The organism is Streptomyces sp. NPDC087428 (genome assembly GCF_044744085.1).
Taxonomy (GTDB): Bacteria; Actinomycetota; Actinomycetes; order Streptomycetales; family Streptomycetaceae; genus Streptomyces.
The window spans coordinates 170,231-273,004 of record NZ_JBIUXR010000014.1 but is presented as its reverse complement, the minus strand read 5'-3'; the positions used below and the strand labels follow the sequence as shown (position 1 = coordinate 273,004).

Annotated in this window: 80 protein-coding genes and 1 tRNA gene (1 of these 81 running past the window's edge); 58 read left to right on the top strand and 23 right to left on the bottom strand. The window is 70.6% G+C overall.

Annotated features, from left to right (window positions below; genetic code table 11):
* The first annotated feature begins 244 nt into the window (after window positions 1–244).
* Window positions 245–317 (top strand) — tRNA-Thr (locus ACIO3R_RS29185).
* 76 nt (window positions 318–393) lie between these two features.
* On the opposite strand, the gene ACIO3R_RS29180 is transcribed toward ACIO3R_RS29185, so the two are convergent.
* Complete coding sequence (locus ACIO3R_RS29180; protein ID WP_385039649.1) at window positions 394–3,018, bottom strand: SpoIIE family protein phosphatase; 2,625 nt, start codon at window positions 3,016–3,018, stop codon at window positions 394–396.
* Between the two features lie 400 nt (window positions 3,019–3,418).
* On the opposite strand from ACIO3R_RS29180, the gene ACIO3R_RS29175 reads away from it, so the two are divergent.
* The 11 genes from ACIO3R_RS29175 to ACIO3R_RS29125 all read left to right on the top strand — a co-directional run bounded on the left by ACIO3R_RS29175 (window position 3,419) and on the right by ACIO3R_RS29125 (window position 18,651).
* On the top strand, window positions 3,419–8,881 hold the full coding sequence (locus ACIO3R_RS29175) for a HAMP domain-containing protein (protein ID WP_385355426.1): 5,463 nt from the start codon (window positions 3,419–3,421) through the stop codon (window positions 8,879–8,881).
* Window positions 8,882–9,126: 245 nt separating this feature from the next.
* Window positions 9,127–9,804 (top strand): two-component system response regulator, encoded by a 678-nt coding sequence (locus tag ACIO3R_RS29170; RefSeq protein WP_402109972.1) that lies wholly within the window; start codon window positions 9,127–9,129, stop codon window positions 9,802–9,804.
* Window positions 9,805–10,016: 212 nt separating this feature from the next.
* Window positions 10,017–12,794: a DNA translocase FtsK gene (locus tag ACIO3R_RS29165; protein WP_402109969.1), complete on the top strand. Its 2,778-nt coding sequence runs from the start codon at window positions 10,017–10,019 to the stop codon at window positions 12,792–12,794.
* A gap of 203 nt (window positions 12,795–12,997) precedes the next feature.
* Window positions 12,998–13,798 (top strand): helix-turn-helix domain-containing protein, encoded by an 801-nt coding sequence (locus tag ACIO3R_RS29160; protein WP_385039660.1) that lies wholly within the window; start codon window positions 12,998–13,000, stop codon window positions 13,796–13,798.
* Window positions 13,799–13,931: 133 nt separating this feature from the next.
* The gene (gene rimO / locus ACIO3R_RS29155) at window positions 13,932–15,410 is read left to right on the top strand and encodes a 30S ribosomal protein S12 methylthiotransferase RimO (protein WP_402109965.1); all 1,479 of its coding nucleotides are present in this window, start codon (window positions 13,932–13,934) and stop codon (window positions 15,408–15,410) included.
* Window positions 15,407–16,177, top strand: a complete 771-nt coding sequence (pgsA, locus tag ACIO3R_RS29150) for a CDP-diacylglycerol--glycerol-3-phosphate 3-phosphatidyltransferase (protein WP_385032591.1) — start codon at window positions 15,407–15,409, stop codon at window positions 16,175–16,177. Before rimO ends, pgsA begins: the two co-directional genes overlap by 4 nt.
* Complete coding sequence (locus ACIO3R_RS29145; protein WP_385032588.1) at window positions 16,174–16,683, top strand: CinA family protein; 510 nt, start codon at window positions 16,174–16,176, stop codon at window positions 16,681–16,683. Before pgsA ends, ACIO3R_RS29145 begins: the two co-directional genes overlap by 4 nt.
* A gap of 109 nt (window positions 16,684–16,792) precedes the next feature.
* On the top strand, window positions 16,793–17,176 hold the full coding sequence (locus tag ACIO3R_RS29140; RefSeq protein ID WP_024492760.1) for a helix-turn-helix domain-containing protein: 384 nt from the start codon (window positions 16,793–16,795) through the stop codon (window positions 17,174–17,176).
* Window positions 17,177–17,387: 211 nt separating this feature from the next.
* The gene (locus ACIO3R_RS29135) at window positions 17,388–17,858 is read left to right on the top strand and encodes a Dps family protein (RefSeq protein ID WP_385032585.1); all 471 of its coding nucleotides are present in this window, start codon (window positions 17,388–17,390) and stop codon (window positions 17,856–17,858) included.
* Between the two features lie 107 nt (window positions 17,859–17,965).
* Window positions 17,966–18,160 (top strand): CsbD family protein, encoded by a 195-nt coding sequence (locus tag ACIO3R_RS29130; protein ID WP_385032582.1) that lies wholly within the window; start codon window positions 17,966–17,968, stop codon window positions 18,158–18,160.
* A 191-nt stretch (window positions 18,161–18,351) separates the two neighbouring features.
* Window positions 18,352–18,651 carry a hypothetical protein gene (locus ACIO3R_RS29125; protein WP_402109959.1) on the top strand — a complete coding sequence of 100 codons (300 nt, stop codon included), beginning with the start codon at window positions 18,352–18,354 and terminating at the stop codon, window positions 18,649–18,651.
* On the opposite strand, the gene ACIO3R_RS29120 is transcribed toward ACIO3R_RS29125, so the two are convergent.
* The 3 genes from ACIO3R_RS29120 to ACIO3R_RS29110 form a co-directional block, all read right to left on the bottom strand.
* Entirely contained in the window at window positions 18,599–19,363 is a 765-nt protein-coding gene (locus ACIO3R_RS29120) for an SDR family NAD(P)-dependent oxidoreductase (RefSeq protein ID WP_402109957.1), read from the bottom strand. The two genes, ACIO3R_RS29125 and ACIO3R_RS29120, sit on opposite strands and share 53 nt — an antisense overlap.
* Window positions 19,364–19,399: 36 nt before the next feature.
* Entirely contained in the window at window positions 19,400–20,227 is an 828-nt protein-coding gene (locus ACIO3R_RS29115; protein WP_385032573.1) for a DNA-formamidopyrimidine glycosylase family protein, read from the bottom strand.
* 73 nt (window positions 20,228–20,300) lie between these two features.
* A complete protein-coding gene (locus ACIO3R_RS29110) occupies window positions 20,301–24,974 on the bottom strand; it encodes a DEAD/DEAH box helicase (RefSeq protein ID WP_402109955.1) in 4,674 nt (1,557 codons plus the stop codon).
* 138 nt (window positions 24,975–25,112) lie between these two features.
* Here ACIO3R_RS29110 and ACIO3R_RS29105 point away from each other — a divergent pair, with 138 nt between their 5' ends.
* From ACIO3R_RS29105 to ACIO3R_RS29095, 3 genes are read left to right on the top strand one after another with little or no spacing between them, the layout of a single operon-like run.
* Window positions 25,113–25,976 carry an AraC family transcriptional regulator gene (locus ACIO3R_RS29105; protein WP_385032564.1) on the top strand — a complete coding sequence of 288 codons (864 nt, stop codon included), beginning with the start codon at window positions 25,113–25,115 and terminating at the stop codon, window positions 25,974–25,976.
* A gap of 10 nt (window positions 25,977–25,986) precedes the next feature.
* The gene (locus ACIO3R_RS29100; protein WP_402109951.1) at window positions 25,987–26,787 is read left to right on the top strand and encodes an AzlC family ABC transporter permease; all 801 of its coding nucleotides are present in this window, start codon (window positions 25,987–25,989) and stop codon (window positions 26,785–26,787) included.
* Complete coding sequence (locus tag ACIO3R_RS29095; protein ID WP_363072708.1) at window positions 26,784–27,089, top strand: AzlD domain-containing protein; 306 nt, start codon at window positions 26,784–26,786, stop codon at window positions 27,087–27,089. The genes ACIO3R_RS29100 and ACIO3R_RS29095 overlap by 4 nt, the downstream gene beginning before the upstream one ends.
* 24 nt (window positions 27,090–27,113) lie before the next feature.
* Here ACIO3R_RS29095 and ACIO3R_RS29090 read toward each other — a convergent pair whose 3' ends face one another.
* The gene (locus tag ACIO3R_RS29090; RefSeq protein WP_402109948.1) at window positions 27,114–28,028 is read right to left on the bottom strand and encodes a hypothetical protein; all 915 of its coding nucleotides are present in this window, start codon (window positions 28,026–28,028) and stop codon (window positions 27,114–27,116) included.
* 79 nt (window positions 28,029–28,107) lie between these two features.
* On the opposite strand from ACIO3R_RS29090, the gene ACIO3R_RS29085 reads away from it, so the two are divergent.
* From ACIO3R_RS29085 to recX, 4 genes are all read left to right on the top strand, one after another.
* Complete coding sequence (locus tag ACIO3R_RS29085; RefSeq protein ID WP_207316129.1) at window positions 28,108–28,302, top strand: DUF3046 domain-containing protein; 195 nt, start codon at window positions 28,108–28,110, stop codon at window positions 28,300–28,302.
* Between the two features lie 184 nt (window positions 28,303–28,486).
* Window positions 28,487–29,656 carry an AI-2E family transporter gene (locus tag ACIO3R_RS29080; protein ID WP_385032603.1) on the top strand — a complete coding sequence of 390 codons (1,170 nt, stop codon included), beginning with the start codon at window positions 28,487–28,489 and terminating at the stop codon, window positions 29,654–29,656.
* Between the two features lie 318 nt (window positions 29,657–29,974).
* Window positions 29,975–31,105, top strand: coding sequence for a recombinase RecA (gene recA / locus ACIO3R_RS29075; RefSeq protein ID WP_401292244.1), 1,131 nt, complete (start codon window positions 29,975–29,977; stop codon window positions 31,103–31,105).
* Between the two features lie 3 nt (window positions 31,106–31,108).
* Complete coding sequence (gene recX / locus ACIO3R_RS29070) at window positions 31,109–31,855, top strand: recombination regulator RecX (RefSeq protein WP_402109945.1); 747 nt, start codon at window positions 31,109–31,111, stop codon at window positions 31,853–31,855.
* A 23-nt stretch (window positions 31,856–31,878) separates the two neighbouring features.
* Here the strand turns inward: recX and ACIO3R_RS29065 are convergent, their stop codons facing one another.
* Window positions 31,879–32,658 (bottom strand): hypothetical protein, encoded by a 780-nt coding sequence (locus ACIO3R_RS29065; RefSeq protein ID WP_402109942.1) that lies wholly within the window; start codon window positions 32,656–32,658, stop codon window positions 31,879–31,881.
* 481 nt (window positions 32,659–33,139) lie between these two features.
* Between ACIO3R_RS29065 and ACIO3R_RS29060 the strand changes: the two genes are divergently transcribed.
* Complete coding sequence (locus ACIO3R_RS29060; protein ID WP_402109939.1) at window positions 33,140–35,698, top strand: FtsX-like permease family protein; 2,559 nt, start codon at window positions 33,140–33,142, stop codon at window positions 35,696–35,698.
* 58 nt (window positions 35,699–35,756) lie between these two features.
* On the opposite strand, the gene ACIO3R_RS29055 is transcribed toward ACIO3R_RS29060, so the two are convergent.
* From ACIO3R_RS29055 to ACIO3R_RS29020, 8 genes are all read right to left on the bottom strand, one after another.
* Window positions 35,757–36,125: a rhodanese-like domain-containing protein gene (locus ACIO3R_RS29055; protein ID WP_385032600.1), complete on the bottom strand. Its 369-nt coding sequence runs from the start codon at window positions 36,123–36,125 to the stop codon at window positions 35,757–35,759.
* A gap of 275 nt (window positions 36,126–36,400) precedes the next feature.
* The gene (locus tag ACIO3R_RS29050) at window positions 36,401–36,937 is read right to left on the bottom strand and encodes a cysteine dioxygenase (RefSeq protein WP_385032542.1); all 537 of its coding nucleotides are present in this window, start codon (window positions 36,935–36,937) and stop codon (window positions 36,401–36,403) included.
* Window positions 36,938–37,011: 74 nt separating this feature from the next.
* Window positions 37,012–37,059, bottom strand: a complete 48-nt coding sequence (locus ACIO3R_RS29045; protein WP_311314449.1) for a hypothetical protein — start codon at window positions 37,057–37,059, stop codon at window positions 37,012–37,014.
* A 72-nt stretch (window positions 37,060–37,131) separates the two neighbouring features.
* Window positions 37,132–38,745: an FAD-dependent monooxygenase gene (locus ACIO3R_RS29040; protein ID WP_402109988.1), complete on the bottom strand. Its 1,614-nt coding sequence runs from the start codon at window positions 38,743–38,745 to the stop codon at window positions 37,132–37,134.
* A 242-nt stretch (window positions 38,746–38,987) separates the two neighbouring features.
* Window positions 38,988–39,896 (bottom strand): amino acid ABC transporter permease, encoded by a 909-nt coding sequence (locus ACIO3R_RS29035; RefSeq protein ID WP_385032539.1) that lies wholly within the window; start codon window positions 39,894–39,896, stop codon window positions 38,988–38,990.
* Window positions 39,893–40,558: an amino acid ABC transporter permease gene (locus tag ACIO3R_RS29030; RefSeq protein WP_385032536.1), complete on the bottom strand. Its 666-nt coding sequence runs from the start codon at window positions 40,556–40,558 to the stop codon at window positions 39,893–39,895. Before ACIO3R_RS29030 ends, ACIO3R_RS29035 begins: the two co-directional genes overlap by 4 nt.
* A 74-nt stretch (window positions 40,559–40,632) precedes the next feature.
* Window positions 40,633–41,475, bottom strand: coding sequence for a glutamate ABC transporter substrate-binding protein (locus tag ACIO3R_RS29025; RefSeq protein ID WP_385032533.1), 843 nt, complete (start codon window positions 41,473–41,475; stop codon window positions 40,633–40,635).
* 81 nt (window positions 41,476–41,556) lie between these two features.
* Window positions 41,557–42,345 (bottom strand): amino acid ABC transporter ATP-binding protein, encoded by a 789-nt coding sequence (locus tag ACIO3R_RS29020; protein ID WP_363026111.1) that lies wholly within the window; start codon window positions 42,343–42,345, stop codon window positions 41,557–41,559.
* A gap of 337 nt (window positions 42,346–42,682) precedes the next feature.
* On the opposite strand from ACIO3R_RS29020, the gene ACIO3R_RS29015 reads away from it, so the two are divergent.
* Together ACIO3R_RS29015 and ACIO3R_RS29010 are read left to right on the top strand one after the other, a co-directional pair.
* Window positions 42,683–43,375, top strand: coding sequence for a response regulator transcription factor (locus tag ACIO3R_RS29015; protein WP_385032530.1), 693 nt, complete (start codon window positions 42,683–42,685; stop codon window positions 43,373–43,375).
* 15 nt (window positions 43,376–43,390) lie between these two features.
* Window positions 43,391–44,785, top strand: a complete 1,395-nt coding sequence (locus ACIO3R_RS29010; RefSeq protein ID WP_385032527.1) for a sensor histidine kinase — start codon at window positions 43,391–43,393, stop codon at window positions 44,783–44,785.
* 34 nt (window positions 44,786–44,819) lie between these two features.
* Here ACIO3R_RS29010 and ACIO3R_RS29005 read toward each other — a convergent pair whose 3' ends face one another.
* Entirely contained in the window at window positions 44,820–45,821 is a 1,002-nt protein-coding gene (locus ACIO3R_RS29005; RefSeq protein WP_402109932.1) for a TAXI family TRAP transporter solute-binding subunit, read from the bottom strand.
* 135 nt (window positions 45,822–45,956) lie between these two features.
* Between ACIO3R_RS29005 and miaB the strand changes: the two genes are divergently transcribed.
* Together miaB and ACIO3R_RS28995 are read left to right on the top strand one after the other, a co-directional pair.
* Window positions 45,957–47,477: a tRNA (N6-isopentenyl adenosine(37)-C2)-methylthiotransferase MiaB gene (gene miaB / locus ACIO3R_RS29000; protein ID WP_385032520.1), complete on the top strand. Its 1,521-nt coding sequence runs from the start codon at window positions 45,957–45,959 to the stop codon at window positions 47,475–47,477.
* A gap of 76 nt (window positions 47,478–47,553) precedes the next feature.
* On the top strand, window positions 47,554–48,267 hold the full coding sequence (locus ACIO3R_RS28995; RefSeq protein ID WP_402109928.1) for a class III extradiol dioxygenase subunit B-like domain-containing protein: 714 nt from the start codon (window positions 47,554–47,556) through the stop codon (window positions 48,265–48,267).
* A gap of 123 nt (window positions 48,268–48,390) precedes the next feature.
* Here ACIO3R_RS28995 and ACIO3R_RS28990 read toward each other — a convergent pair whose 3' ends face one another.
* Window positions 48,391–48,627 (bottom strand): antitoxin, encoded by a 237-nt coding sequence (locus ACIO3R_RS28990; RefSeq protein WP_362965262.1) that lies wholly within the window; start codon window positions 48,625–48,627, stop codon window positions 48,391–48,393.
* 239 nt (window positions 48,628–48,866) lie between these two features.
* Between ACIO3R_RS28990 and miaA the strand changes: the two genes are divergently transcribed.
* The 6 genes from miaA (at window position 48,867) to hflX (ending at window position 56,867) form a co-directional block, all read left to right on the top strand.
* A complete protein-coding gene (miaA, locus tag ACIO3R_RS28985; protein ID WP_402109925.1) occupies window positions 48,867–49,805 on the top strand; it encodes a tRNA (adenosine(37)-N6)-dimethylallyltransferase MiaA in 939 nt (312 codons plus the stop codon).
* 107 nt (window positions 49,806–49,912) lie between these two features.
* Window positions 49,913–50,353 (top strand): hypothetical protein, encoded by a 441-nt coding sequence (locus ACIO3R_RS28980; RefSeq protein ID WP_385032597.1) that lies wholly within the window; start codon window positions 49,913–49,915, stop codon window positions 50,351–50,353.
* A gap of 100 nt (window positions 50,354–50,453) precedes the next feature.
* Entirely contained in the window at window positions 50,454–51,326 is an 873-nt protein-coding gene (gene dapF, locus ACIO3R_RS28975) for a diaminopimelate epimerase (protein ID WP_402109922.1), read from the top strand.
* Window positions 51,327–51,530: 204 nt separating this feature from the next.
* A complete protein-coding gene (locus ACIO3R_RS28970) occupies window positions 51,531–53,639 on the top strand; it encodes a RelA/SpoT family protein (RefSeq protein ID WP_402109919.1) in 2,109 nt (702 codons plus the stop codon).
* Between the two features lie 110 nt (window positions 53,640–53,749).
* Window positions 53,750–55,213: a M1 family metallopeptidase gene (locus tag ACIO3R_RS28965; protein ID WP_402109916.1), complete on the top strand. Its 1,464-nt coding sequence runs from the start codon at window positions 53,750–53,752 to the stop codon at window positions 55,211–55,213.
* Window positions 55,214–55,346: 133 nt separating this feature from the next.
* A complete protein-coding gene (hflX, locus tag ACIO3R_RS28960) occupies window positions 55,347–56,867 on the top strand; it encodes a GTPase HflX (protein WP_363026092.1) in 1,521 nt (506 codons plus the stop codon).
* Between the two features lie 79 nt (window positions 56,868–56,946).
* Here the strand turns inward: hflX and ACIO3R_RS28955 are convergent, their stop codons facing one another.
* Together ACIO3R_RS28955 and ACIO3R_RS28950 are read right to left on the bottom strand one after the other, a co-directional pair.
* Window positions 56,947–58,113, bottom strand: coding sequence for a trypsin-like serine peptidase (locus tag ACIO3R_RS28955; protein ID WP_385037097.1), 1,167 nt, complete (start codon window positions 58,111–58,113; stop codon window positions 56,947–56,949).
* A gap of 237 nt (window positions 58,114–58,350) precedes the next feature.
* Entirely contained in the window at window positions 58,351–59,580 is a 1,230-nt protein-coding gene (locus ACIO3R_RS28950; RefSeq protein ID WP_402109912.1) for a trypsin-like serine peptidase, read from the bottom strand.
* A gap of 371 nt (window positions 59,581–59,951) precedes the next feature.
* Here ACIO3R_RS28950 and ACIO3R_RS28945 point away from each other — a divergent pair, with 371 nt between their 5' ends.
* The 5 genes from ACIO3R_RS28945 to ACIO3R_RS28925 all read left to right on the top strand — a co-directional run bounded on the left by ACIO3R_RS28945 (window position 59,952) and on the right by ACIO3R_RS28925 (window position 68,055).
* The gene (locus ACIO3R_RS28945) at window positions 59,952–61,331 is read left to right on the top strand and encodes a diaminobutyrate--2-oxoglutarate transaminase family protein (protein ID WP_385037091.1); all 1,380 of its coding nucleotides are present in this window, start codon (window positions 59,952–59,954) and stop codon (window positions 61,329–61,331) included.
* A 29-nt stretch (window positions 61,332–61,360) separates the two neighbouring features.
* Window positions 61,361–63,250 (top strand): IucA/IucC family protein, encoded by a 1,890-nt coding sequence (locus ACIO3R_RS28940; RefSeq protein WP_385037088.1) that lies wholly within the window; start codon window positions 61,361–61,363, stop codon window positions 63,248–63,250.
* A gap of 63 nt (window positions 63,251–63,313) precedes the next feature.
* Window positions 63,314–64,048, top strand: coding sequence for a GNAT family N-acetyltransferase (locus ACIO3R_RS28935; protein ID WP_402109907.1), 735 nt, complete (start codon window positions 63,314–63,316; stop codon window positions 64,046–64,048).
* A 60-nt stretch (window positions 64,049–64,108) separates the two neighbouring features.
* Window positions 64,109–66,034 carry an IucA/IucC family protein gene (locus ACIO3R_RS28930; RefSeq protein WP_385037082.1) on the top strand — a complete coding sequence of 642 codons (1,926 nt, stop codon included), beginning with the start codon at window positions 64,109–64,111 and terminating at the stop codon, window positions 66,032–66,034.
* A gap of 50 nt (window positions 66,035–66,084) precedes the next feature.
* Complete coding sequence (locus tag ACIO3R_RS28925; protein WP_385037079.1) at window positions 66,085–68,055, top strand: ATP-dependent DNA helicase; 1,971 nt, start codon at window positions 66,085–66,087, stop codon at window positions 68,053–68,055.
* Window positions 68,056–68,137: 82 nt separating this feature from the next.
* Here ACIO3R_RS28925 and lexA read toward each other — a convergent pair whose 3' ends face one another.
* Complete coding sequence (lexA, locus tag ACIO3R_RS28920) at window positions 68,138–68,932, bottom strand: transcriptional repressor LexA (RefSeq protein ID WP_123462787.1); 795 nt, start codon at window positions 68,930–68,932, stop codon at window positions 68,138–68,140.
* Between the two features lie 521 nt (window positions 68,933–69,453).
* Between lexA and nrdR the strand changes: the two genes are divergently transcribed.
* Window positions 69,454–69,966, top strand: a complete 513-nt coding sequence (gene nrdR / locus ACIO3R_RS28915; protein WP_385037075.1) for a transcriptional regulator NrdR — start codon at window positions 69,454–69,456, stop codon at window positions 69,964–69,966.
* 159 nt (window positions 69,967–70,125) lie between these two features.
* Window positions 70,126–73,032 carry a vitamin B12-dependent ribonucleotide reductase gene (locus ACIO3R_RS28910; RefSeq protein ID WP_385037072.1) on the top strand — a complete coding sequence of 969 codons (2,907 nt, stop codon included), beginning with the start codon at window positions 70,126–70,128 and terminating at the stop codon, window positions 73,030–73,032.
* Between the two features lie 103 nt (window positions 73,033–73,135).
* Here the strand turns inward: ACIO3R_RS28910 and ACIO3R_RS28905 are convergent, their stop codons facing one another.
* Window positions 73,136–73,672 carry a TerD family protein gene (locus ACIO3R_RS28905; protein ID WP_402109900.1) on the bottom strand — a complete coding sequence of 179 codons (537 nt, stop codon included), beginning with the start codon at window positions 73,670–73,672 and terminating at the stop codon, window positions 73,136–73,138.
* 261 nt (window positions 73,673–73,933) lie between these two features.
* Between ACIO3R_RS28905 and ACIO3R_RS28900 the strand changes: the two genes are divergently transcribed.
* The 4 genes from ACIO3R_RS28900 (at window position 73,934) to ACIO3R_RS28885 (ending at window position 78,236) form a co-directional block, all read left to right on the top strand.
* Window positions 73,934–74,539, top strand: a complete 606-nt coding sequence (locus ACIO3R_RS28900; RefSeq protein WP_363026074.1) for a YdbC family protein — start codon at window positions 73,934–73,936, stop codon at window positions 74,537–74,539.
* A 94-nt stretch (window positions 74,540–74,633) separates the two neighbouring features.
* Window positions 74,634–75,293 carry a histidine phosphatase family protein gene (locus ACIO3R_RS28895; RefSeq protein ID WP_385037065.1) on the top strand — a complete coding sequence of 220 codons (660 nt, stop codon included), beginning with the start codon at window positions 74,634–74,636 and terminating at the stop codon, window positions 75,291–75,293.
* A 10-nt stretch (window positions 75,294–75,303) separates the two neighbouring features.
* The gene (locus tag ACIO3R_RS28890) at window positions 75,304–76,200 is read left to right on the top strand and encodes an ADP-ribosylglycohydrolase family protein (RefSeq protein ID WP_385037062.1); all 897 of its coding nucleotides are present in this window, start codon (window positions 75,304–75,306) and stop codon (window positions 76,198–76,200) included.
* Between the two features lie 233 nt (window positions 76,201–76,433).
* On the top strand, window positions 76,434–78,236 hold the full coding sequence (locus ACIO3R_RS28885; protein ID WP_402109896.1) for a DUF4153 domain-containing protein: 1,803 nt from the start codon (window positions 76,434–76,436) through the stop codon (window positions 78,234–78,236).
* 114 nt (window positions 78,237–78,350) lie between these two features.
* Here ACIO3R_RS28885 and ACIO3R_RS28880 read toward each other — a convergent pair whose 3' ends face one another.
* Window positions 78,351–79,904 carry an MFS transporter gene (locus ACIO3R_RS28880; protein ID WP_385036481.1) on the bottom strand — a complete coding sequence of 518 codons (1,554 nt, stop codon included), beginning with the start codon at window positions 79,902–79,904 and terminating at the stop codon, window positions 78,351–78,353.
* Window positions 79,905–80,156: 252 nt separating this feature from the next.
* Between ACIO3R_RS28880 and ACIO3R_RS28875 the strand changes: the two genes are divergently transcribed.
* From ACIO3R_RS28875 to ACIO3R_RS28865, 3 genes are all read left to right on the top strand, one after another.
* Window positions 80,157–80,783 (top strand): TetR/AcrR family transcriptional regulator, encoded by a 627-nt coding sequence (locus ACIO3R_RS28875; RefSeq protein ID WP_385036480.1) that lies wholly within the window; start codon window positions 80,157–80,159, stop codon window positions 80,781–80,783.
* Between the two features lie 140 nt (window positions 80,784–80,923).
* Entirely contained in the window at window positions 80,924–81,634 is a 711-nt protein-coding gene (locus tag ACIO3R_RS28870; protein ID WP_402109894.1) for a ribonuclease HII, read from the top strand.
* Between the two features lie 60 nt (window positions 81,635–81,694).
* A complete protein-coding gene (locus ACIO3R_RS28865) occupies window positions 81,695–82,315 on the top strand; it encodes a hypothetical protein (protein WP_402109891.1) in 621 nt (206 codons plus the stop codon).
* Window positions 82,316–82,380: 65 nt separating this feature from the next.
* Here ACIO3R_RS28865 and ACIO3R_RS28860 read toward each other — a convergent pair whose 3' ends face one another.
* Window positions 82,381–83,010, bottom strand: a complete 630-nt coding sequence (locus tag ACIO3R_RS28860) for a hypothetical protein (RefSeq protein WP_385036477.1) — start codon at window positions 83,008–83,010, stop codon at window positions 82,381–82,383.
* Between the two features lie 412 nt (window positions 83,011–83,422).
* Here ACIO3R_RS28860 and ACIO3R_RS28855 point away from each other — a divergent pair, with 412 nt between their 5' ends.
* From ACIO3R_RS28855 to ACIO3R_RS28825, 7 genes are all read left to right on the top strand, one after another.
* Window positions 83,423–85,582, top strand: coding sequence for a RecQ family ATP-dependent DNA helicase (locus tag ACIO3R_RS28855; protein WP_402109888.1), 2,160 nt, complete (start codon window positions 83,423–83,425; stop codon window positions 85,580–85,582).
* Between the two features lie 229 nt (window positions 85,583–85,811).
* Entirely contained in the window at window positions 85,812–87,113 is a 1,302-nt protein-coding gene (locus tag ACIO3R_RS28850) for a DUF4192 domain-containing protein (RefSeq protein WP_385036475.1), read from the top strand.
* A 108-nt stretch (window positions 87,114–87,221) separates the two neighbouring features.
* Entirely contained in the window at window positions 87,222–87,986 is a 765-nt protein-coding gene (locus ACIO3R_RS28845) for an NUDIX domain-containing protein (RefSeq protein WP_363026057.1), read from the top strand.
* 296 nt (window positions 87,987–88,282) lie between these two features.
* Complete coding sequence (locus ACIO3R_RS28840; protein WP_385036474.1) at window positions 88,283–90,202, top strand: ATP-binding cassette domain-containing protein; 1,920 nt, start codon at window positions 88,283–88,285, stop codon at window positions 90,200–90,202.
* A 181-nt stretch (window positions 90,203–90,383) separates the two neighbouring features.
* Complete coding sequence (locus ACIO3R_RS28835; RefSeq protein WP_385036483.1) at window positions 90,384–91,250, top strand: FadR/GntR family transcriptional regulator; 867 nt, start codon at window positions 90,384–90,386, stop codon at window positions 91,248–91,250.
* 322 nt (window positions 91,251–91,572) lie between these two features.
* Window positions 91,573–93,120: an RNA polymerase sigma factor gene (locus ACIO3R_RS28830; protein WP_385036473.1), complete on the top strand. Its 1,548-nt coding sequence runs from the start codon at window positions 91,573–91,575 to the stop codon at window positions 93,118–93,120.
* A 133-nt stretch (window positions 93,121–93,253) separates the two neighbouring features.
* Window positions 93,254–94,084 carry a S1 family peptidase gene (locus ACIO3R_RS28825; protein WP_385036472.1) on the top strand — a complete coding sequence of 277 codons (831 nt, stop codon included), beginning with the start codon at window positions 93,254–93,256 and terminating at the stop codon, window positions 94,082–94,084.
* Window positions 94,085–94,188: 104 nt separating this feature from the next.
* Here the strand turns inward: ACIO3R_RS28825 and ACIO3R_RS28820 are convergent, their stop codons facing one another.
* Window positions 94,189–94,422 carry a hypothetical protein gene (locus tag ACIO3R_RS28820; protein ID WP_024489001.1) on the bottom strand — a complete coding sequence of 78 codons (234 nt, stop codon included), beginning with the start codon at window positions 94,420–94,422 and terminating at the stop codon, window positions 94,189–94,191.
* Window positions 94,423–94,860: 438 nt separating this feature from the next.
* On the opposite strand from ACIO3R_RS28820, the gene ACIO3R_RS28815 reads away from it, so the two are divergent.
* The 7 genes from ACIO3R_RS28815 to ACIO3R_RS28785 form a co-directional block, all read left to right on the top strand.
* Window positions 94,861–96,981 carry a DNA topoisomerase IV subunit B gene (locus ACIO3R_RS28815; RefSeq protein WP_363026050.1) on the top strand — a complete coding sequence of 707 codons (2,121 nt, stop codon included), beginning with the start codon at window positions 94,861–94,863 and terminating at the stop codon, window positions 96,979–96,981.
* Window positions 96,982–97,130: 149 nt separating this feature from the next.
* Window positions 97,131–97,649, top strand: coding sequence for a DUF1453 domain-containing protein (locus tag ACIO3R_RS28810; protein WP_402109882.1), 519 nt, complete (start codon window positions 97,131–97,133; stop codon window positions 97,647–97,649).
* Window positions 97,646–98,809 carry a sensor histidine kinase gene (locus tag ACIO3R_RS28805; RefSeq protein ID WP_402109879.1) on the top strand — a complete coding sequence of 388 codons (1,164 nt, stop codon included), beginning with the start codon at window positions 97,646–97,648 and terminating at the stop codon, window positions 98,807–98,809. Before ACIO3R_RS28810 ends, ACIO3R_RS28805 begins: the two co-directional genes overlap by 4 nt.
* Complete coding sequence (locus tag ACIO3R_RS28800; protein ID WP_402109877.1) at window positions 98,806–99,483, top strand: response regulator; 678 nt, start codon at window positions 98,806–98,808, stop codon at window positions 99,481–99,483. Before ACIO3R_RS28805 ends, ACIO3R_RS28800 begins: the two co-directional genes overlap by 4 nt.
* Before the next feature lie 131 nt (window positions 99,484–99,614).
* A complete protein-coding gene (locus tag ACIO3R_RS28795) occupies window positions 99,615–100,058 on the top strand; it encodes a DUF485 domain-containing protein (protein ID WP_402109985.1) in 444 nt (147 codons plus the stop codon).
* Window positions 100,055–101,647, top strand: a complete 1,593-nt coding sequence (locus tag ACIO3R_RS28790; RefSeq protein ID WP_402109876.1) for a cation acetate symporter — start codon at window positions 100,055–100,057, stop codon at window positions 101,645–101,647. The genes ACIO3R_RS28795 and ACIO3R_RS28790 overlap by 4 nt, the downstream gene beginning before the upstream one ends.
* A gap of 334 nt (window positions 101,648–101,981) precedes the next feature.
* Window positions 101,982–102,774, top strand: partial view of a LacI family DNA-binding transcriptional regulator gene (locus ACIO3R_RS28785; RefSeq protein ID WP_363026040.1) — the 5' portion only. The gene runs 227 nt beyond the window's last position; the window shows 793 of its 1,020 coding nt (coding positions 1–793); the start codon lies at window positions 101,982–101,984; the stop codon falls past the right edge of the window.

The window sequence follows — 102,774 nt, the reverse complement described above, 5'->3', positions numbered from 1 at the left end:
GGGGGACCCTGTGGGAGAGTAGGACGCCGCCGAACTCCTTTTATAGTTAAGCCCCGTGCCCTTGTGGCACGGGGCTTTTCTGCGTTCCCGACCAGCTCGCCGGCCCGGCCGCCACGGGAGGCTGGTGGGTCGGCCCCCGCACTGCGGAACGCCCCTGGGGCGTGGGCAGGTGACGGTGCGACAGATGGTTTTGCGCACCCTCCGGATCAGGGTATGCTTTAGCTCCTTGCCGCAGGGCAGCAAGGCCCCAATAGCTCAGTCGGTAGAGCGTCTCCATGGTAAGGAGAAGGTCTGCGGTTCGATTCCGCATTGGGGCTCAGACACACGGAAAGGCCCCCGCCACTTGGCGGGGGCCTTTCGCGTATCCGGATCTACCCGATCCGACCGGAGGATCTAAGCGGCCGGCGGCTGAGGGACGCGCATCGCGAGGATGGCCATGTCGTCCGAGGCCGGCTCCGCGGCGAACCGCTCGACGGCCCGCAGGATACGTGCCGCCACCGCGCCCGCCGTAAGGCCCGTACACGTGGCCAGTACGTCCGCCAGACCGTCGTCGCCGAGCATGCGAGCGCCCTCACGGCGCTCGGTGACACCGTCCGTCACGCACAGCAGGACATCGCCCGGGTCGAGGGTCACCGTCTGCTCGTACAGCTCCAGATCCTCGATGACACCCAGCAGCGGCTGCGGTTCCGCAGCGGCCTCCACCGATCCGTCCTGGCGCAGGCGCAGCGGCAGCGGGTGGCCCGCACAGACCACCTTCAGCAGCGCACTGCCGTCCTCCTGGGGCCACAGCTCCCCGTACAGCAGAGTCAGGAAGCGGCTGCGGGCGCCCTCGTCGAGGATGGCGGCGTTCAGGCGCTCCAGGACGGCGGGGCCTCCGAAGCCCTCGCGGGCGAGCAGGCGCAGTGCGTGGCGGGCCAGGCCCGTCACGGCCGCGGCCTCCGGGCCCGTGCCGCAGACGTCGCCGATGGCGAAACCGTAGGCACCGTCCTGGATCGGGAAGACGTCGTAGAAGTCGCCGCCCACCTCGTTGCCCTCACCGGCTGCCCGGTAGATGACCTCGATCTCGACATTGGGTACGTCCGGCAGCCCCGGCGGCAGCAGGCTGCGCTGCAGGGACTGGCTGATTGCCATGCGCTCCGAGTAGAGGCGGGCGTTGTCGAGAGCCAGGGCGGCCCGGCGGGAGAGGTCCTCGGCCAGTTCCAGGATCTCCTGGCGGAAATGGTCGTCGGACGGTTTGCCGAGCGTGAGCATCCCGATGACACGGTTGCGGGCGACGAGCGGAAGGACCACCGTCTCCCCGCCCACGGCCGCCGCCGTGGCGAGCGTCGAACGGATACCCGCGCCCAGGCTCCCCGCGTCGCCGAGGCCGATGCTCCGCATCGACGTGCGCAGGGCGGCCTGGTGGGCGGCCTCGGACGGAGCGGACCAGACACGGGCGCCGGGGGCCGGCACCGGGTCCGGCGGGGAGATCTTGGAGAGAAGGGCCTTGAGGCCGTCGATGAGCTCCTCGTCCTCGTGCAGCACGTACGAGAGGTACGGGTCGGAGGACTGGTCGGCGATCGTGTAGACGGCGCACCAGGTGGCCAGCGTCGGGACCGTCATCTGGGCCATCAGGGCCAGGGTCTGGTCCCGGTCGAGCGTGCCCGCGAGGAGGTCCGACGCTTCGACGAGGAAGGAGAGGGAACCGCGGCGCAGCCGTTCCAGTTCGCCCAGCCGGGCGGACTCGACGGCCAGGGCGATGCGGTCCGCCGCGAACTGGAGGCGCAGGGCCTCCTCGTTCGAGTACCGGCCGGCGGCCTCCGCCGCGACGCCCAGGGAGCCCGTGAGGCGGCCCTCGACCTTCAGCGGGACGGTGACCACCGAACGCATACCGGTGTTGCCGAGCAGCGGCACGGCGCCGGGAACGGCGTCGAGGTCCTCGTGGACCGCGGGCATGCGCGCCGAGCCGTATCGCCCGGTGCCGGCCTCCACGGGGACGCGGGCGAAGCGCTGGCGCGCGGAGGGCAGGCCGGTCGTGGCCCGTACCTCCAGCTCGGTCTCGTCGTCCGTCGCCAGCAGCAGGAACGCCGCGTCGGCGTCGAGCATGTCGCGTGCCCGCTCGACGGTGCGCTGGAGCAGACCGTCGAGGTCGTCGGGGGCGGGTGAGCCGATGAAGACCTCGAAGGGGTCCGTCTTGCGCTCGGTGTTCGCGTCGGAGACGGGGGTGCGCACCGGCGACTGGAGCACCGCCCGCTCGTAGTCGCGGACCAGCAGACAGACCGTCGAGGGTTCGCCCTGGGTGTCCCGTACGCGCAGGTGGGAGCCGTAGACCGGAATGGTGCGGCCGTCGGCGCCCCGGATGCCGTAGCTGCCTTCCCAGCGGGAGAGGCGGAGGGCGTCGGCGATGCCGGTGTTGGTGCCGGGGGTCTGCGGCCAGGCGGTGAGGTCGGTGAACTGCTTGTCGGCGACCTGGTCCGCCGTGTACCCGAACAGGTACGCGGCGTCGTCGTTCCACGCCGCGATGGCGCCGAGGCTGTCGATCTGGACGACGGCGACCCTGACCCGTTCGTCGGTGACCGGGAGCAGGTCGACGGGGAGCAGCGGGCCCGCGGACCGGATGCCCACCGGGCGGTCGGGAAGATCGAGCTGGAACCAGACGTGTTTGTGCGCGGGGGAGTACTCGACGCCCCAGCGGGAGGCGAGCGCGGCGCACAGCAGCAGGCCGCGGCCGCCCTCCCGGTCCGGGCTGCCGAAGTCGGGTCCGGTGGACTGGAGCGGGATCTCCCGTTCCGGATAGTGGTCGGAGATCTCGACCCGGACGCCGCTCTCCGTACGGAGGCACAGCACGTCTGCGGCGGTGCCGGCGTGGACCACCGCGTTGGTGACGAGCTCGCTGGTGAGGACGACGGCATCGTCGACGACATCGGTGTACCCCCACCCCTGGAGGGTGTCGCGGACAAAAGCGCGGGCGGTCGCGACAGAGCGCCCGGCCGGGTCGAAGGTGGCAGCCGCGCGCGCCGTGATCACAGCACTCCCCATATGGTGTCTCGTCGCTTCCCCGAGTCCTGTGCCCGTTTCTAGCCGCTTCGATTCGCTTGCCAGGCTAGACGCTCTGTCCGTGCACCGGATACACGAGGGCAGACTTCGGGCAAGGACGAACGGATACGGGCCTGTGACCGGACAAGTGTGGGCTTCCCAACAGAGCGATACGGGACAACCATTGGTCGTTCCACCCCGACCGGTTCCGGCCTGGTAGGTTTCAACGATTTGACGTCCGCATAGTCACCCGTCAACGGTGGGCTGTGGCGGTGAGCCATTGAGGATCTGGGCAAGCTCCCAGAGAAGACCCGAGCGATACGGTCAACCCTGCGGGAGGGACACGGTGGAGTCTGGCGTGGCGGCGCGGGGAACAGGCACGCGCACTAAAGGCGGACAGTCCGTGAAGAAGCAGCGCAATGGAACCATCGAAGTCGACGCGGCAGCGCTCAACAGACTGCTGGCCGGTCTGGTGGCCATGCGTGACGGGAATTTCCGCAGGCGCCTGACAGTCTCCGGCGACGGCGTGATGACGGAGATCGCAGCCGTCTTCAATGAAGTCGCCGATCGCAATGTCCATCTCACGGGTGAGCTCGCCCGGGTACGGCGTGTGGTCGGACGGGAGGGCAAGCTCACCGAACGGCTGGAGACGGGCGCCTGCGAAGGGTCCTGGGCCGCCGCGATCGACGCCTCCAACGAGCTCGTCGACGATCTCGCACGACCGGTCTCCGAGGTCGGACGGGTGCTGTCGGCGGTGGCCGACGGTGATCTGGAACAGCGGATGGAGCTCCGGTCGCACACCACCGACGAGACGGTACGGCCGCTGCGCGGCGAGTTCCTGAAGGTCGCCCGTACGGTCAACAACCTCGTCGACCAGCTGTCGGCGTTCACCGAGCAGGTGACGCGGGTCGCGGTCGAGGTGGGGACCGAGGGCAAGCTGGGCGGGCAGGCCCAGGTGCGCGGCATGTCCGGGTCCTGGAAGGACCTCACGGACTCCGTGAACACCATGGCGTACCGGCTGACGGCGCAGGTGCGCGACATCGCCCTGGTGACGACGGCGGTCGCCAAGGGCGACCTGTCCCGGAAGGTCACCGTCCATGTGGCCGGCGAGATGCTTCAGCTCAAGAACACCGTCAACACGATGGTCGACCAGCTGTCGTCGTTCTCCTCCGAGGTGACCCGGGTCGCCCGCGAGGTGGGCACCGAGGGCGAGCTCGGCGGGCAGGCGACGGTGCCGGGTGTGGCCGGGGTGTGGAAGGACCTCACCGACTCCGTCAACACCATGGCCGGGAACCTCACCTCCCAGGTGCGCGGCATCGCGGAGGTGACGACGGCGGTCGCCAACGGTGACCTGTCGCAGAAGGTCCGGGTGAGCGCGCGCGGTGAGGTCGCCCAGCTCGCCGAGACGATCAACCAGATGACCGAGACGCTGCGCACCTTCGCCGACGAGGTCACGAGGGTGGCGAGTGAGGTCGGCGGCGGGGGCGTGCTCGGCGGCCAGGCACAGGTGCCGGGTGCCGCGGGGACGTGGAAGGACCTCACCGACTCGGTGAACACCGTCTTCCGCAACCTGACGACCCAGGTGCGGGACATCGCGCAGGTGACGACGGCGGTGGCCAGCGGTGACATGACGCAGAAGGTCACGGTCGACGTGGCCGGCGAGATGCTGGAGCTGAAGAACACCGTCAACACGATGGTCGACCAGCTTCAGTCCTTCGGTTCGGAAGTGACCCGGGTGGCCCGGGAGGTCGGCGTCGAGGGCCGGCTCGGCGGCCAGGCCGAGGTGCCCGGCGCGGCCGGTACCTGGAAGGACCTCACGGACTCCGTGAACACGGCGTTCCGGAACCTGACGGGTCAGGTCCGGGACATCGCGCAGGTGACGACCGCGGTCGCCAACGGTGACCTGTCGCAGAAGGTCACCGTCGATGTCGCGGGCGAGATGCTGGAGCTGAAGAACACCGTCAACACGATGGTGGCCCAGCTGTCTTCCTTCGCCGACCAGGTGACGCGGATGGCACGCGACGTGGGCACGGAGGGCCGCCTCGGCGGTCAGGCACGGGTCGACGGCGTCTCCGGTACGTGGAAGGAGCTCACCGACTCCGTCAACTTCATGGCGGGGAACCTGACCTCCCAGGTGCGCCAGATCGCCCAGGTGACCACGGCGGTGGCCCGGGGCGACCTGTCGCAGAAGATCGACGTGGACGCGCGGGGCGAGATCCTGGAGCTGAAGAACACCATCAACACGATGGTCGACCAGCTCTCCGCCTTCGCCGAGCAGGTGACCCGGGTGGCCCGCGAGGTGGGCACGGACGGGCGGCTCGGCGGCCAGGCCCAGGTGCCCGGCGTCGCCGGTGTGTGGCGCGATCTGACCGACTCGGTGAACGGCATGGCGGGAAACCTCACCGCCCAGGTCCGTAACATCGCGCAGGTCGCCACGGCGGTGGCGCGCGGTGACCTGTCGCAGAAGATCGACGTGGACGCGCGCGGCGAGATCCTGGAGCTGAAGAACACCCTCAACACGATGGTCGACCAGCTCTCGAACTTCGCGGAGCAGGTGACCAGGGTCGCCCGCGAGGTGGGCACGGAGGGCATCCTCGGCGGTCAGGCCGAGGTGCAGGGCGTGTCCGGTACGTGGAAGGACCTCACGCAGTCCGTCAACGGCATGGCGAACAACCTGACCCTTCAGGTCCGCAACATCGCCGAGGTCACCACCGCGGTCGCCAAGGGCGACCTCTCCAAGAAGATCACCGTCGACGCCAAGGGCGAGATCCTCGAACTGGTGACGACCGTCAACACCATGGTCGACCAGCTGATGAACTTCGGTGACGAGGTGACGCGGGTCGCGCGCGAGGTGGGTACCGAGGGCATCCTCGGTGGCCAGGCGCGGGTGCGCGGTGCCACGGGCATCTGGAAGGACCTCAGCGAGAACGTCAACCTGATGGCCAACAACCTGACCAGTCAGGTGCGGAACATCTCCCGGGTCTCGTCCGCGGTCGCCAACGGCGATCTGACGAAGAAGGTCACCGTCGAGGCACGCGGCGAGGTCGCCGAGCTCGCCGACACCGTCAACACGATGGTGACGACGCTGTCCTCGTTCGCCGACGAGGTGACCCGCGTCGCCCGCGAGGTGGGTACGGAGGGGGAGCTGGGCGGCCAGGCACGGGTCCCCGGCGTCGCCGGTACCTGGAAGGACCTCACCGAGTCCGTGAACTCGATGGCGTCCAACCTGACCGGTCAGGTGCGCCAGATCGCCACCGTCACGACGGCGATCGCGAAGGGCGATCTGACCAAGAAGATCGACATCGACGCCCGCGGTGAGATCCAGGAGCTGAAGAACACCATCAACACGATGGTCGATCAGCTGTCCTCGTTCGCGGAGCAGGTGACCCGGGTGGCCCGCGAGGTGGGTACGGAGGGGCAGTTGGGCGGCCAGGCACGGGTGCGGGACGTCGACGGCACCTGGCGCGACCTCACCGAGTCGGTGAACGAGATGGCCGGGAACCTCACCCGCCAGGTGCGTGCCATCGCGGCCGTCGCCACCGCGGTGACCCGCGGCGATCTCAATCTGAAGATCGACGTGGACGCGGCCGGTGAGATCCAGGCGCTGCAGGACAACATCAACACGATGATCGCCAACCTGCGTGACACCACGGCCACCAACAAGGAGCAGGACTGGCTCAAGGGCAACCTCGCCCGGATCTCCGGTCTGATGCAGGGGCGGCGCGATCTCGACGACGTCGCCTCGCTGATCATGAGCGAGCTGACCCCGGTCGTCTCCGCGCAGCACGGTGCGTTCTTCCTGGCCATGGCGACCGGCGAGACCGACGCGCTGGGCGCGGAAGGCGACCGGGAGGGCGCGTACGTGCTCCGGATGCGCGGCAGCTACGGCTACTCCGCCGGCTCCATGCCGACGTCCTTCCGGCCCGGTGAGACGCTCATCGGCACGGCCGCGGAGGAGAAGCGGACGATCCAGGTGGACAACGTGCCGCCGGGTTATCTGAAGATCTCCTCCGGCCTCGGTGAGGCGCCGCCCGCGCATGTGATCGTGCTGCCGGTGCTCTTCGAGGGGAAGGTCCTCGGGGTGATCGAACTGGCCTCGTTCCAGCCGTTCACCCATATCCAGCGGGACTTCCTCAACCAGCTCGCCGAGATGATCGCGACGAGCGTCAACACCATCAGCGTCAACACGACGACCGAGAAGCTGCTGGAGCAGTCGCAGGAGCTGACCGAGCAATTGCGTGACCGGTCACAGGAGTTGGAGAACCGGCAGAAAGCCCTTCAGGCGTCCAACGCGGAACTGGAGGAGAAGGCCGAGCTGCTGGCCCAGCAGAACCGCGACATCGAGGTCAAGAACACCGAGATCGAAGAGGCCAGGCAGGTCCTGGAGGAGCGTGCCGAACAGCTCGCTGTCTCGATGCGCTACAAGTCGGAGTTCCTGGCCAATATGTCGCACGAGCTGCGCACGCCACTCAACTCGCTGCTCATTCTGGCCAAATTGCTCGCGGACAACGCCGAGGGCAATCTGTCACCGAAGCAGGTGGAATTCGCCGAGACGATCCACGGCGCCGGGTCCGATCTGCTGCAGCTGATCAACGACATCCTCGATCTGTCGAAGGTCGAGGCGGGCAAGATGGATGTCAGCCCGACCCGGATCGCACTCGTTCAGCTGGTCGACTACGTGGAGGCGACCTTCCGGCCGCTCACCGCGGAAAAGGGACTGGACTTCTCCGTACGGGTGTCGCCGGAACTGCCGGCCACGCTGCACACCGACGAACAGCGGCTGCTCCAGGTGCTGCGCAATCTGCTCTCCAACGCGGTGAAGTTCACCGACAGCGGCGCTGTCGAGCTGGTGATCCGCCATGCGGGGGCGGAGGTGCCGAACGCCATTCGCGAGCAGTTGCTGGAGGCGGGTTCGCTCCGTGACGCCGACGCCGATCTGATCGCCTTCTCGGTGACCGACACCGGTATCGGGATCGCGTCCAGCAAGATGCTGGTGATCTTCGAGGCGTTCAAGCAGGCGGACGGCACGACCAGCCGCAAGTACGGAGGTACGGGCCTGGGCCTGTCCATCAGCCGGGAGATCGCCCGGCTGCTGGGCGGCGAGATCCATGCGGCGAGCGAGCCCGGCCGGGGTTCGACGTTCACGCTGTACCTGCCGCTGCACCCGAGCGAACTCCCGCCGCAGGGTTACCCGCAGATCGGCCCCGGGCCCATCGAGGTGCACGGTGCCGGGGTCGAGAGCGGGCGGCTGCCCGAGGCCGGGCAGGGGCTCGGAGAGAACTTCCCGGACTTCGGCCGCGGAACGGGCCGGCAGGGGAGCGCAGACGACCAGGGCGGCACGGCAGGGCTGTTCAGGCGCCGTCGCAAGGCGCTGGGCGGCGCGGGACAGCAGCCCGCGCTGCCGGCCCCCTCTGCGTCCCGGAGCGCCCCGCAGGAGCCGTGGACGCCCGCTGTCCAGGATGAGCCCGAGGTCCGCAGGACGTTCCGGTTCAGCGGTGAGAAGGTGCTGATCGTCGACGACGACATCCGTAACGTCTTCGCGCTCACCAGCGTGCTGGAGCAGCACGGGCTGGCGGTCCTGTACGCGGAGAACGGGCGCGAGGGGATCGAAGTCCTGGAGCAGCACGACGATGTGACGGTCGTACTGATGGACATCATGATGCCGGAGATGGACGGCTATGCGACGACCTCGGCGATCCGTAGGATGCCGCAGTTCGCCGGGCTGCCGATCGTCGCGCTGACGGCCAAGGCGATGAAGGGGGACCGGGAGAAGGCGATCGAGTCCGGAGCATCCGACTACGTCACCAAGCCGGTCGACCCTGATCATCTTCTTTCCGTTATGGAGGGATGGATGCGCGGAGAGTGATCGCCGATTGAGCGAATCAATGATGATTTGTTGATCGAGTGTGTCCGAAGTGGTGTGGGAGCGCCGTTTCCGGGGAACCTTTTGGTCTTCCACCGCGTTTCTGGTATGTGCACAGTGACATCGCGGTGACAGGGTGTGGTGACGGGCGGGGTGCGGCTACCATGACCGGCACAAGGACGGACGGCGTAAGGGAGTCGTCCCCTGGGGCGGCGCCCGGTGCAATTCCGGGGCGAGGAGGACGGGCCATGGTGCCGAAGGCCAAGATCCTCCTGGTCGATGACCGGCCGGAGAATCTGCTGGCGCTGGAGGCCATCCTCTCTGCGCTCGATCAGACACTGGTGCGGGCATCGTCAGGGGAGGAAGCGCTCAAAGCGCTGCTCACGGACGACTTTGCGGTCATTCTGCTGGATGTGCAGATGCCGGGCATGGACGGTTTCGAAACCGCCGCGCACATCAAGCGGCGGGAGCGGACCCGGGACATCCCGATCATCTTCCTCACGGCGATCAATCACGGTCCGCATCACACCTTCAGGGGTTATGCGGCAGGCGCGGTGGACTACATCTCGAAGCCGTTCGACCCGTGGGTGCTGCGGGCGAAGGTCTCGGTCTTCGTCGAGCTCTACATGAAGAACTGCCAGCTCCGGGAGCAGGCGTCGCTGCTGCGGCTCCAGCTCGAAGGCGGCGGGCACACCGGCGCGAACCACGAGAGGGAGCCCGTCGGTCTGCTGGCCGAACTCTCCGCGCGGCTCGCCGCCGTCGAGGAGCAGGCCGAGGCGTTGTCCAAGCAGCTCGACGACGAGTCGGCGGACGCCGGGGCCGTGGCCACCGCCGCCCATCTCGAACGGAAGCTGACCGGACTGCGCCGCGCGCTGGACGCCCTGGAGCCCGGCGCCAACGGCGGACCGGCGCCCCTTCCCTCGTAACGGGTCCGGCTCCCGCCCGTACTGCCCTTTCCCGTCAGGTGCCTTCGTGCCTGGACGGCGGCAACTGCCCGGCGGATCACGTCGGTCGGCGGCCGGGCCGCGGTGCGGGGCGGATGAGGGCGCGTCAGTTTGCGTCCGCCGCGCGGCGACACGGTCGGGTGAACGGGCCCGCGCACGTGTTCACTGCCGCGGACACCGGTAACCTCGGCCCCATGGCCTCACGTACGTCCGGCAAGGGTTCCCAGGGCACGGCGGGCACCGCGAAGCGCGTCGGCGGTGGCCCGGGTCCGGCGAAGAAAGCCGCGCCCGCGAAGAAGGCGGCTGCCAAGAAGAGCGCGCCCCCCAAGAGGGCTCCCGCCAAGAAGGCGGTGGCCAAGAAGGCGGCCGCGCCGAAACCGGCGCCCTCTCCCACCGGCGGTGTGTACCGCCTGGTGCGCGCTGTCTGGCTCGGTGCGGCCCACGCCATCGGCGCGATGTTCCGCGGCATAGGGCGTGGCGCCAAGGGCCTGGACCCCGCACACCGCAAGGACGGTGTCGCACTGCTGCTCCTCGGCCTCGCCCTGATCGTCGCCGCGGGCACCTGGTCGAATCTGCGCGGTCCCGTCGGCGATCTCGTGGAGATGCTCGTCACCGGCGCCTTCGGCCGGCTCGATCTGCTCGTGCCGATACTGCTGGGCGCCATCGCCGTACGGCTGATCCTCTATCCCGAGAAGCCCGAGGCCAACGGCCGGATCGTCATCGGACTGTCCGCACTGGTCATCGGGGTGCTCGGCCAGGTCCACATCGCCTGCGGATCACCGGGGCGCGAGGACGGCACCGAGGCCATGCAGGACGCGGGCGGGCTCATCGGCTGGGCCGCCTCCAAACCGCTGATCTTCACCATGGGCGAGGTGCTCGCCGTCCCGCTGCTCCTGCTGCTCACCGTCTTCGGGCTGCTGGTCGTCACGGCGACCCCGGTGAACGCCATTCCGCAGCGGCTCCGGCTGCTCGGTTCCAGGCTGGGGATCCTCGACCCGGTGCACGACCCCGGCGCGGAGGACGAGAGCGACGACGAGCGGTACGACGAGCAGTGGCGCGAGGCCCTGCCCGCCCGCTCCCGGCGCTCCTCGGCGCGCCGCTCCGAGGCGTCCGAGGTCTACGACACCGACCAGGTCGAGGCCGACGCCCTGGCCAAGCGCCGCGGCAGGCCGCGCAGGCCCTCCGTGCAGCCCGCGATGAACCGCACCATGGACGCGGTGGACGTCGCGGCGGCCGCTGCCGCGGCGCTCGACGGCGCGGTGCTCAACGGCATGCCGCCCTCGCCCGTCGTCGCCGACCTCACCCAGGGCGTCTCCGCGGACCGGGAGCGCGCGGGCACCCCGGTGCCGGGTGCCAGGGAGGCGGAGCCCGCCCGGAGGCCGGGGGAGAGGGCCTCCTCGCCCTCCGGCGGCGTACCCGATCTGACGAAGCCCGCCCCCGACCGGTCGCAGTCGCAGCCGCTGCCGTCCCGCGCCGAGCAGCTCCAGCTGTCCGGCGACATCACGTACGCGCTGCCCTCGCTCGATCTGCTGGAGCGCGGCGGCCCCGGCAAGACCCGCAGCGCCGCCAACGACGCGATCGTCGCGTCACTGACCACCGTCTTCACCGAGTTCAAGGTCGACGCGGCCGTCACCGGCTTCACCCGCGGCCCCACGGTGACGCGGTACGAGGTGGAGCTCGGCCCGGCCGTGAAGGTCGAGCGGATCACGGCGCTCGCCAAGAACATCGCGTACGCCGTCGCCAGCCCCGACGTCCGGATCATCTCGCCGATCCCGGGGAAGTCGGCGGTCGGCATCGAGATCCCCAACTCCGACCGCGAGATGGTCAACCTCGGGGACGTCCTGCGGCTGGCGGACGCGGCCGAGGACGATCACCCCATGCTGGTCGCACTCGGCAAGAACGTCGAGGGCGGCTACGAGATGGCCAACCTCGCGAAGATGCCCCACGTCCTGGTGGCCGGTGCGACCGGCTCCGGGAAGTCCTCCTGCATCAACTGCCTGATCACCTCGGTGATGATAAGGGCGACTCCGGAGGACGTCCGGATGGTGCTGGTCGACCCCAAGCGCGTCGAGCTGACCGCGTACGAGGGCATTCCGCACCTGATCACGCCGATCATCACCAACCCCAAGAAGGCCGCCGAGGCACTCCAGTGGGTCGTGCGCGAGATGGATCTGCGCTACGACGACCTCGCCGCGTTCGGGTACCGGCACATCGACGACTTCAACCACGCCGTGCGCACCGGGAAGCTCAAGACTCCGGAGGGCAGCGAACGGGAGCTGTCGCCGTACCCGTATCTGCTGGTGATCGTCGACGAGCTGGCCGACCTGATGATGGTCGCTCCGCGCGATGTCGAGGACTCGATCGTCCGCATCACCCAGTTGGCCCGCGCCGCCGGTATCCATCTGGTCCTCGCCACCCAGCGCCCCTCGGTGGACGTCGTCACCGGTCTGATCAAGGCGAACGTGCCCTCCAGGCTCGCCTTCGCGACCTCGTCGCTCGCCGACAGCCGCGTCATCCTCGACCAGCCAGGAGCCGAGAAGCTCATCGGAAAGGGTGACGGGCTGTTCCTGCCGATGGGGGCGAACAAGCCGACCCGTATGCAGGGCGCCTTCGTCACCGAGGCCGAGGTCGCCGCCGTGGTCCAGCACTGCAAGGACCAGATGGCACCGGTGTTCCGCGAGGACGTGGTGGTCGGCACGAAGCAGAAGAAGGAGATCGACGAGGACATCGGCGACGACCTGGACCTGCTCTGCCAGGCCGCCGAGCTGGTCGTCTCCACCCAGTTCGGGTCCACCTCGATGCTCCAGCGCAAGCTGCGGGTGGGTTTCGCCAAGGCGGGCCGGCTGATGGACCTCATGGAGTCCCGGAACATCGTCGGACCCAGCGAGGGATCCAAGGCGCGCGACGTCATGGTGAAGCCGGACGAGCTCGACGGGGTGTTGGCGCTGATTCGCGGGGAAACCGGTTCGTGAGGATTCTGCGGGCAACCGTTTCGCGGGGCCGTACGTCAAGTTGAAGGGAGGACAGCAGGATGTCCTTCCGCGGGGCGGTCCGGCGAATCCGGCTCTGTTCGAATCTGATGGCGTACAAAGTCCTCCCTCCCGGTTGCCCCACCCTTTCTTACCCCCCCTAGACTGAACATCCAGCAGGTGGCTCACGCTCGAAAGGCGCCCCCGTGTCCATCGGCAACTCCCCCGAAGACGACCGGCCTTCGATCGGTCGAGTGCTCCAGCAGGCTCGAATCGCCGCAGGTCTCACGGTCGAAGAGGTCAGCACGTCCACCCGGGTGCGCATCCCCATCGTGCACGCGATCGAGGCGGACGACTTCTCCCGCTGCGGCGGCGACGTGTATGCGCGCGGCCATATCCGCACGCTGGCACGTGCCGTCGCCATCGATCCCGAACCGCTCGTCTCGCAGTACGACGGCGAGCACGGCGGCCGTCCGGCACCCACGCCGGCGGCTCCGCTGTTCGAGGCCGAGCGGATCCGTTCCGAACCCCGACGGCCCAACTGGACCGCGGCCATGGTCGCGGCCATCGTCGCCGTGGTCGGGTTCGTCGGCTTCACGTTCTTCAAGGGCGGCGACGACTCCCCGGCGGCCAACCAGGTCGCCGAGGGCCCGACGTCCGCCAGGACCACCCCCAAACCGTCGGCGAGCAAGACGGCCGACCCCAAGCCGGCTCCCTCCGACAGCGCCATTGCCGCGGCGCCGCAGGACAAGGTGACGGTCAAGCTCAGCGCCAGTCAGGGCAAGAGCTGGATCTCCGCCAAGGACCACAACGGCCGGCTGCTCTTCGACGGGCTGCTCCAGCAGGGCCAGTCGAAGACGTTCCAGGACAAGGAGCGGGTCGACCTCGTCCTCGGCGACGCGGGCTCGGTCGAGCTCTTCGTCAACGGCAAGAAGGTCGAGGACCAGTTCCAGCCCGGTCAGGTCGAGCGGCTCTCGTACACCAAGGGTGATCCCGAGGTCGGCTGACCGCGGCACTCCACGGTTCGCACCCTGCGGCGAGCGCCCGGCCATCGTGCCGGGCGCTCGCCGCTTTGTTACTCCCTGTAACTGCGGAACCTGCACGGTGGGGCCAGTGCCGGGACAAAGTAGTCTTGAGCCCATGCCCGAACGCCGTACCGTCGCCCTTGTCACTCTTGGCTGCGCCCGTAACGAGGTGGACTCGGAGGAGCTCGCAGGCCGCTTGGCAGCGGACGGCTGGGAGCTCGTCGAGGATGCCTCCGATGCCGATGTCGCCGTGGTCAACACCTGTGGATTCGTCGAGGCCGCCAAGAAGGACTCCGTCGATGCCCTGCTCGAAGCGAACGATCTGAAGGACCACGGCCGCACCCAGGCCGTCGTCGCCGTCGGCTGCATGGCCGAGCGCTACGGCAAGGACCTCGCAGAGGCCCTGCCGGAAGCGGACGGAGTCCTCGGATTCGACGACTACGCAGACATCTCGGACCGCCTCCAGACCATCCTCAACGGTGGTATCCACGCCTCGCACACCCCGCGGGACCGCCGCAAACTGCTGCCGATCAGCCCGGCCGACCGCCAGGACGCCGTCGTGGCGCTGCCCGGCCACGCCCAGGAGGCCGCACCGGCCCCCGCCGACCTCCCGGAGGGTGTCGCTCCGGTCTCCGGCCCGCGGGCACCCCTGCGCCGCCGGCTCGGCACCAGCCCTGTCGCCTCGGTGAAGCTGGCCTCCGGCTGCGACCGCCGCTGCTCCTTCTGCGCCATCCCGTCCTTCCGCGGCTCCTTCATCTCGCGGCGGCCCTCGGACGTCCTGGGCGAGACCCGGTGGCTGGCCGAGCAGGGCGTGAAGGAGGTCATGCTGGTCTCCGAGAACAACACCTCGTACGGCAAGGACCTCGGTGACATCCGGCTGCTGGAGACGCTGCTGCCGGAGCTCGCGGACGTCGACGGGATCGAGCGCATCCGGGTCAGCTACCTTCAGCCCGCCGAGATGCGGCCCGGTCTGATCGACGTACTGACCTCGACGCCGAAGGTCGCGCCCTACTTCGACCTCTCCTTCCAGCACTCGGCCCCCGGTGTGCTGCGGGCGATGCGCCGGTTCGGCGACACCGACAGCTTCCTGGAGCTCCTGGACACCATCCGGGGCAAGGCCCCGTACGCCGGCGCCCGCTCCAACTTCATCGTGGGCTTCCCCGGCGAGACCGAGGCCGACCTGGCGGAGCTGGAACGGTTCCTCACCGGTGCGCGTCTCGACGCCATCGGCGTCTTCGGCTACTCCGACGAGGACGGCACCGAGGCGGTCGGTTACAGCGGCAAGCTGGACGCCGACACCATCGCGGAGCGCCTCGCGCACATTTCCCAGCTGGCCGAGGAGCTGACCTCCCAGCGGGCCGAGGAACGGGTCGGCGAGACGCTCCAGGTGCTGGTCGAGTCGGTGGAGGCGACCGAGGACGAGTCGCGCGCCGTGGGCCGCGCGGCCCACCAGGCGCCGGAAACGGACGGCCAGGTGCTCTTCACCGCACGCGAGGGACTCGTCCCGGGCCGTATGGTCGAGGCAAAGGCAGTGGGCACCGAGGGCGTGGACCTGGTGGCCGAATGCCGTGAGCTTGCGGAGGTGGCCAGATGACCGGAGCGCCGGCATCCGCGACAGGGGGCTCCGGCGCGACGCCGGTCCGCGGCGGGAAGCTGGGCACTGCGGCCGTTAACCAGGCGAGCCTGTGGAACATCGCCAACCTCCTCACCATGGCGCGACTGGTGCTGGTGCCGGGATTCGTCCTGCTGCTGCTCCACAACGGCGGATACGACCCGGCATGGCGTTCCTTCGCCTGGGCGGCCTTCGCCATCGCGATGATCACCGACCTGTTCGACGGACATCTGGCGCGTACGTACAACCTGGTCACCGACTTCGGGAAGATCGCCGACCCGATCGCCGACAAGGCGATCATGGGCGCCGCGCTGATCTGCCTCTCGTACCTCGGTGATCTGCCCTGGTGGGTCACGGGAGTGATCCTCTTCCGCGAGCTCGGCATCACCGTGCTGCGGTTCTGGGTGATCCGGCACGGGGTGATTCCGGCCAGCCGCGGCGGCAAGATGAAGACGCTGTCGCAGGCGATCGCCGCCGGGATGTACGTCCTGGCGCTGACCGGACCGCTGGCGACGCTGCGGTTCTGGGTGATGGCGGTCGCCGTCGTGCTGACGGTCGTCACCGGTCTCGACTACGTGCGCCAGGCCGTCGTGCTGCGACGCCAGGGGCTCGCGGCGGAGCGGTCGGCCGTGGCGCAGGAAGCCGCAGAGGCGGCCGCGGAGACGCCGGAGGGCGCCGGAGGCGCGGACCGGGTCGCCGGGGCCTCAGAGACCTCAGGAGCCCGCGGCGCGGCGGAGGCCGAGCGGTGACAGCCGCGGCCCGGGTGCTGCGGCTGCTCGTCGAGCGGGGGGAGACCGTGGCTGTCGCCGAGTCGCTGACCGGCGGTCTGGTCGCGGCGGAGCTGACCTCCGTACCGGGTGCCTCGCAGGCGTTCCGCGGCTCCGTGACGGCCTATGCGACCCCCCTGAAGAGTGAAGTCCTGGGTGTGGATCCGGCCCTTCTGGCGTCGCGCGGCGCGGTGGACCCCGAGGTCGCGTCCCAGATGGCCGCGGGTGTACGCCGGGTCCTCGGAGCGGACTGGGGGCTGGCCACCACTGGTGTAGCGGGCCCGGAGCAGCAGGACGGCCGTACGGTGGGAACGGTCTTCGTCGCAGTGTGCGGGCCCGGCGGGGCTGCGAAAGTGGCCACGCTGCGGTTGAACGGCGGACGAGCGGACATCCGTAATGAGAGCGTACGGAGCGTGCTCGATCTGCTCTCCGGCGAACTCGGCGGGTACGCGAGCGCACAGGATACGGAACAGATCGGGGGGAATTGATGTTTGCAGCCCTGAGTGAACACGACATCGCTCCCCGCACGGCCGCGGCGCTAGGCGGTACGGTGGGGCGTGAAGGATGCGGCTACGCGGTCCGAGGAGGGAGCCACCGATGATTCTGCTCCGTCGCCTGCTTGGTGACGTGCTGCGTCGGCAGCGCCAGCGCCAAGGCCGTACTCTGCGCGAAGTCTCCTCGTCCGCCCGAGTTTCGCTCGGCTATCTCTCCGAGGTGGAGCGGGGGCAGAAGGAGGCATCCTCCGAACTGCTCTCCGCCATTTGCGACGCGCTTGACGTACGGATGTCCGAGCTCATGCGTGAAGTGAGCGATGATCTGTCGCTGGCTGAACTGGCCGAGTCGGCAGCAGCCGGCGACCCGGTACCCGTGCCGGTGCGCCCCAGGCTCAATTCCGTCTCTGTTTCGTCGGTGGCGGGTGTGCCGACGGGGCGGGTGACCATCAAGGCGCCTGCGGAAGCGGTGGATGTCGTCGCCGCCTGACCCGCTCGGTTCGGTCTGAAGCCGGAGCCCCGGTCCTCCCCTCAGGGGGCGGACCGGGGCTTCTGCGTGTGTGGGAGGAGCTGTGGCGGGCAGGCGCACTGTGTGACCGGGGAAGGGTCTCCCGCAGATTCCTCCCCATGTGACCCTTTTGCTTCGTTTGTGCCATCGTGGGTGGTGCTGAACGGAATGGATAGCCAGATCGGAGACGTGCATGTCTGTGGTGAAGAGCCCGCTGTCCGAGGCCGACCTCAAGTCCGTCGGCGATGCGCTCCAGGGCGCCCTGGTGGATCTCGTCGACCTCTCCCTGGTCGCGAAGCAGGTCCACTGGAACGTGGTGGGGCCGCGCTTCAGGTCTGTGCACCTTCAGCTCGACGAGGTCGTCGACACCGCCCGCCAGCACTCCGACACGGTTGCCGAACGGGCCTCCGCGCTGGGTGTCAACCCGGACGGGCGGTCGGGGACGATCGCCAGGACCACGGCCATCGACTCCGTGCCCGAGGGCTGGGTCAAGGACGTGGACGCGGTACGGACCCTGGTCGACGCCCTAGGCGTGGTGATCGGCCGGATGCGCGAGCGGATCGAGGTGACCGGTGACCCCGATCCGGTCAGCCAGGACATCCTGATCTCGCTGACCGCCGACCTTGAGAAGCACGCGTGGATGTTCCAGGCGGAGAGCGCCTGACCCGCCCCCTGTTTCACCCGGTCGGGCGCCATCGCGCCGGACCGCCCCCACTCCCGGTCTGCCCGTGTTCGGGCAGTTGCCGGTCCGCCCCATCCGAAGGAGTCGCCATGACTGACGGAAGCGCGAAGGACAAGATCACCGGCAAGGCCAAGGAGGCCATGGGCAAGATGACCGGTGACCGCCGCAAGGAGAGCGAAGGCAAGACGGACCAGGCGAAGGGCCAGGCCAAGGGCGCCATGGGTGACGCCAAGGAGCGCGCCGAGGGCGTCAAGGACTCCCTGACCGGCGACGACAAGAACTGACAGCCGGACGCGGAGCCCCCACCGGAAGCGGTGGGGGCTCCGCTCTGGATGCGGCCCCGGTGGCGCCGGGTGAGACTGCGAGGGTGTGAGACTGCGCCGTGCGCGCCGGTACTGCACCGGTGCGCTCTCCCGTCGGGTGATCGGGCCCGACATATTGCCGGGGGTACTGGGTTCGGCCGGAGGAGGCAGCCATGGCGCGGCGATGGGTGCCGGCGCTCGTTCTCGGTGGGGTGTGGTGGTGGGCCGTGCTGCGGCTGCTGCTGGAGCCGGCGCACACCGGAGTGGTCGAGGGAGCGGTGGCGGCGGGCGGCTGGGGGCTGAGTCTCCTGCCGGTGCATGTGGCCGCGACCGCCCGGCCGACCGGGATATTCGACGCGGGTACCGGCCTGCTGCGGCGGTGCGTCGAGGAGGTGCGGTCCCGATGGGCTGCCACGGCGGCTACCAGGGCATGGCGACGCCGCCGTTCGGGCGGAGGATCTGACCTGTCATGAAGGCCGAAGCGTCGGACGCCAGATGCAGAACCGTGTGCGCCACGTCCATGGGCTCCCCGACCCTGCCCAGCGGCGATATCCGCGCCATGGCGGCCTCCGCCCGGTGCTGTTGCTCCGCGTCGTGGCGGGCGGTCATGGGGGTGCGGACCCAGCCCGGGGCGACGGCGTTGACCCGAATGGCCCGCGGCCCCAGCTCGGCCGCCAGGGTCTTGGTCAGCTGGACCACCGCCGCTTTGGCCGCGCTGTAGCAGAGCAGCCCCGGGCTCGCGGCGTCGACCGCACCCGAGGCCATGGTGATCAGCGAGCCGGGGGCGTCGCGGGCGAGCAGGGAACGCGCCACTTCCTGGCAGGCGTACAGAACACCCTTGAAGTTGACCGAGAGCACGCGGTCGAGGTCCTCGTCAGCGGTCTCCAGGACGCTGCTCGTGTGCATGATCCCGGCGACGGCGGCCAGGATGTCCAGATCTCCGACGGCCGCGACGGCGGCCCGGATCTGATCGCGGTCGGTGACATCCAGCGGGTGGGTGTGGGCTTCACCACCCGCCGCGGTGATCAGCTCCAGGGTCTCCTGGAGGCCCTTCTCGTCGCGATCCGCGCAGTGGACGGTGGCGCCCGCCTCCGAGAGGAGGACGGCGCAGGCGCGGCCGATGCCGCCTGCCGCGCCGGTGACGAACGCGGATCGGCCGGTGAGGTCGTACGCGGCGAGGGACATGACCGGACCGTACGACTGAATCTGACGGGCCGTCAACTAGTGGGTGGGGCCGGATTGGCAGCCTGGGCACCAGTAGGCGGGGCGGGCGTCCTGCTCCGCCGCGCGGATGGGCGTTCCGCAGCGCAGGCAGGGGCGGTGGGTTCTGCCGTAGACCCAGAGGTTCTCGCTCGGGCGGCCGGTGCGGTAAGGCCGGCCGGTGGCGGTGCGGGGGCGTGCGCCGGTAGTGGTGATGCGGACCGGACGGTCGCGGTTGGCTTCGAGGAGCTGATGGGCGGTGCTCACCAGAAGGGCAGCCGTGGCGGCGGGCAGTTCACCGATGGGGAGCCAGGGCGTGGCACGGGCCAGGAAACACAGCTCGGCCTTGTAGATGTTGCCGATGCCGGCCAGGTTGCGCTGGTCGAGGAGGGCCTCGCCGAGCGGACGTGCGGGGTCGGCGAGCAGATTACGCAGCGCCGTGCCGGCGTCCCAGTCGGGCCCCAGGAGGTCCGGGCCGAGGTGGCCGACCGCCTTCTCCTCGTCCGCGGTGCGCAGGAGTTCGAGGACGGGGAGGCGGTAGCCGACGGCCGTGTGCGCGGTGTTGGCGAGGACGGCGCGGATCTGGTGTGCGGGGCCGCCGCGCCAGCGCTCGTCAGGGCCGTAGATCCGCCAGGCGCCGTCCATCCGCAGATGGCTGTGGAGGGTCAGGCCGCCCTCGAAGCGGGTCAGCAGATGCTTGCCGCGCGAGAGGGTGCCGAGCACGGTCCGGCCGGTGAGGTCGGCGGTGGCGAACCGGGGGACGCGCAGATCGGACCTGGTGAGGACCTGATCCGTGAGCGCGTGGTGCAGACGCCTGGCGGTCTGCAGGACGGTGTCTCCTTCGGGCATGTGTCCATGATGCGCGGGATGTGGGCCGCGCGACGGTTCCCGGGCGGCAGCCGTGGGCGCTGCGCGGGCCGGGTCAGGCGCGGAGGCGGAGGCCCCTCGGGGTGGCGAGGAAACCGGCCGACTCCAGCGTTCGGCCCAGCGGCGAGGTCAGTGCCGAGGCACCGTTGGTGCGCTCCACCGTCACCGTGCCGAGGGCTCCGGCGCGGGCGGCCGCGGCCAGGGCGGCGGCGGCCGCCCGGAGCGCGGGATCATCCGGATCGGTCGGCCAGGCCAGCAGTGTCTTCCCGCCGCGCTCCATGTAGAGCGTCAGCTCGCCGTCGACCAGGACCACGAGGGAGCCCGCCTTGCGGCCGGGCTTGTGCCCGGCCCCGTCCGGTGGCTCGGGCCAGGGCAGCGCCGCACCGTAGGCGTTGGCCGGGTCGGCCGCGGCGAGGACCAGGGCGCCCGGGGCCGCGCCCGGCTCCTTCCGGTCGCGGGCGGTGGAGGCCGCGCGGAGCCGGTCGACCGCCCCGTCCATGGCGAACTGTGCGGCCCCCAGCCCCTCCACGACATAGCCGCGGCGCGCCTGACCGTTGTCCTCGAAGACGGACAGCACGCGGTACGCGGCGGAGAAGCCGCCCTCCACGCCCTCGGCCTGGACCGCGCCGCGGGTCACCACTCCGTGCCGGTCCAGCAGGGTGCGGGCCAGTGCGTGGGCCCGGTGCGTGGGGTCCGGCTCGGCGGCGGGCAGCAGGGACCAGCGGCCCGACACGGTGGGCGGGCCGGTGCGCGAGGCCGGGCGGGACGCGGCCGTCAGCGAGCCGTAACGGCCGCGCGGGACGTTCCGCCTGGCGCGGTGGGCGGTCGATCCGGCGGTGCGGCCGGAGCCGAGGAGCGAACGCAGCGGTGCCAGGGTGTCGTTGGTGAGCCGGCCCGACCAGGTGAGGTCCCAGAGCGCGTCCGCCAGCTGCGGATCGGTGCAGTCCGGGTGCGTGGTGGCCCGGACCTGATCGGCGATCTGGCGGAAGAAGAGCCCGTACCCGCCGGTCAGGGCGGTGAGTACGGATTCGTGCAGCGCGCTGAGCTCCAGCGGGCGCGGCGGAGCCAGGAGCAGGGGGGCGCTGTCGGCCAGGTAGAGGGAGAGCCAGCCGTCCTTGCCGGGGAGGGCGCCCGCCCCGGCCCACACGACCTCGCCGGTGGTGGTGAGTTCGTCGAGCAGCGCGGGGGAGTAACCGGTGACGCGGCCGGGCAGGACCAGCTTCTCCAGGGCCGACGCGGGGACGGGGGCGCCCTGCAACTGCTCGATGGCACGGGCCAGTCCGTCGATTCCCCGCAGGCTGTTGCTGCCGAGGTGCTGCCACTGGGGCAGGAAGCCCGCGAGGGCGGCGGGCGGGACCGGCTCCAGCTCGTGCCGGAGCGCGGCGAGCGAGCGGCGCCGCAGCCGGCGCAGCACCGTGGCGTCGCACCACTCCTGGCCGATGCCGGCGGGATGGAACTCCCCCTGGACGATCCGGCCGGAGGCCGCCAGCCGTTGCAGCGCACCGTCGGTGACCGCGGTGCCGAGGCCGAATCGGGCGGCGGCCGCGGTGGAGGTGAACGGGCCGTGCGTACGGGCGTAGCGGGCGAGCAGGTCGCCGAGCGGGTCCTTCACCGGTTCGGTGAACGCCTCCGGGACGCCGACGGGGAGCGCCGTGCCCAGCGCGTCGCGCAGCCGTCCGGCGTCCTCGATCGCCGCCCAGTGCTCGCCGCCGCCGATCCGGACCCGGATGGCCCGGCGGGCCGATGACAGCTCCTGCGCCCACGGTGGTTCGGCCCCGCGCTCGGCGAGTTCCGCCGAGGTGAGCGGTCCGAGGACCCGCAGCAGGTCGGCGACGCCCTCGATGTCCTTGATCCGGCGGTCCTCGGTCAGCCACTGGAGTTCCCGCTCCAGCTCGGTCAGGACCTCGGCGTCGAGCAGCTCGCGCAGCTCCGCCTGCCCCAGCAGCTCGGCCAGGAGGTGCGAGTCGAGGGAGAGCGCGGCGGCCCGCCGCTCGGCGAGGGGCGAGTCGCCCTCGTACAGGAACTGTGCGACGTAGCCGAACAGGAGCGAGCGCGCGAAGGGTGAGGGTTCCTGGGTCGTCACCTCGACCAGGCGGATCCGGCGTGCTTCCAGATCACCCATCACTTCGGTGAGCCCGGGGACGTCGAAGACGTCCTGGAGGCATTCACGGACCGCTTCGAGAACGATGGGGAAGGAGCCGAACTCGGAGGCGACCTGGAGGAGCTGGGAGGCCCGCTGCCGCTGCTGCCACAGCGGTGTGCGCTTGCCGGGGCTGCGCCGCGGGAGCAGCAGCGCCCTGGCCGCGCACTCGCGGAACCGGGAGGCGAACAGGGCGGAACCGCCGACCTGGTCGGTGACGATCTGCCCGATCTCGCCCTGGTCGAAGGCCACGTCGGCGGCGCCGACGGGGGGCTGGTCGCTGTCCTGGGAGGCGTTCGACAGCGGGGCCGGCGCCCCGCCGCCGGGGTCGGCGGCCCGGTCCTGGTCCACCGGGTCGAAGTCGAGGAGATCCAGACCCATCATGTCGGCGTCCGGCAGTCTGAGGACGATGCCGTCGTCGGCGTGCATGACCTGGGCGTCCATGCCGTACCGCTCGGCGAGGCGGGCGCTGAGCGCGAGCGCCCACGGGGCGTGCACCTGGGCGCCGAAGGGTGAGTGCACGACGACCCGCCAGTCGCCCAGCTCGTCGCGGAAACGCTCGACGAGGATCGTCCGGTCGTCCGGTACGTGACCACAGGCCCGGCGCTGCTCGTCGATGTACGACAGCACGTTGTCCACGGCCCAGGTGTCCAGGCCCGCGGCCAGCAGCCGTTGCCGCGCGTCCTCGGGGGACAGCCCGCCGAGCTCGCGGAGGAAGGCGCCCAGGGCGCGGCCCAGCTCCAGCGGGCGGCCCAACTGGTCGCCCTTCCAGAACGGCAGCCGCCCGGGGACGCCGGGCGCGGGCGACACCAGGACCCGGTCGCGGGTGATGTCCTCGATCCGCCAGGACGTGGTGCCCAGCGTGAAGACGTCACCGACCCGGGACTCGTACACCATCTCCTCGTCCAGCTCACCGACCCGGCCGCCGCCCTTCTTGGGGTCGGCTCCCGCGAGGAAGACCCCGAAGAGTCCGCGGTCGGGAATGGTGCCACCGGAGGTGACGGCGAGCCGCTGGGCGCCGGGACGGCCCGTGACCGTACCCGCGACGCGGTCCCAGACCACGCGCGGGCGCAGTTCGGCGAAGGCGTCGGACGGATAGCGGCCGGCCAGCATGTCGAGCACGGCGGTGAACGCCGACTCGGGAAGCGAGGCGAAAGGGGCGGCACGGCGGGTCACGGCCAGCAGGTCGTCCACCTGCCAGCTGTCCAGGGCGACCATCGCGACCAGCTGCTGGGCCAGCACGTCCAGCGGGTTGGACGGGATCCGCAGCGCCTCGATGGAACCCTCGCGCATCCGCTCGGTGACCACCGCCGCCTGCACCAGGTCACCACGGTACTTCGGGAACACGACTCCGGTGGACACCGCGCCCACCTGGTGTCCGGCACGGCCGACCCGCTGGAGCCCGGAGGCGACCGACGGCGGCGACTCCACCTGGATCACCAGGTCGACCGCGCCCATGTCGATGCCCAGCTCCAGGCTTGAGGTGGCGACGACCGCAGGCAGCCTGCCCGCCTTGAGGTCCTCCTCGACCTGGGCCCGCTGTTCCTTGGAGACCGATCCGTGGTGCGCCCGCGCGAGCAGAGCGGGCGCACCCTTCGCGGCACCCGACTCGGCCATGATCTCTGCGGGTGAGTGGGCCTCAGGCATCGTCTCGCCGGTGGCCCGCTCGTACGCGATCTCATTGAGCCGGTTGCAGAGCCGCTCGGCGAGACGGCGGGAGTTGGCGAAGACGATGGTGGAGCGGTGCGCCTGGACGAGGTCGGCGATCCGCTCCTCCACATGCGGCCAGATCGACGGCTTGTCCCCTTGGCCCGCGGTGTCGGTGCCGGCGGCGGGGGAGCCGCCGAGCTCGCCCAGGTCCTCGACCGGTACGACCACCGACAGATCGAACTGTTTGGTGGACGGCGGCTGGACGATCTCCACCCTCCGCTGCGGGGAGAGGAACCGTGCCACCTCGTCGACCGGGCGGACCGTGGCTGACAGGCCGATCCGACGGGCCGGCCGCGGCAGCAGTTCGTCGAGGCGCTCCAGTGACAGGGCGAGATGGGCGCCCCGTTTGGTGCCCGCGACGGCATGCACCTCGTCCAGGATCACCGTCTCGATCCCGGCCAGCGCCTCCCGGGCCGAGGAGGTCAGCATCAGGAACAGGGACTCGGGCGTGGTGATCAGGATGTCCGGCGGCTTGTTCGCCATCGACCGGCGCTCGGCGGGCGGGGTGTCGCCCGAGCGGATCCCCACACGTACCTCGGGCTCGGGCAGTCCGAGGCGCACCGACTCCTGGCGGATGCCGGTGAGCGGGGAGCGGAGATTGCGCTCCACGTCGACCGCGAGGGCCTTCAGCGGGGATACGTACAGCACCCGGCAGCGCTTCTTCGCCTCGGCGGGCGGCGGGACCGCCGTCAGCTGGTCCAGGGCGGCGAGGAAGGCGGCCAGGGTCTTGCCCGATCCGGTCGGCGCGACGACCAGCACGTCCGACCCGGCACCGATCGCCCGCCAGGCACCCTCCTGCGCGGCCGTCGGCGCGCTGAAGGCGCCCGTGAACCAGCTGCGGGTCGCGGAGGAGAACGAATCGAGTGCGGAGCCGGTCATGGTCCCCATCGTGCACCCCGCCACTGACAACGGCCGCGAAACCGCCCTGCGACCGGGCCGGGCCACCCGCTCCGGCCGGTTTCGCGAGCCCGGTGGCCACGGTCGGTGACCTCCGCCGCGAGCTGCGAGAATTCGGGGATGGCGGGAACCGCGGGCCCGGGGGAGTGGGCGAGGCACTGGCAGTACGCGGAGCTGCCCGACCTCGACCTGCTGCGGGCCCGCTACGTCCGCCACACCTTCCCGCGCCACAGCCACGAGGGCTATGTGTTCGGCACCATCAGCGACGGGGTCGAGGACGTCGGGCTGCCCGGCGGCACCGTCCACGCGGGACCCGGCACCGTCGTCATGATCAACCCGGAGGTGCCCCACACCGCCCGCGCCGGTGTCCCCGAGGGGTGGGTGTACGCCACGCTCTACCCGTCCGCACAGGTGATCAACGACATCGCGGCCGATGCGACGAGCCTGCGCGGCACGGTCGGCTTCACGGAGACCGATGTGGTCGATCCGTACGCGGCCCGGCTGATCCGTGAGGTCCACCGCGCGGCGGAGGAGGGCAACGCACTCGCCGCGGACAGCCTGCTGCGGGTCATGGTCACGCGGCTGCTCACCCGGCACGGCAGCGCGCTTCCCGTCTTCGAGCCCAGGGCGGCGGGCGCGCGGGACGCGGAGCGGGCCCGTGCCGTACTGGAGAGCAGGATGGCCGGGCCACCCACGCTGGAGGCGCTGGCCACCGAGCTGGGCACGAGCCCGTTCGCGCTGCTGAGAGCCTTCAAGAAGCAGTACGGAATGCCGCCGCACACCTGGCTCACCGACGCCCGGGTCCGGCGGGCGCGCCGGATGCTCGACGCGGGCACGCCTCCCGCGGTGGCGGCCGCCGAGGTCGGCTTCACCGACCAGCCACACCTCAACCGTCACTTCACCCGGATCGTGGGCGTGCCGCCGGGCGCCTACCAGCGCGAACGTGCAAGAACGTACAAGACCGGCGCTGAGCCGCCCGGGTAGCGTTCCGGCCGTGGCAGAACAGACAACACCTCAGAGAACCGGCGAACCCGCCGGCGGCAGTGTGATCACCGCCGGGGCGAAGCCGGACGCGGCCGTCGTACGTGACGCGCTCGGCGTCGGCATCGCCGTCGGACTCTCCGGCTTCGCCTTCGGCGTCACCTCGGCCGGCTCCGGACTGAGCCTGCTGCAGACCTGCGCGCTCAGCCTCCTCGTCTTCACCGGGGCCTCCCAGTTCGCCCTGGTGGGCGCCCTCGCCGCGGGCGGCAATCCGTACACCGCCGCAGCCGGTGCCTTCTTCCTCGGCGTACGCAATTCGTTCTACGGCCTGCGGCTGTCTCAGCTGCTCGCACTCCCGCGCGCCGTGCGCCCCTTCGCCGCCCACTGGGTGATCGACGAGACGACGGCCGTGACACTGCCCCAGCCCACCCGGCGGGCCGCCAGGATCGGCTTCACCGTCACCGGGCTCACGCTCTATGTGCTGTGGAACCTCACCACACTGGTCGGCGCCCTGGGCGCCGAGGCGCTCGGCGACACCGACGCCTGGGGGCTGGACGCGGCCAGCCCCGCCGTCTTCCTCGCCCTGCTCGCGCCGATGCTGAAGACCACCACGGAACGCGTCACCGCGGGGATCGCGGTCGTCCTCGTCCTCGGTCTGCTGCCGGTACTGCCCGCCGGGGTGCCCGTACTGGTGTCCGCGCTCGCGGCACCCGTCGTCCTCTTTATGAGGGGACGCGACAAGGGCCCGAGGGACATGAACGACAAGAGTGGCGCGACGGCTGCGCGCACGAGCACTCCGGAGGACGGCCGATGAACGTCTGGATCGCCATCGCGCTGACCGCCGTCGGCTGCTACCTCGCCAAACTCCTCGGGCTCCTGGTGCCCGCCGGAGCCCTGGAGCGCCCCCTCGTGCAGCGCCTCGCCGCGCTGCTGCCGGTGGCGCTCCTGGCCGCCCTGACCGCACAGCAGACCTTCGGTGACGGACAGCACCTGGTGCTGGACGCCAGGGGCGCGGGCCTCGCCGCGGCGGCGCTCGCACTCGTCCTGCGGGCCCCCTTCCTCGTCGTGGTGGGCGCCGCCGTGGCCGTCACCGCCGCGGTGCGGGCCCTCGGATGAACGCACACCGCACGAGGACCCGAGTCAGCCGAGGGCGCGCCCGTGCGCACACAGCGTCTGCAACGCTCTGAGCGTCACCAGGGGCCGCCCCTCCAGCGCGGTCCCCGGCGCCCACTGCCGCCAGGTCACCGGCCAGCCGCCGTCCGCCTCCTGCCCGGCCGCCAGGTGGTCCAGCGACAGCTCCATCTCCGCGTCGGTGAACCACCGGCGGGCGAGCGACTCGGGGGCACGGGCGTAGTCGTACGGGAAGTGCTGCTCGCCGGGCGCGTAACCGGCCGCCACCGGGTACTCCGCGCGCTGCTCCGGATCCAGCACGGCGAGCCGCTGGTCGCGTACCAGGCGCCCCAGACGATCGGCCGCGGCCTCGGCCCGTGACCGGTCCGGGGCTCCGTCGAGAAAGGCGACGGCCGCCTCGATCTCGTACGGGTGCGACACCTGAAGGGCGTCGACGGCGGCCCAGCAGAAGTCGGTGGCCCGGAACAGCCAGGCATGCCAGACCGCGTTGCGGTGGAGTAATCCGACAACGGGGCCGGTGGCCAGCAGCTCGGCCGGCGGGTCGTCGACGATCGGAATGAACGGCGCGGCCGGATAGCCGCGTTGTGAGGGAAGGAGCGCGGGCAGTGCCCCCTCCTTCGTGGACACATCCGTAAGGAAGCGGCAGATCCGCTCCACCCGGAGACCGTCGCAGCGGCCGATGGAGTCGAGGACGCTCAGCGCGTGGGCCGTGTGCAGCGGCTGACTGACGGGGCCGCGCAGGTCGGGTTCGAGCGCGTGACCGTACCCGCCGTCCTCATTGAGATAGGCGGCGAGCGCCGTTTCCACGGCATCCGCACTTCCTTTCAGGAAGTGATGAGCGAACCGCCGCTGTTCGAGGACACGGGCCGTGAGCCAGATGAACTGCTCGGCACGGTTGAGGGGACTTTCTCCGGTTCCAGCCATGGACCGACCGTAGGCCGGTGAACGCTCTCTGCAAGGGCTGGCGGCCCGTCTGCACTCTCAGGAGCGGGATACTGATGGCATGCGGTTGACGATTTTCTGGGAACGGATGGCGGACCACTTCGGCGCGGGCTACGCCGACTCCTTCGCGCGCGACCACGTGATGGCCGAGCTGGGCGGGCGCACGGTGCATCAGGCACTGGCCGCCGGCTGGGACGCCAAGGACGTCTGGCGCGGAGTCTGCACAGCGGTCGGCATTCCCGCGGACAAGCGCTGACGCACAGCTCGGCGTCCTGCGCCGGGTGACGGTTGCCCGGGGTGCGCGACAGCGTGTCTCAGCCGTAGGCGAGACTGGCTCCGTGGCACCGACAGACGAGACCGCTCAGACCCAGCCCCCCTTCCCCCCGCCCGTCCCACCGGTCGAGCCACCGGCCCCGCCGTCCGGCACCGGGCCGGCCCGCATGCCCGTCTGGCTGCCGCGTGCGATGGTGCTGGCCCTTGCGCTCTACGCCTGCTTCCGGCTCGGGAGCTGGGCGTTCGACCAGCTCATCGGGCTGTTGATCAACGTGCTGATCGCCTTCTTCCTGGCGCTCGCCATCGAGCCCGCGGTGAGCCGCATGTCGGCCGCAGGTATGCGCCGGGGCCTCGCCACCTTCCTGGTCTTCCTCGCCGTACTGATCGCGAGCATCGGTTTCGTCGTGATGCTCGGCTCGATGCTCGCTGGCCAGATCGTCGACATGGTCGACGAGTTCCCCAAGTACCTCGACTCGGTGATCAACTGGGTCAACCAGACCTTCCACACGGAGCTCTCCCGGGTCGAGGTGCAGGACAGCCTGCTGCACTCCGACTGGCTGCAGAAGTACGTCCAGAACAGTGCGACCGGTGTGCTCGACGTGTCGACCACGGTCCTCGGCGGCCTGTTCCGGCTGCTGACGATCTTCCTGTTCTCCTTCTACTTCGCAGCCGACGGGCCCCGGCTGCGCCGCGGGCTGTGTTCCGTTCTCCCGCCCTCCCGCCAGGCCGAGGTGCTGCGGGCCTGGGAGATCGCGGTCGCCAAGACCGGTGGATATCTCTACTCGCGCGGCCTGATGGCGCTCATCTCCGGAGTCGCGCACTACATCCTGCTGGCGGCTCTCGGAGTGCCGTACGCGCCGGCGCTCGCGGTCTGGGTCGGGCTCGTGTCGCAGTTCATCCCCACGATCGGCACCTATCTGGCGGGCGCCCTGCCGATGCTGATCGGCTTCACCGTCGACCCCTGGTACGCCCTGTGGATCCTCGGGTTCGTGGTGGTGTACCAGCAGTTCGAGAACTATGTGCTGCAGCCCAAGCTGACCTCCAGGACCGTGGACATCCACCCGGCGGTCGCCTTCGGCTCGGTGATCGCGGGTACGGCTCTGATGGGCGCCGTCGGCGCGCTGATCGCCATTCCGGCAGTGGCCACGCTGCAGGCCTTCCTCGGCGCCTACGTGAAGCGGTACGACGTCACGGACGATCCGCGGGTACAGGGCCGGCACGAGTGGCGGCGCGGCGTACCGGTGTCCGCGCGGCTGCGCCGACTCTGGCATGCCCCGGAGGGCGACGGCGGGCAAGGGGCGGACGAGGAGCCGCAGGGGCGGCAGCCACGCTCCTGACGGGCGGTGCCGGTGAGGAGCGGAGGCGCTTCTCACCACTGATGCCGCCGTAGCGCCGGTATCGAGCGTTGCGGCTGATATGCGGCAGTAACTCCATTAATGCCCGGTACTGGAGCGCTATCCTGGGGGTGAGTCTGTGCGGCGTGGTGCGCTTGACACTAAAATCGAACATCCGTTCTCATGGGATTCCGGCCGGGTTTTGCCGGGCTCGACCGTGGAGTTGTCCACAGGCCGGGAGGACGCCGAGGCCCATTGTCAGTGGCAGGGGTTAGCGTCTGAGACGTGAAGCGATCGACTCAAGCAAATCGGGTGGAACCCATGGCAGGAAACGACCGCGAGAAGGCGCTGGACGCCGCACTCGCACAGATTGAACGGCAATTCGGCAAGGGCGCGGTGATGCGCCTCGGCGAGCGGCCGAACGAGCCCATCGAGGTGATCCCCACCGGCTCGACCGCGCTCGACGTCGCGCTCGGCGTCGGCGGCCTCCCGCGCGGCCGTGTGGTGGAGGTGTACGGACCGGAGTCCTCCGGTAAGACGACGCTGACCCTGCACGCCGTGGCGAACGCGCAGAAGCTCGGCGGCACGGTGGCCTTCATCGATGCCGAGCACGCCCTCGACCCCGAGTACGCGAAGAAGCTCGGTGTCGACATCGACAACCTCATCCTGTCCCAGCCGGACAACGGTGAGCAGGCCCTCGAGATCGTGGACATGCTGATCCGCTCGGGCGCCCTCGACCTGATCGTCATCGACTCCGTCGCGGCCCTGGTGCCCCGTGCGGAGATCGAGGGCGAGATGGGTGACTCGCACGTGGGTCTGCAGGCCCGTCTGATGAGCCAGGCGCTCCGCAAGATCACCAGCGCGCTCAACCAGTCCAAGACCACCGCGATCTTCATCAACCAGCTCCGCGAGAAGATCGGTGTGATGTTCGGCTCGCCCGAGACCACCACCGGTGGCCGTGCGCTCAAGTTCTACGCCTCGGTGCGCCTCGACATCCGACGGATCGAGACGCTCAAGGACGGCACCGACGCCGTCGGTAACCGCACCCGCGTCAAGGTCGTCAAGAACAAGGTCGCGCCGCCCTTCAAGCAGGCGGAGTTCGACATCCTCTACGGCCAGGGGATCAGCCGTGAGGGCGGCCTGATCGACATGGGCGTGGACAACGGCTTCGTGCGCAAGGCCGGCGCCTGGTACACGTACGAGGGCGACCAGCTCGGCCAGGGCAAGGAGAATGCCCGCAACTTCCTCAAGGACAACCCCGATCTCGCCAACGAGATCGAGAAGAAGATCCTGGAGAAGCTGGGCGTCGGTGTGCGGCCCGAGGCAGTGCCCGCCGAGTCCGGAGCGGACGCGGCCGGAACCGCCGCGGCTCCTGCCGACGGTGCGGCGAAGCCGGTGTCCGCCGCGGCCGGCAAGGCGAAGCCGGCCAAGACGGCGGCGGCCAAGAGCTAGACCGTGACGCGTCGTACGGAGTGGCCGGGCAGCGCCGCCGAATCCGGCGCGGGCCCCGGCCCCGAATCCGCTGCCGGACACACCACCGCATCCGATCCCGAGTCCGATCTTCCCTACGAGTCGGTGGGGACCGGCCGAGGGAGGGGGGCGGGTTCGGGCTCCGGATTCGGTGAAGGGGGCGGGCGTCGTTCCCGCTCCCGTTCCAGAGGCAGCGGCTCCCCCTCCTCGTCGAGGGCCGAGAAGGGGGAGTCGCGAGATCCGGTCGAGGAGGCGCGCAACATCTGTCTGAGGCTGCTCACCGGGACCCCGCGCACCCGCAAGCAGCTCGCGGACGCCCTGCACAAACGGGAGATCCCCGACGAGGCCGCCGAAGAAGTGCTGTCGCGCTTCGAGGATGTCGGACTGATCGACGATGCCGCGTTCGCCGACGCCTGGGTGGAATCCCGGCATCAGAGCCGGGGGCTCGCCCGCCGCGCGCTCGTCCGTGAGCTGCGGACCAAGGGGGTGGACTCGGCGGTCATCGACGAAGCCATCGGCCAGCTCGACCCGGAGCAGGAGGAGGCGACGGCGCGCGAACTCGTCGCGCGCAAAATCCGGTCCACCCGTGGGCTGGACCGCGACAAGCGACTGCGCCGGCTCGCCGGCATGCTCGCCCGCAAGGGATACGGGGAGGGCATGGCCCTGCGTGTGGTGCGCAGGGCACTTGAGGAAGAGGGCGAGGACACGGAAGGGCTGGACGAGCCCTTCTGACCGAACGGCACCCCTGCTGCGTGCTACTGCCCGGCGCGGGCGGCGCGGCTGATGGTGGCGTCGATCAGGGCGACAGCGTCTGCGGCGGTGCGCCCGGGGTACCGGTTCCACGGCCCGATCAGCCCGGTCCAGCCCTGGGAGCGGAGCTCGGTGATCAGCCAGGCGCCGGCCCGGTCGACGGTGGCCTGCGAACCGTAGCCGAGGCGGTGCGCGGTGAGCATGGCACCGCATACGCAGCGGGCGCCCCTCGCGTTGCGCAGCTTGTACGGGGTGTTCTGCCAGCCCCACTCGGTCAGGATCTGCCGCGCATGGGCGAGATGGGTGGAGGGCCGCACCTCGGGCTGTCCGATGCGCCGCCAGGAGTGGAGCCGGTCGGGCAGTACCGCACCGAGGCGCCCTGGGAGCGGGCGTTCGCGCGGCGCGGTGGCGGGCAGGGCGCGAACCGTATCCGCGATGAGCTGATCGACCGGGACGGACAGCAGGCCGCGCCAGTCGGCAGGGTCCCTCTGCGGTGGGTGCGGTGGACGCAGCGGGTGCGGTGTGTGTGCTGTGTGCGGCAGGTGCAGCGGGTGTGACAGGCCGTCCGGATCGGACTCGTCCCGGTCAGCCCCGCCCGGGTCAGACCCGTCCCGATCGGACTCGGCCGGATCGGACTGGGCTGGATCGGGTACGGCCGGAATCGGGCGCACGGGTTCCTGGGCCGTGAGGTCCCAGCTTGTGACGATCTGGCGCCACGCATCGGTGTCGTGGAGACGAGCGGCCTGGATGTCGAGTTCGTCAGGGGTGAGGGCGGTGGTCGGCATCGGTGCGGGCTCCCCGTCATAGCGGTGCGGTCCTTGTCGTTGAGGCGAATGTCCGTCCCGCACGCTGATCGCTCCACCGGAGCGAGGCCATACGGGTGTGTCGCGACGGATTCGGGCCGGGAGGTCGCCCTTGGACGCGCGGCGCGGGGAGTGCCCTTGGTGCGGGGGAAAGCCCCCGCGTGAAGACGGCGGAACGCTCCAGTGCGCAGGTGCCAGTGCGCAGAGCAGTGTGTGACACATGCCGAAACGGTCCGCCACGGACACGTGGCGGACGACGTGCCCCCGGAGCTCAGAGCTCAGAGCTCAGAGCTCAGAGCTCAGAGCTCAGAGCTCAGAGCTCAGAGCTCAGAGCCCGGAGCCCGGAGTCCGGAGTCCGGAGCTCAGAGCCAGGAGCCCGCAGGTCCCGTGACGGCAGCAGCTCGGGCGACCACACCGCAGGCGACCACACCGCAGGCGACAACGGAAAAGAGACGGACGCATCATGATGCTGCGCTACGCACTGCGGACGATCAGACACCGCAAGGGCGGATTCCTCGGAGCGCTGCTGGCCCTCATGTGCGCCGCCGCCCTCGTCACCGCCTGCGGCACCCTGCTGGAGACCGGTCTGCGCGGGCGTATCGCCACCGAGCGCTATGCCGCGACGCCGCTCGTCGTCTCCGCCGACCAGAACGTCCACCGGACCACCGTCAAGCACAAGGGCAATGGAAAGACCAAGGTCAAGCACAAGGCGAAGCCGGTCGCAGAACGGGCCTGGCTCCCCGCAGACGACGCCGACCGGCTCCGTGACCTGGAGGGCGTCCGTGCGGTCGTCCCCGAACTGACCTTCCTCGCCCAGCCGCTCGGCCTCCCGGCGGGCGACGGAGCTGCCGGCCCGTCGTCCTACGGCCACGCGTGGGCCTCCGCCCCGCTCACCCCGTTCGCCCTCACCGAGGGCCGTGCACCGGCTGCCGACGACGACGTGGTGATCGACCGGGGCCTCGCCGAACGGGCGGGCCTGTCGACCGGTGACCGGCTCACCGTGCAGTCCACCCGGGCGCCTCGCACGTACCGCGTCAGCGGCATCGCGGCCCCGGAGGGAGGTGGCCAACTCCGCCGTCAGACCTCGCTGTTCTTCTCCACCGCGGAGGCCGAGCGCCTCGCCGCCCGCCCAGGTCAGGTCACCGCTTTCGGTGTGCTGCCCGCGTCCGGGACGGACGTCGGCCGGCTGAAGCAGCAGGTCACCCGTGCCCTCAGGGGAACGACCGCCCAGATCGCCACGGGCGAGGACCGCGGGCCGGTCGAGTTCCTGGACGCGGCGGGCGCCCGGGTCAAGCTCATCTCCATGGGCGCGGCCATGGGCGGTACTTCCCTGCTGGTCGCCGTGCTCGTCGTCGTCGGCACCTTCGCGCTCTCCATCCAGCAGCGCCACCGTGAACTGGCCCTGCTCCGCACCATCGCCGCCACCTCACGGCAGGTCCGGCGACTGCTCGGCCGTGAGGCACTGGTGGTCGGTGCCGTAGCCGGGGTGCTGGGCGCACTGGCGGGACTGCCGCTCGCCGTCTGGCTGCACAGTCGATTCGTCGACACAGGAGCGATCCCCGCGACCCTGGAGCGGACCTCAGGCATCCTCCCGGCCTGCGTCGCCCTGGCCGTCACCCTCATCGGCGCCTGGGCCGCCGCCCGGATCTCGGGCCGCCGCATCGCCCGGCTCCGCCCGGCCGAGGCCATGGCCGAAGCCGCGGTCGAGCGCGCCCGCCCAGCCCGCGCACGGACCGTCGCCGGCCTGGTCCTGCTCATCGGCGGCGGCGTGCTGGTCGCCGTACTGAGCATCCTGCGCACCGAGGCCGCCTCGACCCCGGTGACCTTCCTCGCGGTGGTGGTGCTGGCCACGGCGGTGTCGCTCCTGGGCCCGTACCTCGTACGGGCGGCCGCCGTCCTGCTGAGGCTGGTGCTCCGTCCGGCCGGAACCGTCGGGAAGCTGGCCAACGCGAACATCCGCGGCAACTCCACCCGGATGGCCTCCGTCGTCACCCCGCTCACCCTGCTCATCGGCATGACCTGCACGGTGCTCTTCATCCAGCCGACCCTCGGGGACGCCGCCCTGGCTCAGGCCCGGGAGGGCACCCGCGCGACCTGGGTGCTGGGCGCACAGGGCCCCGGAGTCCCGTCCGCCGCCGTCGACGCGGTCCGCGGGGCGCCCGGTGTCACCGCCGCCACGGAGGTCGTCCGGACCACGGTCCGGGTCGGGCTCGACAAGTACCAGGCCCAGGGGGTCACCGCGGCCGGCCTCAGCCGTACCTGGGACCCCGAGGTGACGAGCGGTTCGCTCGCCGCGTTCACCGCGGGCCCGCGCACCGCCGCGATCAGCGAGCTCGCCGCCGACCGGCTCGGCCTCCGCCCCGGCAGCGAGCTGGAGCTGCACCTCGGCGACGGGACACCCGCCACCCTCACGGTCGCCGCCGTCTACCACCGCGGCCTGGGCTTCGGGGATCTGACGCTGCCGCACGACCTGGTCGCCCGCCACATGGACAACCCGCTGGCCGCCACCGTCCTGGTGGCCGGAGACACCTCCCGCAGCGAACTGACCGCCTCCGTAAGGAGGTTTCCCGGGATCGCGGTCCTGGCCCCGACAGCCGCCGACCGGCTCCATGCGGACCGGCAGCGGGAGAACGCCGAGGTCAACCTTCTCGCCATGGGCCTGGTCCTGGCCTTCACCGCCATCGCGGTCGTCAACACGCTCGCTATGTCGGTGTCGGAACGGCTCAAGGAGTTCGCGTTGCTCAGGCTGGCGGGAGCGACGCGCCGCCAGGTGCTGCGGATGCTGCGCATCGAGACGGTGTCGGTCGTGCTGATCGCGGCCGTTCTCGGAACGGGCATCGCCCTCGCCGTGCTGACCGCGTTCAGTATCGGTATGACCGGCAGCGCGGCGCCCGCCGTTCTTCCGCTGGTGTACGCGACGGTGGTGGGAGCCGCGGCGCTGCTGGCTCTGACGGCCACGGTGCTGCCCGGCAGAGTGGTGCTGAAGGCCCGCCCGGTGGAGGCCGTCACGTCGGGTCAGTGAACGGAGCCACCGCCGGCCCGGGAGCCCCGGCCCAGGGTTGCCGGGCCGGGGCTACAGGTCACGCGTCGACCGGGAGCCCCGCCGCGCGCCAGGCCTGGAAGCCGCCGACCAGATCGGTGGCCCGGTACAGCCCGAGCCGGTGCAGGGACTCGACGGCGAGGCTCGACGCGTAGCCCTCGTTGCAGATCACCACGACCCGGAGACCGTGGCTCACCGCCTCCGCCGCGCGATGGCTCCCCAGCGGGTCCAGCCGCCACTCCAGCTCATTGCGCTCGACGACCAGCGCTCCCGGGATCAGGCCGTCCCGGGTGCGCAGCTCCGCGTAGCGGATGTCGACGAGCAGGGCCCCCTCGGCGGCCGCCGCCCTCGCCTCGTCGGGGCCGAGCCGCTCATATCCGGACCGGACCCGCTCCAGCAGTTCATCGATCCCGACCTGCTCTGTACCGACCTGCTCTGTACCGACCTGCTCTGTACCGACCTGCTCTGTACCGACCTGCTCTGTACCGACCTGCTCTGTACCGACCTGCTCTGTACCGGCCTGTTCGGTACCGGCCTCCTCTGTACCGGCCCGTTCGGTACCGGTCGGCTGTGTACCGGCCCGTTCGGTACAGACCTCCTGTGTACCGGCCTGTTCGGTACCGGTCTGCTCCGTGCGTATCCGGCCGGTGACCGCTCGTTCCGTACCGTCGTGCGGTTCGTCGCTCACTGCCAGTCCTCCGGGCTTTCGGTCTGCTCCAGGCGGAGTACCGCGCCCGTGCGGCTGTAGCGCCGGATCTGCGGCAGCGGGGGGTAGTACGCGTGGACGGAGACGGCGTGCTCCGCGGCGGACTCGTTCAGCACCTCGTGCACATGGTGCCTGCCGAAGGCCCTGCCCTGACCTACCGTCAACTCCCGTGAGCGGTCGATGTCCTCGGTCAGTTCCAGGGTCTTCCACCCGTCGGTGGGCAGCCGCGCCGCGAGTGAGTGCTCCCTGAGCGTGCCGCTCGCGGTCAGGAAGGCGCCGATCGAGTCGGCGTGGTCGTGCCAGCCGGTGCCGGTGCCGGGCGGCCAGCCGATCAGCCAGGCCTCACTGCCACCGGGCCCGTCGAGCCGGATCCAGGTCCGGCCCTCGGGATCGAGGGGGAGCGAGGCGATGAGGCCGGTGTCGGCGGCGGTACGGCGGACGAAGTCGAGCAGTTCCGCAGCCGTCGGACCGGAAGTGGACGTGCGTACGGAAACAGGGGAGGGGGAGGCAGACACAGGGACCGTCCTGAGAGTTCGCGCGAAGGCTCACGCCGTACGTCGTGGAGCACGGCGGAGCAGGAGGAGGCGATTCAGCAGGACGGGCGACACACGCAGCCCGCATAGCGGAGCAGGTCCATATGGACCCTCCGCCACAGGCGCACATCGGTGTCGGTCATGTTCCGGAGTAGACCATGTGCGCCTGTGGGGGGTCAATTGATGTCTGCGGTGCGGTCGGAGCGTTCGGAGGTGCGGGCCGCGCCACCGCGCGCCGCTTCGGCCGCCGCGAGGAGCTCCGCGGGCTGTACCCCGCCGAACGACTCCACGAGGTGGCCGTCCGGCCTGACCAGCAGAACGGTGTGTGCGGACGCCCCCGGATAGCTCTCCGCCACCAGCAGTTCACCCTTCACCGGCAGGGCGTCCACCGCCTCGACGAGCCGGGGCATGATCCCGGCCCGCATCCAGTGCCGCCGGTCCCACACACCCGTACCGGGGGCCACCAGGACCACCAGGAGCTGCCCCTGCCCCAGTCGCTCCCGAAGCCGTACGGGCGTGCCGTCCGGCGCCGTCACCCGCACATCCGCGACCGGCGCACCGAGGGGCGTACCCACGGAGGCGTGCGCCTCGGCGCGTGGGGGCGCAAGGGGGGACAGGGAGTAGGAAGGGGGCGCACCGAGGGGGCCGCAGCCCAGATGTCCGTCGGTGAGCAGCGAATCGTGCCCCCGTGCGCTCCCCGGGACCAGGGTCCGCAGTCCGCCGCCGCCCCGCAGTATCGGCAGCGACTGGTCGGCGGCGCGCAGCCGCGAGGCGACCGCGGCCCGGCGCTCGGCCTGGTAGCTGTCGAGGAGCGCGTCGGACGCGCCGTGATGCCACGCCAGCGCCAGCTTCCAGGCCAGGTTCTCCGCGTCCCGCAGCCCTTCGTCCAGCCCCTGGGTGCCGAGAGCCCCCAGCAGATGGGCGGCGTCCCCGGCCAGGAAGGCCCTCTTCACCCGCCACCGCCGGGCGAGGCGGTGGTGCAGTGTGTAGACGCCGGTGTCCAGCAGCTCGTACGGCGGTGTCTCGCCGCACCAGCCCGCCAGGGTGTCCCGGACCCGGGTGACCAGGACGTCGGGCGTGACGAGCTCGCCACGCGGCGGCAGCAGCCAGTCCAGCCGCCAGACGTCGTCGGGCAGCGGGCGAGCGGTCACCTCGGCGCCACAGGTGCGCCACGGCGGCAGCCGGTGCAGCACGGCCTCGCCCGGCCAGGGCAGCTCGGTGCGCAGCGCGGCGACGGCATGGCGTTCCACCGCCGTACGCCCGGGGAACCGGATGTCGAGGAGCTTGCGCACCGTGGACCGCGCCCCGTCGCAGCCGACCAGGTAACTCCCGCGCCACCAGGTCGAACCGGGCTCCCTGGTGTGCACGGTGACCCCGGCCGGGTCCTGCTCCAGCGTGTCGATCCGGCTGAGCCGTGCCACCTGGACGAGATCCTGCGCGGCCACCGCGTCCCGGAGTCCGCGTACCAGTGCGTGCTGCGGCATGTGGACGGGGGCGGCCGGCGGGCCTCCCGGCGGGGCGCCTTCCTCCAGCGGCAGTTCGCGTACCAGCTGCTTGCGGCGCAGGGACCGCCAGCCGGACCAGCGAAGGCCCTCGTCCTGGAGCGTCTTGCAGCCGAGCCGCTCCACCAGGGCCGCGGTGTCCTCGCGCAGCACGACCGTGCGGGCCGGGCGCGTCTCGTCCCTGCCGGGGTCCTCGTCGAGGAGCACGGACGGCACACCCTGCGCCGCGAGGGCGAGGGACAGCACCAGACCGACCGGCCCGGCACCGACGATGATCACCGGGTCCACGGCGCGGCCCCCGGAACGTGTGAGGTCGGACGCGTGGAGGCGCACGGGGAGAGCGGACGGGCCGGGACGGCCCACGAGGTCGGGGACGGCGGCGACGGAGATGCGGCGGCGTAGGGGGCTCGGTGCGCGATCACAGAACGTATGCAACCTACTGCCGGTGCATGCGTCAAGTGACACCGGAACGCGGCGAGGGGCGGTGGCGGATGCGCCACCGCCCCTCGCGGACGTCTGTCGACGAGCCGTCAGGAAGCGGACGAGTCCATGACGACCACCGGCGCACCGACCGTCTCGGGCGCGCCCCCCGGGCCGGTGCCCACGACGGCGCCCGTGCTCTTCTTCCCGCGCCGGAGCCGGCGCTCCAGCCAGCTCGCGAACGAGGTGAGGGTGAAGTTCACCGCGATGTAGATCACGGCGATGATGGTGAAGCACGCGATGGTGTTCGCACCGTAGTTCGCGGCCATCGGCCGGACCGATGCCAGCAGTTCCGGGAAGGTCATCACGGCGCCGCCCAGCGCGGTGTCCTTCAGGATCACCACGAGCTGGCTGACGATCGCGGGGAGCATGGCGGTGACCGCCTGCGGCAGCAGCACGAAGACCATGGTCTGGCCCTTGCGCATACCGATCGCCTTGGCCGCGTCGGTCTGCCCCTGCGGGAGGGACAGGATGCCCGCCCGCACGATCTCGGCCAGCACCGAGGCGTTGTAGAGCACCAGTCCCGTGACCACGGCGTACAGCAGGCGCGTGTCGGTGCTGATGTTCGTGTACTCGGAGTACACCGCGTTCGCGATGATCATCAGGATCAGTACGGGGATGGACCGGAAGAACTCCACGACCACCCCGGACGGCATCCGCATCCACCGATGGTCCGAGAGCCGGCCGATCCCGAACAGCGCACCCAGAGGAAGGGCGATGATCAGGGCGAAGAAGGCCGCCTTCAGCGTGTTCTGGAGCCCCGGCCAGATGTACGTCTCCCACGGCTGGGAGCTGGTGAAGAAGGGCTTCCACTTGATCCAGTCGAGCTGGTGCTTGGAGGCGAGGCCGTCGTAGACCCACCACACCACCGCGGCGGCGACCAGTGCGAACAGCACCGTGTACAGGATGTTCCGTCGCTTGGCGCGCGGCCCCTGGGCGTCGTAGAGGACGGAGGTCATCGCTTCACCGCCACCTTCTTGCTCACCCAGCCGAGGATGAGGCCGGTCGGGAGGGTCAGGATGACGAAGCCGAACGCGAAGACTGCCGAGATCAGGATGAGCTGGGCCTCCTTCTCGATCATGCCCTTCATCAGGTACGAGGCCTCCGCCACACCGATCGCGGACGTGACGGTGGTGTTCTTCGTCAGCGCGATCAGCACGTTGGAGAGCGGATTGACGACCGACCGGAACGCCTGCGGGAGGATGATCAGCCGCAGTACCTGGGTGAAGCTCAGACCGAGAGCGCGTGCTGCCTCGGCCTGACCGACCGGCACCGTGTTGATACCGGACCGCAGCGCCTCGCACACGAAGGAGGCGGTGTAGGCGCTCAGCGCGAGCACCGCGAGCCGGAAGTTGATGTCGGTGAAGTCGCTTGCACCAAGCTTGACGTTGAGTGTCTGGAACAGGCCCAGCGAGGAGAACACGATGATCACGGTCAGCGGAATGTTCCGGACCACGTTCACGTAAGCGGTGGCGAAGCCGCGCATCAAGGGGACCGGGCTGACCTTCATGCCGGCCAGCAGCGTTCCCCATATGAGGGAGCCGAGGGCGGAGTAGACGGTGAGTTGCACCGTCACCCAGAAAGCCCCCAGCAGGTCGTAACCATCAAGAAAGTCGAACACGATCTCCCGTGCTTCCGCGTGTAGGAGGGCACGGCGCGCCGCCGTCAGCGGCGGCGCGCCCGGTCAGCCCTGCTTCACTTGACGACGTTGCCGATCTTGGGGGCGGGGTCGTTCTTGTAGTTCGCCGGGCCGAAGTTGGCCTTCACGGCCTTCTCCCACGAACCGTCAGAGACCATCTTGGACAGCGCGTCGTTGATCTTCTTCTTGAGGTCGGCGTCGCCCTTCTTCAGGCCGATGCCGTAGTTCTCGTTGGTCATCTTGAAACCGGCCAGCTTGAACTTGCCCTTGTTGGCGTCCTGCGAGGCGTAGCCGGCCAGGATGCTGTCGTCCGTGGTCAGCGCGTCAACGGCCTTGTTCTCCAGGCCGGTCAGGCACTCCGAGTAGCCGCCGTACTCCAGGAGCTGAGCCTTCGGGGCCAGGGTGTCGTGGATGTTCTGCGCCGAGGTCGAGCCGGTGACCGAGCAGAGCTTCTTGTTGTTCAGGTCCTGCGGCGACTTGATCGAGGTGTCGTCCGCGCGGACCAGGATGTCCTGGTGGGCGAGGAGGTACGGACCCGCGAAGTCGACCTTCTTCAGCCGCTCGTCGTTGATCGAGTAGGAGGCGGCGATGAACTTCACGTCACCGCGCTCGATCGACGTCTCGCGGTCGGCGCTCTTGGTCTCCTTGAAGTCGATGTTCTTCGCGTCGTAGCCCAGTTCCTTGGCTACGTACGTGGCGACATCGACGTCGAAGCCGGTGAACTTGCCGTCCGGGGTCTTCAGACCGATACCCGGCTGGTCGATCTTGATGCCGATCGTGATCTTCTTGCCGCCGCCCGAACCGGACGAGTCGTCCTTGTCGTCGGAACCACAGGCGGTGGCGGTGAGAGCGAGAGCGAGCACGGCGGCCGAGGCGGCGGTGACCTTACGAAGCTGCATGGTGAAATCCCCTGGGGTTGACGCTATGTGAGTGATCAGCCGGTCCGGAAACCGGCGCTGAAGGCCTCGACGGTGGCTTCATCAGTGGTGAAGGATCTTCGACAGGAAGTCCTTGGCCCGGTCACTGCGCGGGTTGCTGAAGAACTGGTCGGGTGTTGCCTCTTCGACGATCTTCCCGTCCGCCATGAAGATGACCCGGTTCGCCGCGGAGCGGGCGAAACCCATTTCATGGGTGACGACGACCATGGTCATGCCCTCGCGGGCGAGCTGCTGCATGACCTCCAGCACCTCGTTGATCATCTCCGGGTCGAGCGCGGAGGTCGGCTCGTCGAACAGCATGACCTTGGGGTCCATCGCCAACGCCCGTGCGATGGCCACACGTTGCTGCTGACCGCCGGAGAGCTGCGACGGGTACTTGTCGGCCTGGGTCGCCACGCCCACCCGGTCGAGCAGCGAACGCGCCTTGTCCTCGGCCGCCTTCTTCTCCGTCTTGCGGACCTTGAGCTGGCCCAGCATCACGTTCTCGAGCACCGTCTTGTGGGCGAAGAGGTTGAACGACTGGAACACCATGCCGACATCGGCGCGCAGCCGTGCCAGCTCCTTGCCCTCCTCGGGCAGAGGCTTCCCGTCGATCGTGATCGCGCCCGAGTCGATCGTCTCCAAGCGGTTGATCGTGCGGCACAGCGTGGACTTCCCGGACCCCGAGGGCCCGATGACGACCACGACCTCGCCGGAGGCGATAGCCAGGTCGATGTCCTGGAGCACATGCAGCGCGCCGAAGTGCTTGTTGACGTTGCTCAGCACGACCAGGTCGCCACCGGCCGCGGGTGCAGCGTCCTCGGCGCCCTTGGTCACTGAAACTCCGCTCATCGGCTTTTTGCTCCGTCCTCCTCGGTTGGGAAGGACCCTAGTGACGCAGTGCGACCAGCGTCATTACATCTGAGCGGAAATTGAGCATAACGATCCGGCCGCAACCGGACACTCCGCGTGAACGGGACGCCCTGGTGGCCCTCCGGGCGTACCGGGTGCATAACGGAAACATGGATGCAACGGGCGAGCACTTGACTGGTCCACCGGTCATCGGAGTGGATGCCCTGGTACACCCTGATGTGAAACGCCTCGAAACGGGGAAGTGACCAGAGGCCCACGCGACCGCACCGACATGCGATCGCAGTGACACGCAACCGCACCTTCGGAGAGGAGGCCCATGAGACTGCTGCTCGTCGAGGACGACAACCACGTCGCCGCCGCCCTGTCCGCGATCCTCGGCCGGCACGGCTTCAAGGTGGTGCACGCCCGCAGCGGCGAGGAGGCCCTCCAGGCCCTCCTCCCTACGGATGCGGAGCCCTTCGGAGTCGTACTCCTCGATCTCGGGCTGCCCGACCAGGACGGTTACGAGGTGTGCGGGAAGATCCGCAAGCGCAGTGCGGTACCGGTGATCATGGTGACCGCGCGGGCCGACGTCCGCTCGCGCATCCACGGACTGAACCTCGGCGCCGACGACTACGTGACCAAGCCGTACGACACCGGCGAGCTCCTCGCCCGTATCCACGCCGTCAGCCGCCGCAAGCCGGCCGGTGAGGAGACCGGGCCCACTCCCGTAGCCGCGCTGCGCCTGGGCCATGTGCACATCGAGCTGCCCACCCGGCGGGTCAGCGTCGACGGGAGCGAAGTCCAGCTCACCCGCAAGGAGTTCGATCTCCTCGCCCTCCTCGCGCAGCGGCCCGGCGTGGTGTTCCGCCGGGAGCAGATCATCAGCGAGGTCTGGCGCACGAGCTGGGAGGGGACGGGGCGCACGCTTGAGGTGCATGTCGCCTCCCTGCGGGCCAAGCTGCGGCTGCCCGCACTGATCGAGACCGTGCGCGGGGTCGGCTACCGCCTCGTCGCCCCGTCCGCGTAGAGGCGTACGTCCCCGGTGCGTACCAGGCTGCTTCCGCTGCTCATCGTTCTCATGGCGAGCGTGCTGCTCGCGCTCGGCTTCCCGCTGGCCGTCAGCGTGGCCGCCGCCCAGCAGCAGGGCGTCGTGATCGACCGGATCGACGACACGGCACGCTTCGCCGCACTCGCCCAGTTCATCACCGAACGCACCCACGGCTACGACGAACGGCAGCGCACGCTCCAGACCGAACTGGAGACGTACGACTCGGTGTACGGCATCCGGGCGGGCGTCTTCTACCGCGACGACTCCGCGATGGCGAAGGCCCCGGCAACATGGCGGCTGCCGGTCGAGGGCGAGGGCCGCCAGGCGTTCAACGAGGCGCTGCTCGGCCGTCGCAGCCACGATCCGCCGCAGGTCTGGCCCTGGCAGAACGGCCGGGTCGTCGTCGCCTCGCCCGTCGTGCGCGACGGGGACGTGGTGGCCGTCGTCGTCATCGACTCGCCCACCGCACAGATGCGTTCCGACACACTCCGCGGCTGGCTGGTGATCGCGGCGGGCGAGGTGGTCGCGATGCTGGTGGCCGTCGGCGCGGCGATCCGGCTCACCGGCTGGGTCCTGCTCCCGGTACGGACCCTGGACGTGGCCGCCCACGACATCGCGAGTGGCCGGATGCGGTCGCGGGTGGCGGCGTCGGGAGGACCGCCGGAACTCAGGCGGCTGGCCCGTTCGTTCAACGAGATGGCCGACAACGTCGAGGACGTGCTGGAACAGCAGCGCGCCTTCGTCGCGGACGCCTCGCACCAGTTGCGCAATCCGCTGGCCGCGCTGCTGCTGCGGATCGAGCTGCTCGCCCTCGAACTCCCGGAGGGAAACGAGGAGATCGCCTCCGTGCGCACGGAGGGAAAGCGCCTCGGTCAGGTCCTCGACGATCTGCTCGACCTGGCGCTGGCCGAGCACGCCGCCGCCGATCTCCAGCTCACGGACATCGGCGCCCTCACCGCCGAGCGCGTCTCGTCGTGGCGGCCGGTGGCCGAGGAGAAGGGCGTACGGCTCAGGGCGGACGGCACGCCCGCCGTCACCGCCTGGACGGACCCCATAGCCCTGTCCAGCGCACTCGACGCGATCATCGACAACGCGCTCAAGTTCACCCCCGCGGAGGAGGAGGTCCGGGTCACGGTCGCCTCCGGCAGCGAATGCGTCACGGTCGTCGTCGCGGACCGCGGACCGGGTCTCACCGAGCAGGAGCTGGAGCGCGTAGGAGACCGCTTCTGGCGCAGCTCACAGCACCAGAACGTGCGGGGGTCCGGCCTCGGCCTCTCCATCTCCCAGGCGCTCCTGGCCGCGAGCCGCGGCTCCCTCACCTATGAGCGGCACGAACCGCACGGGCTGCGGGTGACGGTCTCGGTGCCGCGCAACGGACCGCACGGCTGAACACGCGCTTCCGCGGAGCGGCCGGGACCGGACGTCAGGGCTTGACCGAGCGGTAGTAGCGCTTGGCCCCTTCGTGCAGCGGCAGCGGATCCGTGTAGATCGCCGTCCGCAGATCCACCAGCTGCGCGGCGTGCACCTCGCGCCCGATGCGGTCCCGGCTGTCGATCACGGTCCGGGTGAACGCCTCGGTCATCGCCGCATCCGTGCGGTCGGTGGTCACCAGCACATTGGCGACCGCCACGGTGGGCACCGCCTGGCCCTGCTGCGCGTTGCGGTAGGCGTCCGCGGGCATCACGGCCGAGCGGTAGTAGCGGGTAGACCCGCCCGCCGCCTGGAGCTCCTTGATCAGCGGGTCCTCCAGCGGGACCAGCCGGATCGCGAACCGGTCCGAGAGGTCGGCCACCGCGGTGGTCGGCAGCCCGCCCGACCAGAAGAACGCGTCGAGCCTGCCGTCCTCCAGCAGCTCGGGCATGGTGTCGATGCCCGCCGGTACCGCCGTCACATCGTTGACCGGGTCGAGGCCGGCGGCCGTCATCAGCCGGTCGGCGACCAGCCGCACCCCCGACCCCGGCTGTCCGACCGCGACCTTCTTGCCGCGCAGGTCCGCGACCTTGCGGATGTCCGAGCCCCGGTTCACGACCAGCTGTATGTAGTCGTCGTACAGCCGGACACAGCCGCGCAGCCGCTCGGCGCCCGGCTTCCCGTCCCGCAGATAGGTGGCCACGGCGTCGGTGGTCGCGATGGTGAAATCGGCCTTGCCCGTCGCCACCCGGGCGATGTTCTGCTGAGATCCCTCGCTGGTCTGCAGCTGTATCGACACATCGGGCAGGTCCTTGGCGAGTGCGCCCTTGAGCCGCTCGCCGTAACGCTGGTAGACGCCGCTGCGGACCCCGGTACTGAACGACAGGGTTCCGCTCGGCGCGGACTCCCCGAGCGGCATCAGCCACCAGAGGAGCAGCCCGAGCACGACGACGAGGGCGGCGCCCGCCCGGAAGGAGCGACGCCGGCCGATTCGGGACAGTGCGGCCGGGAGCATGGCGGCGATCCTGCCAGGTCGTTCCCGGCCCTGGCCAGGGGCGCCGGCGGATCTCCGGCCCTCCAGCGCGGCCGGGAGGGCCGTCCGGGAGCCGCCCGCGACGGGAGGTGTCCGGGCAGCGCCTACCCTTGTCGCATGAGCAGCGGCAACCGGAGCGAAGCAGTGGACGTCAGAAAAAGCTACGAGGTGCGTACCTACGGGTGCCAGATGAACGTCCACGACTCCGAGCGGCTGTCGGGGCTGCTGGAGGGCGCCGGCTACGTACGGGCGCCCGAGGGCTCCGACGGCGACGCCGACGTCGTCGTCTTCAACACCTGCGCGGTGCGGGAGAACGCCGACAACAAGCTGTACGGCAACCTCGGCCGGCTCGCCCCGATGAAGACGAAGCGCCCCGGGATGCAGATCGCGGTCGGCGGCTGCCTCGCCCAGAAGGACCGCGACACCATCGTCGCGCGGGCTCCCTGGGTCGACGTCGTCTTCGGTACGCACAACATCGGCAAGCTGCCCGTGCTGCTGGAGCGCGCCCGTGTCCAGGAGGAGGCGCAGATCGAGATCGCCGAGTCCCTGGAGGCGTTCCCCTCGACGCTCCCCACCCGCCGCGAGTCCGCGTACGCGGCCTGGGTCTCCATCTCCGTCGGCTGCAACAACACCTGCACCTTCTGCATCGTCCCCGCGCTGCGCGGCAAGGAGAAGGACCGCCGGACCGGCGACATCCTGGCCGAGATCGAGGCCCTGGTCGCCGAGGGCGTCTCCGAGATCACCCTGCTCGGCCAGAACGTGAACGCCTACGGCTCCGACATCGGCGACCGCGAGGCCTTCTCCAAGCTGCTGCGCGCCTGCGGACGGATCGAGGGGCTGGAACGGGTCCGCTTCACCTCGCCCCACCCGCGCGACTTCACGGACGACGTGATCGCCGCGATGGCCGAGACCCCGAACGTGATGCCGCAGCTGCACATGCCGATGCAGTCCGGCTCGGACACGATCCTCAAGGCGATGCGGCGTTCGTACCGGCAGGAACGCTTCCTCGGCATCATCGAGAAGGTCCGCGCCGCGATGCCGGACGCCGCGATCTCCACCGACATCATCGTCGGCTTCCCCGGCGAGACCGAGGAGGACTTCGAGCAGACCATGCACGCGGTCCGGGAGGCGCGCTTCGCCAACGCCTTCACCTTCCAGTACTCCAAGCGCCCCGGTACCCCGGCCGCCGACATGGAGGGGCAGATCCCCAAGGAGGTCGTCCAGGAGCGGTACATGCGCCTGTCGGTCCTCCAGGAGGAGATCTCCTGGTCGGAGAACAAGAAGCAGGTCGGCCGCACGCTGGACGTCATGGTCGCTGAGGGCGAGGGCCGCAAGGACGGCGCGACCCACCGGTTGTCCGGCCGCGCCCCGGACAACCGACTGGTCCACTTCACCAAGCCGGACCAGGACGTACGGCCCGGCGACGTGGTGACCGTCGAGATCAGCTACGCCGCTCCGCACCACCTGCTCGCCGAGGGCACACCCGTCGCCGTGCGGCGCACCCGGTCGGGGGACGCCTGGGAGAAGCGCAACGCCGCCCCCGCCGCGACGCCCGTCGGCGTGATGCTGGGGCTGCCCGGGATCGGCGCCCCGGCACCGCTGCCCGCCGCCTCGGCCCCGGGCTGCGGCTGCGACTGACGGGCCCGCCGCCACGGGCGCTCGGGGGTGCGGTCGCCGAGGGCCGGGCGGCCCCCCAGCCAGTACGCTGCCCACCATGCTTGTCGCCGCCGCTGTCTGCCCCTGCCCGCCCCTGCTGGTCCCCGACGTCGCCGCCGGTGCCGCGCCCGAGCTCGACGCCGCGAGGACCGCGTGCACCGATGCCCTGGGCGTGCTGGCCGCCTCCCGGCCCGATCTGCTGATCGTGATCGGCCCGGCGGACCCCGCGGGCCGCGGACCCCATCCCGAGGGCGCCACCGGCACCTTCCAGGAGTTCGGCGTCGATCTCGCGGTACGGCTCGGGCGGGACCTGGGCGCGGTCACCGACCGGCCCCTTCCGGCCTCACTCGCGGTCGGCGCCTGGCTGCTGGCCCGCACCGGGTGGGCGGACGCACCGGTCGAGGGGCTCGGCGTGGGGGAGCCGCTGGAGACCGGCCGCTGCACGGAGACCGGACGGGCGCTGGCCGCCCGAGCGGACCGGGTCGCGCTGCTGGTGATGGGCGACGGCAGTGCCTGCCGCACCCTCAAGGCCCCGGGCTACCTGGACGAGCGCGCCACGGAGTTCGACGCGGTGGCCTCGCGCGCCCTGGGCACGGCGGACACCGGTGCGCTGATCGCGCTGGACGAGGCGCTGGCGTACGAGCTGAAGGCCGCGGGCCGCGCACCCTGGCAGGTGCTCGCGGGGGCCGCGCAGGGCGCCGGTCTCGACGGCCGGCTGCTGTACGACGACGCGCCGTACGGCGTGGGCTACCTGGTCGCCGCCTGGTCCTGACCCGCCACGGCTTCGACCGCGGGGAACGCCGGCCGGCCCGCCGGGGGCCGAATCAGCACGGACGCACGACGACCGCGGAGCGATGCCGCTCCGCGGCCGTGACGCTGTCCTGCCGGACCGGGGTCAGGAAGCGGGCGGCGTGGTGCCCCCGTCCTTGTGGGACAGCCGCTCCACCGCGTCCTTGGCCTTCTGGGTGCCGGACTCGATCTTGTCGCTGTACTTGCCCTTGGTCTTCTCGTCCACCGTCCGCGCGGCCTTTTGGAGCCCCTGGTCGATCTTGCCCCCGTGCTGCTGCGCGAGGTCGCTGACCTTGTCCTTCGCCGGGCTCAGCTTCGCCTTCAAATTGTCCATGAAGCCCATCGGACACCTTCTCTGCTGGGGGACTGCGTGCGAGTGCTCTCTCCGGCCCGGATACCCGCCGTGCGGTGACGCACTCTCCCGGCCGCGGTTTCGGCGGTCATGGAGGACGAGCGGTAGAACCATGAGAAAACGCCCATATGTACTCGACATTTTACTTGACGGGGCATCCGGACGCGCCCCCGTCCCGGCTGCCGCGCCGTCCATTCGGGAACGGGCCCCCGGTTTGCGAGACTGTCGCAGTGAGAAGTCCAGCTCCCGCACCGCGGGTCATCGCCGTCGTCGGTCCCACCGCAGCAGGAAAGTCCGACCTGGGGGTGTTCCTCGCCCAGCAGCTCGGGGGCGAAGTGGTCAATGCCGACTCCATGCAGCTCTACCGGGGGATGGATATCGGTACCGCGAAACTGACACTCGAGGAGCGCGCGTCCGTCCCGCACCTGCTGCTGGACATCTGGGACGTGACCGAGGCCGCCAGCGTCGCCGAGTACCAGCGCCTCGCCCGCGCCGAGATCGACCGGCTGCTCGCCGAGGGCCGCACCCCGGTCCTGGTCGGCGGCTCCGGCCTCTATGTGAAGGGCGCGATCGACGCCCTGGAGTTCCCCGGCACGGACCCCGGCGTCCGGGCCGCGCTGGAGGCCCAACTGGCCGAACGGGGCTCCGGCGCGCTGCACGGCCGGCTCGCCGCGGCGGACCCGGAAGCGGGCCGCGCCATCCTGCCGAGCAACGGGCGGCGCATCGTCCGGGCCCTCGAAGTCATCGAGATCACGGGCAAGCCCTTCACCGCCAACCTCCCCGGTAACGATGCGGTCTACGACACCGTCCAGATCGGCGTCGACGTGGCCCGCCCCGAACTCGACGAGCGCATCGCCCGGCGGGTCGACCGGATGTGGGACGGGGGGCTGGTCGACGAGGTGCGCGCACTGGAGGCGCGGGGGCTGCGGGACGGCCGCACCGCCTCCCGGGCACTCGGCTACCAGCAGGTGCTCGCCGCGCTGGCCGGGGACTGCACCGAGGACGAGGCGCGCGCCGAGACCGTGCGCGCCACCAAACGGTTCGCGCGCCGCCAGGACTCCTGGTTCCGCCGCGACCCGCGCGTCCACTGGCTGAACGGCGCCGCGGCACACCGCGGGGAACTTCCGGGCCAGGCGCTGGCGTTGGTCGAACGAGCGGTTACAGCCTGATCACGTGATGGCATCGGGAAGCCCTGCCCGTCAGTTCGGCGAGCCGCGGCGTGCCATCATCGAGCATCGATCGACCAGTGGAGTCCGAGTTGGGAGGGCGCGTGGCGATGGAGGCCGGCCCTCGCGACACAGAGCAAGACGCACCGGACACGCAGCACGAGGCAGGACGACTGAGCCCCGACGGGCCCGATGAGCTCGAAGTGACCCCTGAGGTCGAGGTCGAGCTGCGTCCCGCCCGCCGGCTGCGTATCTGGCAGCTCGCGCCGATCGTCACCCTCGCCGCGCTGGGATCGCTGATGTTCGCCTTCCCGCTCGCCTTCGAGTTCGGTGACGGTGGCGCGGTCGTCGCCATGCTGGGACTGCTGATCAGCTGCTGTGCCGCGGGCTGGGGCATGATGGCCGCCCGCCGCGTCGGACACACCTGGCCCGGACTGCCGCCCAAGGGCTCGGGGGAGCGCCCCGACTGGCGCGTGATCATGCTGTACGTCGCCGTGTGCGCGGTACTGGTCGCGCTGGCCGTGTGGCGCGTGGCACGGCTGCGTTCCTGACACCGGACCGGACCCCGCCCCGCTCCCGGCGGCTGCCGGAGCCCCTCCGCGCGGGCGGCCGGTTCCCGGCACTGTCGGCGCCGCCTCGTACAGTTGTCCCGTGACCACCTCGCAGATCGCCTTTCTCAAGGGCCACGGCACCGAGAACGACTTCGTGATCGTTCCGGACCCGGACAACGCCGTCGCCCTGCCCGCCCCCGTCGTCGCCCGGCTCTGCGACCGCCGGGCCGGCATCGGCGGGGACGGCCTGCTGCACGTCGTGCGGTCCGCCGCCCACCCCGAGGCGCGGGACATGGCGGACGAGGCCGAGTGGTTCATGGACTACCGCAACGCGGACGGCTCGATCGCCGAGATGTGCGGCAACGGCGTAAGGGTCTTCGCCCGCTACCTCCAGCGCTCCGGCTCTGTCGAGGACGGCGACGTCGCCGTCGCCACCCGCGGCGGGGTGAAGAAGGTGCACCTCGCCAAGAACGGAGACATCACCGTCTCGATGGGCCGCGCGGAGCTCCCGGCCGCCGGAGTCACGGTCACCGTCGGCGACCGCAGCTGGGACGCCCGCAACGTGAACATGGGCAACCCGCACGCGGTCGCCTTCGTCGACGACCTGGCGCACGCCGGTGATCTGCTCTCCGAGCCGTCCTTCGGCCCGGCCGCGGTCTACCCCGACGGGGTGAACATCGAGTTCGTCGTGGACCGCGGCCCCCGCCATGTCGCGATGCGCGTCCATGAGCGCGGCTCGGGGGAGACCCGGTCCTGCGGCACCGGCGCCTGTGCCGTGGCCGTCGCCGCGGCCCGCCGGGACGCGGCCGACCCCGCGCTGACCGGCACCCCCGTCACGTACAGCGTCGACCTCCCCGGCGGCACGCTGGTGATCACCGAGCACCCGCACGGCGAGATCGAGATGACCGGACCGGCCGTGATCGTCGCCGGAGGCACGATCGATCCGGCCTGGATCGAAACGCTGAACGGCTAGGGCCTACGCCCCGATCGGGGCGTAGCCCCCCCGAGACCGGCATGATCCAAACGAGGGGCCCTGGGGCTTCGCTCGAATGGGTGATCCGTTTCACGCTGGGCGAGAGCGGGACTCCGCCACGTGGTGGGGTCGGTAGCATCAAGCACCGGCCCGGAGGCGCGACCGCACCTTCTCACCGCCGGTCGACGTCGCCGGAGGTGCCCCATGAGCGCAGAGGCCACCAACCCAGGTGCCCCCATCCGCAGGCGGGGCCGTCCCCGGATCGACCTCCGCAGACTGGGGCGGGTCGCCCTGCTCGGCCCGGTCTCCCGGGACCGGCTGCCGGCCGCCATCGGCCATGTCGCGGAGGCGCACCGGGCCCACCATCCCGACGCCGACCTCACCGTCCTGCACCGGGCCTACGTCCTCGCGGAGTCCTCGCACCGCGGGCAGATGCGCAAGAGCGGCGAGCCGTACATCACACACCCGCTCGCGGTCACCCTGATCCTCGCCGAACTCGGAGCCGAGACGACGACGCTGACCGCGTCGCTGCTCCACGACACGGTCGAGGACACCGAGGTGACCCTCGACCAGGTGGGCGAGGAGTTCGGCGACGAGGTCCGCTACCTGGTCGACGGCGTCACCAAACTGGAGAAGGTCGACTACGGCGCGGCGGCCGAGCCCGAGACCTTCCGCAAGATGCTGGTGGCCACCGGGGACGACGTCCGGGTCATGTCGATCAAGCTCGCCGACCGGCTGCACAACATGCGCACGCTCGGCGTGATGCGCCCCGAGAAACAGGCCCGGATCGCCAAGGTCACCCGCGACGTACTGATTCCGCTCGCGGAACGGCTCGGGGTGCAGGCGCTCAAGACCGAGCTGGAGGATCTCGTCTTCGCGATCCTCCACCCCGAGGAGTACGCACACACCCGCGCCGTCATCGCCGCCGCCACCACGGCGGCCGATCCGCTCACCGCCATCGCCGGGAGCGTCTCCGCAGTGCTCCGGGAGGCCGGTATCCCCGCCGAAGTCCTCGTGAGGCCGCGGCACTTCGTCTCCGTCCACCGGGTCAGCGTCAAACGCGGCGAACTGCGCGGCACCGACTTCGGACGACTGCTGGTGCTCGTCGGGGAGGACGCCGACTGCTATGCCGTCCTCGGTGAACTCCACACCTGCTTCACCCCGGTGATCTCCGAGTTCAAGGACTTCATCGCGGCCCCGAAGTTCAACCTGTACCAGTCGCTGCACACCGCCGTGGTGGGCCCCGAGGGCGAGGTCGCCGAGGTTCTCATCCGCACCCACCGGATGCACAAGGTCGCGGAGGCGGGCGTCATCGCGCTCGGCAATCCGTACGCCGCGGACAGCGTCGCGCAGACCGCCGAACCGGCCGACGGGGAGCGCGCCGACCCGACCCGGCCCGGCTGGCTGTCCCGGCTCCTCCAGTGGCAGCAGTCCGCGACCGACCCCGACACCTTCTGGACCACCCTCCGCGCCGACCTCGCCCAGGACCGCGAGATCACTGTCTTCCGCACCGACGGCGGCACGCTCGGCCTGCCCGCGGGCGCCAGCTGCGTCGACGCCGCCTACGCGCAGTACGGGGACGCGGCGCACAGCTGTATCGGGGCCCGGGTGAACGGCCGGCTGGCCACGCTCGGCACCGCGCTCGGCGACGGCGACACCGTGCAGCTGCTCCTCGCGGAGGACGCCGCGTCGGGCCCCTCGCCCGGCTGGCTCGACCACGCCCGGACACCCACCGCCCGCATCGCGATCACCGGCTGGCTCGACGCCCATCCGCAGCATCCGGAGACCGTGCCCGCCGGCCGGCCCACGGACCCCAGGCCCGTGCCGCAGCCCGCGCCCGGAGCCGCGGCGGCCGTCCGTACCGCGAGCGCCCTGGTCGACCGGCCGGACGCCACCGTCCGGCTCGCCGGCTGCTGCACCCCCGTACCGCCCGACGACGTCACCGGCTTCACGGTGCGCGGCGGCGCCGTCACCGTCCACCGGCTGGCCTGCCCCGCGGCGGCCCGCATGGAGGCCGTCGGCCGGGTACCGGTCGCGGTGAGCTGGGGCGACGCGTCCGAATGCCGGGTGACGCTGGTCGCGGAGTCCTTCGGACGGCCCCGGCTGCTGGCCGACCTCACCGAGGCGATCGCCGGCGCGGACGCGGCGATCATCTCCGCCACCGTCGAACCGCCCAGTGAACAGCGTGTGCGGCACACCTACACCCTGGAGCTCCCCGACGCCGCGGGACTGCCCTCACTGATGCGCGCCATGCGCGACGTACCGGGGGTCTACGACGTGAGCCGCGCCCAGCACCCGGCCGCCGTTCTCTGACCCGGCGCGCTCCCGGGCCGGGCCGGGACCGTCCGCCACCGCGGATCTCGTTCGAGTGGCGCGGCGCGCGCCGTCCCGTGCCGGGCGGGCGGCGCTGGTAGCCGTAGTCCATGCCGTTCCTCTCCCGCCGTCTGCGGGCCGCTCTGCTGGCCACCGCATCGGCCACCCTCGTCGCAGCCACCCTGCCCGCGCCGGTGCCGCTCGGCATCGGTGACCCGCTCTTCCCCCACCTCGGCAACCCCGGATACGACGTACTCGCCTACGACATCGGCCTCGACTACCCGGGCAACAACAACGAACCGCTCGAAGCCGTCACCACGATCGACGCCCGGACGACCGGGCCGCTGGACCGGATCAACCTCGACTTCACCCGGGGCACCGTGCACTCCGTCGAAGTCAACGGCCTGCGCGCCGACTTCGCGGTCGCGGACGAGGACCTGATCGTCGAGACCCCGGGTCGGCTCCCGGCCGGCGTGCCGCTGCGGATCACGGTCAGGCACACCAGCGATCCCGGGGGCGAGCGGAACAGCGGCGGCTGGGTGCGGACCGCCGACGGGCTCGCCATGGCCAACCAGGCCGACGCCGGACACCGGGTCTTCCCCGGCAACGATCACCCGGCCGACAAGGCGTACTTCACCTTCCGGATCACCGCCCCCCAGAACCTGACGGTCGTGGCCAACGGTCTGCGCACCGGACGTACCCGGCACGGCGACCGCACCACCTGGACCTACCGCACCGCCCACCCGATGGCCACCGAACTGGCCCAGGTCAGCATCGGGAAGTCCGCGGTCGCGCACCGCACCGGGCCGCACGGACTGCCGGTGCGCGACGTCGTGCCGGCCGCCGACCGGAAGCGACTGGAACCATGGCTGAAGAAGACACCCGGGCAGCTGGCATGGATGGAGAAGCAGGTCGGCCGCTACCCCTTCGAGAACTACGGCGTGCTGATCGTCGACACCGACACCGGCTTCGAGCTGGAGACCCAGACCCTGTCGCTCTTCGAACGCCGCCTGTTCACCGACGACGACTTCCCCGCGTGGTACGTCGACTCGGTCATGGTCCACGAGATGGCACACCAGTGGTTCGGCGACAGCGTCTCGCCGCGGACCTGGTCCGATCTCTGGCTCAACGAGGGACACGCCAGCTGGTACGAGGCGCGCTATGCGGAGGAGCACGGCGACAGGCCGCTCGAACGCCGGATGCGCGACGCCTACACCAGGTCGGACGGCTGGCGCGCCGCCGGAGGGCCGCCCGCGCGCCCCGACGCGCCGGCCCCGGGCGAGAAGATCAGCCTGTTCCGCCCGGTGGTCTACGACGGCAGCGCCCTGATCCTGTACGCGCTGCGCCAGGAGATCGGTCACAGCGCCTTCGACCGGCTGGAGCGGCTCTGGGTACGTGGGCACCGCGACTCCAACGCCGCCACGGCGGACTTCGTCCGGCTGGCGTCCCAGGTGGCCGGACGCGACCTGTCCACGTTCTTCGACGGCTGGCTGTACGGGACGCGTACACCGCCCATGCCCGGCCACCCGGACTGGCACAGCACCGCACCGGCGGACGGCGGTAAACCCGCGTGACGGGCCGGGCGCGCCATGTCACTATCGACGGGTCGCCACGGCCGCCGGACCGGAGCGTTCCCCGCGCGGGAATCATCCGGAGAGGTGACGCGTTGTGACTGCTGTAGACCACTCCTATCGACGTAAGGATCCAATGACCTCCTCTTCTTCCCTTCCCCAGGACGCGCAGGACGCGCAGAGCGCCACGGAGAACGTCACCGAGAGCCTCAACGAGCCCCTTCGGGCGGACGCCCTGATGGAAGAGGACGTCGCCTGGAGCCACGAGATCGACGGAGAGCGGGACGGCGAGCAGCTCGACCGCTCCGAGCGCGCCGCGCTGCGGCGGGTGGCGGGACTCTCCACCGAGCTCGAGGACGTCACCGAGGTCGAGTACCGGCAGCTGCGCCTGGAGCGTGTGGTGCTGGTCGGTGTCTGGACCTCCGGCACCGTGCACGACGCGGAGATTTCGCTCGCCGAGCTGGCGGCTCTCGCCGAGACGGCCGGAGCCCAGGTGCTCGACGCCGTCTTCCAGCGCCGCGACAAGCCCGACGCGGCCACCTACATCGGTTCCGGCAAGGCCCTGGAGCTGCGCGACATCGTCCTGGAGACCGGGGCCGACACCGTCGTCTGCGACGGTGAGCTCAGCCCCGGCCAGCTGATCCACCTGGAGGACGTCGTCAAGGTCAAGGTGGTCGACCGGACCGCCCTGATCCTCGATATCTTCGCCCAGCACGCCAAGTCCCGCGAGGGCAAGGCGCAGGTCTCGCTGGCCCAGATGCAGTACATGCTGCCGCGGCTGCGAGGCTGGGGTCAGTCGCTGTCCCGTCAGATGGGCGGCGGCGGTTCCAGCGGCGGTGGCGGCATGGCGACCCGTGGCCCCGGTGAGACCAAGATCGAGACGGACCGGCGCCGGATCCGCGAGAAGATGGCGAAGATGCGCCGGGAGATCGCGGAGATGAAGACCGGCCGCGAGATCAAGCGCCAGGAACGCAGGCGCAACAAGGTGCCTTCGGTCGCGATCGCCGGCTACACCAACGCCGGCAAGTCCTCACTCCTCAACCGGCTGACCGGCGCGGGCGTGCTGGTGGAGAACTCGCTGTTCGCCACCCTCGACCCGACCGTGCGCCGGGCCGAGACGCCGAGCGGCCGGATCTACACGCTGGCCGACACCGTCGGGTTCGTACGGCATCTGCCGCACCACCTCGTCGAGGCCTTCCGCTCCACCATGGAGGAGGTCGGTGAGTCCGACCTCATCGTGCACGTGGTGGACGGCTCGCACCCGGTGCCGGAGGAGCAGCTCGCCGCCGTGCGCGAGGTGATCCGTGAGGTGGGTGCGGTGGACGTGCCCGAGATCGTGGTGATCAACAAGGCGGATGCCGCGGATCCGCTGGTGCTCCAGCGGCTGCTGCGCATCGAGAAGCACGCCATCGCGGTGTCGGCCAGGACCGGCGCCGGAATCGACGAGCTGCTCGCGCTCATCGACAGCGAACTGCCGCGGCCCTCGGTCGAGATCGAGGCGCTCGTGCCCTACACCCAGGGCGGCCTGGTCTCCCGGGTGCACGCCGAGGGCGAGGTGATCTCCGAGGAGCACCTGGCGGAGGGCACCCTGCTCAAGGCACTGGTGCACGAGGAACTCGCCGCGGAGCTCTCCACGTTCGTGCCCGCGGCGCACTGACCGCGGCGCTGCACCGTACAGGCCGACGGCCCGCTCCCCATCCGGGGAGCGGGCCGTCGGCCGTGCGTCGTGCGGCGTGTCACTGACCGCCGAACTTGTCGCTCATCATCGTGAAGATCTGCTCGGCGCCCCGGCCCAGGTGAGGTCCGGCCAGCCAGCCCGCGGTCACCGGGCCGATGGAGGTGTTGGACACCAGTGCCAGCTTCCCGTCGTCGCCCTCGCTGAACCAGCCGCCGCCGGAGGAACCGCCGGTCATGGTGCAGCCGATGCGGTACATCGTGGGGGTGGCGGGGCTGATGGAGAGCCGGCCGGGACGGTCGACGCACTTGTGCATGATCAGGCCGTCGTACGGCGGGGCGGCCGGGTAGCCCCAGGCCCCCATCGCGCTGATCTGCTTGGCCTCGGGGGCGTCGAAGTTGACCGCCAGGGCGTTGCCCACGGTCTCCTCCAGCGACTTCGTGCCCTTCTCCGGCTTCACGTGCAGTACCGCGTAGTCGTACGGGGCGCCCTCGCCGCCGGTGGGGCCGCCGTCGGTCAGCCACTCGCCGGAGGTGGTGGCCCAGTCGGCCCAGTAGGCGCCGTAGGGGGCGATCTCCTGGGGCTGCGCGTTCTGGAGCGCCGCGGCGCTCTTGCCCTGGTCGTTGTAGGCGGGAACGAAGACGATGTTGCGGTACCAGCCGCCCTTGGAACCTGCGTGGACGCAGTGGCCTGCGGTCCACACCAGGTTGGACCTGTCCGGGTTCTTCGGGTCCTTGACGACCGTGCCCGAGCAGACCATGTGGCCCTCGGGGGAATCGAAGAACACCTTCCCGACCGGCGCCGCGTAGTTGTGGTACGGCGTCTTCTCGCGCTCGGCGCTGACCGGCTTCGGCTCGGGGTCGCTGACGCCCTGGTCGCCGGAGAGGTCACCGGCGGACATGGTCTTGGCCGGGTCCTTGGCGGACTTCATCCGGTCGGGCTTCCACAGCCCGTCGATGACCGGGTTCACGAAGTCCTTGGCCTCACGCAGCCACTTGTCCCTGTCCCAGTTCTTCCACTCGCCGTTCTTCCACTTCTCCGGGTCGACGCCGTGCCTCTTCAGCGTGTCGGCCAGACCGGCGGACAGGCCGCCGTCGCCGGCACCGGCGGACTCCGTGGCGGCGGGCTTGTCGGCCGCCTTGTCCTCGCTCGGACCGCAGGCCGTGGCGGTCAGGGCCAGCGCGGCGGCGAGGCCGGTGGCCGCGAGCAGCGGACGTATGGATCGCATGGAAAAGATTCCTCCTGAAATCTCAGAAATGGCATGAGCGTGTCATGCGAAACGCCGGTCGGGCCGGCTGTCGGTGATGATGCGGGGCCACCCTGTGCGGGCCGAGGCGGGGTCCCGGAGCGAGGCCCGGATGCCCCGTGCAGGTCAGGGGCCTTCGGCCCGGCGGACGGCATTCCCGCCGGAGCCGACGGCCCCTGACCTGCCGTCACCCCTGCCCGGACGGGTGACGGTCCGCCCTCACTGTCCCGCGTACTTCTTGCTGACCGAGTCGTAGACGCCCTTGGCCTCCTTGCCGAGGCGCGGCCCGGCCAGCCAGCCGGCCGTCACCGGGCCGATGGAGGTGTTCGAGACCAGCGCGGGCTTGCCGTCCTGGCCCGCCGCGACCCAGCCGCCGCCGGAGGAACCGCCGGTCATGGAGCAGCCGATGCGGTACATCGTCGGGTCGGCCTTGGTGAGCGAGAGCCGGCCCGGCTTGTCCTTGCACTGGAACAGCTTCTGGCCGTCGTACGGCGGAGCGGCCGGGAAGCCGGTGGCCGTCATGTCGGCGATCTCGGGAACGGCCGGGGCGTTGAAGTCGACGGGCAGCGCCGAACCGACCGTCTCCTCCAGCGACTTCCCGTTCGCGCCCTTCTCCGGTGTCACGTGCAGCACCGCGAAGTCGTACGGGGCGCCCAGACCGCCCACCGAGGACCCCTGGTCGATCCACTGCTCGGAGGTCTGCGCCCAAGCGCCCCACCACACGCCGTACGGGGCGACCTTCTCCTTGGGCGGGTTGTTCCGGAGCTCATCGGTCGACAGACCGCTGTTGTTGTACGACGGCACGAAGGCGATGTTGCGGTACCAGCCGCCCTTCTTGCCCGCATGGACGCAGTGGCCGGCGGTCCACACCATGTTGGACTTGCCGGGGTGCTCGGGGTCCTTCACCACGGTCGCCGAGCAGACCATCGAGCCCTCTGGGCCGTCGAAGAACAGCTTTCCGGACTCGGCGGCGTTGTCGTGGAGCGGAGTCTTCACGCCCACGGCCCGGACCGGCGCGGGAGTCGGGTCGGTCACGCCCTCGTCACCCGAGATGTCGTTGTCGACGGGCTTCTCGGGCGACTTGTCGGCGTCCCGCATCCGGTCCGGGTCCCAGAGGCCCGCGATGATCGGATTGATGAAGTCCTTGGCCTCGCGCAGCCACTTGTCCTTGTCCCAGTTCTTCCATTCGCCGTTCTTCCACTGGCCGAGGTCGATCCCGTGCGCCTTGAGCCGGTCCTTGAGATCGTCCGGGACGGTGATCTTGCCGTCCGACGTCTGGCCCGCGGAGCTGCCGCTCGGCTCGGCGCCCGCGTCGTCGTCGCCCGGCCCGCAGGCGGTCGCGGTGAGCGCGAGGACGGCGGCGACCGCCGCGGTGGCGAGCACGGGGGAGGAGGAGCGGCGGGCGCTCCCCCCACGGCGTGCGGTGGCTGCTGGTCGTATGAGTCGCATCTGGTGATCCCCCTGGGACTTCGTAACTCAACGCTTCTGTACTGCACTTCTGCACGCCGCACCGGACTTCGCACGGCACACCGGTCAGCTCCCCGGACGGCGTTCCGGGGCCGCTCCGGAGACGCCGCGACCACCGGGAAGCCGTCCCGGAGGCTCGGCGCGGTCCCCCACTATGCCGGTGCCGGTGTGGACGGTGTGCGGCAGGGGCATGGTTCCGCTCCCCAAGGATCTTCGGACTTACCCGTGATCCTCCGCGTCCCGCGTCGTTGGTACGTACGGGGGACACAGGGACAGAGTTCACCCCCGCGGTCCGTCACTGCGCAATCGTGCTGACGTGGAACGCAACTGTTACAGCGGGAGGAACGAGAGCCGTGGCCGTGACCGAACCAGCTCCGGCGGCGCCGCCCACGGCGTACGAGGGAATCCTGCGCCGCCAGGCAATGCGCGAGTCGGCCGCCCGTACCTACGCCCGGTCGCTGCCGATCGTCCCGGTACGGGCCCGGGGGCTGACCATCGAGGGCGCGGACGGGCGGCGCTATCTCGACTGCCTGTCGGGAGCCGGGACGTTGGCCCTCGGGCACAACCACCCGGTCGTCCTGGAAGCGATCAAGAAGGTCCTCGATTCGGGGGCGCCCCTGCATGTCCTCGACCTGGCCACCCCGGTCAAGGACGCCTTCACCACGGAGCTGTTCGCCACGCTGCCGCCCGAGTTCGCGGACAACGCGCGGATCCAGTTCTGCGGACCCGCCGGTACGGACGCCGTCGAGGCGGCGTTCAAACTGGTCCGCGCCGCCACCGGACGCAGCGGCCTGCTCGCCTTCACCGGCGCCTATCACGGCATGACGGCCGGAGCCCTCGCGGCATCCGGCGGCGCCGCGGACGTACGGGTGACCCGTCTCCCCTTCCCCCAGGACTACCGCTGTCCCTTCGGCATCGGCGGTGAGCGCGGTGCACGGATCGCCGCGCGGTGGACCGAGACGGTGCTGGACGACCCCAAGAGCGGAACACCCACGCCGGCCGGAATGATCCTCGAACCGGTACAGGGGGAGGGCGGCGTCAACCCCGCGCCCGACGGCTGGATGCGCCGGATGCGGGAGATCACCGCGTCCCGGTCCATCCCCCTGATCGCGGACGAGGTCCAGACCGGCGTCGGCAGGACCGGTGCCTTCTGGGCCGTCGAGCACAGCGGGGTCGTTCCCGATGTGATGGTGCTCTCCAAGGCCATCGGCGGCTCCCTCCCGCTCGCGGTGATCGTCTACCGCTCCGAACTCGACACCTGGCAGCCCGGTGCCCACGCCGGCACCTTCCGCGGCAACCAGCTCGCGATGGCGGCAGGCACGGCCACCCTCGCCCACGTCCGGGAGAACCGGCTCGCCGAGCGGGCCGGGGTCCTCGGCGCCCGGATGCTGGCGAGCCTGCGGGCCCTCGCCACGCACCACCCGTGCATCGGCGACGTCCGAGGACGGGGCCTGATGATCGGGGTGGAACTCGTCGACCCCGAGGCGGCCCCGGTGGACGGCGGGAGCGAGCCCCCGCCCGACCCGGCCCTCGCCGTCGCCGTCCAGCAGGAGTGCCTGCGCCGAGGCCTCATCGTCGAACTCGGCGGCCGCCACTCCGCGGTCGTACGCCTGCTACCTCCCCTCACGCTCACCGACGAACAGGCAACAGCGGTCATCGACCGCCTCGCCGACGCCATGGCAGCCGCGGAGCACTCACCGCACCGACGGACCGCGACCGGGTCGATCCGCTGATCCCGGACCCCATCACAGGAAAGACCGCCGTGAACCCCACCCCCGCGCCCGAGGCCGACGGCCCTCCCCCCAGCCACCACCGAGGAGAGGCCGGAACTCCCGGCCGTCTCGCTGTCGAGCCGACCGTGCCGCGTCAGAAGGAGATGCCGCACGGTCAGTGGTACGCCTCCAGGGCAACGCCCTTCTGCCCGGCACCGGCCGCCGACCCCCTGGACCACCCGGACCCGGTCCGGGCCGCGGATGCCGCCGGCATCGAGAACCTGCTGCGCTGCTGGGTCCGTGAATGCGACCTGCCCCGCCCGGAGGGGGAGACCCTCCGCATCCCGCTGCCCGCGAGCGGCACCGCCCTGCTCGTCCCCGTCCGGCACTGGTCGGCCACGGGCTGGCACCGCTTCGGCTCACCCGTCCTGGAACAGGCACCCGAGGGGGCGCCCACCGCGGACGCCGTCACCGTCGCCGCGCTCCTGGGCCGCGAGGCCGACCACAGCGAGGGCGCCGACATGGTGGCCAGGGTGGCCGACTCGGTACGGCGAACCGCCGGATTCATCGACGGCCAACGCCGCCGCCCCACTGCTCCCGACGAGGCCGACCTCTTCCTCACCGCGGAGCAGTCACTCCTCCTCGGACACCCCCTCCACCCCTCTCCCAAGAGCCGTGAAGGTCTCTCCGACTCAGAGTCCCGCCTCTACGCACCTGAGTTGAACGGCTCCTTCCCCCTCCACTGGATGGCCGTCGACCGGTCCGTACTGGCATCCGACTCCGCCTGGACCGACCAGGGCCGACCGGTGCCGGCGACGGAACTCGTGGCCCGGCACGCCGAGGGGCTGCGGTTCCCCGAGCACACCGCGCCGATTCCGCTCCACCCCTGGCAGGCCCGCGAGCTGGGGAACCGGCCCGAGGTCGCCGCCCTGCTCGACGCCGGACTCGTACACGATCTGGGCCCGTACGGCGCGCGCTGGCACCCCACCTCGTCGGTGCGCACCGTGCACCGGCCCGGCGTCGACACCATGCTGAAGCTCTCCCTCGGACTGCGCATCACCAACTCCCGCCGGGAGAACCTCCGCAAGGAACTCCACCGGGGAGTGGAGGTCCACCGTCTGCTGCGCACCGGGCTCGCCACGGAGCTGCACCTGGCCCAGCCCGGCTTCGACATCGTCCGGGACCCCGCATGGCTCGCGGTCGACACCCCGGACGGCGAACCCGTCCCCGGCTTCGACGTCATGCTGCGCCACAACCCCTTCGACCGGCACGACGACGCGGTCTGCATCGCCGGACTCACGGCACCGCGCCCCTGGCCGGGCCGGGAGGGCATGCACTCACGCCTTGCCGACATCGTCTGCCGGCTCGCCGCAGGCACCGGACGGACCACGACCGCCGTCGCCGCCGAGTGGTTCCTGCGCTACCTCGACCGGGTCGTCCAGCCGGTGCTCTGGCTCGACGCACACGCCGGGGTCGCCCTCGAAGCCCACCAGCAGAACACCCTGGTGATGCTCGACGCCCAGGGCTGGCCGGTCGGCGGCCGCTACCGCGACAATCAGGGCTACTACTTCCGCGAGTCCTACCGCTCCGCACTTGAGCGCAGGCTCCCCGGCATCGGATCGGTCAGCGACACCTTCGTCTCCGATGCCGTCACCGACGAGCGCTTCGCGTACTACCTGGGCATCAACAACGTGTTCGGACTGATCGGAGCGTTCGGTGCCCAGCAGCTCGCCGACGAACGGATGCTCCTCGCCGCCTTCCGCCGGTTCCTGGGAGCGGCCACCGCGCTGGGATCCCCGCTCCCCGCACATCTGTTGGAGACGCCGCGCCTGCGCTGCAAGGCCAACATGCTGACCCGGCTGCGCGGCCTCGACGAACTCGTCGGCCCCGTCGACACCCAGTCCGTCTACGTCACCATCGCCAACCCCCTGCGCGGCTGAAGGAATCCCACCGGGCCCGAAGGAACCTCGTCGTCCGAACTGCTGAGAGAGGAGAGCATCACCGTGCCTCCCACCGACGCACACGCCGACCCCGGCACCGGCCCCGCGCCCCAGGCCGCTACGGGGACCGAGGACACACTGGACCTGGAGCTCACCGACGACCTCCTGGCATTCCTGGCGCAGGACGCACCCGCCGCACCCGGCACCGAGTACCGCGCGGCCGTCTCCGGACTGCTCGACCGGCCGGCCGCGTGGAAGCCCGTCACCACGCCGGCCGGAGTGTTCCAGCTCGTGCCCGTACGGCTGGAGCGCGACCTCGCGGTGATCAGCCGCTGGATGAACGACCCCGCCGTGGCGGCCTTCTGGGAACTCTCCGGAGCCGAATCCGTCACGGCGGAGCATCTGATGCCCCAACTCGACGGCGACGGACGCAGCCTTCCCTGTCTCGGGGTGCTGTCAGGCGTCCCCATGAGCTACTGGGAGATCTACCGCGCCGACCTGGACCCGCTGGCCCGCCACTACCCCGCCCGCCCGTACGACACCGGGATCCACCTCCTCATCGGCGAGGTGAGCAAGCGCGGCCACGGAGTCGGCACCACACTGCTCCGGGCCGCCGCCGACCTCGTGCTCGACAACCGGCCCCTGTGCACACGCGTCGTCGCCGAACCGGACCTCAGAAACACCCCTTCCGTCTCCGCGTTCCTCAGCGCCGGATTCCGCTTCTCCGCGGAGGTCGAACTCCCGGACAAGCGGGCCGCGCTCATGATCCGCGACCGAGCCCACCGTGCCCAGCCGTGAACCATCCGCCGCCTTCTCCACACCGCTCGAACCCCATCGGTTCCATCCCGAGGAGTCCCCGTGCCCACATATCCCGCGAGCCATGATTCAGCGGAGTCGCCCGCGCTGCTCAGCACTCCAGAACTGAACCGGGCGGTGTGGGACCGAGCCGCCGCCCGGATGCTCGCGAAGATGCTCGGCGAATTCGCCTACGAGGAAGTCATCCAGCCGGTTCCACGATCCGCCGGGGGCGATACGTACACCCTCGTGCTGGACGACGGCGGAAGCCTGATCTTCACCGCCGGGCGAGGGGTCTACGGCAGCTGGCGGGTCGCCCCCGACTCGATCCGCGAGGCCACCACCGCCGAGACCGAGGCACACGCACTCGGCGCACCCCCGGCCGAAGCGCCCGCCGGGCCCGGCCGCTCCGCCGGACACACCGATCCGGCCCGGGACCCCGTCCCCGCCGGCGTCCCCTTCCGCGACCCGCTGCTCTTCCTCGCCCGCGCCCGCCGTCTCCTCGGGCTCGACGGCGCCACCCTCGGCCACCTCGTCCGGGAGCTCACCACCACGCTCACCGCCGATGCCCGCCTCGACCACGGCGCGCTCACCGTCGCCGAGCTGGCCGACCTCGACTACGCGGAACTCGAAGGACACCAGACCGGCCACCCCTGGATCGTCGCGAACAAAGGGCGGCTCGGATTCTCCGCCACCGACGCGTCGCGCTTCACCCCAGAGGCCCGCAGGCCGGTCAGGCTGCCGTGGATCGCGGTCTCCTCCCGGATCGCCGCCTACCGGGGCGTGAACTCACTCGCCGCCGCCGAACAGCTCTACGCCCAGGAACTCGACCCAGCGGTCCGCGCCTCCTTCGCCGCCGCCCTCCGCGCCCGGGGCCTCGACCCCGACGACTACTACTGTCTGCCCGTCCACCCCTGGCAGTGGGACGAATGGATCGTGCCCCTGTTCGCCCCGGCCATCGCCACGGGCGACATCGTTCCCCTGCACGCCGACCCGGATCTGCGGCTGCCGCAGCAGTCCATCCGTACCTTCGTCAACCTTGAGCGGCCCGACCGGCACACCGTCAAACTGCCGCTGTCGATCCTCAACACACTGGTCTGGCGCGGACTCCCGACCGAACGCACCCTCGCCGCCCCCGCCGTCACCGGCTGGGTCCAGGGGCTGCGCGACAGCGATCCCTTCCTGCGCGACACCTGCGGCGTCATCCTGCTCGGAGAGGTGGCGTCGGTCACGGTCGAGCACCCGCTGTACGACCACCTCCCCGAGACGCCGTACCAGTTCAAGGAGATCCTCGGCGCGATCTGGCGCGAGCCCCTCCTCCCGCGTCTGGCACCCGGCGAGCGGGCCCGCACCCTCGCCTCGCTGCTGCTCACCGATCCGCAGGGCCGCGCCTTCACCGCCGAGCTGGTCGGCCGCTCCGGACTGACCCCCACCGCGTGGCTGACCCGGCTCTTCGCCGCGCTGCTCCCGCCGCTGCTGCACTTCCTCTACCGCTACGGCACCGTGTTCTCACCGCACGGCGAGAACGCCATCGTCGTCTTCGACGACCAGGACGTCCCCGTGCGCCTGGCGATCAAGGACTTCGTGGACGACGTGAACGTCAGCGCCCGGCCACTGCCGGAGCACGACACCATGCCGTACGACGTGCGCCGCGTCCTGCTCACCGAGGAGCCGGCCTTCCTCACCCAGTTCATCCACTCCGGGCTCTTCACCGGAGTCTTCCGCTTTCTCTCCCCGCTCTGCGAGGAGCAGCTGGGCGTCCCGGAGGCCGAATTCTGGTCACTCGTCCGGGCGGAGATCCTGCGCCACCACGCCCGCTTTCCCGAGCTGAAGGAGAGGTTCGAGATGTTCGACATGCTGACGCCGCGCATCGAACGCCTCTGTCTGAACCGCAACCGCCTGCATCTGGACGGCTACCGGGACCGCCCCGAGCGGCCGCACGCGGCGGTCCACGGCACGGTGCCCAACCCGCTCCACCCCTCCGCGTGAGGCCGGGAGTGATCGCCGTTGTCAGTGGCGCCCCGTAGGCTGGTCGGGCTATGACGAAGCCATCCCTCCCCGAGCTCCTGCACGCCGCCGTGACCGCCGTCGGCGGTACGGAGCGGCCCGGTCAGGCCGCCATGGCCGACGCGGTCGCCGCGGCCGTGGACGACCATTCCCATCTGCTCGTCCAGGCCGGTACCGGCACGGGCAAATCGCTCGGCTACCTGGTGCCCGCCCTCGCACACGGCGAGCGGGTCGTGGTGGCCACGGCGACCCTGGCCCTCCAGCGCCAGCTGGTGGAGCGGGACCTGCCGCGTACGGTCGACGCCCTCCATCCGCTGCTGCGCCGCCGCCCCCAGTTCGCGATGCTCAAGGGCCGGTCGAACTACCTCTGTCTGCACCGCCTCCACGAAGGAGTGCCGCAGGAGGAGGAAGAGGGGCTCTTCGACCAGTTCGAGGCCGCGGCCCCGTCGAGCAAGCTCGGCCAGGACCTGCTGCGGATGCGGGACTGGTCGGACGAGACGGAGACCGGCGACCGCGACGACCTCACCCCGGGTGTCTCCGACCGTGCCTGGGCGCAGATCTCCGTCTCCTCGCGCGAGTGCCTGGGCGCCAGCAAGTGCGCGTACGGGGCGGAGTGCTTCGCCGAACAGGCCCGTGAGCGGGCGAAGCTCGCCGATGTGGTGGTCACCAACCACGCGCTCCTCGCCATCGACGCCATCGAGGGCGCCCCGGTGCTCCCACAGCACGAGGTGCTGATCGTCGACGAGGCCCATGAGCTGGTCTCCAGGGTCACCGGCGTGGCCACCGGCGAGCTCACCCCCGGCCAGGTCGGCCGCGCGGTGCGGCGCGCGGCGAAGCTGGTCAACGAGAAGGCCGCCGACGCGCTGCAGAGCGCGTCGGAGGGTTTCGAGCGCGTGATGGAGCTGGCGCTCCCCGGCCGGCTGGAGGAGGTCCCGGAGGATCTGGGCTACGCGCTGATGGCCCTGCGCGACGCGGCGCGTACGGTGATCTCCGCCCTCGGCTCCACCCGGGACAAGTCCGTCCAGGACGAGGACGCCGTCCGCAAGCAGGCACTGGCCTCGGTGGAGACCATCCACGGTGTCGCCGAACGCATCACGCAGGGGTCCGAGTACGACGTCGTCTGGTACGAGCGCCACGACCGCTTCGGCGCCTCCGTACGGGTCGCCCCGCTCTCCGTCTCCGGACTGCTGCGGGAGAAGCTCTTCACGGACCGCTCCGTCGTGCTCACCTCGGCCACACTGAAGCTCGGCGGCGATTTCAACGGGGTGGGAGCGTCACTCGGGCTCGCCCCAGAAGGCACCGCGGGCGACGACATCCCGCAGTGGAAGGGGCTCGACGTCGGCTCACCCTTCGACTACCCGAAGCAGGGAATCCTGTACGTCGCCCGGCATCTGGCGACACCCGGCCGGGAGGGCTCCCGCACCGACATGCTGGACGAGCTCGCCGAGCTGGTGGAGGCCGCGGGCGGCCGGACCCTCGGGCTGTTCTCCTCCATGCGGGCCGCCCAGGCAGCAGCCGAGGAACTGCGGAGCCGGCTGGACAGGCCGATCCTGCTCCAGGGCGAGGAGACGCTGGGCGAGCTGATCAAGAACTTCGCGGCCTCCCCGGAGACCTGCCTCTTCGGCACGCTCTCGCTCTGGCAGGGCGTGGACGTCCCCGGGGCGAGCTGTCAGCTGGTCGTCATGGACCGCATCCCGTTCCCCCGCCCCGACGACCCGCTGATGAGTGCCCGGCAGAAGGCGGTCGAGGAAGCGGGGGGCAACGGCTTCATGGCGGTCGCGGCGACCCACGCCGCACTGCTGATGGCGCAGGGCGCCGGCCGGCTCGTCCGTGCCACCGGTGACAAGGGCGTCGTCGCGGTGCTCGATCCGCGGCTCGCCAACGCCCGGTACGGGAGCTATCTGCGGGCCTCGCTCCCCGACTTCTGGTACACGACCGACCGTGATCAGACGCGTCGCTCGCTCGCCGCGATCGATGCCGCCGCGAAGGCGGAGGAGAAGTAGTTCCGTACGGGGCCAGGCCGCACGGACGGGGCCCCGGGGTCGGTACAGCCGATCCCGGGGCCCCGTCGGAGCGGTCGAGGCGTCACACCCGCCGCAGCACCGCCACGACCTTGCCGAGGATGGTCGCCTCGTCGCCGGGGATCGGCTGGTACGCGGAGTTGTGGGGGAGCAGCCAGACATGACCGTCCTCCCGCTTGAAGCGCTTGACCGTGGCCTCGCCCTCCAGCATCGCCGCGACGATGTCGCCGTTCTCCGCCACGGGCTGGCGTCGGACGGTGACCCAGTCGCCGTCGCAGATCGCCGCTTCGATCATCGAGTCACCGACGACCTTCAGCACGAAGAGCTCTCCGTCACCGACCAGCTGGCGGGGGAGCGGAAAGACGTCCTCGACGGATTCCTCGGCGAGGATCGGGCCACCGGCCGCGATCCGGCCGACGAGCGGCACATAGGAAGCCGCCGGCTTCCCCGTGGTGTCCGTGGGCTGTGTGCTGGGCTGATCCGAACCGCGGACCTCGTACGCCCGGGGGCGGTGGGGGTCGCGGCGCAGGAAACCCTTGCGCTCCAGGGCCATGAGCTGATGCGCGACGGAGGACGTACTGGAAAGGCCCACCGCCTGACCGATCTCGCGCATCGACGGGGGATATCCCCGTCGCTGCACGGAGTCCCGGATGACCTCGATCACTCGCCGCTGGCGGTCCGTGAGCCCCGAGCTGTCCGCCCGGATTCCAGGAGGTCGCCCGGGGAGCGAGCGCGCTGGGCGCGCGGGCTCCGGTCCCTCCGTGTTCGTGACTGAGTCATTCATGGCATGCACCGGCTCGAGTCGGCTCTGGGAGCGGTCCTGGGCAGTGATGATGGCACTGTCTGCGGTGGTGGTCACGTCGGCCCCTCTCGAATGGTCTCCCTAGCTGCACAACGGTAGTAGCTTTCGAAAGGTTGCGCCAAACACACGTTCGAGTGAAAAACAAATAAAAGTCTGTTGAGCGTTCATTGCTAGGTGTATGAGCGAAGCCGGAAGGCACGCCGCCCGCTGTCGGGTCGAACGGCAATTCGGACCATTACGGTAGCGTTCCCGGCCGCGGTGGTGCCGCGCGGGGTCGCCGTCCGGCCCTCCTCGCGCCCTGGAACCCGCCGCCCCCGCGATCGGTGGAGCCGGATGCTTCCCGTACCCTCTTGCTCGGTCGTACGCTGCCTTCCGGCCGCCCGTGACGCGCGACACGCGCTAGGGCCAAATGCGCGGCCAAACCCAAGATCTAGTGGTTGGATTGTTCCAGCCGCCCAGAAGTTGTGGTCCCCGTCTTTCGGGGGCGCGGTCATCGCCTATGCTTGAGACTGCTTCGAAGGCCCCTCGCGGGGCCTGGTGAGGCCATTCAGTCGTGCTGTGAAGGAGGGTTGGGAGCCATGCACTGCCCCTTCTGCAGGCACCCCGACAGCCGGGTCGTCGACAGTCGCACCACCGACGACGGGACCTCGATCCGCCGGCGCCGCCAGTGCCCCGACTGCTCCCGCCGTTTCACCACGGTGGAGACCTGCTCGCTCATGGTGGTGAAGCGCAGCGGCGTGACCGAACCCTTCAGCCGTACCAAGGTCATCTCCGGCGTGCGCAAGGCGTGCCAGGGGCGGCCGGTCACCGAGGACGCCCTCGCCAAACTCGGCCAGCGGGTCGAGGAGGCGGTGCGCGCCACCGGCAGCGCCGAGCTGACCACGCACGATGTGGGCCTGGCCATCCTCGGCCCCCTGCAGGAACTCGACCTGGTCGCCTACCTGCGGTTCGCATCCGTGTACCGGGCGTTCAACAGCCTCGAAGACTTCGAGGCCGCCATCGTGGAACTCCGCGAGCGGCGGCCTCCCGTAGAGGGATGCGGGACCGGCGAGACCCTTGAGGTCCCCGTTCCCGCCGTCGCCGCCGACTGAGCGGCACAGGCCGATCGTCGCCGGTCCGCGGACCGGCGGCCGAGCGGCACACAGACCTGCTCCGGATGCCCTGAGCGGCGTCCGAAGTACCAGACACACACTGTGCCCGGGGAAGTTCTCGGCACTTCAGGGCGTTTTTGCCCACATATGGGAGGCGGCATGACAGAGACGGCGAGCGGCCCGGCACGAGGTTCCCGCAACAAGGGGACCAAGTCGACTGCGACCAAGCAGGGCCTGCGTATCGAGCGCATTCACACCACCCCCGGCGTGCATCCGTACGACGAGGTGGCGTGGGAGCGCCGTGACGTCGTCATGACCAACTGGCGCGACGGCTCGATCAACTTCGAGCAGCGTGGCGTCGAGTTCCCCGACTTCTGGTCGGTGAACGCGGTCAACATCGTCACCAGCAAGTACTTCCGCGGGGCCGTAGGCACCCCGCAGCGCGAGACCGGTCTGCGACAGCTCATCGACCGGATCGTGAAGACCTACCGGAAGGCCGGCGAGGACTTCAACTACTTCACCTCTCCGGCGGACGCGGAGATCTTCGAGCACGAGCTGGCGTACGCCCTCCTGCACCAGATCTTCAGCTTCAACTCGCCGGTCTGGTTCAACGTGGGCACGCCCCAGCCGCAGCAGGTCTCCGCCTGCTTCATCCTGGCCGTCGACGACTCCATGGAGTCGATCCTCGACTGGTACAAGGAAGAGGGGATGATCTTCAAGGGCGGATCGGGCGCGGGCCTGAACCTCTCCCGCATCCGCTCCTCCAAGGAGCTCCTCTCCTCCGGCGGCAACGCCTCCGGTCCGGTCTCCTTCATGCGCGGCGCCGACGCGTCCGCCGGAACGATCAAGTCCGGTGGCGCCACCCGCCGTGCGGCCAAGATGGTCATTCTCGACGTCGACCACCCCGACATCGAGAACTTCATCGAGACCAAGGTGAAGGAGGAGGAGAAGATCCGCGCCCTGCGTGACGCGGGCTTCGACATGGACCTGGGCGGCGACGACATCACGTCCGTCCAGTACCAGAACGCCAACAACTCGGTCCGGGTGAACGACGAGTTCATGAAGGCCGTCGAGGCCGGCGGGAAGTTCGGGCTGCGTGCCCGGATGACCGGTGACGTCATCGAAGAGGTCGAGGCGAAGTCCCTCTTCCGCAAGATGGCCGAGGCCGCCTGGGCCTGCGCCGACCCCGGCATCCAGTACGACGACACGATCAACCAGTGGCACACCTGCCCCGAGTCCGGCCGGATCAACGGCTCGAACCCGTGCAGCGAGTACATGCACCTGGACAACACCTCGTGCAACCTGGCCTCGCTGAACCTGATGAAGTTCCTCAAGGACGACGGCAAGGGCAACCAGTCCTTCGAGTCCGAGCGCTTCGCCAAGGTCGTCGAGCTGGTCATCACCGCGATGGACATCTCCATCTGCTTCGCCGACTTCCCGACCGAGAAGATCGGTGAGAACACCCGCGCGTTCCGCCAGCTGGGCATCGGTTACGCCAACCTCGGCGCCCTGCTGATGGCGACCGGCCACGCGTACGACAGCGACGGCGGCCGCGCGCTCGCCGGCGCCATCACCTCGCTGATGACCGGCACCTCCTACCGTCGCTCCGCGGAGCTGGCGGCGGTCGTCGGCCCGTACGACGGCTACGCACGCAACGCCGAGCCGCACCAGCGCGTCATGAAGCAGCACTCCGACGCCAACGCCGTGGCCGTCCACGCGGACGACCTCGACAACCAGATCTGGGCCGCCGCGACGGAGGCCTGGCAGGACGTCATCCGCCTTGGCGCGCAGAACGGTTTCCGTAACGCGCAGGCCTCGGTCATCGCGCCCACCGGCACCATCGGTCTCGCGATGTCCTGCGACACCACCGGCCTGGAGCCCGACCTCGCCCTGGTCAAGTTCAAGAAGCTGGTCGGCGGCGGCTCGATGCAGATCGTCAACGGCACCGTCCCGCAGGCCCTGCGCCGCATGGGCTACCAGGAGGAGCAGATCGAGGCGGTCGTCGCCCACATCGCCGAGAACGGCAATGTGATCGACGCGCCCGGCCTGAAGCCCGAGCACTACGAGGTCTTCGACTGCGCGATGGGCGAGCGTTCCATCTCCGCGATGGGTCACGTGCGCATGATGGCGGCGATCCAGCCGTGGATCTCCGGCGCGCTCTCCAAGACGGTGAACCTGCCGGAGACGGCCACCGTCGAGGATGTCGAAGAGGTCTACTTCGAGGCGTGGAAGATGGGCGTCAAGGCGCTCGCCATCTACCGCGACAACTGCAAGGTCGGCCAGCCGCTCTCCGCGAAGACCAAGGACAAGGAGAAGGCGGCGGTCACCGCCAAGGCCGAGGACACCATCCGTACCGCGGTCGAGAAGGTCGTCGAGTACCGCCCGGTCCGCAAGCGTCTGCCCAAGGGCCGTCCCGGCATCACCACCTCCTTCACGGTGGGCGGCGCCGAGGGGTACATGACCGCCAACTCCTACCCGGACGACGGTCTCGGTGAGGTCTTCCTGAAGATGTCCAAGCAGGGTTCGACCCTCGCGGGCATGATGGACGCCTTCTCCATCGCCGTCTCGGTCGGTCTTCAGTACGGCGTCCCGCTGGAGACGTACGTCTCGAAGTTCACCAACATGCGCTTCGAGCCGGCCGGCATGACGGACGACCCGGACGTGCGGATGGCGCAGTCGATCGTCGACTACATCTTCCGTCGCCTGGCGCTCGACTTCCTGCCGTTCGAGACCCGTTCGGCGCTCGGCATCCACTCGGCCGACGAGCGTCAGCGCCACCTCGACACCGGTTCGTACGAGGCCTCGCTGGACGACGACGAGCTGGACATCGAGAGCCTGGCCCAGTCCGCCCCCGTGCGGACGGCGGAACCGCTGAAGGCGGTCGCCCCCGTGCGGGAGGCCGAGAAGCCGGAACCGAAGACGGCGCACACCTCGGCGGAACTCGTCGAGATGCAGCTGGGCATCAGCGCCGACGCCCCGCTCTGCTTCTCCTGCGGTACGAAGATGCAGCGCGCCGGATCCTGCTACATCTGCGAGGGCTGCGGCTCGACCAGCGGTTGCAGCTGATCGAGGCAGCCTGAGGCGTAACGGCTGAGCCGCGTACAGCGGCCGGCCGAGGGGCGGGAAGATCTCCTCGGAGACCTTCCCGCCCCGACCCGTATCCGGAGCCTCACGCTCCGGACGGGCGGCTTCCCATCGTCGCGGCGAACGATTCGGCGTCCCCGTCGAAACCCCGCAGCGTGTCGTGGAACAGCCAGACTCCCGAGGCGTCCCGGACGAACTCGGCGACGACGGCCGCCGTCGAGGCCCCGACCGCCGAGAAGTCGTCCTCGGCCAGGGTGTCGTATCCCTCGCGGATCTGCACCGCGGTGTTCTCCACGGCGTCGAAGGTCTTGTGGCCGTCGCGCTGCTGGATGGCCACACCGACGATGACCCGGGAGTACGACTCCGACAGCCGGTCCAGTTCCAGCGTCATCACCTCGTCGAATCCCAGGCCCTGACCGGTCCGGCTGTCCCGGTTGAGCGTGATCGTGCCGTCGGGGGCACGGCTGTCGAAGTGCACGAGGTACGCCGGGCTGCCGTACGGCTCCTCGGCCGGGTAGGTCGCCGCGATGATGTCGAGGTCATTGGGTGACTCGCTCTGAGAACTGGGGTCCCACTTGATCCTGACCTCGACCTTCTCGATGTCCTTGTTGGGCGTGCTCATCGGACTTCCCTCCTGCGCGCACGGGGCCGTCGCTCCGGTTCTGTCACCCGATCATGTCGGTAACTGACGGTGAAACCAACCGGCTTGGTCATGTGCGGCTGAATCGGGCCACCGAACTCTCCGGAACCGCCGCGGCGTTCGGCCCGTCGGCGGTGCCCGGGGGCCGAGGGGCGGGCTCGTGTTGATCATTCCGCGGGCCGGTTCCGGTGCACTCCGGCTGAGCGTGACCCATGCCACGTCCGGCACCCGTACGATGGGGCCGTGCTGGTCAAGTGGATTCGCTGCAATGTGGTCGACCGTCGCGGTTTCGAGCGGGGGCAGCGGAAGTGGGCGGGGCTGCTGGGGGAGCCGGGGTTCAGGGGGCAGGGCGGCGGCTGGAGCCGTGGCCGGCCGGAGGTGGCGCATGTCTTCGCGTTCTGGGAGAACCGGGTTTTCTACGACTCCTTCATGGCACGCGGGCACGACGCCCTGGCCGCCGAGCAGTCGGGTACCTGCAACGACATACAGGTCAAGCTGTTCGAGTACCGCTTCGACGTGAAGACCGGCTTCGAACCCGCCTTCACCGACGCGGACGTACTCAGGGTGGCGCACAGCAGGGTGCACGAGGACCGGGTCGAGCACTTCGCGCTGATGCAGCAGCGGGTGTGGAACCCGGCGATGGCCGGATCGCCCGGGATGCTCCGCGGGGTGTTCGGAGAGGCTCCGGGCCATGAGTTCCTGGTCCTTTCCATGTGGCAGTCGAGCGCCGAACGCGGCAAGTACCGGGCGGGGAGTGTCGAACGGCTCTCGCAGCGGGCGCAGACAGAGGACGACGTCGCGGCGCTCGCCGGTGACGTGGTGCAGCTCGAACCGTCGTGGACGGTGTGAGCGGACGCGGCGCCGGGGCGTGACGCCTGCGACATGCGACCGTCGGGATCCGGACAATTGCTCGAATGGTGGCGACTCGATCTAGGGTCGGTACATGGCAAGACCGCAACGCATCGTCCTTGTCCGCCACGGCGAGTCCGAGGGCAATGTCGATGACACCGTGTACGAGCACGAGCCCGACCACGCGCTGAGGCTCACCGCCAGAGGGCTGCGTCAGGCCCGCGAGACGGGGGTGCATCTGCGCGAGCTCTTCGGCGACGAGCAGGTCAGCGTGTACGTCTCGCCCTACCGCCGTACGCACGAGACGTTCAGGTCCTTCGGCCTCGACCTCGAACGCGTACGGGTGCGGGAGGAGCCGCGGCTGCGCGAGCAGGACTGGGGGAACTGGCAGGAACGGGACGACGTGAAGCTGCAGAAGGCGTACCGGGATGCCTACGGGCACTTCTTCTACCGCTTCGCGCAGGGCGAGTCCGGGGCGGACGTGTACGACCGGGTGGGGGCTTTCCTGGAGAGCCTGTACCGGAGTTTCGAGGCTCCGGACCACCCGCCGAACGTCCTGCTGGTCACGCACGGTCTGACCATGCGGCTGTTCTGCATGCGCTGGTTCCACTGGTCCGTGGCCGAATTCGAATCGCTCTCGAATCCGGGCAACGGGGAGTCCCGCACGCTGGTGCTCGGCAAGGACGGGCGCTACACACTTGACCGGCCGTTCGAGCGCTGGCGTACCCCTGAGCCGTACGGCATCACCGGATAGACTGGCACGGATGACCCAATCCGCTTCCGACCAGCGCTTCGAACGCGCCCTTGCCAGCCTGCGCGGCCTCTCCGTGGGAGACGCCCTGGGCTCCCAGTTCTTTGTGCCCGCCAACTATCCGCTGCTGAAGGACCGCTCCCTGCCCCCGGGACCCTGGCAGTGGACCGACGACACGGAAATGGCCTGTTCGGTCCTGTCCGTGCTCCGTGAGCACGACCGTGTCGACCAGGACGCGCTCGCCCGCTCCTTCGCGGCGCACCACGATTTCGACCGGGGATACGGCCCTGCCGTGAACCGCCTCCTCAGGCTGGTCCGGGAGGGCGGGGACTGGCGGGAGCTGGCCTCCGCACTGTTCAACGGCCAGGGTTCGTGGGGCAACGGCTCGTCGATGCGCATCGCACCTCTCGGCGCCTGGTACGCGGACGACCCTGAGCAGGCCACCCACCAGGCCGAGATCTCCTCGTACCCGACCCACCAGCACCGCGAAGCCGTCGTGGGCGCGATGGCCGTGGCGGCGGCCGCCTCGCTCGCGGCGTCGCCCACCGGCCCGCCGAAGCCGGCGGACCTCCTCGACGGAGTCATCGCGCTCGTACCGCGCAGCGCGGTCGGTGCCGGGCTGCGCCGCGCCCGCGACATGCTCGACTACCGCGACGCCGGCACGGTCGCCGCTGTGCTCGGCAACGGCCGTCGGACCAGCGCGCACGACACCGTCCCGTTCGCACTCTGGTCCGCGGCCCGCAGCCTCGGCGATTTCGAGCAGGCCTTCTGGGTGACCGCGCAGGCGGGCGGAGACGTCGACACCACCTGCGCGATCGTCGGCGGAGTGGTCGCGGCGGGCACGGCGGGAGCGCCACCGGCGGAGTGGACGGCCAAGACGGAGCAGCTCCCCGGCTGGCTTGCCCGCTGAGGCTGTCCCACCGGGAAACGTGGCGGAAGCCGCTTCGAAAGCGGCGCGCAGTACCGGAGTGTCACGGTACTGCCACAGCGCTTCCGCGTCCGGCCGACGCCGGTGACGGGGGGTTACTCTTTCGGCCACGCCGCCCTCGGTGATCATTACGACGGGCGCGCACCGAATGAGACGCCGGGGGGCCGCGCGCTGCCCAGGGCTCGCGTGGGCGGACCTCGGTGGGGAGGGGTCCCATGTCCGATCACAGATCAGAGTCACCCCGGCCTGAGCACGCGCCGGGGACGCCGGAGCAGGCGGATCCGCCCGGAGCGGCCGAGGCCCGGACGCCCGAGCCCGCCCAGGTACAAATGTCCAAGCCCGCGCGGTCCGGTACGCCGGAGCCCGCCGTCCCGGACGAGCGCGACACCGTGCCGGAGCCTTTGAAGGTGCCCGCACACGCGCGGGCGCATCCGCCGCGGCCGCCCGCTCCCGGAGGCCACACCGCCGAGCGGACGCCCTCGGAGCTCACCCGGATCCGCCCCGCGGAGCCGGGGGTCATCCCCGCGGCCACACTCTGGTCCGTCCTGGCCACCGCACTGCTCAGCGCCCTGCTGCTCGGTGAAGGGATCGGCCCGAACCTGTTCGTCGTGGCGGTGCCCGCGGCACTCGCGGCGTACTTCGCCGCAAGGGCGGCCGGCCGCCGGCTGCGCCCGTGGACCGCGGTCTGGGCGGTCGGCGGCCTCTCGCTCCTGATCGTCCCGGCACTCCGCGACGCCGGCTGGCCGGTCTTCCTCGCCGTCGTGTCCGCAGTGGCGGTGGGTTCGCTCGCGCTGCACGGCAGCCGGGGCTGGCTCGGGATCTTCCTCGGCTCGCTGGGGCTCCTGGCTTCCGTCGCCGGATCGCTGGGCTGGGGCGTCCACGGCGTACGCGACCGGATGGCCGGCTCCCGGGGCCGCTGGGGCGTCGCGTTCCGCTCCACGGCCGCGGCGCTCGTGCTGCTCATCGTGTTCGGGGCGCTATTCGCGAGCGCCGATGCCGCGTTCGCCGATGTGCTCGGCAGCCTGATCCCCGATGTGTCGGTCAGCGAGGGCCCGTGGCGGCTGTTCCTCGGCGCGATCGGGCTCGTGGGGGCGCTCGCCGCCGCGTACACCGCCGCCGCACCGGTGCGCTGGGACGCGCTGGCCGTACCGCCCGGCCCGGCACGCGGGCGGCTGGAGTGGGCCCTGCCGCTGATCGTCCTGAACCTGCTCTTCGCCGTCTTCCTCGCCATTCAGCTCACGGTGCTGCTCGGCGGGTACGGCAAGGTGATGGCCGCATCCGGTCCCAGCGACCAGTACGCCCAGTACGCCCGCGAGGGCTTCTGGCAACTGCTCTGGGCCACCCTGCTCACACTGGGCGTCATCGCGCTCGCGCTGCGCTGGGCACCTCGCGGCGGAGCACGCGACCGTACGCTCGTGCGGGCCGTGCTCGGCACGCTGTGCCTGCTGACCCTCGTCGTCGTCGCCTCCGCACTGCGGCGCATGGACCTGTACGTCGATGCCTACGGTCTGACCCGGCTGCGCATCTCCGTGGCGGCGGTGGAACTCTGGCTGGGCGTGGTCCTCGCGCTGATCATGGCGGCCGGGGTGTTCGGCGCCAAGCTGCTCCCGCGCGCCGTCGCGGCGAGCGCCGCCCTCGGGGTGCTGGCCTTCGGCCTGGTCTCGCCGGACGCCCTGATCGCGGAACAGAACGTCCACCGCTACCGCCAGGGCCACTCGATCGACATCCAGTACCTCCGCGGCCTCTCCGCCGACGCGGTACCTGCCCTGGACAGCCTGAGCGAGCCGCTGCGCTCCTGCGCCCTTCAGGAGATCCAGCGGACGCTGGGGAACTCGGACACGCCTTGGTACGCGACGAGTTGGGGCGAGGCGCGGGCCCGGGACATTCTCGGTGACTCGGACCCCGGTGCGCCGGCGCGGAACTGCCGGGGCGTGGGGTCGGGCGAGGAGGAGAGCGGCCGAGACGGCGACAGCGGCGGCGGTGGGGGCGACTCGTACGATCCGTACGACCCGTACTGATCCGGTGCGGGCCTGTCCGGCGGATCGGAGCCGGACAGGCCCCCTCCGCACGGCATCCGTACGGAGGGACGGACGGGGCCTGCGCTTCCCTCCGTCCCTCCGGACTGCTGCGCGTTACGCGGCCGGCCCTCCCGCCGACGCCTTGCCGCTCAGCGCGTCCAGATCGCTCTTGCGCACCCGGATCACCAGCGCCGCGGTCAGCAGGGCGAGAGCCGCCATGGCCACCGCCGCGACGAACGCGCTGGAGATGCCCTGGGCGAGCACGTCGTGCCCCCAGCTCCCCGGCAGTTCCCGGCTCCTGGCGAACTCCGCCTTCTGTTCGGGCGACGCCTTCGCCAGGAACCGCGGGACCTGCTTCTCCGCCTCGTCGCGGCTCGCCGTGCCGAAGACCGTGACCAGGATCGAGAGCCCCAGTGAACCGCCCACCTGCTGGCTCGCGTTGAGCAGGCTGGACGCCGCCCCCGCCTCGTGCTGGGCGACGCCGGAGACCGCGGTGAGGGTGAGCGTCACGAAGTTCAGCCCCATGCCGAAGCCGAAGAGCAGCATCGGTCCCAGCACCCCCGACAGATACGAGCTGTCGGAGGATATGAGCGTGAGCCAGCCGAGCCCCACACCGGTGAGCGCCGAGCCGGTGACCATGAAGGGCTTCGGCCCGAGCACCGGGAGGAGCCGCTGCGAGAGCCCGGCCCCGACGGCGATCGCGACGGCCACGGGCAGGAACGCCAGGCCCGATTCGATCGGACTGTAGGCCAGCACGTTCTGCACGAACAGCACGATGAAGAAGAACATGCCGAGCATGGCCGCGGACAGGCTGAGCATGATCACGTACGTTCCGGAGCGGTTGCGGTCGGCGAACATCCGCAGCGGGGTGATCGGCTCCCTGGCACGCATCTCGATGAGGACGAACGAGGCGAGCAGCACGACCGCTGCGCCGAACGAACTCAGCGTGAGCGAGTCGCTCCAGCCCTCCTCGGACGCCCGGATGAACCCGTACACGAGCGAGGCCATGCCGAGCGTCGAGGTCAGGGCGCCCGATATGTCGAAACGGCCCGGATGCTTCTTGGACTCGTCGATGTACAGCGGAGCGAGTACGGCGATCAGCACGCCGATCGGCACGTTGACGAAGAAGACCCAGCGCCAGTCGAGCCACTCGGTGAGCATTCCGCCCGCCAGCAGCCCTATCGCGCCGCCACCCGCCGACACGGCGGCGAAGACACCGAAGGCGCGGTTGCGCTCCGGGCCCTCCGGGAAGGTGGTGGTGATGAGGGCGAGTGAGGTCGGTGAGGCGATCGCGCCGCCGATGCCCTGGAGGGCGCGGGCCGCGAGCAACTGCCAGGGTTCCTGGGCGAATCCGCCGAGCAGTGAGGCCAGGGTGAAGATCAGGATTCCGGCCATGAAGACCCTGCGGCGGCCGAGGATGTCACCGGCCCGGCCACCGAGCAGCAGCAGCCCGCCGAAGGTGAGCGTGTAGGCGCTGAGGACCCAGGAGAGATCGGTGGTCGAGAAACTCAAGGCGTTCTGGATGTGCGGAAGCGCGATGTTGACGATCGTGGCGTCGAGCACAACCATCAACTGGCAGGCGGCGATGACGGTCAGGGCGATGCCCGGACGGCCTTGCCGGCGTGCTCCGCCCGGTGCGCTCCGCGCTTCTAACTGAGAGGTTGTCACTATTGGGTCCCCCACAAGTGAATTAGTGAACGGATCCGTTCACTGTTCCGGCAACGGTAGTGAGTCCCCTTCAGTGAACGCAAGCGTTCACTGAATCCGCTGTTGCGCGGTCAGGTCCGGAGTCGCGCCCCGGCCGGGGACTGCTCGGTCCCGTCCGGCCCCACGCGCCGCCCTGTTCCGCTGTGTCCGTCCGGGCCCGACGCCGGCCGGCCGGCGCGGGTGCGGCGAACCCGTTTCGATGGAGAGAAGCTCATGGTTACTTCGCGATCGGCGGCCGCCGCCCGGCCGCCGGTGGAGTCCCTTCGCCGCAGAGGCCCCGTGCTGGAGCGCGCGATCCTCGAAGCCGCACTGGAGCGGCTGAGTACGGTCGGCTGGAACGGCCTCACGATGGAGGGGGTCGCGGCAGGCGCCCAGACCGGGAAGGCGGCGATCTACCGGCGATGGTCCTCCAAGGAGGATCTGGCCGTGGACGCGTTGCGCTGTGCGCTGCCGGCGATCGGCGACGCGCCCGACTCCGGCAACATCCGTGACGATCTCTATGAACTGTGCCGGATCCTGCGTGACGGCATGCTCTCCAAGTCCGGCACCGCACTGCGGTCGGTCCTTCACGAATGCGACGTGAGTACGGCTGAACGGTTCCAGGCGGTGATCCTCAACGGCGTGATCGCACCGACGACCGACCTCATCAAGGAAGTCGTGCGCCGTGGGGTCGACCGGGGTGAGGCCCGTCCCGACGCGCTGTGCGGGCTGGCCTTCGACGTGATCCCCGCGATGATGATGTATCGCAGCAAGGTGTGCGGCAGCGAATGGAGCGACAGCGACATCGCCGAGCTGATCGATCAGGTCGCGATGCCGTTCTTCCGCTCCGGCGCCCGCTGACCCGCCCTGCCGGACGCCGCCGGGACGCCCTCCCGGCGGCGCCGTCGTGACCCGTCCCGGGGCACGGCACCGGACGGCGGCAGCCGGCAGGCGCCCCGGGGTGTTCTCGGCGGCCGCATCGGCGTACGCTTGCTGGCGCCATGCCGTATGAACCACCCACGCACACCGTCGAGCGCTCACTGCGCGCCACCACCGGTGCCAGGACCGTCGCCGGTGTCGACGAGGTCGGGCGCGGAGCGTGGGCGGGTCCGGTCACCGTGTGTGCCGCCGTCACCGGTCTCCGTAAACCGCCCGCGGGACTCACCGACTCCAAGCTGATCAGCCCCAAGCGCCGCGCCGAACTCGCGCCGCTCCTGGAGCGATGGGTCACCGCGTACGGTCTCGGTGACGCCTCACCGCAGGAGATCGACGAGCTCGGGATGACCGCCGCTCTCCGGCTCGCGGCCGTCCGTGCCCTGGAGGCACTGCCGGTGCGTCCGGACGCGGTGATCCTCGACGGCAAGCACGACTACCTGGGCCCGCCCTGGCAGGTCCGTACGGTCATCAAGGGCGACCAGTCCTGCGTGGCGGTCGCGGCGGCCTCGGTGATCGCGAAGGTCCGCAGGGATACGGTGATGGCCCGACTCGGCGCGGAATCCGGCGAGTACGAGGACTTCGCGTTCGGCGCCAACGCCGGCTATCCGTCCCCCGTGCACAGGGCCGCACTGGAGGAGCGGGGGCCCACGGCCCACCACCGCCTCTCGTGGTCCTACCTCGACGCGCTGCCCAGGTGGCAGCACCTCAAGAAGGTCCGCTTCTCCGCCGGGGCGGCCGCACTGGAAAGCGGGGGCCAGCTCGGCTTCGACTTCTGATCGCACACACGTACCCACCCGCCGATGTCTTGTGCGTCGGCGTTTGATAGACAATCACCCATGCCTCTCATCCCCGAGGAGCCTCAGATTCACGAGAGCGCCCAGGGTCCCCGCGCGACTTCGGCCACCGGCCGCACCGCGTCGACCCCTCGTCCCGTACCCGGTCCGCGTACAGCGGCCACGCCGCGCCCCGGTCGTCCGGGTCCCGGCCCCGCGAGGCCGACGCCCCCGGCGCCGCGCCCGCACCCCACCTCCGGCCGGCCCCAGGCCGCTCCGCCGGAGAATCGTTCCTCGCCGCAGCTCCAGCTGATCCCCGCCTCGGCCGACGGTGCGCTTGCCGCCGCCGACGAGGCGGTGGACCTGCTGCTCGACTCCGGTCGGGCACCCGGCGACATCCTGGTGCTCACCACGGGCGAGCAGCACCCGTGGGCGACGCACGAGCTGTCCTTCGGTGAGGACGCCTACTGGGCCCAGCACGAAGCCGGCGACGACGTGTTCTTCGCCGGAGCCGCGGTCGCGGACCGGGTGAAGCCCCGGCCGGTGGTGATCATCGCGGTCAACGGTGCCCTGGACGACGCCGCCACCCGCGCGCTGTCCACCGCACAGCGGAACGCCGGAGCCCTGCTGATCGTCTGCGGTGACCCGCAGCCGGTCAACGCGGTGCTCGGCGCGGGCGTCTGACCGCGGCGCGAGCCGACCTGTGGTGACCCGGCTGCCCCGAGGGGCGGCCGGGCCCACGGCCGGGGTCAGCGTGCCGCGCTGCGGTGCAGAGCCTGGGCCGCCCCGCCACCGGTGCGCGACGGTGCCGGATCCTGGGCCGGCGCGGTGTCGGCGAGAGCGGCCGGCTGCGAGGTGGAACTGGGGCGACGGCCGCCCCGGCCCTCGCCCAGCACCTGCCAGCCGCCGCGGGTCAGCGTGATGTACGCGCCGCACCGCAGGCCGTGCAGGGTGCAGGCGTCCCGCAGCCCCCACATCCACGCCCCGTCCTCCTCCGTCCAGCGCTCGTCCCCCTCGCGGCAGTAGAGCAGCACCGCGGTACGGACAGGGGTGCGACGGCGGAGATCGTGCGGGATGACCCGGCGCAGATGCGCCAGCAGTGAGTTACGGAATTCCCAGCCGTCCGCCGTCACCGAGCGGCGGGCGAACGAGGCGCTGGCCGTCAGGCGTTGCTCGTGATCGAGCACGGCGACGACGGCGGTCGCCGGAGTCGGCCGGTGCCTGGCGTGCAGGCCGCTGACGACCTCGCGCGGGTTGCGCAGCAGCGGTATGCCCGCCGCGGCCCACTCGGCCGGTTCGAGTATCCGGGCGAGGCGGTTGGCGGAGTCGGCGGCTGCCGACATCGAAGTGGCTGCGGACGGAGCGAATCCGAAGGTCACGGTCCTCCCTTCGCATACGCGCCCACGATGCGGGCAGGGTCGGGTGAGGGCGCGCCGCGGCACAGCCCTTCCGGGCCGCGAAAGAGACTGTGCGGGGAGCGAGTCCAATTCTTCCTGGCGTATCGGCAGGCGGCAACGAACAATTGGCGCAGCTGACGGTAATCAGCTGGAATGACACGGATATCCCTGCCCAATCGGGCCCCGGATGACGCCACCTGTCCCGCCTGAACAGCGAGGACCAGCGGAAACACGGCGTCCCTCCGACCCGCTGCAGCGCAGGCCCGTCGTAGCTCGGACTCTCGCTGTCCCGGGGCCGCCGGGGATCGCGGCGCCTGTACGTGCGCGGCTGGTGAGTCGGTTGTCACGCGGGGTGAAGTGGTCGATTGTCCGTGCCATCGGGTTGCATGGGGGCATGGACAACCTGGAACTCCGCACTGAAGCCGACGCCATCCTCGCTGAGCTCGTCGGCGACCCCGGGGGGTCGGCACGGCTGCGCGAGGATCAGTGGCAGGCGGTGGCCGCTCTGGTGCGGGAGCATCGCCGTGCGCTGGTCGTGCAGCGGACCGGGTGGGGCAAGTCGGCCGTCTATTTCGTGGCCACGGCCCTGTTGCGGCGGCGCGGTGCGGGCCCCACGGTGATCATCTCGCCGCTGCTGGCGCTGATGCGCAACCAGGTCGAGTCGGCGGCGCGGGCCGGTATCCAGGCACGCACCATCAACTCGGCCAACCCGGAGGAGTGGGAAACCATCTACGGGGAAGTGGAGCGCGGCGAGACCGACGTTCTCCTCGTGAGCCCGGAACGTCTCAATTCTGTTGATTTCCGTGATCAGGTGCTGCCGAAGCTCGCGGCCACGACCGGCCTGCTGGTGGTCGACGAGGCGCACTGTATTTCCGACTGGGGGCACGACTTCCGGCCCGACTACCGCCGCCTGCGCACCATGCTCGCCGAGCTGCCGGAGGGCGTGCCGGTGCTCGCGACGACGGCGACCGCGAACGCCCGGGTGACAGCGGATGTGGCGGAGCAGTTGGGCACGGGGAGCGGGGACGCCCTGGTTCTGCGGGGGCCGCTGGACCGGGAGAGCCTTCGGCTGGGCGTGCTGGAGCTGCCGGACGCGGCGCACCGGCTGGCATGGCTGGGGGAGCGGCTGGGGGATTTCCAGGGCTCGGGGATCATTTACACGCTGACAGTGGCGGCGGCGGAGGAGGTGGCGGCGTTCCTGCGGCAGTGCGGGTACCCGGTGGCCTCCTACACGGGGAAGACGGAGAACGCCGACCGGCTGCAGGCCGAGGAGGATCTGCTGGCGAACCGGGTGAAGGCGCTGGTGGCGACGTCCGCGCTGGGCATGGGGTTCGACAAGCCGGACCTGGGATTCGTGGTGCACCTGGGGTCACCCTCCTCCCCGATCGCCTACTACCAGCAGGTCGGGCGTGCGGGGCGTGGCGTGGACCATGCCGATGTGCTGCTGCTTCCGGGCCGGGAGGACGAGGCGATCTGGGCGTACTTCGCCTCGGTGGGCTTCCCTCCCGAGGAGCAGGTGCGACGCACCCTCGACGTACTCGAGAACGCCGGCCGGCCGCTGTCGCTGCCGGCGCTGGAGCCCTTGGTGGAGCTCCGGCGCTCGCGGCTGGAGTCGATGCTGAAGGTCCTGGACGTGGACGGCGCGGTCAAGCGGGTGAAGGGCGGCTGGACGGCCACCGGGCAGCCGTGGACCTACGACGCGGAGCGGTACACGTGGGTGGCGCGCCAGCGGAAGGCCGAACAGCAGGCCATGCGGGACTACGTGGCGACCACGGGGTGCCGGATGGAGTTCCTGCAGCGGCAGCTCGACGACGAGAAGGCAGCCCCCTGCGGTCGCTGCGACATCTGCGCGGGACCCTGGCTCGATACCGCCGTCTCCCCCGGCGCTCTTGCCGGAGCGGCCGGCGAGCTGGACCGCCCGGGGGTCGAGGTGGAGCCGCGCCGCATGTGGCCCACGGGTATGGCGGCGGTCGGAGTCGACCTCAAGGGCCGCATCCCCGTGGGCCAGCAGGCCGCCATGGGGCGGGCCCTCGGCAGGCTGTCGGACATCGGCTGGGGCAACCGCCTGCGCCCCCTGCTGACGGAGCAGGCAGCGGACGGGCCGGTCCCGGACGATGTGCTGACCGCCGTCGTGACGGTGGTGGCCGACTGGGCCCGTTCACCGGGCGGCTGGGCCAGTGGCGCCGACGACGCGGTGGCGCGGCCGGTCGGCGTCGTCGCCATGCCCTCCCGCACCCGCCCGCGCCTGGTCTCCTCCGTGGCGGAGGGCCTGGCCCGGGTCGGCAGGCTCCCGCTGCTGGGCAGCCTGGCCTACACCCCGCAGGCCGACGCGTACGCGGGACACCGCAGCAACTCCGCCCAGCGGCTCAGGGCCCTGGCCGCCTCGTTCACCGTGCCCGACGAACTCGCGGCAGCCCTGGCCGCCGCCCCCGGCCCGGTCCTGCTCGTCGACGACTACACCGACTCGGGCTGGACCCTGGCCGTCGGCGCACGTCTCCTCCGCCAGAGCGGGGCCGGCCAGGTGCTCCCCCTCGTTCTCGCACAGGCCGGATAGGTCGGACAGGCCGGATCGACGGACCCGGCACGGGCGGATTCGGCGGACCGATTCGGCGGGTTGATTCGGCAGGTCGGCCCGACGGGGGCGATTCGGCCGCTGCGAAGGCTCGTCGGGCATGCCTGAGCTGCTTTGGACCGATGCGAAAGCATGACGCCCGGGTGACTCTCTGTGGATAACTTATCCACAGGGGGTCGCGGATTCCGGCCGGGCACGAGACGGTCATGCCATGAACCAGCACCACGAATCCACCGGCCCGTCCGACGAGCAGCAGATCACCCTACGAGGCCCGGCCGAGCTGGCCGATGCCCTCCCGTACCTCATGGGGTTCCATCCGAACGACAGCGTGGTCATGGTCGCCCTGCACGGTGGCCGGGGCCGCTTCGGCGGCCGGCTCAGGCTCGGCATTCCGCAGTCCGCGCAGGAGTGGCCGTCGGTTGCCGAGCAGCTCGCGGAGTGCCTGATCAAGGGAAGCGAGCGGCGCGGCGGCCGGCCCGACGCCATCGTCATCTTCCTCTGCCAGGACCCGGCCGAGGGGGAGACCGGCGGCCAGGTCATGGAGCGTCTGCGGCCCTTCGCCCAGCGGCTGCGCACCGCCTGCGGCGCACTGGACGTGCCCGTGCTCGAAGCGCTCTGCATCTCCGACAGCCGCTACTGGTCCTACTGCTGCCCCGATGCCCGGTGCTGCCCGGCCGACGGCAATCCGCTGGCTGTGCCCGGCACCTCGGTGATGGCTGCGGCAGCGGCCTACGCGGGTATTCAAGTGCGGGGATCGCTGCGTGAGATGGAGGCGGGGCTGGCGCCCCTGACAGCCACGGCGGGTGCGGGGCAGCAGCAGGCGCTCGATTCCGCGGGAGCCACGCTGCTGCCGAAGCTCCTCGACGAGGAGGGCCGCAGGGAGGTGGGCGGCTCGACTGTGAAGCTCGCCCGGCGGCTCATGAAACGCCTCGGGGAGGCTCCGGTGGCGATGCCCTCGCTCCGCGACCTCAACGATGACCGGCTGATCAGTCACGAGGAGGCCGCCGCGTTGATTCTCGGCCTTCAGGACCGGGAGACCCGCGACAGGGCCGCTGAATGGATGGAAGGGCCCGAGGCGGAGTCCGCGCTGAGGCTGTGGCGTGCGCTGGCGCGCCGTTGTGTCGCGCCGTACGAGGAGCACGCGGCGGCCCCGCTCACGCTGGCGGGCTGGGTCGCCTGGTCCACCGGGGACGAACCGGCCGCACGGGTCGCGCTGGGCCTCGCCCTGCGGCTCGATCCCGGATACACCTTCGCCCAGCTCCTGCACGAGGCGTGCAACCAGGGCCTCGATCCGGAGACGCTGCGGCGCTGCCTGCGCGGTGAGCGCACCACGCGTTCGGTGCGGCGCGGCCACCGCACGGGCCGGGCCGCGGGGACCCCTTCCGTACGGGCGCGGGCCGCCGGGCGGCGCGGGACGCAGCCGCGTACCGCCGGGCCCGGACCGGCGACCGGCAGGCGCCGCGCCGGACAGCCGCGGACCCTGGGCCGCCGGGGGACCAGGACCCGCCGGTGACAGGGGGCACGGCACGGTCCTCCGGCTCCGTACACCGATGGTGCGGGGACGGGTGAAGAGCGCGACGAAGGGAGTGTTTATCGTCAGGCAGACGACTATGATCACGACATGCCGCCCTACGACCCGTCGACCTTTCCGCCCTTCGCTGTCACCGTCGACCTGGTCGTGCTCACGGTGCGCCGTCATGCGCTCTGCGCGCTGGTGGTACGCCGAGGTGAGTCGCCGTTCCAGGGCAGGTGGGCGCTGCCCGGCGGCTTCGTCAGAGCCGATGAGGACCTCGGTGCCGCCGCGGCGCGTGAGCTCGTCGAGGAGACGGGGCTGTCCGCGCACGACCCGGCGGTGCCGGCCGTCGGGAACGGTGCCCATCTCGAACAGCTCGCCACCTACGGGGACCCCGGGCGTGATCCGCGGATGAGGGTCGTCAGCGTCGCCCACCTCGCGCTGGCCCCTGATCTGCCCGCTCCCCGGGCGGGCGGGGACGCGAACAGTGCGCGCTGGGCACCCGTAGAGGACGTGCTCGGACCGGAGGGCGGGTACGGCCGCGACGGCGAACACCGGGCGCCGCTGGCCTTCGACCACGCGCGGATCCTGGCCGACGGGGTGGAGCGGGCCCGCTCCAAGATCGAGTACTCCTCGCTGGCCACGGCCTTCTGCCCGCCCGCGTTCACGGTCGGGGAGCTGCGCAGGGTGTACGAAGCGGTGTGGGGCGTGGTGCTCGACCCGAGGAATTTCCACCGCAAGGTGACGGGCACCCCCGGCTTCCTGGTCCCCTCCGGCGGCACGACCACCAGGCAGGGCGGCCGTCCGGCCCAGCTCTTCAGGTCGGGCGCGGCCACGGTGCTCAACCCGCCGATGCTCCGGCCCGAGGTCTGACCCCACTTCAGCGGTCGTGCCGTCGTTGGCGCGGTGCGCCGCTCCGTACCCGTATCCGTATCCGGTGCGTGCCTGCGCACCGGTGTGCCCGTACACCGGATGCGTACTCGTACATCGGATACGTCCTCGTACGCCGGATACGTGTCCGGGTGCCGGGTGCGGCAAGCCGCCGCGGTTCCGCGTGGGTGAGGCCGCAGCGCCACAGATGCGGCGCTGCACAGAAAGTCGTATATGTCGGGTTATCTTGCTGCGGTACCCACTGCCGTCGAGCGGTCTCACCTCCTGCGAGAGAAGCGATGCTCCAGGCCATCGGACTCACCAGCGCCCGCCACCGCGGTCTTCCGCCCGCCGTGGACGACCTCACGTTCGAAGCCGGCTCCGGCTGTGTCACCGCCCTTCTGGGCGCACCGGGCTCCGGCAAGACCGCGGCCCTGCGGCTGATGCTCGAACTCGACGCGGGCCGGGGGATCACCTACTTCCGGGGCAGAGCGCTGCACCGTGTCGCGTACCCCGCCCGCGAAGTGGGGGTGCTGCTCGGGGATGTGCCGGGCCACCCGGTCCGCACCGCCCGGGGACAGCTCCGGATGCTCTGCGCGGCGGCGGGTGTACCGGCGTCCAGGGCCGACGAACTGCTCGACACCGTAGGCCTCGCCGGGCTCGGGGATCAGCGCATCGCCTCGCTCTCCCACGGCATGGACCGCAGGCTGGCCCTCGCCTGCGCGCTGCTCGGCGACCCGCACGCGCTCATCCTCGACGAACCCACGGAAGGGCTCGCCGCGCGGGAGGCCGACTGGCTGCACGGGGTGCTGCGGTCCCACGCCGCCCGGGGCGGCGTCGTGCTGTACACGACCAGCGATCCCAAGGAGGCCGCGCGGTCGGCGGGGCACGTGGTGTCCATCGACGGCGGACGGCTCGTCGCGGACCAGGACGTCGCCGACTTCGCACGCACCCGGCTCCGCCCCCGCGTCGCGGTCCGCACCCCGCACGCCGCCCGCCTCGCCGCGGTCGTCAGCCGCGAGGCGCGGGCGGCCCGGCGCTCCGTGGAAGTGGTCACCGAAGCGAGCAGCAGCCGCCTCTCCGTCTACGGCAGCACCTGTGCGGAGATCGGCGACACGGCGTTCCGGCACGGGCTTCCCGTTCACCAGCTCGCCGACGAGATCGGCGAGGTCGGCGACACCGGCCCGGCCGTCGACCGCGCGGCTCCCGGAGGTGTCGCCCCCGCGAGCAGTACCGACGCGACCAGCGCCCCCGCGACCGGTACCCCCGCGGCCAGTACCCCCGCCACCGGTGCCGACGGGACAGGTGGCCAGGGGGCAGGGGCAGAGGCCGAGCGGGCAGGGGCCGGTGAGGCAGGGGCCGAGCGGGCAGGGGGCGCGGCCGCACCGCGACCGGCCGCGGGTGCCGACGGGCCCGAGCTTCCGCCGCCGATCAGGCGGCGTCCCGCCCGCGGCCCGCTGCGCCCGGTGCGTTACGAACTGCGCCGCCTCTTCGGGGTCAGGACCACGACCCTGATCATGGGCGTCGCCCTGGTCGCCTCTGCCGGGATCTCCGTACTGCTCGCCCGCGACGGCCGTACGCCGCTGCCGAACGTGCTCGCCGCCTGGCCGTCCCTGCTCCCGCTGCCGCCCGCCGCGTTCTGTGCCGGGCTGCTCGGGGCGCTCTCCTTCGGTGACGAGTTCCGCTACCCCGCGCTCGCCGCCGGCCGCGGCACCGTACCCCGCCGCCTCGGGCTGCTCCTCGCCAAGCTGGCGGTGTCCGCGGGCGTCGCCCTGCTGCTCGCCCTGCTCGCCGTACTGGCCTCCGTGATGTCTCTTCGCCTCGTGTACGGGGGTGACTTGATCCGGATCCCGCCGAATGTGATGTCGCTGGCCGTGAGTTGGTCCGGCCTGACCGTCGGCTGCGCCTGGGCCGGACTGCTGGCCGCCGGGGTGTTCCGGGTGACGGCGGCGGGTGTGGCCGCGGTGCTCGCTGTCCCGGTGCTGATGGTTCCGCTCGTTCAGTGGATGCCGAAGACTCCGACCGCCCGTTCGATGAGCGGGCTCCCGGTCCGGCTGCGGGACCTGGCCTGGCTGCGGTGGCCGCACGAGACGGACCGGTGGGCGCTGGCCGCGATGCGGGTCGTGGCGCACCCCGTGGGGAGCGCATTGACCCTGTCGTTGTCGGTCCTCATCTGCGCGTATCTGTTCACGAGCCTTCGAGGCAGGGTGCGTTGGTGATCGCAGGACGGCGCCGGAACGTCAAAAGTCCCACAACTCCATTGGGAATGCCCTATTTGTACCGATAAGGCGTCAATTGGGAAGCGGGTGCCGATCACCCTTTCGTGTGCTTTTCACCAAAGACCTCAAGGGGCGGCTGAGCCGCGCCGACAAAGGATGCGTGAGTACCCTTGCGCACACCATGATGACCGCCGCCCGCACTGCCGACTCCGGCCTCGCCGGCTCGGGCGAACCAGACCGATACCCCTATGCGGAGGCGCCGGCCGGCGAGCGTGCCGCCATTCGTTCCTGGGGCGGTCCCGACAACGAGCTCGGCAGGGTGGGCCGACGGGGATCGGCCAGTCGCGGCCGAGGCCTGCACGGCCAACTTGTCCAGCAGCTCGGACAGATGATCGTTTCCGGGGACCTGGGTGCGGACCGCCCCCTGGTGCCGGAGGAGATCGGTCAGCGTTTCGAGGTCTCGCGCACCGTCGTGCGGGAGTCGCTGCGCGTGCTGGAGGCGAAGGGTCTGGTCAGCGCCCGGCCCAATGTGGGTACCCGGGTCAGGCCCGTCAGTGACTGGAACCTGCTCGACCCCGACATCATCGAATGGCGCGCCTTCGGCCCGCAGCGCGACGACCAGCGCCGCGAGCTGAGCGAGCTGCGGTGGACGATCGAGCCGCTCGCCGCCAGTCTCGCCGCGGGCCACGGCCGTGAGGATCTTCAGCAGCGCCTCGCCGACATGGTCGAGATCATGGGGCACGCGCTCGGGCAGGGTGACGTGATCACCTGCGCCCGCGCCGACGCGGAGTTCCACGCCCTGCTGATCCAGGCCGCGGGTAACCGCATGCTGGAGCACCTCTCCGGCATCGTCTCCGCCGCCCTGCACGTCTCGGGCGGTCCGGTGACCGGTTGTGACCGCCCCAATGAGGCATCGCTCGGCCACCACGCGCGGATCGTCGACGCCCTCGCGTCCGGCGACTCCGCGGGCGCCGAGACCGCAATGCGCCAGCTCCTCGCGGCCCCCCTCGAGGTGGAGCGGGTGGTGCCGGCGCCGCGCGAGCACTGAGCGCGGCGCGGGCAGGGCGTACGAGCCAGGTGTCGCCGGACCCTCGTGGTCCGGCGGCACAATTGTGGGGGGATGTTGCCCCTGGTCGCGTTCGTCGGAAATGGGGTGTGACTCGGGCCACGCGGATTGGGCGTAACACTCCTCGAAACAGCGCGATGACTTAAGAGGTGACCGTCGCGGAAGGAATACAGCAGCCATTCAGTGCGCTGTGCAGTTCCGAGGCATAGCCCGCGCCGTCGGCACACTCCCAGCCGACGGTCGTCGGTTCAGCCCTCTCCTGGGCCGGGCCGGAAGCCGTTTCCATCGTTCCGAGAGGTTGTTCGTGTCGGCCAGCACATCCCGTACGCTCCCGCCGGAGATCGCCGAGTCCGAATCTGTGATGGCGCTCATCGAGCGGGGAAAGGCTGATGGGCAGATCGCCGGCGATGACGTGCGTCGGGCCTTCGAGGCTGACCAGATTCCGCCAACCCAGTGGAAGAATGTTCTGCGCAGCCTCAACCAGATCCTCGAGGAAGAGGGTGTGACGCTGATGGTCAGTGCCGCGGAGCCGTCCAAGCGCGCCCGCAAGAGCGTCGCAGCGAAGAGCCCGGTCAAGCGCACCGCCACCAAGACTGTCGCGGCCAAGACGACCGTGACGCGTACCGTCGCGGCCACCGCCGCCCCGTCGGCCGAGACCGTGGACGTGGTGGCCGATGACGCCACCGCGGCCGCCCCTGCGAAGAAGGCGGCAGCCAAGAAGACGGCTGCCAAGAAGACCGCCGTGAAGAAGACGGCGGCCAAGAAGACCGCGTCGAAGAAGGCCGGCAAGCAGGACGACGATGCCCTCGACGGCGACGACGCCGCCGAGGAAGTCAAGGCCGGCAAGGGTGACGAAGAGGAGGGCGAGGGCGAGAACAAGGGCTTCGTCCTCTCCGACGACGACGAGGACGACGCACCTGCGCAGCAGGTCGCCGTCGCCGGCGCCACGGCCGACCCGGTCAAGGACTACCTGAAGCAGATCGGCAAGGTCCCGCTCCTCAACGCCGAGCAGGAGGTCGAGCTCGCCAAGCGCATCGAGGCGGGCCTGTTCGCCGAGGACAAGCTGGCGAACTCCGACAAGCTCGCGCCGAAGCTCAAGCGCGAGCTGGAGATCATCGCCGAGGACGGCCGCCGTGCCAAGAACCACCTGCTGGAGGCCAACCTCCGTCTCGTGGTCTCGCTGGCCAAGCGGTACACCGGCCGCGGCATGCTCTTCCTGGACCTGATCCAGGAGGGCAACCTCGGTCTGATCCGCGCGGTCGAGAAGTTCGACTACACCAAGGGCTACAAGTTCTCCACGTACGCCACCTGGTGGATCCGTCAGGCGATCACCCGTGCCATGGCGGACCAGGCCCGCACCATCCGTATCCCGGTGCACATGGTCGAGGTCATCAACAAGCTCGCGCGGGTACAGCGCCAGATGCTCCAGGACCTGGGCCGCGAGCCCACCCCGGAGGAGCTGGCCAAGGAACTCGACATGACCCCCGAGAAGGTCATCGAGGTCCAGAAGTACGGCCGCGAGCCGATCTCCCTGCACACCCCGCTGGGTGAGGACGGGGACAGCGAGTTCGGTGACCTGATCGAGGACTCCGAGGCGGTCGTCCCGGCCGACGCGGTCAGCTTCACGCTCCTCCAGGAGCAGCTGCACTCGGTGCTCGACACCCTCTCCGAGCGTGAGGCCGGCGTGGTCTCCATGCGCTTCGGTCTCACCGACGGGCAGCCGAAGACGCTCGACGAGATCGGCAAGGTCTACGGCGTGACGCGTGAGCGCATCCGTCAGATCGAGTCCAAGACCATGTCGAAGCTGCGCCACCCGTCGCGTTCGCAGGTGCTGCGCGACTACCTCGACTAGGTCGCGGGCGAGTACACGGAACGAGGGCCCGCATCCCAGGGGGATGCGGGCCCTCGGCCTGTGCTGGGGTGCGGATCGGCGCCGGCGGAATGACTCTGGGTAGGCATGTCCCCTCAAAGAGTCAGGAGTACGTATGTCCCGTACCGTCGTCCGCACCATGACCGGGGCGCTCGCCCTCACCGCCGCCGCGGCCGTGATACCGCTCGGATTCCCCGCCTCGGCCGTCGCGGACAGCATCGTCATCGGGGGCCAGCCCGCTCACGTCGAGGACAGCCCGTGGGTGGTGGCGCTCTCCAGCCGGGACAGGTTCGGCGACGCCCGCGCCGGCCAGTTCTGCGGCGCCGTGGCGGTGGGGCCGAAGAAAGTGCTGACGGCCGCGCACTGCCTCAGCAGGGGGGCGCTCGGTGCCGATGTCGGCCAGGTGCGGGATCTGCGGATCATCTCCGGCCGCGACGAGCTGACCGGTTCCGGCGGCAAGGAGATCGCGGTGAGCGGGACGTGGGTCAACCCTGGGTTCGACGCCACCACCAACAGCGGGGACGTCGCGGTGCTGACCCTCGCCGAGGCGTTGCCGGAGCAGAGCGTGATCCCGATGGCCGAAGCCGGTGACGCCGGATATCGGTCGGGTACGGCCGCTGTCGTCTACGGATGGGGGGACACCACGGGTAACAGTGACTACGCGTCGTCACTCCGGTCCGCGAAAGTGAGCATTCTGCCGGACAGCTCGTGCGAGCAGGCCTACCCGGGCGGCAGGGACGGCACGTACGAGGCCTCTGCGATGCTCTGTGCGGGCGAACCGCAGGGCGGGTACGACGCATGCCAGGGAGACAGCGGAGGGCCGCTGGTGGCCCGTGGGCGGCTTGTCGGCCTGGTGTCGTGGGGAAGCGGCTGCGGTCGGGCCGGGAGCCCCGGGGTCTATACGCGGATCTCCGCCGCCATCGGGTGGATGGCGGACGCCGACTGACCGATACCGGCTCCGGGTACGAGAACGGGCGGCACTCTCCTGTGGAGGGGGCCGCCCGTCGGTCGGTCCGGGACCGGACCCTGGCTCGTCGTGGATGCGAGGTGTCAGTGTTGTTCCTCTTCGGCGGCTTGGGCCTGCACGGCCGTCAGCCGGTCCGTCTCATCCTGTATTTCCGCGGCGATCTTCTTGAGTTCCGGCTCGAACTTGCGACCGTGGTGGGCGCAGAAGAGCAGTTCACCGCCACTGATCAGGACGACGCGCAGGTATGCCTGGGCGCCGCAACGGTCACAGCGGTCTGCTGCGGTCAGCGGGCTCGCGGGGGTCAGAACAGTAGTCACGTCGCCTCTTCTCTAGCTCGACGAGCTGTCGTACCAGGGTCAACATCCAACCAGGCCGAAAACGTTCCCGCTCGTGGCTTTTCTTCGAAACTTCTTCTCAAGATGGCTGTCTGTTGCCGGTTCGCGGCGAATGTGCCGTATTGCGTAGCGCTACGGTTTCGCGTTGCTTGTCTTGGTCGGTCCGTCCGACCGGCTGGCTTGCCGGCTTGTTGATGAGGACGTGCCCGGAGCCTAAATGGTTCATGCCTGGAAGGGAACGTGATGTGCACGTCACTCCAAGGAGGGATCGAACGTGTATGCGAGGCTGGACTACTGTGAGCGTTCTCCGAGGGTGGCGTTACACCCGCTCTACCAGGCCTCGGTACCCTCTCAGCGGCAACCGAAGCCGAGCCCGTTACCCACTGGGCCCCAAATGAAATTCAGCGAGGAGCGAACCGCGTGACCGCCGATACGTCCGTGCCGTCCACTGCGCTGCTGACCGGAGCAGACCGAGACGGTTCCAACTACACCGCGCGGCATCTGCTCGTACTCGAGGGGCTCGAAGCGGTTCGCAAGCGCCCCGGGATGTACATCGGGTCCACCGACAGCCGCGGCCTCTTGCACTGCCTCTGGGAGATCATCGACAACTCCGTCGACGAGGCCCTCGGCGGCTACTGCGATCACATCGAGGTCATCCTCCACGACGACAACTCCGTCGAGGTCCGCGACAACGGCCGGGGCATCCCCGTCGACGTGGAGCCCAAGACCGGCCTGTCCGGCGTCGAGGTCGTCATGACCAAGCTCCATGCCGGAGGCAAGTTCGGCGGTGGCTCTTACGCCGCCTCCGGCGGCCTCCACGGCGTGGGCGCCTCCGTGGTCAACGCACTCTCCGCCCGGCTCGACGTGGAGGTCGACCGCAACGGCGTGACCCACGCGATCAGCTTCCGGCGCGGGGTTCCGGGCATCTTCACCGAGCAGGGCCCGGACAGCCCCTTCGACCCGGCCAACGGGCTCCTCAAGGGCAAGCGGGTCCCCAAGGCGCGTACCGGTACCAGGGTCAGGTACTGGGCCGACCGGCAGATCTTCCTCAAGGACGCCAAGCTCAATCTGGACACGCTCTACCAGCGGGCCCGCCAGACCGCCTTCCTCGTTCCCGGTCTCACCATCGTCGTGCGCGACGAGCGGGGCCTGAACGGCGAGGGCAAGACCGAGGAGACCTTCCGCTTCGACGGCGGGATCAGCGAGTTCTGCGAGTACCTCGCGCAGGACAAGGCCGTCTGCGACGTGCTGCGCCTGACCGGCCAGGGCACCTTCAAGGAGACCGTGCCGGTACTCGACGAGCGCGGGCACATGACGGCGACCGAGGTCACCCGGGAACTGGTCGTCGACATCGCCATGCGCTGGGGCACCGGCTACGACACCAACCTGAAGTCCTTCGTCAACATCATCGCCACCCCCAAGGGCGGCACCCACGTGTCCGGGTTCGAACGCTCCGTGACCAAGACGGTCAACGAGGTGCTCCGCTCCGCGAAGCTGCTGCGCGTCGCCGAGGACGACATCGTCAAGGACGACGCGCTGGAGGGCCTCACCGCGGTCGTCACCGTACGGCTGGCGGAGCCGCAGTTCGAGGGGCAGACCAAGGAGGTGCTCGGCACCTCCGCGGCCAACCGGATCGTCGCCAACGTCGTGGCCAAGGAGCTCAAGGCACACCTGACCTCGACCAAGCGGGACGCGAAGGCCCAGGCCAGGGCCGTCCTGGAGAAGGCGGTGGCCGCCGCCCGCACCCGGATCGCGGCCCGCCAGCACAAGGACGCCCAGCGCCGCAAGACGGCTCTGGAGTCCTCCTCGCTGCCCGCGAAGCTCGCCGACTGCCGCAGCGACGACGTGGAGCGCAGCGAGCTGTTCATCGTCGAGGGCGACTCCGCGCTCGGGACCGCCAAACTGGCCCGGAACAGTGAGTTCCAGGCCCTGCTGCCGATCCGCGGCAAGATCCTCAACGTTCAGAAGGCATCCGTCTCCGACATGCTGAAGAACGCCGAGTGCGGCGCGATCATCCAGGTCATAGGAGCGGGGTCCGGGCGGACCTTCGACATCGACGCGGCCCGCTACGGCAAGATCGTCCTGCTCGTGGACGCCGATGTGGACGGCGCCCACATCCGGATCCTGCTGCTGACTCTCTTCCAGCGGTACATGCGGCCCATGGTCGAGGCGGGGCGGGTCTTCGCCGCGGTGCCCCCGCTCCACCGGATCGAGCTCGTCCAGCCGAAGAAGGGCCAGGACAAGTACATCTACACGTACTCGGACAACGAGCTGCGCCAGCGGCTGCTGGAGCTCCAGCGCAAGAACGTCCGGTACAAGGACTCGATCCAGCGCTACAAGGGTCTGGGCGAGATGGACGCCGACCAGCTCGCCGAGACCACGATGGACCCGCGCTTCCGCACCCTGCGGAGGATCAACATCGGCGATCTGGAATCGTCCGAGCAGGTCTTCGACCTGCTGATGGGCAACGAGGTGGCGCCCCGCAAGGAATTCATCACCAGCTCGGCCGCCACGCTGGACCGCTCGCGCATCGACGTCTGAGCCCGTGGTTCGCACGTCACCGGAGCCGTCGTCTGCACCCCTGGGTGGAGACGACGGCTCCACCCACGATCCACCCCTGAGCCGATCCCCTGACCTGGCCGTTTCCGTAGCGTCGGAGTCGTAGAACTTCCCGCTGTTCGGAGGCCTCCATGTCCGGGTTCGTCAATGTCCTGGTGATCGTCGCGGTCATCGTCCTCGTGGTGGTCCGCCAGTGCTCTGCGCGGCGGATCTCAGGCGACCGGCGCTGGTGGGTCCTGCCGGGCGTCCTGCTCGTCATGGCGCTGCGCGACCCCGGACTCGTGGACCGGCACCACGAGACACTCTCCGTCGTCGTCCTGGGCGCCGAGCTGGTCGTGGGGCTGGTCACGGGCGCCGCCTGGGGATGGACGGCCCGGCTCTGGCGCGCGGAGGACGGCTCCCTCTGGAGCAAGGGGACCAAGGCCACCGTCTACGTCTGGACCGGGGGCCTGGTGCTGAGGGTGGCGCTCTACGGGGTGGCCGCGGCGCTGGGTGTGCATCAGGGCAGCCCCGCCCTGATGACGGCGCTCGCCGTGACACTGCTGGTGCGCGGCGGGGTGCTGGTCCGCCGGGCCTCGGAAATACCCGCGTCGTACGGTGTCCCCGCTGACCGCGCGCCGTTCCGGCAGGCATGGAAGGACCGTGTGTGACCCCCGCTTCGTGGACGAGCTGGCCTTCGCGGGAGGCTCTCTCCCGGGAGACGCGCACCCGCTCACGGATCTTCATCGCATGGTCCGTACGGGCCGCGCTGCTCACCCTGATGCTCTGGGGGACCTTCACGGGCGGGCTGTTCGGGCCCTGGGAGATCGCGGTCGGCCTGATCGGGGTGCTCGGCTGCGCGGTGCTCGCGGTGGCTTTCTTCCGGGCCAGCCTGGAGAACCGGCTGTGGGTGTCCCTCGGCGTGCTCGCCCTGCTGATGCTGGCGGCGTTCGGGGCCCAGCGGTCCGGGGCCACCGTGCCGGCGGTGGTGCTCTGGTGCGGCTGCGCGGTCACGGCTCTGGAGCGGCTGCCGCTGGTGGCGGGAATCCCGTCCACGGCGGTCGCGCTCGGCGCGTACGCCGTCGTGAACACCGACAACTGGCCGAGTACGGCCATGACCACGGCGGGGCTCTGTCTCGCGGGCTACGTGCTGCGCCTGGACGCCGAGGCCCGCGGCAGCGCGCGCCGGCTTCTCGCGCAGGAGCGGGCCGCGCGGAAGGCGGAGGCCGAGACGGCCGCTCTGGACGAGCGGTCCAGGATCGCCCGGGAGATCCACGACGTGCTCGCCCACAGTCTCTCCGCGCAGCTGGTGCATCTGGAGGCGGCACGGCTGCTGATCGAGAGGGAGCCCGCGGGGGAGTTCCGGGACCTGGTCCTTCAGCGGGTGGTCGCGGCCCGCTCCATGGCCCGTGAGGGGCTCGCGGAGACCCGCCAGGCGCTCTCCGCCCTGCGCGGCGAGGTGTCGCCGGTGGAGGACTTCCTGCGCCAGCTGGTGGCGGCCGAGCCGGCCGAGGTCAGGGTGGAGGGCGAGCGCCGCACGCTGACCGCCGAGGCCTCGCAGACGGTCCGGCGCGTCGCACAGGAGGCGCTGACCAATGTGCGCAAGCACGCGCCGGGGGCCAGGGTGCTCATCCGGCTGGAGTACCTGCCGGACGGGATCGCCCTGGAGGTCAGCGATTCGGGTGGGAGAAGTCCCGGGGGCGACCTCGCTGTCAGTGGCTCCGGATACGGTCTGCTGGGAATGAGGGAGCGCGCCGAACTGCTGGGCGGCACGCTGGAGGCCGGTCCCGGCGAGGAGGGGTTCGTGGTGAATCTGAGGGTGCCCGCGTGACCGCGCGGGTGGTGGTGGCCGACGACCAGGCGGTGGTGCGCGAGGGGATCGTCATGCTCCTGGGCCTGCTGCCCGGGATCGAGGTGGTCGGATCGGCGAAGGACGGGGAGGAGGCCGTCGCCCTGGTGGCCGAGCAGGCACCCGACGTGGTCCTGATGGACCTGCGGATGCCCCGCTGCGACGGGGTGGAGGCAACGCGCCGTATCCGCCAGGACTTTCCCGCCACGCAGGTCGTGGTGCTCACGACCTTCGCCGAGGACGACTCGCTCTTTCCCGCACTCCGGGCCGGGGCCCGCGGCTATCTCACCAAGGACGCCGGGGGTGACGAGATCGTGCGGGCCATCGAGGCGGTGCTCTCCGGCGAGGCAGGCCTCTCGCCCGCCGTGCAGCGCCGGCTGCTGGAACAGGTCACCACGGGGCCGTTGCCCCTGGCCGGGGGCGGTGAGCCGGAGCTGCCCGACGGGATGACACCCCGCGAGGTGGAGGTGCTCGTCCTGATCGCCGACGGGATGTCCAACGCGGAGATCGCCCGCAGCCTGCACATCTCGCAGGCGACCGTGAAGAGCCACATCAACAACCTGTTCGCCAAGGCGGGGCTCCGCCACCGCGCCCAGGCGGTCCGCTACGCGTACGTTCGAGGGCTCGCACAGCCACCCGGCACATCCTTCACCTGAAGAGGTGAAGTCTCGGGAATGAAGTGCCCGGGGTCTTCCCGATCTGCCCATTCTTGGGTACGCGGCCGAAGTGGTCCGTGGACAAGGGGAGTTGTTCGGTGGAGAAGGAAGCAGGGCGCGAATCCGCAGTGATGCGACTCGACGACCCGTGGTACGACGCGCTGGCCTCCGGATGGGGGGAACTGGACGGTACGGGGAGCTTCGCGCCCGCCGGGACGCCCGATTCCGCGGCACCGCAGCGCGGCCGCAGCGCGGCGGACATCTATCTGGAGGTGCAGCGCGGCGACGCCTTCCAGGAGGTGCGGCGCCGGTACCGGCGCTTCGTCGTCCCCGCCACCCTCGCCTTCCTCGTCTGGTATCTCGCCTATGTGGTCATGGCGGTCACCGCGCCCGGCCTGATGGCGAGACCGGTGGCCGGGGCGGTCAACGTCGCCATGGTCGCGGGACTCGGACAGTTCCTCACGACGTTCCTTCTCACCGGCTCGTACGCACGGCACGCACGGCTGCGCAGGGACCGGGCGGCGCTCGATCTGCGCTGGGAGACACAGGAGATGACGCGGGGGTCCGGGCGTTGAGCGGGAATCACCAGACCCTGGCACTCCTGCTGTTCAGCGTCTTCATCGCCGTGACACTCGGCATCACCACCTGGGTGAGCCGCGACCGGCACGGTTCGGCCGAGGAGTTCTACGCCGGCGGCCGGCTGTTCTCGCCCATGGAGAACGGTTTCGCCATCGCGGGCGACTACATGTCGGCCGCGTCCTTCCTCGGCATCTCCGGTCTGATCGCCCTCTTCGGATATGACGGCATGCTCTACTCGGTCGGCTTCCTGGTCGCCTGGCTCGTCGTGCTGCTACTCGTCGCGGAACTCGTCCGCAACTGCGGCCGGTTCACCCTCGCCGACGTGGTCGCGGCGCGCATGGCGGAGCGCCCGGTCCGGATCGCGGCGGGGACGTCCTCCGTCACGGTCTCCGTGCTCTACCTGGTGGCACAGATGGTCGGCGCGGGCAGCCTGGTGGCCCTGCTCCTCGGCGGAACGAGCGGTGCAGCGCGGTCCTGGACCGTCATCGGCGTCGGTGCGCTCATGGTGATCTACGTGTCGCTCGGCGGGATGCGCGCCACCACCTGGATCCAGATCGTGAAGGCCGTCCTGCTGATGGCGGGCACGATCGTCCTCACCGTGCTCGTCCTGGTCCACTTCCACGGCAATGTCAACGAGCTGCTCAACTCCGCCGCCGACCGCAGCGGGTACGGCAAGAAGTTCCTCTCGCCGGGTCTCCGGTACGGCGGCACCTGGACGGCACGCGTCGACTTCATCAGTCTCGGACTGGCCCTGGTACTCGGCACGGCCGGACTGCCGCACATCCTGTCGCGCTTCTACACCGTGCCGACCGCCCGCGCGGCCCGCCGGTCGGTCGTCTGGTCCATCGGCCTCATCGGCAGCTTCTACCTGATGACGATCGTGCTCGGATTCGGGGCGGCGGCGCTGGTCGGCTCGGCGGACGTCCGGGCGTCGAATCCCGCCGGGAACACGGCCGTTCCGCTGCTGGCGCTCGTGCTCGGCGGCGGCGAGGGCTCCACCGGAGGAACGATCCTGTTCGCCGTGGTCGCCGCCGTGGCCTTCGCGACCATCCTCGCCGTCGTCGCCGGGATCACCCTGGCCTCGTCCGCGTCCGTCGCCCACGACCTCTACGCGTCGCTCCGCCGTCCGGGTTCCGAGCAGCGCAGCGAGGTCGCCGTGGCCCGGGTCGCCGCAGCGGGGATCGGGGTGGCCGCCATCGGGCTGGGGCTGCTCGCCCAGGACCTGAACGTGGCGTTCCTGGTGGGCCTCGCCTTCGCCGTCGCGGCCTCGGCGAACCTCCCGGTGCTGCTCTACTCGCTGTTCTGGCGGAACTTCACCACGCGCGGGGCGGTCTGGTCGGTCTACGGAGGGCTGATCCCCGCCGTGCTGCTCGTCGTGCTCTCCCCGGTGGTCTCCGGCAGCACCACCTCTCTCTTCCCCGGCGTCGACTTCCAGCTCTTCCCGTTGGAGAACCCGGGCCTGGTCTCCATCCCGCTGGGATTCCTGGCCGGCTGGATCGGCACCGTCACCTCGCAGGAGCCGCCGGACGTGGCCAAGCACGCGGAGACCGAGGTCCGTGCGCTGACCGGAGCCGGCGCCGTCTGACGGGCGGCGGCCCGCGCCCTCGGGTGCGGGGGAGCGCGCCGGCCGGCGCCCGGCGTATCGCCTGGTCGTCGAGTTGCGCGCTGAGGGGTGCCGGAAAGGGGCCGGTGACGAGTACGGTGACGCCGGTCGGCTGCATCAGCGGTACCTGCGAGAAGACCCGCCGGGGCCGGCCGGGCCGGCGCGGCTTTCCGGCCGTGAGCGGTGGGGCGCTCGTCGTGGAGACGGGCGGTGCGCTCATCGCGGAGACGGTGGGGGCATTCCGGTGCTTTCCGAAATTCGTCAAGTTTCCAGCCCCACGCAATCCGCTTGCGTATCTTGCGCTAATCTTGCACACATGACGCGACGACTTGCTCAGGTGGCACAGAAGGTTGGAGTCAGCGAGGCTACGGTCAGCCGGGTGCTCAACGGCAAGCCAGGAGTCTCCGACGCCACGCGGCAGGCCGTCCTGTCCGCGCTGGACGTCCTCGGGTACGAGCGGCCGACCCAGTTGCGCGGCGAGCGGGCCCGGCTGGTCGGCCTGGTCCTGCCCGAGCTTCAGAACCCGATCTTCCCCGCCTTCGCCGAGGTGGTCGGAGGCGCGCTGGCGCAGCAGGGCCTGACGCCCGTCCTGTGCACGCAGACCAAGGGTGGCGTCTCCGAGGCGGACTACGTCGAGCTGCTCCTCCAGCAGCAGGTCTCCGGCGTCGTCTTCGCCGGTGGCCTCTACGCCCAGGCCGACGCCCCGCACGACCACTACAAGGTGCTCGCCGACCGCAAGATCCCCGTCGTCCTGATCAACGCGGCCATCGCCCATCTCGGCTTCCCGGCCGTCTCCTGCGACGATTCCGTCGCCGTCGAGCAGGCCTGGCGCCATCTGGTCTCGCTGGGCCACGAGCGCATCGGCCTGGTGCTCGGCCCCTCGGACCACATGCCCTCGCTGCGCAAGCTGGCCGCCGCCCGGGTGCTCGCAGAGGAGTCCGGCACGGCCATCCCCGATGCGTGGGTGGCCAGGGCGATGTTCTCGCTCGAGGGCGGGCAGGCGGCCGCCACGCGACTGCTGGACGAAGGGGTCACGGGGTTCATCTGCGCCAGCGACCCGCTGGCCCTGGGCGTGGTGCGCGCGGCCCGTCGCCGCGGCCTCTCGGTCC

Excerpts from the sequence above, each read along its gene's own strand:
- ACIO3R_RS29180 (WP_385039649.1), bottom strand. The coding sequence starts at position 3,018 with ATGGGGAGTGCTGTGATCACGGCGCGCGCGGCTGCCACCTTCGACCCG.
- ACIO3R_RS29170 (WP_402109972.1), top strand. The coding sequence starts at position 9,127 with ATGGTGCCGAAGGCCAAGATCCTCCTGGTCGATGACCGGCCGGAGAAT.
- ACIO3R_RS29165 (WP_402109969.1), top strand. The coding sequence starts at position 10,017 with ATGGCCTCACGTACGTCCGGCAAGGGTTCCCAGGGCACGGCGGGCACC.
- rimO (WP_402109965.1), top strand. The coding sequence starts at position 13,932 with ATGCCCGAACGCCGTACCGTCGCCCTTGTCACTCTTGGCTGCGCCCGT.
- pgsA (WP_385032591.1), top strand. The coding sequence starts at position 15,407 with ATGACCGGAGCGCCGGCATCCGCGACAGGGGGCTCCGGCGCGACGCCG.
- ACIO3R_RS29140 (WP_024492760.1), top strand. The coding sequence starts at position 16,793 with ATGATTCTGCTCCGTCGCCTGCTTGGTGACGTGCTGCGTCGGCAGCGC.
- ACIO3R_RS29135 (WP_385032585.1), top strand. The coding sequence starts at position 17,388 with ATGTCTGTGGTGAAGAGCCCGCTGTCCGAGGCCGACCTCAAGTCCGTC.
- ACIO3R_RS29130 (WP_385032582.1), top strand. The coding sequence starts at position 17,966 with ATGACTGACGGAAGCGCGAAGGACAAGATCACCGGCAAGGCCAAGGAG.
- ACIO3R_RS29125 (WP_402109959.1), top strand. The coding sequence starts at position 18,352 with ATGGCGCGGCGATGGGTGCCGGCGCTCGTTCTCGGTGGGGTGTGGTGG.
- ACIO3R_RS29120 (WP_402109957.1), bottom strand. The coding sequence starts at position 19,363 with ATGTCCCTCGCCGCGTACGACCTCACCGGCCGATCCGCGTTCGTCACC.
- ACIO3R_RS29115 (WP_385032573.1), bottom strand. The coding sequence starts at position 20,227 with ATGCCCGAAGGAGACACCGTCCTGCAGACCGCCAGGCGTCTGCACCAC.
- ACIO3R_RS29110 (WP_402109955.1), bottom strand. The coding sequence starts at position 24,974 with ATGACCGGCTCCGCACTCGATTCGTTCTCCTCCGCGACCCGCAGCTGG.
- ACIO3R_RS29105 (WP_385032564.1), top strand. The coding sequence starts at position 25,113 with ATGGCGGGAACCGCGGGCCCGGGGGAGTGGGCGAGGCACTGGCAGTAC.
- ACIO3R_RS29095 (WP_363072708.1), top strand. The coding sequence starts at position 26,784 with ATGAACGTCTGGATCGCCATCGCGCTGACCGCCGTCGGCTGCTACCTC.
- ACIO3R_RS29090 (WP_402109948.1), bottom strand. The coding sequence starts at position 28,028 with ATGGCTGGAACCGGAGAAAGTCCCCTCAACCGTGCCGAGCAGTTCATC.
- ACIO3R_RS29085 (WP_207316129.1), top strand. The coding sequence starts at position 28,108 with ATGCGGTTGACGATTTTCTGGGAACGGATGGCGGACCACTTCGGCGCG.
- ACIO3R_RS29080 (WP_385032603.1), top strand. The coding sequence starts at position 28,487 with ATGCCCGTCTGGCTGCCGCGTGCGATGGTGCTGGCCCTTGCGCTCTAC.
- recA (WP_401292244.1), top strand. The coding sequence starts at position 29,975 with ATGGCAGGAAACGACCGCGAGAAGGCGCTGGACGCCGCACTCGCACAG.
- ACIO3R_RS29065 (WP_402109942.1), bottom strand. The coding sequence starts at position 32,658 with ATGCCGACCACCGCCCTCACCCCTGACGAACTCGACATCCAGGCCGCT.
- ACIO3R_RS29060 (WP_402109939.1), top strand. The coding sequence starts at position 33,140 with ATGATGCTGCGCTACGCACTGCGGACGATCAGACACCGCAAGGGCGGA.
- ACIO3R_RS29035 (WP_385032539.1), bottom strand. The coding sequence starts at position 39,896 with ATGACCTCCGTCCTCTACGACGCCCAGGGGCCGCGCGCCAAGCGACGG.
- ACIO3R_RS29025 (WP_385032533.1), bottom strand. The coding sequence starts at position 41,475 with ATGCAGCTTCGTAAGGTCACCGCCGCCTCGGCCGCCGTGCTCGCTCTC.
- ACIO3R_RS29020 (WP_363026111.1), bottom strand. The coding sequence starts at position 42,345 with ATGAGCGGAGTTTCAGTGACCAAGGGCGCCGAGGACGCTGCACCCGCG.
- ACIO3R_RS29015 (WP_385032530.1), top strand. The coding sequence starts at position 42,683 with ATGAGACTGCTGCTCGTCGAGGACGACAACCACGTCGCCGCCGCCCTG.
- ACIO3R_RS29005 (WP_402109932.1), bottom strand. The coding sequence starts at position 45,821 with ATGCTCCCGGCCGCACTGTCCCGAATCGGCCGGCGTCGCTCCTTCCGG.
- miaB (WP_385032520.1), top strand. The coding sequence starts at position 45,957 with ATGAGCAGCGGCAACCGGAGCGAAGCAGTGGACGTCAGAAAAAGCTAC.
- ACIO3R_RS28995 (WP_402109928.1), top strand. The coding sequence starts at position 47,554 with ATGCTTGTCGCCGCCGCTGTCTGCCCCTGCCCGCCCCTGCTGGTCCCC.
- ACIO3R_RS28990 (WP_362965262.1), bottom strand. The coding sequence starts at position 48,627 with ATGGGCTTCATGGACAATTTGAAGGCGAAGCTGAGCCCGGCGAAGGAC.
- ACIO3R_RS28980 (WP_385032597.1), top strand. The coding sequence starts at position 49,913 with ATGGAGGCCGGCCCTCGCGACACAGAGCAAGACGCACCGGACACGCAG.
- ACIO3R_RS28970 (WP_402109919.1), top strand. The coding sequence starts at position 51,531 with ATGAGCGCAGAGGCCACCAACCCAGGTGCCCCCATCCGCAGGCGGGGC.
- ACIO3R_RS28965 (WP_402109916.1), top strand. The coding sequence starts at position 53,750 with ATGCCGTTCCTCTCCCGCCGTCTGCGGGCCGCTCTGCTGGCCACCGCA.
- hflX (WP_363026092.1), top strand. The coding sequence starts at position 55,347 with ATGACCTCCTCTTCTTCCCTTCCCCAGGACGCGCAGGACGCGCAGAGC.
- ACIO3R_RS28955 (WP_385037097.1), bottom strand. The coding sequence starts at position 58,113 with ATGCGATCCATACGTCCGCTGCTCGCGGCCACCGGCCTCGCCGCCGCG.
- ACIO3R_RS28950 (WP_402109912.1), bottom strand. The coding sequence starts at position 59,580 with ATGCGACTCATACGACCAGCAGCCACCGCACGCCGTGGGGGGAGCGCC.
- ACIO3R_RS28925 (WP_385037079.1), top strand. The coding sequence starts at position 66,085 with ATGACGAAGCCATCCCTCCCCGAGCTCCTGCACGCCGCCGTGACCGCC.
- nrdR (WP_385037075.1), top strand. The coding sequence starts at position 69,454 with ATGCACTGCCCCTTCTGCAGGCACCCCGACAGCCGGGTCGTCGACAGT.
- ACIO3R_RS28910 (WP_385037072.1), top strand. The coding sequence starts at position 70,126 with ATGACAGAGACGGCGAGCGGCCCGGCACGAGGTTCCCGCAACAAGGGG.
- ACIO3R_RS28905 (WP_402109900.1), bottom strand. The coding sequence starts at position 73,672 with ATGAGCACGCCCAACAAGGACATCGAGAAGGTCGAGGTCAGGATCAAG.
- ACIO3R_RS28895 (WP_385037065.1), top strand. The coding sequence starts at position 74,634 with ATGGCAAGACCGCAACGCATCGTCCTTGTCCGCCACGGCGAGTCCGAG.
- ACIO3R_RS28890 (WP_385037062.1), top strand. The coding sequence starts at position 75,304 with ATGACCCAATCCGCTTCCGACCAGCGCTTCGAACGCGCCCTTGCCAGC.
- ACIO3R_RS28885 (WP_402109896.1), top strand. The coding sequence starts at position 76,434 with ATGTCCGATCACAGATCAGAGTCACCCCGGCCTGAGCACGCGCCGGGG.
- ACIO3R_RS28875 (WP_385036480.1), top strand. The coding sequence starts at position 80,157 with ATGGTTACTTCGCGATCGGCGGCCGCCGCCCGGCCGCCGGTGGAGTCC.
- ACIO3R_RS28870 (WP_402109894.1), top strand. The coding sequence starts at position 80,924 with ATGCCGTATGAACCACCCACGCACACCGTCGAGCGCTCACTGCGCGCC.
- ACIO3R_RS28865 (WP_402109891.1), top strand. The coding sequence starts at position 81,695 with ATGCCTCTCATCCCCGAGGAGCCTCAGATTCACGAGAGCGCCCAGGGT.
- ACIO3R_RS28855 (WP_402109888.1), top strand. The coding sequence starts at position 83,423 with ATGGACAACCTGGAACTCCGCACTGAAGCCGACGCCATCCTCGCTGAG.
- ACIO3R_RS28850 (WP_385036475.1), top strand. The coding sequence starts at position 85,812 with ATGAACCAGCACCACGAATCCACCGGCCCGTCCGACGAGCAGCAGATC.
- ACIO3R_RS28845 (WP_363026057.1), top strand. The coding sequence starts at position 87,222 with ATGCCGCCCTACGACCCGTCGACCTTTCCGCCCTTCGCTGTCACCGTC.
- ACIO3R_RS28840 (WP_385036474.1), top strand. The coding sequence starts at position 88,283 with ATGCTCCAGGCCATCGGACTCACCAGCGCCCGCCACCGCGGTCTTCCG.
- ACIO3R_RS28835 (WP_385036483.1), top strand. The coding sequence starts at position 90,384 with ATGATGACCGCCGCCCGCACTGCCGACTCCGGCCTCGCCGGCTCGGGC.
- ACIO3R_RS28825 (WP_385036472.1), top strand. The coding sequence starts at position 93,254 with ATGTCCCGTACCGTCGTCCGCACCATGACCGGGGCGCTCGCCCTCACC.
- ACIO3R_RS28810 (WP_402109882.1), top strand. The coding sequence starts at position 97,131 with ATGTCCGGGTTCGTCAATGTCCTGGTGATCGTCGCGGTCATCGTCCTC.
- ACIO3R_RS28795 (WP_402109985.1), top strand. The coding sequence starts at position 99,615 with ATGCGACTCGACGACCCGTGGTACGACGCGCTGGCCTCCGGATGGGGG.